Origin of the sequence: Gluconacetobacter brunescens (genome assembly GCF_048695475.1) — a bacterium.
Taxonomy (GTDB): Bacteria; Pseudomonadota; Alphaproteobacteria; order Acetobacterales; family Acetobacteraceae; genus Gluconacetobacter.
The window spans coordinates 914393-1029735 of record NZ_JBLHEN010000002.1 but is presented as its reverse complement, the minus strand read 5'-3'; the positions used below and the strand labels follow the sequence as shown (position 1 = coordinate 1029735).

The 115343-nt window shown below is 66.6% G+C and carries 93 protein-coding genes, 1 tRNA gene, 1 other RNA gene and 1 pseudogene (2 of these 96 running past the window's edge); 66 read left to right on the top strand and 30 right to left on the bottom strand.

The features are described 5' to 3' along the window. On the top strand, positions 1-11574 hold the 3' portion of the coding sequence (locus tag ACMAUO_RS16925) for a DUF4347 domain-containing protein (protein ID WP_420358091.1). 4179 nt of this gene lie to the left of the window's left edge; the window shows 11574 of its 15753 coding nt (coding positions 4180-15753); its start codon lies beyond the left edge, outside the window; it ends in the stop codon at positions 11572-11574. 69 nt (positions 11575-11643) lie between these two features. After that, positions 11644-11815: pseudogene (locus tag ACMAUO_RS16920) on the top strand (IS3 family transposase); the annotation flags it as partial. A gap of 333 nt (positions 11816-12148) precedes the next feature. Here ACMAUO_RS16920 and ACMAUO_RS16915 read toward each other — a convergent pair. Further along, a complete protein-coding gene (locus tag ACMAUO_RS16915; RefSeq protein WP_420358090.1) occupies positions 12149-12928 on the bottom strand; it encodes a DUF72 domain-containing protein in 780 nt (259 codons plus the stop codon). A gap of 237 nt (positions 12929-13165) precedes the next feature. On the opposite strand from ACMAUO_RS16915, the gene ACMAUO_RS16910 reads away from it, so the two are divergent. The 9 genes from ACMAUO_RS16910 to ACMAUO_RS16870 are packed head-to-tail and all read left to right on the top strand — an operon-like array spanning position 13166 to position 24507. Next, on the top strand, positions 13166-14782 hold the full coding sequence (locus ACMAUO_RS16910; protein WP_420358089.1) for an electron transfer flavoprotein-ubiquinone oxidoreductase: 1617 nt from the start codon (positions 13166-13168) through the stop codon (positions 14780-14782). 30 nt (positions 14783-14812) lie between these two features. Continuing rightward, positions 14813-17059, top strand: coding sequence for a 3-hydroxyacyl-CoA dehydrogenase/enoyl-CoA hydratase family protein (locus ACMAUO_RS16905; protein ID WP_420358088.1), 2247 nt, complete (start codon positions 14813-14815; stop codon positions 17057-17059). 48 nt (positions 17060-17107) lie between these two features. Then, positions 17108-18877 (top strand): acyl-CoA dehydrogenase C-terminal domain-containing protein, encoded by a 1770-nt coding sequence (locus tag ACMAUO_RS16900; RefSeq protein ID WP_420358087.1) that lies wholly within the window; start codon positions 17108-17110, stop codon positions 18875-18877. Positions 18878-18916: 39 nt separating this feature from the next. Beyond that, the gene (locus ACMAUO_RS16895) at positions 18917-19666 is read left to right on the top strand and encodes an electron transfer flavoprotein subunit beta/FixA family protein (protein WP_420358086.1); all 750 of its coding nucleotides are present in this window, start codon (positions 18917-18919) and stop codon (positions 19664-19666) included. A 38-nt stretch (positions 19667-19704) separates the two neighbouring features. Then, a complete protein-coding gene (locus tag ACMAUO_RS16890; RefSeq protein WP_420358085.1) occupies positions 19705-20640 on the top strand; it encodes an electron transfer flavoprotein subunit alpha/FixB family protein in 936 nt (311 codons plus the stop codon). 33 nt (positions 20641-20673) lie between these two features. Next, positions 20674-21864, top strand: a complete 1191-nt coding sequence (locus tag ACMAUO_RS16885; protein ID WP_420358084.1) for a thiolase family protein — start codon at positions 20674-20676, stop codon at positions 21862-21864. A gap of 47 nt (positions 21865-21911) precedes the next feature. Next, the gene (gene scpC, locus ACMAUO_RS16880; protein WP_420358307.1) at positions 21912-23426 is read left to right on the top strand and encodes a succinyl-CoA:acetate CoA-transferase ScpC; all 1515 of its coding nucleotides are present in this window, start codon (positions 21912-21914) and stop codon (positions 23424-23426) included. Between the two features lie 59 nt (positions 23427-23485). Then, entirely contained in the window at positions 23486-23869 is a 384-nt protein-coding gene (locus ACMAUO_RS16875; RefSeq protein ID WP_420358083.1) for an acyl-CoA thioesterase, read from the top strand. 59 nt (positions 23870-23928) lie between these two features. Beyond that, positions 23929-24507: a DNA-3-methyladenine glycosylase I gene (locus ACMAUO_RS16870; protein WP_420358082.1), complete on the top strand. Its 579-nt coding sequence runs from the start codon at positions 23929-23931 to the stop codon at positions 24505-24507. Positions 24508-24550: 43 nt separating this feature from the next. On the opposite strand, the gene ACMAUO_RS16865 is transcribed toward ACMAUO_RS16870, so the two are convergent. Together ACMAUO_RS16865 and ACMAUO_RS16860 are read right to left on the bottom strand one after the other, a co-directional pair. After that, entirely contained in the window at positions 24551-25429 is an 879-nt protein-coding gene (locus ACMAUO_RS16865; protein WP_420358081.1) for a LysR family transcriptional regulator, read from the bottom strand. Between the two features lie 84 nt (positions 25430-25513). Next, a complete protein-coding gene (locus tag ACMAUO_RS16860; RefSeq protein WP_420358080.1) occupies positions 25514-26629 on the bottom strand; it encodes a THUMP domain-containing class I SAM-dependent RNA methyltransferase in 1116 nt (371 codons plus the stop codon). Positions 26630-26835: 206 nt separating this feature from the next. Here ACMAUO_RS16860 and ACMAUO_RS16855 point away from each other — a divergent pair, with 206 nt between their 5' ends. The 4 genes from ACMAUO_RS16855 to ACMAUO_RS16840 all read left to right on the top strand — a co-directional run bounded on the left by ACMAUO_RS16855 (position 26836) and on the right by ACMAUO_RS16840 (position 30380). Continuing rightward, a complete protein-coding gene (locus ACMAUO_RS16855; RefSeq protein WP_420358079.1) occupies positions 26836-28239 on the top strand; it encodes a sensor histidine kinase in 1404 nt (467 codons plus the stop codon). A 105-nt stretch (positions 28240-28344) separates the two neighbouring features. Next, positions 28345-28836 (top strand): manganese-binding transcriptional regulator MntR, encoded by a 492-nt coding sequence (gene mntR, locus ACMAUO_RS16850; protein ID WP_420358078.1) that lies wholly within the window; start codon positions 28345-28347, stop codon positions 28834-28836. A gap of 1 nt (position 28837) precedes the next feature. Beyond that, positions 28838-29587 (top strand): YoaK family protein, encoded by a 750-nt coding sequence (locus ACMAUO_RS16845; RefSeq protein WP_420358077.1) that lies wholly within the window; start codon positions 28838-28840, stop codon positions 29585-29587. A 1-nt stretch (position 29588) separates the two neighbouring features. Next, positions 29589-30380: a spermidine synthase gene (locus ACMAUO_RS16840; RefSeq protein WP_420358076.1), complete on the top strand. Its 792-nt coding sequence runs from the start codon at positions 29589-29591 to the stop codon at positions 30378-30380. 218 nt (positions 30381-30598) lie between these two features. Here the strand turns inward: ACMAUO_RS16840 and ACMAUO_RS16835 are convergent, their stop codons facing one another. Both ACMAUO_RS16835 and ACMAUO_RS16830 read right to left on the bottom strand, forming a co-directional pair. Further along, complete coding sequence (locus ACMAUO_RS16835; RefSeq protein WP_420358075.1) at positions 30599-31495, bottom strand: fructose bisphosphate aldolase; 897 nt, start codon at positions 31493-31495, stop codon at positions 30599-30601. A 144-nt stretch (positions 31496-31639) separates the two neighbouring features. Then, positions 31640-32620, bottom strand: a complete 981-nt coding sequence (locus ACMAUO_RS16830; protein WP_420358074.1) for a glycosyltransferase — start codon at positions 32618-32620, stop codon at positions 31640-31642. A gap of 130 nt (positions 32621-32750) precedes the next feature. Here ACMAUO_RS16830 and ACMAUO_RS16825 point away from each other — a divergent pair, with 130 nt between their 5' ends. Together ACMAUO_RS16825 and ACMAUO_RS16820 are read left to right on the top strand one after the other, a co-directional pair. Next, positions 32751-33938 carry a glycosyltransferase gene (locus ACMAUO_RS16825; protein ID WP_420358073.1) on the top strand — a complete coding sequence of 396 codons (1188 nt, stop codon included), beginning with the start codon at positions 32751-32753 and terminating at the stop codon, positions 33936-33938. Positions 33939-33986: 48 nt separating this feature from the next. Further along, positions 33987-34985: a radical SAM protein gene (locus ACMAUO_RS16820; RefSeq protein ID WP_420358072.1), complete on the top strand. Its 999-nt coding sequence runs from the start codon at positions 33987-33989 to the stop codon at positions 34983-34985. Between the two features lie 210 nt (positions 34986-35195). On the opposite strand, the gene ACMAUO_RS16815 is transcribed toward ACMAUO_RS16820, so the two are convergent. From ACMAUO_RS16815 to ACMAUO_RS16785, 7 genes are all read right to left on the bottom strand, one after another. Beyond that, positions 35196-36491, bottom strand: coding sequence for a lipopolysaccharide biosynthesis protein (locus ACMAUO_RS16815; RefSeq protein ID WP_420358071.1), 1296 nt, complete (start codon positions 36489-36491; stop codon positions 35196-35198). Continuing rightward, complete coding sequence (locus tag ACMAUO_RS16810; protein WP_420358070.1) at positions 36491-37462, bottom strand: peptidoglycan -binding protein; 972 nt, start codon at positions 37460-37462, stop codon at positions 36491-36493. The genes ACMAUO_RS16815 and ACMAUO_RS16810 overlap by 1 nt, the downstream gene beginning before the upstream one ends. Positions 37463-37489: 27 nt before the next feature. Continuing rightward, positions 37490-38575, bottom strand: a complete 1086-nt coding sequence (locus ACMAUO_RS16805) for a flagellar motor protein MotA (RefSeq protein ID WP_420358069.1) — start codon at positions 38573-38575, stop codon at positions 37490-37492. Further along, positions 38572-39387: an OmpA family protein gene (locus ACMAUO_RS16800; protein WP_420358068.1), complete on the bottom strand. Its 816-nt coding sequence runs from the start codon at positions 39385-39387 to the stop codon at positions 38572-38574. Before ACMAUO_RS16800 ends, ACMAUO_RS16805 begins: the two co-directional genes overlap by 4 nt. A 150-nt stretch (positions 39388-39537) precedes the next feature. Beyond that, the gene (locus ACMAUO_RS16795; protein ID WP_182974945.1) at positions 39538-40368 is read right to left on the bottom strand and encodes an inositol monophosphatase family protein; all 831 of its coding nucleotides are present in this window, start codon (positions 40366-40368) and stop codon (positions 39538-39540) included. Between the two features lie 131 nt (positions 40369-40499). Further along, entirely contained in the window at positions 40500-41066 is a 567-nt protein-coding gene (gene efp / locus ACMAUO_RS16790; protein WP_114726285.1) for an elongation factor P, read from the bottom strand. Positions 41067-41105: 39 nt separating this feature from the next. Then, on the bottom strand, positions 41106-42215 hold the full coding sequence (locus ACMAUO_RS16785; protein WP_420358067.1) for a lysine-2,3-aminomutase-like protein: 1110 nt from the start codon (positions 42213-42215) through the stop codon (positions 41106-41108). 47 nt (positions 42216-42262) lie between these two features. Here ACMAUO_RS16785 and epmA point away from each other — a divergent pair, with 47 nt between their 5' ends. The 3 genes from epmA (at position 42263) to ACMAUO_RS16770 (ending at position 44590) form a co-directional block, all read left to right on the top strand. After that, positions 42263-43309, top strand: a complete 1047-nt coding sequence (gene epmA / locus ACMAUO_RS16780) for an EF-P lysine aminoacylase EpmA (RefSeq protein WP_420358066.1) — start codon at positions 42263-42265, stop codon at positions 43307-43309. A gap of 111 nt (positions 43310-43420) precedes the next feature. Further along, positions 43421-43861 carry a hypothetical protein gene (locus tag ACMAUO_RS16775; RefSeq protein WP_114726288.1) on the top strand — a complete coding sequence of 147 codons (441 nt, stop codon included), beginning with the start codon at positions 43421-43423 and terminating at the stop codon, positions 43859-43861. A 63-nt stretch (positions 43862-43924) separates the two neighbouring features. After that, the gene (locus ACMAUO_RS16770) at positions 43925-44590 is read left to right on the top strand and encodes a fasciclin domain-containing protein (RefSeq protein WP_420358065.1); all 666 of its coding nucleotides are present in this window, start codon (positions 43925-43927) and stop codon (positions 44588-44590) included. A 19-nt stretch (positions 44591-44609) separates the two neighbouring features. On the opposite strand, the gene thiE is transcribed toward ACMAUO_RS16770, so the two are convergent. Then, positions 44610-45236, bottom strand: a complete 627-nt coding sequence (gene thiE, locus ACMAUO_RS16765) for a thiamine phosphate synthase (RefSeq protein WP_420358064.1) — start codon at positions 45234-45236, stop codon at positions 44610-44612. Positions 45237-45288: 52 nt separating this feature from the next. Then, a complete protein-coding gene (locus tag ACMAUO_RS16760; RefSeq protein WP_420358063.1) occupies positions 45289-45717 on the bottom strand; it encodes a hypothetical protein in 429 nt (142 codons plus the stop codon). A 150-nt stretch (positions 45718-45867) separates the two neighbouring features. On the opposite strand from ACMAUO_RS16760, the gene ACMAUO_RS16755 reads away from it, so the two are divergent. The 6 genes from ACMAUO_RS16755 to ACMAUO_RS16730 all read left to right on the top strand — a co-directional run bounded on the left by ACMAUO_RS16755 (position 45868) and on the right by ACMAUO_RS16730 (position 50317). Beyond that, a complete protein-coding gene (locus ACMAUO_RS16755; protein ID WP_420358306.1) occupies positions 45868-46107 on the top strand; it encodes a hypothetical protein in 240 nt (79 codons plus the stop codon). A 3-nt stretch (positions 46108-46110) separates the two neighbouring features. Continuing rightward, entirely contained in the window at positions 46111-46452 is a 342-nt protein-coding gene (locus ACMAUO_RS16750; protein ID WP_420358062.1) for a cell division protein ZapA, read from the top strand. A gap of 9 nt (positions 46453-46461) precedes the next feature. Next, a non-coding RNA gene (gene ssrS / locus ACMAUO_RS16745) (6S RNA) lies at positions 46462-46618 on the top strand. After that, a complete protein-coding gene (locus tag ACMAUO_RS16740; RefSeq protein ID WP_420358061.1) occupies positions 46605-47204 on the top strand; it encodes a 5-formyltetrahydrofolate cyclo-ligase in 600 nt (199 codons plus the stop codon). Before ssrS ends, ACMAUO_RS16740 begins: the two co-directional genes overlap by 14 nt. Positions 47205-47369: 165 nt before the next feature. Next, the gene (locus ACMAUO_RS16735; RefSeq protein ID WP_420358060.1) at positions 47370-48185 is read left to right on the top strand and encodes a TIGR00282 family metallophosphoesterase; all 816 of its coding nucleotides are present in this window, start codon (positions 47370-47372) and stop codon (positions 48183-48185) included. A gap of 527 nt (positions 48186-48712) precedes the next feature. After that, positions 48713-50317, top strand: coding sequence for a B12-binding domain-containing radical SAM protein (locus tag ACMAUO_RS16730; RefSeq protein WP_420358059.1), 1605 nt, complete (start codon positions 48713-48715; stop codon positions 50315-50317). A 169-nt stretch (positions 50318-50486) separates the two neighbouring features. Here ACMAUO_RS16730 and ACMAUO_RS16725 read toward each other — a convergent pair whose 3' ends face one another. The 3 genes from ACMAUO_RS16725 to ACMAUO_RS16715 all read right to left on the bottom strand — a co-directional run bounded on the left by ACMAUO_RS16725 (position 50487) and on the right by ACMAUO_RS16715 (position 54682). Next, on the bottom strand, positions 50487-51761 hold the full coding sequence (locus ACMAUO_RS16725; RefSeq protein WP_420358058.1) for an MFS transporter: 1275 nt from the start codon (positions 51759-51761) through the stop codon (positions 50487-50489). A gap of 146 nt (positions 51762-51907) precedes the next feature. Beyond that, positions 51908-53344: a carbohydrate porin gene (locus ACMAUO_RS16720; protein WP_420358305.1), complete on the bottom strand. Its 1437-nt coding sequence runs from the start codon at positions 53342-53344 to the stop codon at positions 51908-51910. A 390-nt stretch (positions 53345-53734) separates the two neighbouring features. Then, positions 53735-54682, bottom strand: coding sequence for a LysR family transcriptional regulator (locus ACMAUO_RS16715; protein ID WP_420358057.1), 948 nt, complete (start codon positions 54680-54682; stop codon positions 53735-53737). A gap of 108 nt (positions 54683-54790) precedes the next feature. On the opposite strand from ACMAUO_RS16715, the gene ACMAUO_RS16710 reads away from it, so the two are divergent. From ACMAUO_RS16710 to ACMAUO_RS16690, 5 genes are all read left to right on the top strand, one after another. Then, positions 54791-55843, top strand: coding sequence for a Rieske 2Fe-2S domain-containing protein (locus ACMAUO_RS16710; protein ID WP_420358056.1), 1053 nt, complete (start codon positions 54791-54793; stop codon positions 55841-55843). Between the two features lie 76 nt (positions 55844-55919). Then, on the top strand, positions 55920-56822 hold the full coding sequence (locus tag ACMAUO_RS16705; RefSeq protein WP_420358055.1) for a LysR family transcriptional regulator: 903 nt from the start codon (positions 55920-55922) through the stop codon (positions 56820-56822). Positions 56823-57046: 224 nt separating this feature from the next. Next, the gene (locus tag ACMAUO_RS16700; RefSeq protein WP_420358054.1) at positions 57047-58837 is read left to right on the top strand and encodes an FUSC family protein; all 1791 of its coding nucleotides are present in this window, start codon (positions 57047-57049) and stop codon (positions 58835-58837) included. 154 nt (positions 58838-58991) lie between these two features. Beyond that, the gene (locus ACMAUO_RS16695) at positions 58992-61079 is read left to right on the top strand and encodes a putative bifunctional diguanylate cyclase/phosphodiesterase (RefSeq protein WP_420358053.1); all 2088 of its coding nucleotides are present in this window, start codon (positions 58992-58994) and stop codon (positions 61077-61079) included. Then, positions 61076-63379, top strand: a complete 2304-nt coding sequence (locus ACMAUO_RS16690; protein ID WP_420358052.1) for a putative bifunctional diguanylate cyclase/phosphodiesterase — start codon at positions 61076-61078, stop codon at positions 63377-63379. The genes ACMAUO_RS16695 and ACMAUO_RS16690 overlap by 4 nt, the downstream gene beginning before the upstream one ends. Before the next feature lie 12 nt (positions 63380-63391). Here the strand turns inward: ACMAUO_RS16690 and ACMAUO_RS16685 are convergent, their stop codons facing one another. Next, positions 63392-64321 carry a LysR family transcriptional regulator gene (locus ACMAUO_RS16685; protein ID WP_420358051.1) on the bottom strand — a complete coding sequence of 310 codons (930 nt, stop codon included), beginning with the start codon at positions 64319-64321 and terminating at the stop codon, positions 63392-63394. Positions 64322-64518: 197 nt separating this feature from the next. Between ACMAUO_RS16685 and ACMAUO_RS16680 the strand changes: the two genes are divergently transcribed. Then, complete coding sequence (locus ACMAUO_RS16680; protein ID WP_420358050.1) at positions 64519-65226, top strand: pirin family protein; 708 nt, start codon at positions 64519-64521, stop codon at positions 65224-65226. 80 nt (positions 65227-65306) lie between these two features. Beyond that, a complete protein-coding gene (ung, locus tag ACMAUO_RS16675) occupies positions 65307-66002 on the top strand; it encodes a uracil-DNA glycosylase (RefSeq protein WP_420358049.1) in 696 nt (231 codons plus the stop codon). 134 nt (positions 66003-66136) lie between these two features. Here the strand turns inward: ung and preA are convergent, their stop codons facing one another. From preA to ACMAUO_RS16645, 6 genes are all read right to left on the bottom strand, one after another. Then, positions 66137-67405 carry an NAD-dependent dihydropyrimidine dehydrogenase subunit PreA gene (gene preA / locus ACMAUO_RS16670; RefSeq protein ID WP_420358048.1) on the bottom strand — a complete coding sequence of 423 codons (1269 nt, stop codon included), beginning with the start codon at positions 67403-67405 and terminating at the stop codon, positions 66137-66139. Between the two features lie 3 nt (positions 67406-67408). Then, the gene (locus tag ACMAUO_RS16665; RefSeq protein ID WP_420358047.1) at positions 67409-68755 is read right to left on the bottom strand and encodes an NAD(P)-dependent oxidoreductase; all 1347 of its coding nucleotides are present in this window, start codon (positions 68753-68755) and stop codon (positions 67409-67411) included. A gap of 88 nt (positions 68756-68843) precedes the next feature. Continuing rightward, positions 68844-70115 (bottom strand): histidine-type phosphatase, encoded by a 1272-nt coding sequence (locus tag ACMAUO_RS16660; protein WP_420358046.1) that lies wholly within the window; start codon positions 70113-70115, stop codon positions 68844-68846. Continuing rightward, on the bottom strand, positions 70112-72631 hold the full coding sequence (locus tag ACMAUO_RS16655) for a TonB-dependent receptor (RefSeq protein WP_420358045.1): 2520 nt from the start codon (positions 72629-72631) through the stop codon (positions 70112-70114). The genes ACMAUO_RS16660 and ACMAUO_RS16655 overlap by 4 nt, the downstream gene beginning before the upstream one ends. Before the next feature lie 91 nt (positions 72632-72722). Further along, a complete protein-coding gene (locus ACMAUO_RS16650; RefSeq protein WP_420358044.1) occupies positions 72723-73619 on the bottom strand; it encodes a FecR family protein in 897 nt (298 codons plus the stop codon). Continuing rightward, on the bottom strand, positions 73616-74110 hold the full coding sequence (locus tag ACMAUO_RS16645) for an RNA polymerase sigma factor (RefSeq protein WP_420358043.1): 495 nt from the start codon (positions 74108-74110) through the stop codon (positions 73616-73618). Before ACMAUO_RS16645 ends, ACMAUO_RS16650 begins: the two co-directional genes overlap by 4 nt. Before the next feature lie 221 nt (positions 74111-74331). On the opposite strand from ACMAUO_RS16645, the gene ACMAUO_RS16640 reads away from it, so the two are divergent. From ACMAUO_RS16640 to ACMAUO_RS16630, 3 genes are all read left to right on the top strand, one after another. Then, on the top strand, positions 74332-75066 hold the full coding sequence (locus ACMAUO_RS16640; RefSeq protein ID WP_420358042.1) for a YfdX family protein: 735 nt from the start codon (positions 74332-74334) through the stop codon (positions 75064-75066). Between the two features lie 137 nt (positions 75067-75203). Further along, positions 75204-75653 carry a hypothetical protein gene (locus ACMAUO_RS16635; RefSeq protein WP_420358041.1) on the top strand — a complete coding sequence of 150 codons (450 nt, stop codon included), beginning with the start codon at positions 75204-75206 and terminating at the stop codon, positions 75651-75653. A 301-nt stretch (positions 75654-75954) separates the two neighbouring features. After that, positions 75955-78096 (top strand): TonB-dependent receptor, encoded by a 2142-nt coding sequence (locus ACMAUO_RS16630; RefSeq protein ID WP_420358040.1) that lies wholly within the window; start codon positions 75955-75957, stop codon positions 78094-78096. Here the strand turns inward: ACMAUO_RS16630 and ACMAUO_RS16625 are convergent. Beyond that, positions 78093-78929, bottom strand: a complete 837-nt coding sequence (locus ACMAUO_RS16625) for a DODA-type extradiol aromatic ring-opening family dioxygenase (protein ID WP_420358039.1) — start codon at positions 78927-78929, stop codon at positions 78093-78095. The genes ACMAUO_RS16630 and ACMAUO_RS16625 overlap by 4 nt on opposite strands. 101 nt (positions 78930-79030) lie before the next feature. Beyond that, positions 79031-79930, bottom strand: coding sequence for a LysR family transcriptional regulator (locus ACMAUO_RS16620; RefSeq protein WP_420358038.1), 900 nt, complete (start codon positions 79928-79930; stop codon positions 79031-79033). 350 nt (positions 79931-80280) lie between these two features. Between ACMAUO_RS16620 and ACMAUO_RS16615 the strand changes: the two genes are divergently transcribed. The 10 genes from ACMAUO_RS16615 (at position 80281) to ACMAUO_RS16570 (ending at position 94056) form a co-directional block, all read left to right on the top strand. Further along, positions 80281-81438 carry an iron-containing alcohol dehydrogenase gene (locus ACMAUO_RS16615; RefSeq protein ID WP_420358037.1) on the top strand — a complete coding sequence of 386 codons (1158 nt, stop codon included), beginning with the start codon at positions 80281-80283 and terminating at the stop codon, positions 81436-81438. Between the two features lie 27 nt (positions 81439-81465). Next, a complete protein-coding gene (locus tag ACMAUO_RS16610) occupies positions 81466-82836 on the top strand; it encodes an MFS transporter (RefSeq protein ID WP_420358036.1) in 1371 nt (456 codons plus the stop codon). A gap of 30 nt (positions 82837-82866) precedes the next feature. Then, complete coding sequence (locus ACMAUO_RS16605; protein WP_420358035.1) at positions 82867-84360, top strand: CoA-acylating methylmalonate-semialdehyde dehydrogenase; 1494 nt, start codon at positions 82867-82869, stop codon at positions 84358-84360. Positions 84361-84557: 197 nt separating this feature from the next. Then, positions 84558-86153: an isocitrate lyase gene (locus ACMAUO_RS16600; protein ID WP_420358034.1), complete on the top strand. Its 1596-nt coding sequence runs from the start codon at positions 84558-84560 to the stop codon at positions 86151-86153. A gap of 458 nt (positions 86154-86611) precedes the next feature. Continuing rightward, positions 86612-88138, top strand: coding sequence for an OprO/OprP family phosphate-selective porin (locus tag ACMAUO_RS16595; protein WP_420358033.1), 1527 nt, complete (start codon positions 86612-86614; stop codon positions 88136-88138). Between the two features lie 519 nt (positions 88139-88657). Continuing rightward, positions 88658-90205, top strand: coding sequence for an OprO/OprP family phosphate-selective porin (locus tag ACMAUO_RS16590; protein ID WP_420358304.1), 1548 nt, complete (start codon positions 88658-88660; stop codon positions 90203-90205). 47 nt (positions 90206-90252) lie between these two features. Next, positions 90253-91287, top strand: a complete 1035-nt coding sequence (locus tag ACMAUO_RS16585) for a sulfate ABC transporter substrate-binding protein (RefSeq protein WP_420358032.1) — start codon at positions 90253-90255, stop codon at positions 91285-91287. A gap of 11 nt (positions 91288-91298) precedes the next feature. Further along, positions 91299-92144, top strand: coding sequence for a sulfate ABC transporter permease subunit CysT (cysT, locus tag ACMAUO_RS16580; RefSeq protein WP_420358031.1), 846 nt, complete (start codon positions 91299-91301; stop codon positions 92142-92144). Further along, entirely contained in the window at positions 92144-92959 is an 816-nt protein-coding gene (cysW, locus tag ACMAUO_RS16575) for a sulfate ABC transporter permease subunit CysW (protein ID WP_420358030.1), read from the top strand. The genes cysT and cysW overlap by 1 nt, the downstream gene beginning before the upstream one ends. Beyond that, positions 92956-94056 carry a sulfate/molybdate ABC transporter ATP-binding protein gene (locus ACMAUO_RS16570; RefSeq protein WP_420358029.1) on the top strand — a complete coding sequence of 367 codons (1101 nt, stop codon included), beginning with the start codon at positions 92956-92958 and terminating at the stop codon, positions 94054-94056. Before cysW ends, ACMAUO_RS16570 begins: the two co-directional genes overlap by 4 nt. A gap of 12 nt (positions 94057-94068) precedes the next feature. Here the strand turns inward: ACMAUO_RS16570 and ACMAUO_RS16565 are convergent, their stop codons facing one another. Beyond that, positions 94069-94833 (bottom strand): VOC family protein, encoded by a 765-nt coding sequence (locus ACMAUO_RS16565; protein ID WP_420358028.1) that lies wholly within the window; start codon positions 94831-94833, stop codon positions 94069-94071. 193 nt (positions 94834-95026) lie between these two features. Here ACMAUO_RS16565 and ACMAUO_RS16560 point away from each other — a divergent pair, with 193 nt between their 5' ends. From ACMAUO_RS16560 to ACMAUO_RS16535, 6 genes are all read left to right on the top strand, one after another. Continuing rightward, complete coding sequence (locus ACMAUO_RS16560; protein WP_420358027.1) at positions 95027-95914, top strand: NUDIX hydrolase; 888 nt, start codon at positions 95027-95029, stop codon at positions 95912-95914. A 186-nt stretch (positions 95915-96100) separates the two neighbouring features. Next, positions 96101-97084, top strand: a complete 984-nt coding sequence (gene nadA / locus ACMAUO_RS16555; RefSeq protein WP_420358026.1) for a quinolinate synthase NadA — start codon at positions 96101-96103, stop codon at positions 97082-97084. After that, on the top strand, positions 97081-98622 hold the full coding sequence (locus ACMAUO_RS16550; protein WP_420358025.1) for an L-aspartate oxidase: 1542 nt from the start codon (positions 97081-97083) through the stop codon (positions 98620-98622). The genes nadA and ACMAUO_RS16550 overlap by 4 nt, the downstream gene beginning before the upstream one ends. Continuing rightward, positions 98619-99476 carry a carboxylating nicotinate-nucleotide diphosphorylase gene (gene nadC / locus ACMAUO_RS16545; RefSeq protein WP_420358024.1) on the top strand — a complete coding sequence of 286 codons (858 nt, stop codon included), beginning with the start codon at positions 98619-98621 and terminating at the stop codon, positions 99474-99476. Before ACMAUO_RS16550 ends, nadC begins: the two co-directional genes overlap by 4 nt. Before the next feature lie 93 nt (positions 99477-99569). Beyond that, a complete protein-coding gene (locus ACMAUO_RS16540) occupies positions 99570-100049 on the top strand; it encodes a low molecular weight protein-tyrosine-phosphatase (protein ID WP_420358023.1) in 480 nt (159 codons plus the stop codon). A 19-nt stretch (positions 100050-100068) separates the two neighbouring features. Then, positions 100069-101178, top strand: coding sequence for a PQQ-dependent sugar dehydrogenase (locus ACMAUO_RS16535; protein WP_420358022.1), 1110 nt, complete (start codon positions 100069-100071; stop codon positions 101176-101178). 70 nt (positions 101179-101248) lie between these two features. Here the strand turns inward: ACMAUO_RS16535 and ACMAUO_RS16530 are convergent. The 3 genes from ACMAUO_RS16530 to ACMAUO_RS16520 all read right to left on the bottom strand — a co-directional run bounded on the left by ACMAUO_RS16530 (position 101249) and on the right by ACMAUO_RS16520 (position 102782). After that, positions 101249-101325, bottom strand: a tRNA-Asp gene (locus ACMAUO_RS16530). Between the two features lie 142 nt (positions 101326-101467). Continuing rightward, complete coding sequence (ahpD, locus tag ACMAUO_RS16525) at positions 101468-102010, bottom strand: alkylhydroperoxidase, AhpD family (RefSeq protein WP_420358021.1); 543 nt, start codon at positions 102008-102010, stop codon at positions 101468-101470. 229 nt (positions 102011-102239) lie between these two features. Next, the gene (locus tag ACMAUO_RS16520) at positions 102240-102782 is read right to left on the bottom strand and encodes a peroxiredoxin (protein ID WP_420358020.1); all 543 of its coding nucleotides are present in this window, start codon (positions 102780-102782) and stop codon (positions 102240-102242) included. Positions 102783-102914: 132 nt separating this feature from the next. On the opposite strand from ACMAUO_RS16520, the gene ACMAUO_RS16515 reads away from it, so the two are divergent. From ACMAUO_RS16515 to mutL, 14 genes are all read left to right on the top strand, one after another. Then, positions 102915-103847 (top strand): hydrogen peroxide-inducible genes activator, encoded by a 933-nt coding sequence (locus ACMAUO_RS16515; RefSeq protein ID WP_420358019.1) that lies wholly within the window; start codon positions 102915-102917, stop codon positions 103845-103847. A gap of 106 nt (positions 103848-103953) precedes the next feature. After that, positions 103954-104079, top strand: coding sequence for a type B 50S ribosomal protein L36 (gene ykgO, locus ACMAUO_RS16510; protein ID WP_012223099.1), 126 nt, complete (start codon positions 103954-103956; stop codon positions 104077-104079). Between the two features lie 33 nt (positions 104080-104112). Beyond that, positions 104113-104793, top strand: a complete 681-nt coding sequence (locus tag ACMAUO_RS16505) for a tetratricopeptide repeat protein (protein WP_420358018.1) — start codon at positions 104113-104115, stop codon at positions 104791-104793. Between the two features lie 109 nt (positions 104794-104902). Then, positions 104903-105574: a regulatory protein RecX gene (locus tag ACMAUO_RS16500; protein WP_420358017.1), complete on the top strand. Its 672-nt coding sequence runs from the start codon at positions 104903-104905 to the stop codon at positions 105572-105574. Then, positions 105571-106062, top strand: a complete 492-nt coding sequence (locus tag ACMAUO_RS16495; protein WP_420358016.1) for a CHAP domain-containing protein — start codon at positions 105571-105573, stop codon at positions 106060-106062. Before ACMAUO_RS16500 ends, ACMAUO_RS16495 begins: the two co-directional genes overlap by 4 nt. 143 nt (positions 106063-106205) lie before the next feature. Continuing rightward, complete coding sequence (locus ACMAUO_RS16490; protein WP_420358015.1) at positions 106206-106472, top strand: twin-arginine translocase TatA/TatE family subunit; 267 nt, start codon at positions 106206-106208, stop codon at positions 106470-106472. Positions 106473-106511: 39 nt separating this feature from the next. Beyond that, positions 106512-107138 (top strand): methylthioribulose 1-phosphate dehydratase, encoded by a 627-nt coding sequence (locus ACMAUO_RS16485; protein ID WP_420358014.1) that lies wholly within the window; start codon positions 106512-106514, stop codon positions 107136-107138. Next, complete coding sequence (locus ACMAUO_RS16480) at positions 107135-107674, top strand: 1,2-dihydroxy-3-keto-5-methylthiopentene dioxygenase (protein ID WP_420358013.1); 540 nt, start codon at positions 107135-107137, stop codon at positions 107672-107674. Before ACMAUO_RS16485 ends, ACMAUO_RS16480 begins: the two co-directional genes overlap by 4 nt. Before the next feature lie 7 nt (positions 107675-107681). Further along, positions 107682-108407, top strand: coding sequence for an acireductone synthase (mtnC, locus tag ACMAUO_RS16475; RefSeq protein ID WP_420358012.1), 726 nt, complete (start codon positions 107682-107684; stop codon positions 108405-108407). After that, positions 108404-109351, top strand: coding sequence for a bifunctional riboflavin kinase/FAD synthetase (locus ACMAUO_RS16470; RefSeq protein ID WP_420358011.1), 948 nt, complete (start codon positions 108404-108406; stop codon positions 109349-109351). The genes mtnC and ACMAUO_RS16470 overlap by 4 nt, the downstream gene beginning before the upstream one ends. A 165-nt stretch (positions 109352-109516) precedes the next feature. Next, positions 109517-112414 (top strand): isoleucine--tRNA ligase, encoded by a 2898-nt coding sequence (ileS, locus tag ACMAUO_RS16465; RefSeq protein WP_420358010.1) that lies wholly within the window; start codon positions 109517-109519, stop codon positions 112412-112414. Beyond that, entirely contained in the window at positions 112411-112947 is a 537-nt protein-coding gene (gene lspA / locus ACMAUO_RS16460) for a signal peptidase II (protein ID WP_420358009.1), read from the top strand. The genes ileS and lspA overlap by 4 nt, the downstream gene beginning before the upstream one ends. A gap of 10 nt (positions 112948-112957) precedes the next feature. Beyond that, complete coding sequence (locus ACMAUO_RS16455; RefSeq protein ID WP_420358008.1) at positions 112958-113485, top strand: DUF3035 domain-containing protein; 528 nt, start codon at positions 112958-112960, stop codon at positions 113483-113485. Between the two features lie 140 nt (positions 113486-113625). Continuing rightward, positions 113626-115343 carry the 5' portion of a DNA mismatch repair endonuclease MutL gene (mutL, locus tag ACMAUO_RS16450; RefSeq protein WP_420358007.1) on the top strand. 169 nt of this gene lie beyond the right edge of the window, so the window shows 1718 of its 1887 coding nt (coding positions 1-1718); the start codon lies at positions 113626-113628; the stop codon falls past the right edge of the window.

The window sequence follows — 115343 nt, the reverse complement described above, 5'->3', positions numbered from 1 at the left end:
AGCCTGACCTACACGGCCAATTACACGAACGCCATGGCCAGCAATGGCCAGGACCTCACGCCACTGACGGCCACGCTGAACTACGCCCCCGGCGGCGGCAGCTCGACCCCGCTCGCCGCGAACGATCTGGTCGTCAAGGAGCAAGAGCCCAAACTGACCGAATCGTTCACGTCGGCTCCGACCTCCGCCTACAGTAATGAAGCGGTGAGTTATACGGCCACGATTAAAAACACTGGCCCGGTCACGGCCTATGACGTGACCGTCAACCCGGTTGTGCCTGCAAGTCTGACCGGTGTGACCTATAGTTTCGCACAGGGATCGTTCTCTTACAGCGGTTCGTCAATCACGAATCTCAACAGCACGATCAACACCTACCTGACCAATCTGGCCGCGAAAGGGCTGGCCGCCGACCAGACCCTGACCTACACGATCAACGGCACGGTCGCGCAGAACCTTACGGTGGGAACGCAGGTAAAGGTCACGGATAACGTCACAGCCAATTCCGTCCCGGCCGACACGACGACAACGCCCCTGACACCTCCCGATGTCGTCACGACCGGGACGCAGTCCACCACCTCCACGGTAGGATCGGTGAGCGCGGTCCTGTCGATCGTGGGGGAGGCCAACGGCACGGCAATTAACGGCCCGGGCGCGAATTCGCCGCAGAGTAATGTCCGTGTCGTTCCGGGCGATGTTATCACCCTGCGCGGCACAGCGACCCTGCCGCAAGGATCGAACGACATCGTGCTGAACTTCGCCTTGCCGCCGGCGAACCTGACGTTGGACACCAGTTCGGTCAAGATCGAGCTGATCAGCCCCGATGGGCAGATGCGTTCCACGACCCTGGATGCCCTGCTGGCGGCCGCCGACAAATCCTCGACTTCTTCGGGCGTTCAGACATCGGGCACGACCGCCGCGGGAGCCATCGCCACGCAGGCCCTTACGGTGGCAGACGGGACCGACGTTACCTATGCGGACGGGGTTCTGAGCATAAATCTCGGCACGGTAACGGAGAATAATTCCAGCGGCAGCGGCGGGTCGTCCTATGTTGTCGTCGATATGAAGGCGACGGTGAACAACGACACCAGCAACATTTCCGGTACCACCATTGGTGCCGGAAATACCGAGAAGCTGACCCTGACCGCCAACGGCACCGCCACAACCCCCAGCGCGGTGACCGAAGACGTCAGGGAACCGAACGTCACCCTGACCAAGACGGTCAGCAACATCACCGGTAACTCCGTCACCTATGTGGACACCCTGAAGAACACCGGAAGCAATACAGCTACAGCCTACGGTGTGAATTTGTACGACCCGCTGGATGCCAGCAACGAAACCTACGTGGCGGGTTCGTTGAGCCTCTCGGGCCTCGCGTCGACAACCGGGACGACCGACGGGGCGCTGCCCGCGATCAACGGCGCCGGCAATGCGATCACGGGGAACTTCACCCTCGGGGGCGGCGAGACGGAGACGATTACCTACACGGTGAATCTCACCGTTCCGACCGAGGGCGCGGCCGAAACCAAGGCGACCGTCAACTGGCTGTCTCTGAAAAACGCCATAGTTGGCGCTACCGGCGGCGTGACCGAAAGCCGGGACGGCTCCGCGACGGTGAGCTCGGACGGGAATGGGAACACCACGCGGAACAACTACAGCGCCAGCGTCACCACCGGCCTCGCCGCCATCTCGGGCCAGGTCTGGCAGGCGCTGGGCAACGACCCGACGGCGTACGATTCAGCAACGGATACCCCGCTCGGCAATGTCACGGTCACGGTCACCAGCGCGGGGGCGGATGGAGACTACACTACGACAGGGGACAATTTCAGCCAGACCGTGAAGACGACCCCGTCCAATAGCACTTTCCCCGGCACATACTCCGTCCTGGCCCCGATCTATGGAACCACGACCCAGTTGGGGGCGGTCACCGCGACAGGTGCGGCCTCTCTCGCACAGGTCAGCCTGCCCGATGCGAACGCGGACGGCCTGCCGGCGAACGAAACGCTGATCTATAATGCCGATAATCCCGACGCCACGACCGCCAACGACACGGCGACCGTCTCACCCGACGGTGGTGGAACAGGCGTGGTTGCCACCGGCGTCAACATGGCCTTCGCGCTGGCCGACAAGGCCCCCGTCCTGTCCGTCACCGGCGCCGCCACCGGGTGGGGCGGCACGCCGGTTACCGGCTACGCCGACGGAACAACGGCCGTGGCGCTGGGCAGCGGCACGGTCACGGTCACCGATGCCGAGATCGACAATTTGCTTGGCAAAGCCACGACCGACCCGACGGGTGCTGCCGGCAAGTCCGGCGATTCCTATGCTGGCACGGTCCTAACGGTCCAGCGCTATGTTAGCGGCACGGCACAGCCGTCGGGCGCGGACAGTTTCGGTTTCGGCACCAGTGGCACCGTGGCTTTCGGTGCCGACAGTACGGTTACGGTCAACCACACGGAAGTGGGCACCTACACCCAGTCGGGCGGCAAGCTGGTGGTGACGTTCGACACGCCAGCCACCGCGTCGTCCATTGCCGACGTGATCCAGAACCTGACCTACACCTACACCCCCGGCAGCGACACGTCCGGCATGACCGGCGTTACCATCGGCGCAACCCTGTCGGACGGGAATACAGGCATGTCCGGCCTCTCCGGCACTTACGGGCCGCAGGGCACCGGGGGCGTGCAGACCAGCACACCTCTGCTCGCGACCGTCGATATTCCCCCGCCCTCCGGTTTCACCGCTACCTACACCGAACCGAACGATCCCGGCGTGGGCAGCAATCCGGCGGTCCCGGCCAGCGCCGTGCAACTCGAACCCGCGCTCAGCCTGACCGATGCGTCGGGCGGCAGCGCGAACTCGATCCAGAAGGCGACCATCCAGATCACCAATGTCCAGGCCGCCGAAGACGTGCTGCAAGCCACCGCCGCGGCTGCGAACGGCCTGAGCGCGACATATGATTCCAACACCGGCATCCTGACCCTGACACCCGCCAGCGGCACCGCGACCCTGGCGCAGTGGCAGGCGGCGCTGCAATCGGTCGCCTATTACGATACCTCCGCCACGCCCACGGATACAACGCGGGACGTGACGATCTCGCTCTACGAAAACGGTGCCACCACGCCGGTGGTGACGACGGGAAGCATCACGGTCGTCCCGTCCGACGATTCGCCGGTCCTGGATACGACCGTTCCCGTCTCCCTGACGGCGGCGGGGGAGGTTGGAAACAGCACCGGGACGCCCACTGGCCCCGTCGGTACGGCGATCAACACCCTGATCAACAGCGCCAACGTGACGGATAGCGATGGCGCGAACCTGTTCAACGGCCAAAGCACGGCCGGTTCGACCCCCGGCATCGCCATTACCGCCGCCACCACGACGGCGGGGCAGCCGGACGGCAGCACAGGCCCTGTCGGTACCTGGTATTATACCACCGATGGCGGCACGAAGTGGGCGGCACTGACCCTGGCGCCGGGTCAGGCGCTGAATCTGGTGGCGGACAGCGCGGGTCAGGACCGCGTCTATTTCCAGCCGACCGACCCGAACTGGAACGGCACGATCCCGAATGCCCTGACCTTCCGCGCATGGGATCAGGCCGATGGTGTCCATAATGGTACCGTCACCACCCTGCCGACGAACCCCGCCCTGGGCACCGGCACCGACGGCACCACCACGCCGGCTGCGGATTATACCGCGGCCTATTCCTCTGCGTCCGAATCCGTCCCGCTGGTGGTGACTGCCGTCAACAACGCACCGCTCGCCAGCGGCGGCGCGACCTTGGCCACGGGCACGGAAGACGTCACCACCGGCCCGGCGCGGACGGTGAGCAGCCTGTTCAGCGGCAATTTCTCCGACAGTGCGGACCAGCAGAACTCCACCAGCAACACCACAGGCTCGAACGCCAACACGCTGGCCGGCGTGGCCATCACCGGCAACACCGCCAACCCGGCGACGCAGGGCGTATGGCAATATTCGACCGACGGCACGAACTGGAACACGATCTCCACCGACGTGTCGGCCAACAACGCGCTGGTGCTGTCGCAGGGCGCGCAACTGCGGTTCGATCCGGCCGCCAATTTCAATGGCCAGCCTCCGGGCCTGACCGCCACCCTCATCGACAGCAGCGATAACCAGACCGGCGCGGCCGCGCTGTCGGGCAGCGGTGCCGACGCCGTCTATGGCGCCACCCTGGCCAACGCCACGACCGCGATGGCGCTGACCGGCATCGACGTCACCACGACGGGCGCCGCCACGTCCCTCAGCGCCACCTCCGTCGCGCTCGACACGTCTGTCGCCCCCGTCAACGATGCCCCGACCATGACCGGCGCGCCGCAGGCATTGACCACGCCGGAAGATTCGGCAGGCGGGCCCTCGACGGCCGCCCAGGTTGGAACCCTGTTCAATCCGGTATTCTCCGACAGTACCGACCAGCAGAAAGCGGCGGGCGGTATCACTGCCTCGGCCGCCAACACGCTGGCCGGCATCGCCATCACCGGCGACGCCGCCGATCCGGCAACCCAGGGAACGTGGCAATATTCCACCGATGGCGGATCAAGCTGGACGGCTCTGCCCTCCGGCCTCTCCACCAGCAACGCCCTGGTCCTCTCCAAGGGCGCGGAACTGCAATTCGTGCCGGTGGCAAATTATAACGGCCAGCCCGGCGGCCTCACCACCCAGGTCATCGACAACAGCGGCGCGGCAGATGGCGCGGCGGCCCTCTATACGGATGGTAGCGGCAAGCAGGTCTATGGCGTCGACCTTGCCAACGCCACCAATCCGATCGCGCAGAGCGGCGTCGATGTCAGCACTGCCGGGGGCACTTCCTCGATCAGCGCCACCACCGAACCCCTGACCGTCCAGGTTGCCTCGGTCAACGACGCGCCGACCGTGGTTGCGGGCAAGGAGACCGAAACCCTGGCTGCTGGCACCGAGGACGCGACCACGCCCCCCTCCGCCAGTGTCAACGACCTGTTCAATCCCAGCTTCAACGACGCGACGGACCAGCAGAACGCCACCAGCAACACCACAGGCTCGAACGCCAACACGCTGGCCGGTGTGGCCATCACCGGCAACACCGCCAACCCGGCGACGCAGGGCGTATGGCAATATTCGACCGACGGCACGCACTGGAACACGATCTCCACCGACGTGTCGGCCGGCAGCGCGCTGGTGCTGTCGAAGGGCGCGCAACTGCGGTTCGATCCGGCCGCCAATTTCAATGGCCAGCCTCCGGGCCTGACCGCCACCCTCATCGACAGCAGCGATAACCAGACCGGCGCGGCCGCGCTGTCGGGCAGCGGTGCCGACGCCGTCTATGGCGCCACCCTGGCCAACGCCACGGCCCCGATGGCGCTGACCGGCATCGACGTCACCACGACGGGCGGCACCACATCCCTCAGCGCCACATCGGTCGCGCTCGACACGTCTGTCGCCCAGGTCAACGACGCGCCGACCGTGGTCGCGGGCAAGGAGACCGAGACCCTGGCGGCAGGGACCGAGGACGAAACCACGCCCCCCGCCGCCAGCGTCCACGACCTGTTCAATCCCAGCTTCAACGACACGACGGATGACCAGCAGGCCGCGGGCGGCCCCACCGCCTCCACCGCCAACACCCTGGCCGGCGTGGCCATCACCGGCAACACCGCCAACCCGGCGACGCAGGGCGTATGGCAATATTCGACCGACGGCACGAACTGGAACACGATCTCCACCGACGTGTCGGCCAACAACGCGCTGGTGCTGTCGCAGGGCGCCCAACTGCGGTTCGATCCGGCCGCCAATTTCAACGGCCAGCCTCCGGGCCTGACCGCCACCCTCATCGACAGCAGCGATAACCAGACCGGCGCGGCCGCGCTGTCGGGCAGCGGTGCCGGTGCCGTCTATGGCGCCACCCTGGCCAACGCCACGACCGCGATGGCACTGACCGGCATCGACGTCACCACGACGGGCGCCGCCACGTCCCTCAGCGCCACCTCCGTCGCGCTCGACACGTCTGTCGCCCCCCTCAACGATGCCCCGACCATGACCGGCGCGCCGCAGGCATTGACCACGCCGGAAGATTCGGCAGGCGGGCCCTCGACGGCCGCCCAGGTCGCAACCCTGTTCAATCCGGTATTCTCCGACAGCACCGACCAGCAGAAAGCGGCGGGCGGTATCACTGCCTCGGCCGCCAACACGCTGGCCGGCATCGCCATCACCGGCGACGCCGCCGATCCGGTAACCCAGGGAACGTGGCAATATTCCACCGATGGCGGATCAAGCTGGACGGCTCTGCCCTCCGGCCTCTCCACCAGCAACGCCCTGGTCCTCTCCAAGGGCGCGGAACTGCAATTCGTGCCGGTGGCAAATTATAACGGCCAGCCCGGCGGCCTCACCACCCAGGTCATCGACAACAGCGGCGCGGCAGATGGCGCGGCGGCCCTCTATACGGATGGCGGCAAGTCGGTCTATGGCGTCGACCTTGCCAACGCCACCAATCCGATCGCGCAGAGCGGCGTCGATGTCAGCACTGCCGGGGGCACTTCCTCGATCAGCGCCACCACCGAACCCCTGACCGTCCAGGTCACCTCGGTCAACGACGCGCCGACCGTGGTCGCGGGCAAGGAGACCGAAACCCTGGCTGCTGGCACCGAGGACGCGACCACGCCCCCCTCCGCCAGTGTCAACGACCTGTTCAATCCCAGCTTCAACGACGCGACGGACCAGCAGAACGCCACCAGCAACACCACAGGCTCGAACGCCAACACGCTGGCCGGTGTGGCCATCACCGGCAACACCGCCAACCCGGCGACGCAGGGCGTATGGCAATATTCGACCGACGGCACGCACTGGAACACGATCTCCACCGACGTGTCGGCCGGCAGCGCGCTGGTGCTGTCGAAGGGCGCGCAACTGCGGTTCGATCCGGCCGCCAATTTCAATGGCCAGCCTCCGGGCCTGACCGCCACCCTCATCGACAGCAGCGATAACCAGACCGGCGCGGCCGCGCTGTCGGGCAGCGGTGCCGACGCCGTCTATGGCGCCACCCTGGCCAACGCCACGGCCCCGATGGCGCTGACCGGCATCGACGTCACCACGACGGGCGGCACCACATCCCTCAGCGCCACATCGGTCGCGCTCGACACGTCTGTCGCCCAGGTCAACGACGCGCCGACCGTGGTCGCGGGCAAGGAGACCGAGACCCTGGCGGCAGGGACCGAGGACGAAACCACGCCCCCCGCCGCCAGCGTCCACGACCTGTTCAATCCCAGCTTCAACGACACGACGGATGACCAGCAGGCCGCGGGCGGCCCCACCGCCTCCACCGCCAACACCCTGGCCGGCGTGGCCATCACCGGCAACACCGCCAACCCGGCGACGCAGGGCGTATGGCAATATTCGACCGACGGCACGAACTGGAACACGATCTCCACCGACGTGTCGGCCAACAACGCGCTGGTGCTGTCGCAGGGCGCCCAACTGCGGTTCGATCCGGCCGCCAATTTCAACGGCCAGCCTCCGGGCCTGACCGCCACCCTCATCGACAGCAGCGATAACCAGACCGGCGCGGCCGCGCTGTCGGGCAGCGGTGCCGGTGCCGTCTATGGCGCCACCCTGGCCAACGCCACGACCGCGATGGCACTGACCGGCATCGACGTCACCACGACGGGCGCCGCCACGTCCCTCAGCGCCACCTCCGTCGCGCTCGACACGTCTGTCGCCCCCCTCAACGATGCCCCGACCATGACCGGCGCGCCGCAGGCATTGACCACGCCGGAAGATTCGGCAGGCGGGCCCTCGACGGCCGCCCAGGTCGCAACCCTGTTCAATCCGGTATTCTCCGACAGCACCGACCAGCAGAAAGCGGCGGGCGGTATCACTGCCTCGGCCGCCAACACGCTGGCCGGCATCGCCATCACCGGCGACGCCGCCGATCCGGTAACCCAGGGAACGTGGCAATATTCCACCGATGGCGGATCAAGCTGGACGGCTCTGCCCTCCGGCCTCTCCACCAGCAACGCCCTGGTCCTCTCCAAGGGCGCGGAACTGCAATTCGTGCCGGTGGCAAATTATAACGGCCAGCCCGGCGGCCTCACCACCCAGGTCATCGACAACAGCGGCGCGGCAGATGGCGCGGCGGCCCTCTATACGGATGGCGGCAAGTCGGTCTATGGCGTCGACCTTGCCAACGCCACCAATCCGATCGCGCAGAGCGGCGTCGATGTCAGCACTGCCGGGGGCACTTCCTCGATCAGCGCCACCACCGAACCCCTGACCGTCCAGGTCACCCCGGTCAACGACGCGCCGATCGCCACCGGCTCGGCCACACTGATATCCGGCACCGAGGACGCCACCGGCCCGGCGCAGAATGTCAGCACCCTGTTCGGCGGCAATTTCTCCGACACGGTTGACCAGCAGCCCGGCTCCAGCGCCAACAGCCTGGCCGGTGTGGCCATCACCGGCGACGCCGCCACCCCCGACCAGGGCACCTGGAAATACTCCACCGACAACGGCCAGACCTGGACCGCCCTGCCGGCCGACCTTTCCCCCACCAACGCCCTGGTCCTCTCTGGCTCGGCCCAGCTCCAGTTCGACCCGGCGCCCAACTATAACGGCCAGCCCGGCAGCCTGACGGCCACCCTGATCGACAGTTCCACCGACGTCCCGGTCTATACCGACGCCAGCGGCAACCCTGTCACCGGCGCCCAGATCGCCACCGGCAGCACCGCCCAGACCGGCGTCGACGTCTCCCAGACGGGCGGCAAGACCGCCCTCAGCGTCAATTCCGTGCCGCTCGACACCACTGTCACGGCCGTCAACGACGCCCCGGCGCTGACCGGCGCGCCGACCATGCCGGCCGTGCCGGAAGACACGGCCACCTCGAACGCCCCGGGCAGCACGGTGGCATCGCTGCTCACCCCCGTCTTTACGGACCAGACGGACCAGCAGCACTCCGCCTCCAACAGCACGGGCTCGACGGCGAACACCATCGCCGGCATGGCCATCACCGCCGATGCCGCCGACCCGGCGACCCAGGGCGTGTGGCGCTATTCGACCGATGGCGGCCAGAGCTGGACGGCCCTGCCGTCCGACCTGTCTCCCACCAACGCGCTGGTCCTCTCCAGCAACGCGCAGCTCGACTTCGTGCCGGTGGCCAATTTCAACGGCCAGCCCGGCGGCCTGACGGTCCAGGCGATCGACAGCAGCGACAGCACCAGCGGCGCGGCGCCCCTCTATACGGACGGCAGCGGCAACCCGGTCTATGGCTCCAGCCTGGCCGGCGCCACCAGCCCGATCGCGCAGAGCGGCGTCGATGTCAGCACTGCCGGGGGCACCTCCTCGATCAGCGCCACCACCGAACCCCTGACCGTCCAGGTCACCCCGGTCAACGACGCGCCGATCGCCACCGGCAGCACCACGTTGCCCGCCGGCACCGAGGACGCCACTGGCCCGGCGCAGAATGTCAGCACCCTGTTCGGCGGCAATTTCTCCGACACGGTTGACCAACAGCCCGGCTCCAGCGCCAACAGCCTGGCCGGTGTGGCCATCACCGGCGATGCCGCCACCCCCGACCAGGGCACCTGGAAATACTCCACCGACAACGGCCAGACCTGGACCGCCCTGCCGGCCGACCTTTCCCCCACCAACGCCCTGGTCCTCTCCGGCTCGGCCCAGCTCCAGTTCGACCCGGCGCCCAACTATAACGGCCAGCCCGGCGGCCTGACGGCCACCCTGATCGACAGCTCCACCGACGTCCCGGTCTATACCGACGCCAGCGGCAACCCTGTCACCGGCGCCCAGATCGCCACCGGCACCACCGCCCAGACCGGCGTCGACGTCTCCCTGACGGGCGGCAAGACCGCCCTCAGCGTCAATTCCGTGGACCTCGACACCAGCGTCGCCCCGGTCAACGACGCGCCGATCGCCAGCGGCAGCACCACGTTGCCCGCCGGCACCGAGGACGCCACCGGCCCGGCGCAGAGTGTCAGCACCCTGTTCGGCGGCAATTTCTCGGACACGGTTGACCAGCAGCCCGGCTCCAGCGCCAACAGCCTGGCCGGCGTGGCCATCACCGGCGACGCCGCCACCCCCGACCAGGGCACCTGGAAATACTCCACCGACAACGGCCAGACCTGGACCGCCCTGCCGGCGGATCTCTCCCCCACCAACGCCCTGGTCCTCTCCGGCTCGGCCCAGCTCCAGTTCGACCCGGCGCCCAACTATAACGGCCAGCCCGGCGGCCTGACGGCCACCCTGATCGACAGCTCCACCGACGTCGCGGTCTATACCGACGCCAGCGGCAACCCTGTCACCGGCGCCCAGATCGCCACCGGCACCACCGCCCAGACCGGCGTCGACGTCTCCCAGACGGGCGGCAAGACCGCCCTCAGCGTCAATTCCGTGGACCTCGACACCAGTGTCGCCCCGGTCAACGACGCACCGATCGCCACCGGCTCGGCCACGCTGATATCCGGAACCACGGATACGCCCAGCCCCGCGCAGACGGTCGGCACCCTGTTCGGCGGCAATTTCTCCGACACGGCCGACCAACAGAAATCGGCCGGCAACCCGGATGGCTCGACGGCGAACAGCCTGGCTGGCATCGCGATCACGGGCGATGCGGCAACGGCGAGCCAGGGAACATGGCGCTATTCCACCGATGGCGGAAAAAGCTGGCAGTCCATCGATCCAGCCACTCTTTCCCCGTCCGCAGCCATCATATTGCCCGCCACCGCCCAGTTGAGCTTCCAGCCGGCGTCCAATTTCAGCGGCAGCCCCGGACAACTGACGGTCGCATTGATCGAAACCGGTTCGACGCTGATCAATGGAACGGACGCATCCCGGGCAGATGTCAGCGGCCTGATGACCGATCCCACCAGCGCGGTTTCCAACACGACCGTCGATCTGTCCACGACGGTGGCCAACACCCGACCGCAAGGCATCCCGATCCTGCCGGGCGCGATCGGCAGCAACGGAGAGAGTCCCGCAGCGACTTTGACATCGTCGGTGGACAGTGCGTTCGACACCATCTTCCAGCGTGGCGTCGCGGCCGCGCACCAGACCTGGATATTCGGCACGCCGATCAATCACTTCATCGTGGTCGATCAGCCAGACAGCTTGAGCATACCAATGGGCGCGTTCCTGACCGACGACGGGACCGAAAGCCAACTCGAGCTCTCCGCCTCGCTGGCAGATGGCAGTTCGCTGCCTGACTGGCTCTCGTTCGATACGCGCAGCCGGGTCTTCACCGGGACCGCTCCGGAAAGCGCGTTCGGCTCGCTCGACATCAAGGTTCGCGGCCGCGATGTGTACGGGCACGAGGCCGAAGTCGACGTGCATATCGTCATCGGTCACCAGCATCAGCTGACTGACATGATCGATCTACAAGCGGTGCCGCGAGCCATCCATCAGACGCTCGACAGCATGCAGACGACCGTCAACAGGCTGCTGCTCGACCCGCATCTTGCCTCGATCAACGACCACCCGTCCGCGCATTCGAAGGGAAAACCCTCTCTACGCACCCAGTTGCGGCATCTGGGCGCCAAGGCGCATCAGCGCGATGCCCGTGCGCTGCTCGATACGCAGGCATTTCATGCATAGGAATGATCCGGACCTGCTGTGGAGAATTTCCTTCGATTTGAAGTAAGGTCTGTCCACTGGGGACAGACGATGAAGAAAGCACGTTTCACGCAGGACCAGATCATCCGGATCCTGAAGGAGCATCAGGCGGGTGCGAAGAAGAGAACGCGAAGCTGAAGCGGCTCCTGGCGGAGAGCGTGATGGACGTCTCGACGCTGAAGGAGCTGCGGGCAAAAAACTCTTGACGCCCGGTTTGCGGCGGCGGGAAGCCATGATCTAGTGCCCTGATCGAGAAGTTTGCATGATTATCCTGATGGCAGGGGTAATCGAATGGGATGCACGGCGGTTGCGATCGAACTGACGGCATTGGAGCGTCAGGAACTGGAATCTCTGGCAAGGGCGCGCAAGACGGGGCAGGCGCTTGCGCGGCGAGCCCGTCTTGTCCTTGCCGCAGCCGATGGGCATGAGAACAAAGCGATCCGCGACCCTAACTCACAATTGAGGGCACGTTCGGGGCAGGGTCAGCCGTATGCCGCCCGACAGGGGGGAGCCGCTTGCCACCTGATGTCGGGAGGAGTGAGAAGCGCAGCCGACTTCAGCCCTGTGCATGTCCTGCTGCGGTGACGATCTTTGCTTGTGCCTCATGGGGAAAAGCATTGAGAGCTTCGAGAAGCTGCAAGGCATTTTGCGGGGCGGCGCCGAACATGGTGTTGTCGTAGATCGTCCAGACATCGGTGCCGTGGGCGGTCAGCGACGCAACGATTCTTGCCTGTGCTGCAATGGCTTCTTTTTCATATGTCGATTCGTAGATGCGGGGGGAGCCGTGCAGCCGGAAATAGGCGAGGCCGCTCCAGCCGCCGGGCTGTGCCGCAAGCAACGGTCTGGCCGGGTCCGCCGCGACCCGTGAGACCTTCTGCCTGGCCAGCATGTGGTCGATTTCCGGCTGGAACCAGCTGGCATGTCTTGGCTCCAGCACGACAGGCCCGGTGAGGATGGTCTTCAGTTCGTTGATGAAGCGTTCGGCGATGTCGCCGGGATAGGCGAAACTGGGGGGAAGCTGGACCAGGACGGGGCCGCGCTTTTCGCCCAGGCCGCCGGTTTCCTCGGCGAAGCGCTCGATAAGCTCGCGACAGTCGATCATGCGGCGCTCGTGCGTGATCGCCCTGGGCAGCTTGACGGAAAAGCGGAATGTGGGCGGCACGCTGGCTGCCCAGCGCGCGTAGGTCGTGCGTCGGTGCGGCCGATAGAAGCTGCTGGTGATTTCGACGGCCGGGAAACGGGCGCCGTAGCGTTCGAGATGCGTGCCGGCCGGGGGAAACCGATCGGCTAGCGCGGAGGGGATCGACCAGCCGGCGACGCCGACGCGGATGGACATGGGCGGTTCCTCCTGTGACCTGCATCTCCGCGCCGGATGGAGTCGGGGGCGGGTGTCGTAGCGTGCCGGACGTTCCGTGGTTCGTTGCCGGCAGACATCATACATCTGTGATCGTTCGCGCCGATTTTGGACCTCGACAAGGCGTCGGGCCGGTCCCTAGATGTCACCCAACAAGTGTTTGGTAGGTTTTGGCGCGAGGGGGTGCAGGTGCTGGGGCATCGTGAGGATCGAGAGGCAATGACGTGTGACGTCGTGATCGTCGGGGCGGGCCCCGCGGGTCTGGCGGCGGCGATCCGGCTCAAGCAGCGCTCACCCGACCTTCAGGTCATCGTGGTCGAGAAGGGGGCGGAAACCGGTGCCCATATCCTCTCCGGGGTGGTCATGGATCCGGTGGGGCTGGACGCGCTGCTGCCGGGGTGGCGGGAGGAGGAGGATCGCCCGCTTCGCCAGGAGGTGGTGGAGGATCGGTTTGCCTTCCTGACGCAGGGCCGGGCTTTTTCCGTGCCGGAAATCCTGTTTCCGGCGCGTCTGAGCAACAAGGGGTGTTTCGTCGGGTCGCTGGGCGAGGTGACGCGCTATCTGGCGGGCCGGGCGGAAGGGCTTGGGGTCGAGATCTATACCGGGTTTCCGGCGACCGAGATCCTCTATGACGAGACCGGCCGGGTCGAAGGGATCGCGACCGGTGACATGGGGATCGGCAAGGATGGCCAGCCGACTGCATCTTTCACGCCGGGCATGGAACTTCGCGCGCGGTACACCCTGTTTGCGGAAGGAGCGCGTGGCTCGCTGAGCAAGCAGGTCATTGCCCGCCATGGGCTGGACCGTGAGTCTGGCGTCCAGAAATATGGACTTGGGATCAAGGAAGTGTGGGAGGTCGCGCCGGGAAAGTGCCATCCCGGCCTGATCCGGCATACTGTGGGCTGGCCGCTGGACCGGCATACGGGTGGCGGGTCCTTCGTCTATCATGGTGCGGGTCATCTGGTGACGGTGGGGCTCGTCGTTCATCTGGACTATGCCAACCCGACCCTGTCGCCGTTCGACGAGTTCCAGCGTTTCAAGACGCATCCGTCCATGCGCGATCTGCTGGCCGGCGGGCGCCGGGTTGCCTATGGCGCACGGGCCCTGACCGAGGGTGGGTGGCAGGCGGTGCCGCGTGTGGCCTTTCCGGGCGGGGCGCTGATCGGCTGTGCTGCGGGCTTCATGAATGTCGCGCGGATCAAGGGATCGCATAATGCCATCCTCTCCGGCATTCAGGCGGCCGACGCGATCGTCGGGGAGCCGGATCGGGTCGAGCCGCGATCTTACGAGAACGGATGGCGCATGTCGGCGATCGGCCGGGATCTTTATCCCGTCCGCAACGTCAAGCCGCTCTGGTCGCGCTTCGGGCTGGCGGGGCTGGCCCTCGGCGGGCTGGATATGTGGGCGCATGCGCTTGGCGGAGGCTCGGTGCTGGGGACGCTGCGCCATCGCAAGGCCGATTATGCCAGCCTGCGACCGCGCGCCGAGGTGACGCCGATTGCCTATCCGAATCCGGACGGGGTGCTGACCTTCGACCGGTTATCCTCGGTGTATCTGTCGGGTGTGAATCACGAGGAAAATCAACCCTGCCATTTGCGGCTGGCCGATCCGCTGCTGCCGATCCGCGAGAACCTGCCCCGGTTTGGCGAGCCTGCGCGGCTTTATTGTCCGGCCGGGGTCTATGAGGTCGCGGTTGCGGCGGATGGAACCTCTTCCTTCGTGATCAACGCGCAGAACTGCGTGCATTGCAAGACCTGCGACATCAAGGACCCGGCCCAGAACATCACCTGGACCCCGCCCGAGGGCGGCGGTGGCCCCAATTACGCGAATATGTGAGGCCGAGATATGAAAGATTTCGAAACAGACATGGTATTCCGTAAATGCGCGGTGATCGGCGCCGGGACCATGGGGGCCGGGATTGCGGCGCATATGGCCAATGCGGGTGCGGATGTCGTGCTGCTGGACCTGGATGCCGAGGTCGCCGCCCGTGCGGTGGAGCGGCAGGTCAAGCTCGGGGGCTTCATGCTGCCGGACTTCGCCGAACGGGTGCGGACCGGCAGCACGCGCACCGACATGGCGTTGCTGGCCGATGCGGACTGGATCGTGGAGGCGGTGGCCGAGCGGCTGGAGATCAAGCGCGGCCTGTTCGCGGAGATCGCGCAGGTCAGGAAGCCGGGTTGCGTGCTGTCGTCCAATACGTCGACGATCCCGCTGCGCGAACTGGTGGAGGGCATGGATCCGGTGCTGGCCCGTGATGTGCTGATTGCGCATTTCTTCAATCCGCCGCGCCAGATGCGGCTGCTGGAACTGGTGACCGGGCCGCATACCGATCCGGGCACGGCGGCACGGTTGAGCCGCTTTATTGATGTGGGTCTCGGCAAGAGCATCGTGGCCTGCAACGACACGCCGGGTTTCATTGCCAACCGTATCGGCTGTTTCTGGTTGGCGGCGGGGCTGGGCGAGGCCCTGCGGCTGGGTATCGACGTGGAGACCGCCGATGCGGTGATGGGCAAGCCGTTTGGCCTGCCGCGCACGGGCGTGTTCGGGCTGTACGACCTGATCGGCATTGACCTGATGCCGGGGCTGATCCGCTCGCTCCAGGCCAATCTGCCGGCCGGGGACGCCATTCAGGCCTATGACGCGGAACCCGCGCGCGTCACTGCGATGCTGGAGCGGGGGCTGACGGGGCGCAAGGGTGGCGGCGGCTTCTACCGGATGGCTGCCGGACGCGGGGCGCGGGAGGTGTTGGACCTCGCCGGTGGAGCGTATCGCGATGCGCGCCCGGCGCCGGTGCTGGAGGGGGAGCCGCGCCGGCTGATGGCGGGAAGCGATCTCGCGGGGCGCTATGCCTGGGCGGTGATGTCACGGACCCTGGCCTATGCGGCGTCTCTGGTGCCGGAAATCGCGGATCGGCCCGATCAGGTGGATGAGGCCATGCGCCTTGGCTATGGCTGGACCCATGGGCCGTTCGAACTGATCGACCGGATCGGCGCGGAATGGCTGGCCGGCCGGCTGGCCGAGGACGGGCAGCCGGTGCCTGCCCTTTTGCAGGCGGCCTCCGCCGGCGGGTTCTATCGTGTTGCGGACGGGGCGCGCGAGGTTCTTGTGCCGCGGGCGGAGGGGACGGCTCATGCCCGCCTGGAGCCGGTCGAGGGCGTTATCGCGCTGCCGGCGCTGCGTCTGGCCCGGCAGCCGGTCTGGTCGAGCGAGGCGGCGTCGCTGTGGGATCTGGATGATGGCGTGGGGCTGTTTGCTTTCCACACCAAGCTGAACGTCTTTACCGCGCCGCTGATCGAGGCCGTGCAGCGGATCGCGGCCGTCGTGCCGCGTTATTTCGATGCGCTGGTCGCGGGGAATGACGGGCCGGTCTTCAGTGCCGGTGCGGATCTGAAAGCCATGCTGGCCCTGTCGGAAGGCAATGACCGGGCGGGGCTGGAGGCTTTCCTGCATGCCGGGCAGCGGGCGTTCGATGCTCTGGCCGGTGCGCCGTTCCCTGTCGTCGGGGCGGTTGGTGCGCTGGCTGTCGGCGGTGGATGTGAGTTTCTGCTGCATGCCCATCGGGTGGTTGCCCATGCCGAGGCGCGGATCGGGCTGGTCGAGGCGCAGGTCGGTCTGGTGCCGGGCTGGGGCGGGGTGACGGCGTGGCTGGCGCGTCATCAGGCCGCCGGGCTGGATGCGGGCGAGGCGGCGTCGGCGACGCTGCGGGGCGTGGTGCAGGGGGTGACGTGGCCGGGCGCCTTCCGCGCGCGGGAGGCCCGGCTGCTGCGGCCGGACGATCGCATCGTGATGAATGCCGACCGGCTGATTGCCGATGCCCGCGCCGTCGCGCAGGCGTTGCGGCCCGGTTTCCGGCCGCCTGTGGCCCCGGACCTGCATCTGCCGCCTCGTGCCGTGCTGGAGGGGGTGGTTGAGGATCTGGCGCCTTCTCTCGCGCCGCATGACCGCGTGATCGCGGATGCGCTGGTCGGGGTTCTGTCCGGCGACGGGCGGCCTGTCAGCGCCTCGGACCTGACCGCGCGTGTGACGGAATGCTTTCTCGATCTCGCCCTTGCCGAACCGACCCGCGCGCGCATGCGCCAGATGATCGCCACCGGCAAACCCCTGCGGAACTGACGCGCGGCACACCGCGCACGCACATCGCACAAGAAGGAAGAACAGGACATGCCATCCTACAAGGCTCCGGTCGAGGATATGATGTTCGTGCTGAAGGATGTCCTCGGCGCTGGACAGGTCTTTGCCGAAATCCCCGCCTATGCGGAGATCGATACCGATGTGGTCGAGAACGTGCTGGAGGAGGCCGGACGTTTCTGCACCGAGATTCTCCAGCCGCTGAACATGAGCGGCGATGCCGAGGGCTGCCGTCTGGAAGACGGCGTGGTGCGGACCCCGAAGGGCTTCGCGGAGGCCTATGCGGCGTTTTCCGATGCCGGGTGGGGCGGGCTGTCGGCTTCGCCCGACCATGGCGGGCAGGGGCTGCCGCGCACGGTGCAGATCCTGGTGGACGAGATGCTGTCGGCCGCCAACCTGTCGTTCGGACTGTTTCCCGGCCTGACGCGCGGTGCGTATGAGGCGATCGAGGCCCATGGCGACGAGACCCTGAAGGCGCTTTACCTGCCGAAGATGATTGCCGGCACCTGGACCGGCGCGATGGCGCTGACCGAAGGCGGCGCCGGGTCCGATCTGGGCCTGCTGAAGGCGACGGCGGTGCCGCGTGGCGATGGCTCATATACCGTGACCGGATCGAAGATCTTTATTTCCTCCGGCGATCACGACATGGCGGAGAACGTCATTCATCTCGTGCTGGCGCGGCTGCCCGGTGCGCCGGCGGGCACGAAGGGCATCAGCCTGTTCCTGTGCCCGAAATTTCTGGTCGATCGGGACGGGGCGCCGGGTGCGCGCAATGCCATCTCGGTCGGCGCGCTGGAACACAAGATGGGCATTCATGCCCAGCCCACCTGCGTCATGAATTATGACGGCTGCCAGGGCTGGCTGGTGGGAGAGGAACATCGCGGCCTGGCGGCGATGTTCACCATGATGAATGCCGAGCGGCTGTTTGTCGGCGTGCAGGGGCTGGGGGTGGCGGACGCCTCCTACCAGACTGCCGCGACCTATGCGCGCGAGCGGTTGCAGGGGCGGGCGACGGATGTGGCCGGCACCGCGCCGATCATCGCCCATCCGGACGTGCGGCGGATGCTGCTGTCGATGCTGTCCTTCATCGAGGCCGGGCGGGCTTTGAGCCTGTTTACGGCGCTGGAGATGGACAAGGAAAAGTTTCATCCCGATCCGGACGTTCGGCGCGTGTCCGGTGGGCTGGTGGCGCTGCTGACGCCGGTGATCAAGGCGGCCCTGACCGATTTCGGGTTCGAGGCCGCCGTGCTGGGCCAGCAGGTGCTGGGCGGCCATGGCTATATCCGTGAATGGGGGCAGGAGCAGTTTGTCCGCGATGCCCGGATCGCGATGATCTACGAAGGGACGAACGGCATCCAGGCACAGGATCTGGTGTTGCGGAAACTGCCGCTCGACGGCGGCCGTCCTGTCCGGATGTTCCTTGGTCTGATCAGGGAGACATTGGAACAGGCGGAGGGAGTTGCCGAAGCCGCCGCGCAGTACGCGGCCGTGGGCGAGGCGCTGGCGCATCTGGAGCAGGTGACGGCGCGGCTGATCGACGGTGACCTTGCCGGACCGGACGAGCGGAACGCGGCGGCGACCGATTACCTGCGCCTGTTCGCGCTGGTGACCTTCGGCTGGCTGTGGCTGCGCATGACCCTGACCGTGGCGAAGATGGGGGAGAACGCGGACGCGCATGCGCGGCGCAAGGTCGCGGTCGGGCGGTTCTTTGCCGGCCGCATCCTGCCGCAGGCGGGGGCGCTGGCGCGGCAGATCGGCGCGGGAAGCGCGCCCGTCATGGCGCTGGCCGCCGGGGATTTCTGACGCGCGGCCCCGGATATAATCCTCGGAGGAAAAGAATCCATGAAGAAGATCCTTGTTCCGGTAAAGATGGTTCTCGATTCCAATGCCCGGCCGCGTGTGCGGACGGACGAGAGCGGCATTGACCTGTCCGGCATGCGGATGTCGATCAATCCGTTCTGCGAGATCGCGGTGGAGGAGGCGCTGCGCCTGAAGGAGGCGGGGCTGGCCGAGGAGGTCGTGGTGGTCTCCATCGGGCCGGCCAAGGCGCAGGATACGCTGCGCCAGGCTCTGGCGATGGGGGCCGACCGGGCCACGCTGATCCAGACCGACGAGACGGTCGAACCGCTGGCGGTGGCCAAGCTGCTGCGTGCGGTCGTGGGGGAGGAACAGCCGGACCTCGTCATCCTGGGCAAGCAGGCGATCGACGATGATTGCAACCAGACCGGCCAGATGCTGGCGGCGCTGCTGGGCTGGCCCCAGGCGACGTTCGCCTCCGCCGTGCGGTTCGCGGACGGGCGGCTGCTGGTGACGCGTGAAATCGATGCCGGATTGCAGACGCTGTCGCTGCCGCTGCCGGCGGTGGTGACCACGGATCTGCGCCTGAACGAGCCCCGGCATTGCGCGCTGCCCAACATCATGAAGGCCCGCAAGAAGCCGCTGAAGACAAGCACGCCTGCCGATTATGGCGTCGATATCGGCCGGCGGCTGAAGATTCTGGCGGTGCGCCCGCCCTCGGGGCGCAAGCCGGGCATCAGGGTGGCCACCGCGTCCGAACTGGTCGGAGACCTGCGCGCGGCGGGGCTTGTCTGACACGTTTCTTTTGCAACCACGAGATTGCGGAGATCAGCATGACGACACTTCTTATCGCGGATCATGATAACCGCGTGCTATCCGATGCCACCGCCCGTGCCCTGACCGCGCTGGGCGCGATCGACGATGCGGTGCATGTTCTGGTGGCGGGACATCAGGCCGGGCCGGTCGCTGAACAGGCTGCGAAACTTCGGGGCGTGGAGCGGGTTCTTCTGGCGGACGATGGGGCGTTTGCGCATGGGCTCGCCGAGCCGCTGGCCGCGCTGGTTCATTCGTTGGCCGGGGCGTATCGGGTGGTGGCCGCGCCGGCGACGTCCGGCGGCAAGGATGTGCTGCCGCGCGTGGCGGCGTTGCTCGACGTCATGCAGGTCTCCGACGTGGTGCGGGTGGTTTCGCCGGATACGTTCGAGCGGCCGATCTATGCCGGCAATGCGGTCGCCGTGGTGCAGAGCACGGATGAAAAGAAACTTCTGACGATCCGGACGTCCGCTTTTTCCGCTGCTGGGGTGGGCGAAGCGGCCGTGCCGATCGAGGAGGTGAAGGCGCCTGAGGGTGTCTGGCAGGCCCGTTTCGAGGGCGAGACGCTGAGCAGCAGCGACCGGCCGGATCTGGCGTCGGCCCGGATTGTCGTCTCCGGTGGGCGGGCGCTGGGGTCGGCCGAGAAATTCCAGGAAATTCTCGGCCCGCTTGCTGAACGACTGCATGCCGCCATCGGCGCGTCGCGCGCGGCGGTCGATGCGGGATATGCCCCGAACGATTTGCAGGTGGGCCAGACCGGCAAGGTCGTGGCGCCCGACCTTTATATCGCGCTCGGCATTTCCGGGGCCATCCAGCATCTGGCCGGCATGAAGGATTCGAAAGTGATCGTTGCGATCAACAAGGATGAGGATGCACCGATCTTCCAGGTGGCCGATTACGGCATCGTCGGCGATCTGTTCGAGATCGTTCCCGAACTGGAAAAGGCGCTTGGCTGACCGGTCGTGGCAGCCCGACAAGGAAAAGACATCATGATACATGAAGATCCGGCCGTGATCGTTGCGGCCGCGCGGACGCCGCTGGGGCGGTTTCTGGGCGATCTGTCCGCCGCCACGGCGCCGATGCTGGGGGCGACCGCCATTCGCGGTGCGCTGGGCCGTGCCGGCCTGGCGCCCGACAGGGTCGATATGGTGACGATGGGCTGCGTGCTGGGGGCGGGGATCGGGCAGAATCCGGCCCGGCAGGCGGCATTGGGTGCCGGCCTGCCGCAGGGAACGGCGGCGGCGACGGTCAACAAGGTCTGCGGCTCGGGCATGATGTCGGTGTTCATGGCGCGCGATGCACTGCTGGCGGGATCGACGACGATTGCCGTGGCGGGCGGGATGGAATCCATGTCGAACGCGCCCTATCTGCTGCCGCGGGCGCGCACGGGATACCGCATGGGGCACGAGACGGTTGTGGACCATATGCTGCGGGACGGCCTGGAAGATGCCTATGAAGGTGGCCGGTCGATGGGTGATTTCGGCGAGGCCACGGCGGAGGCGTACGGGTTCAGTCGTGCGGACCAGGACCTCTATGCCGGGCAGACGCTGGCGCGCGCGCAGGCGGCCATCGCGGATGGTGCGTTCACGCAGGAGATTGAGCCCGTGACGCTGGCGACCCGCAAGGGCGAGGTGCGCGTTGCGGCTGACGAGAACCCGGCGAAAATCTCGGCGGAGAAGATTCCGTCCCTCAAGGCCGCCTTTCGCCGGGATGGCACGATTACGGCGGCGAGTTCGTCGGCGATCGCCGATGGGGCGGCGGCGATGGTGCTGGCGCGCCGGTCGTACGCCCTGGGGGCGGGGTTGCCGGTTCTGGCGGAAATCCGCGCCTGCGCGACCCATTCGCAGGAGCCGGCCTGGTTCACCACCGCGCCCATTCCGGCCATCCGCAAGGTCCTGGATCGGGCCGGGTGGTCGGTTGGGGATGTCGATCTGTTCGAGATCAACGAGGCGTTTGCCGTGGTGGCCATGTCGGCGCAGCGGGATCTGGCCATTCCGGCGGATCGGTTGAACGTGCATGGCGGGGCCTGTGCGCTGGGGCATCCGATCGGTGCGACGGGCGCGCGCATTATCGTCACCCTGCTGCATGCCCTGCGCGCGCGTGGGGCGCGGCGCGGGGTTGCGGCGTTGTGCATCGGGGGAGGGGAAGCCACCGCGATCGCCATCGAGATCGCCGCCTGATCCGCCACCCGGAAAAAGAAACAAGAAAAACGGAAAGAATGACCGATATGGGCGAGGATCGTGTTCGACATGCCGGCATGCGGCGCAGGATTTGCAGCGCCGAGGATGCCGCCGGCCATATCCAGCATGGCATGACGCTGGCCACGGGCGGCTTTACGCCGTCCGGCACGCCAAAGGCCGTACCCAGGGCCCTGGCCCGGCGGATGGAAGAGGCGCGGCAGGCCGGGATGCCCTTTGCCGTGCGCCTGTTTACCGGGGCCTCGACCAGCCCGGAACTCGATGGCGGGCTGGCGCGGGCGCACGGTGTGAGTTTCCGCATTCCCTATAATGGCGACCCCGACATGCGGGGGCGGATCAATGCCGGGGAAACCGCTTACGTCGATACTCATCTGAGCCGCCTGGCGCCATGGGTACGGGCGGGTTTCTTCGGCGGGATCGACGTGGCGGTGGTGGAGGCGGCGGCGATCCGCGAGGATGGCGGGATCGTGCCGACCCTCTCGATCGGCAATAACAAGACGTGGCTCGACATGGCCGACAAGGTCATCATCGAGGTCAATGAATGGCATAATCCGGCCATCGAGGGACTGCACGACATATGGGCGGGCGATACCCTGCCGGCCGATCGCCGCGAACTGCCGCTGCGCCGTCCCGAGGACCGGATCGGCGAGACCGTGCTGCGTGTCGATCCGGACAAGGTGGCGGCGGTCGTCCTGACGAACGAGCCTGATCTGAACGCTTCCTTTCGGGAGGCGGACGGCGCGGCGCGGGCGATTTCGGGCCATCTGATGGAATTCTTCCGTCATGAGGTTTCGCGCGGGCGCCTGCCGCCTTCGCTGCCGCCGATCCAGTCCGGGGTCGGGAATGTCGCCAATGCGGTGATGGCGGGATTGGCCGATGGGCCGTTTGACGATCTTGTGGCTTTTACCGAAGTGATTCAGGACGGCATGCTGGCCATGCTCCATTCGGGCAAGATGCGGGCGGCTTCGGGGGCGGCGTTTTCGGTCAGCGCGGAGGCATCCGCCCTGCTGAACCGTGAGATGGCGGCATTTCGGAAAAAGATCGTGCTGCGGCAACAGGAGGTCAGCAACAATCCGGAGATCGTCCGGCGGCTGGGCTGCATTGCCATGAATACGATGATCGAGGCCGATATCTACGGCAATGTGAATTCCACGCGCGTCATGGGCTCGCGCGTGCAGAATGGAATCGGCGGATCGGGGGATTTTGCGCGCAGTGCCCATCTCTCGATCTTCATGGCACCGTCGACGGCGAAGGGCGGCAGCATTTCGGCCATCGTGCCGATGATGGCGCATGTCGATCATGTCAATCAGGACGTGCAGGTGCTGGTGACCGAGCAGGGCCTGGCCGACCTGCGGGGATTGTCGGCGCGCGAGCGGGCGCGGCTGATTATCGACCGGTGCGCCCATCCCGAATACCGGCCGATGCTGAAGGACTATCTGGACCGTGCCGAGAGCGGCGTCTTCGGGGGCGAGACGCCGCATCTGTTGCGGGAATCCCTGGCCTGGCACCAGCGCTTTATCGAGACCGGGTCGATGCGGGCCTGATGGTTCGCGGTCCGGCCCGCGCAGTGATGGTCAGGCTCCAAGAGAGGTGGATATGAATCATGAGTAGTGAAACGGCCGATGGCGGGAACCTGACGATCCGGGTTGTGGCGATGCCCAGCGATACCAATCCCGCGGGCGATATTTTCGGTGGCTGGCTGATGTCGCAGATGGATCTGGCCGCCAGTACCACCGCCGCGCTGACGGCGCGGGGGCGGTGTGCCACAGTGGCGATTGATGGCGTGGTGTTTCACCATCCGGTCGCCGTGGGTGACGAGGTGAGCATTTATACCCGCCTGCTGAAGGTGGGGCGGACCTCGATGACGATCGATGTTCAGGCCTGGCGGCGGGTTCGGCATACGACGGAAATCCAGAAGGTGACACAGGGCTGTTTCGTTTTCGTCGCGTTGGATGCGGAGGGACGGCCGCGTCAGGTGGCCGTGTAGCCGAGTCCTGGGCGCGGGGGCTTTGTCGTCGGGCGCGGGTTCCGTGCTATAGGACCGGGATGGATGATGCATCTGTTGCCGGAACGAGTGCCGTGACACGCTGCCGCTGGGCGCGGACGGACCCGTTGCTGCGGGCCTATCACGACGAGGAATGGGGCGTGCCGGTACATGACAGCCGGATGCTGTGGGAAATGCTGTGTCTTGAGGGGTTCCAGGCCGGGTTGTCCTGGCTGATCGTGCTGCGGCGGCGCGAGGGGTTTCGGCGTGCGTTCGCGGGGTTCGATCCCGAACAGGTCGCGCGTTTCGGGGTGGCGGATGTGGAGCGCCTGATGGCGGACCCCGGGATTATCCGGGCGCGCGCCAAGATCGAGGCGACGATCGGCAATGCGCGGGCCTATCTGGCCATGATGGAACGCGGGGAGGATTTCGCCGAATTTGCCTGGGGCATGGTGCCGGATGCGCCGGTGCGGAACATGACGGGGGCGGTATTGGCGCAGTCGCCGCTGTCGCAGGCGATGGCGAAAGCGCTCAAGGCGCGGGGATTCCGGTTTGTCGGGCCGGTAATCGTCTATGCCTGGATGCAGGCTGTCGGCATGATCGACGATCATGATCCCGCGTGCTTTCGCCATGTTCGATAGGGCGCGCGGTGAGGAAAGGGGGGCGGCGGTATTTTTGAATGTTCTATGATGTGCGTTCGCATTCCTCGAGGAACGGCTTGAGCGCGGGATTCAGGTTTCCGGGCCGCCATGCCACGACGTGATTGACGATCGGCGCATTGTCGAGATCGCAAAAAACGACGCCGCCGCTGCTTGCTTTGCGGATTCCGTAGGGAACCAGGGCGACGCCAAGCCCTTCGGCGACGAGATTGACGATCGTATGCTGATATTGTGTTTCCAGCCGGATGATCGGCTCGAATCCGCCTGATCGGCAATAGCGGACGATGGCCTCCCGCAGCATCGCGGAGACCTCGACCGGGGCCGCGAGCAGGGGTTCGTCTTCCAGGTCCCTGGCTTCGATCAACGGACGGAGGGCGAGCGGATGGTCGGCCGGCACGGCCAGGCAGAGCGGCTCGCTCAGGATCGCGCTCGTCTGCAGGCCGCGAATGAAGCCCGGATCGAACATGATCCCCGCATCGAAGCGGCCTGCCTGGATGTCGGCGGCGAGCGAGCCGGGGATGACCTCGCGCAGCCTGGTATGGACCATGGGATAATGCGCCACATAGCGGCGCACGAGGCTGGGGATCACCGTGTAGGTGGCATACATCATGAAGCCGATGGACAGCTCGCCGAGCTGGCCGCGTTCCGCGAGCTGGGCATTGGCGCAGGCCTGGTCGAAGGCGGCCAGGACCGCCTTGGAATCATCCAGGAAGCGTTGGCCGGCACGGGTGAGTGTCGCGTGGCGCGAGTGACGTTCGAGCAGGCGGACGCCCAGTTCCTTTTCCAGGGCGGCGATCTGGCGGCTGAGGGGCGGCTGGCTGAGATGCAGGCGCTCGGCCGCGCGCCCGAAATGCAGCGTTTCGGCCAGCACGACGAAATAGCGCATCTGTCGAATGTCGATCATGGCAGGGAATCCGCACGCGAAAGGCTGGGAGGCTGCGTCGGAAGCCTCGCTGGTCGGGCCGGATGGCCGGTTCCCGCCAGGGTATCAGGCGAGGGGAGCGGTCTGGAACAGCGTTACGCGCAGGCCGCCATGCGGTATGGGCGCGGTGTTGGGCAGGAAGGGCAGGCCGGTGGCGTGGGCTAGGCCGGATTCGGTGGTGACGAGGCCGACGCGCCAGCCGGTGAAATGGGTTGCCAGCGTGCGGCCGAACGCGCGGTAGAGGGGGAGCAGGGCCTTCCTGTCGCCGATGCGGGTGCCGTAGGGGGGATTGACGATGACCAGGCCCGGCGTTTCGCAGGGGGGGCGGATGTCGCTGATCGGAGTCTGCTGGAATACCGTCCAGGGGGTGACGCCCGCGCGTTCGGCATTCGCGCGGCTCATGGTGATGGCCCCGGCGTCGCGGTCGCTGCCGTAGTAGCAGGATGTCGGCACGCGCATGCTTTTGACGTCGCGCATCTTCTGCCAGGCGGCTTCGTCGAAATTGGCCAGGAGTTCGAACGCGAAATGGCGCGAGCGGCCGGGATTGAGCCGGGCCGCGATCTCGGCCGCTTCGATGACGAAGGTGCCCGAGCCGCACATCGGGTCGAATACCGGCTCGGTGCCGTCATAGCCGCATTGCAGGAGGAAGAGCGAGGCCATGGTCTCGCGCATGGGGGCGCGGTTGACGGCCTGCTTGTGGCCGCGCCGGTGCAGCAATTCTCCGGAACTGTCGATGCTGATCGTGCAGAGATCGTGGTCGATCCGCACCCGGATCGTAAGAGCGGCATCGGGCGCGCAGGGGGCGCCGATGGTCCTGCGGATCGCATTCTCGATCCGTTCGGCGGCGGCGCCGGCATGGTAGATGCGCGACCCGGTGCAGGAGGCTTCGACCCGGAAGGGGATATCGGGGCGCAGGAGGCCGGCCCACGGCACCAGCCGCGCGCGGTGGTCGAGCTGGGCGAGGTGGACGACCTTGAAGGCGTCGATCCGCGCCAGGATGCGGTTAGCCCCCCGGACCCAGAGATTGGCGCGCCAGACTTCCGGCCAGCCGCCCTTGATGACGACGCCGCCGGGAACGGCATGGGGCTGCCTGAAGCCCTTCAGGCGTATTTCGCCACACAGCGCGTCTTCCTGGCCTGGTGCGGTGGCGAGGAAGATCTCGAAATCCCGGTCTTGCGTCATGCGGCCTGCATGGCAGGAAGCCGGCGCCGCAGCAACCGGCATGCCCCGGCATGGGGGGATGATGTGGCGTTGCGAAGAGGAAATCTCTTAAATAATTCAAAGTGATGGATGAATTTTCTCTCGCAGGGAGTGGGTTGCCATAATTTGTTATATTTCTTGGGGTAATATCGGTTGTGCCGAACACGGGTCAAACAGTCAGAAGTCGCATGCCGCAAGAGAAAAACGCCCTTTCTGAAAACCGATATAGCTCTCTCGACCTTGTTCCGGACATGATCTGCGTCTGCGGAAGCGACGGTCGGCATGAATATTTCAACAGGGCCTGGCGGGAATACGGGACGGCGGACTTTGCTTCGTCCCGATGGATGGAACGGGTTCTTCCCGCCGATCAGCGCCAGCTCGACCCGGCGATGCGGGAGGCCATGCTGGCCGGTGGGGTGTTCGAGGCCGATCTTCGCATTGTGCATCCGGTCGATGGGGCGCGCTGGTTTCTGCTGCGGATGCGGCCGCTGCCCGATGGACCGGACGGGGCGCCCCGCTGGCTGTGCAGCCTGACGGATATCCATGCCCGAAAGCGGCGTGAACTGGCGCTTCTGCGCGACAGCCGGATGCAGCAGGAAATGCTCGATGTCAGCGTCGACTGCATCAAGCTCGTCCGGCCGGATGGGACGCTGGCGCGGATGAACCGGGCCGGCTGCGTGGCGCTGAATGTGGGCGAGGAGTCCGGCTTCGGCATGGACTGGTTGCATCTGCTGCCCCGGGAATCGCATCCGGCCGGGCGTCAGGCGCTGCTGAAGGCGAAGCAGGGGGAGAATGCGCGCTTCCTCGGGGTGAGCCAGTTGCCGGGCCAGGACCCGCGCTATTGGGACAATATGCTGACGCCGCTGAAAAACGCGGAGGAGAATGTCGAGGCCGTTCTGTGCGTCTCGCGGGACGTGACCGCGCAGCGCGCCAGCGAGCGCCGGATCGCGCTGCTGCTGCATGAACTGGCGCATCGGTCGAAGAACATGCTCGCCGTGATCCAGGCCCTGATCCGGCGCACCGTGCCGGACCCGCAGGCGCCGTTCGTGTCGGTTCTCGGCCAGCGTATCGCCGCGATCGCGCGGAACCAGGACCTGCTGATCAACGGGCAGTGGTCGGGCATCACGATCGAAAAGCTGCTGGCTTCGCAGACGGCGGTGATTGGCGATGTGAACCAGAATCGCCTGCTGCTGCATGGCGTGGGTGGACTGCGCCTTCTGCCCGAGACGGCGGAACGGCTCGGGCTGGCGATCTTCGAACTGACGACCAACGCCATCAAATACGGCGCGCTGTCCAACGACACGGGCACGGTGGCGATCGACTGGGTGGTGCTGGAGCGAAGCGACGGCGATTATTTTCGGCTGGTCTGGCAGGAAATCGGCGGACCCAGGGTACAGGCGCCTGCCGGCCAGGGGTTCGGTACGGCGGTGATCGAGCGGAATCCGCGGGCCGTCATCGGGGCGGCCGTGACGTATCGCTATGAGCCGGATGGCGTGACATGGGCGTTCGAGGCTCCGATATCCCGCGTGCTGGACGAGAAGGCACCGGCCCCGCCGACATCGGCGGAAGCCGATGCGGCCCCCCTGGTGTAGGCGTATCCTGGCGGGTCGGTTGTGGCCGCGCATGCCGCCCGGATGGACTGAAGGGGGGGGAATGTTTTATGCTTCGGGGAATATTGTCTGGCCGCGAGGGTTCCATTGAAAAGACAGGCGGGGGCCGCCAAGGCGCCGCGTATCGTGGACGCGAAGGCGCAATCCGAGGGGTTTCGGGCCAATCGCGCGGCCCGGCGCAATGTTCTGGTCGAGGATTATGTCGAACTGATCGCCGATCTGCTCGCCGAGGGCATGGAGGCGCGGCAGGTCGATATCGCCGCGCGGCTGGGCGTTTCCCAGCCCACGGTGGCGAAGATGCTGGCCCGGCTGGCCAATGAGGGCCTGGTGACGCAGAAGCCCTATCGCGGCGTGTTCCTGACCGAGGCCGGGGCATTGCTGGCGACGGATGTGCGCCGGCGGCACCGGATCGTCGAGTCCTTTCTGGCCGCGTTGGGGATCAGCACCGAGAATGTGCGTATCGACGCCGAGGGGATCGAGCATTATGCCAGCGAGGAGACGCTGGCCGCCTTCGAGCGCGCGCTGAATGCCGGGCTGCAGTCCTTCATGGCGGCGGATGGGGTGAAACGGGGCGGGTAGGATGCTGCTGCGCGAGGGAGAAGCCAGAACGCTCGTCATGGACCGCCGGCTGGGCTGTTCGCTGGCGGCTGTCGCCGGCGCGGTCAACGCGGCGGGCTTTCTCGCGGTCGGGTATTATTCGGCCAACATGACGGGCAACCTCTCCAGCCTGTCCATGGACCTGCGCGCGGTCGACCTGTCCTCGGCATTGGCTTGCCTGGGGCTGATTGCCGCCTTCGTGGCGGGGGCGGTTCTGTCGGCCTTTCTGGTCAATGCCGGTCGGCACCATCATCGCCCGGCCATCTATGCCTACAGCATCCTGCTGGAAGCGGTGCTGCTGGCGCTGCTGGGGGCGCTGGACATTGTGCTGCGGGTCGGGCCGCGCGAGCCGGTTCTGGCTTATGGGCTCAGTTTCCTGATGGGATTGCAGAATGCGACGGTCACGCGCATTTCCGGCGCCCGGGTGCGCACGACGCATATGACCGGCATGCTGACCGATTTCGGGATCGAACTCGCGGACTGGCTGGATGCGGTGCGCCGGCCGGGCGATCCGGGCCGCATGGTGCAGGTCCGCCAGCGGCTGGCGCTTCATGGCGGGATCGTCCTGTCTTTCGCCTGTGGTGGCGTAGGTGGGGCGCTGGCCTATGGCTGGTGGCGGGCGGGGGCGCTGCTCGGGCTGGCGCCGATCCTGGTCTGGCTCGCGCTGCCGGGGGCGATGGCCGATCTGCGGGACCGGCTTTCGGAGCCGACGCCGCCGGGTCCCGTTCCCTGAGATGACCGCGCCCTTCATTCCCCCCGACCACGAGGTGCTGGCCCATTACAGCAGCGACCAGGGCGATATCTGGATCAGCGAGGATGTGCGGACCGAAAGCCGTATCTACTGGCAGGAGGGCTGGTGCCAGAGCGAAAGCGATGCCGATGGCATCAGCTACGCGCCGTATATCCATGCGCTGTTCGGCTTCCTGATGCAGACCCCGGCGGGCAGCCGGTCGGACGAGCCGGTGCTGGTGATCGGCTGTGGCGGGGGGTCGCTGGCCACGATGCTGGACAGGGCGGAGCGGGCGGTCGAGCTGGTCGATGTGAATCCGCTGGCCTTTGCCATCGCCCGGCAGCATTTCGGCCTGCCGTCGTGGATTCCGTGCCATCTGACGGATGGGGCGGCCTATCTGCGTGGCCTGCCCGTGACCCGGCGTTTCGGCGCGATCGTCGTCGATGCCTTCCAGGGGGATGTTGTGCCCGGCCATCTGGTGGGTACGGGGTTTCTGTCCGATGCGGTCTATCGTCTGGCGGAGGACGGGTTTCTGGCGATGAACCTGTTCGAGGGGCCCGGCCGGCCGGATCTGGTCGGCCGGGCCGCCGTCACGGCCGGGCGGGCGGTGTCGCCGTGGGGTGATGTGCGCCTGTTCGAGGAGGCCGAGGGGCGGGAGGGGAATGTCCTGCTGCTGGCGGGCGCGGTGGCCGGCCTGAGCGACCCCGGCCTGCTGCTGCCGCCGCGCACGATGATTGCCGAGACGCGCGGATCGCTGGAGCGGATGCGCTTCCGGCCGGTCGACGTGACGGTGTGAGTGGGTTTCGTCCGGTTACGCCAAAAACGCGCTGGATAGTACCCGGTCAGGTCGGAAAACCTGCCTGGAAATGTGGGCTGGTGAGCGAGAGCGGCCCTATGGGCAGCGCCCGGCGTGTATTTTCGAGCATCGCAGCGGAGCGGCCTTACGGGCCGCCCGCCGCGAAGCGCAGAAAATGCGCGCCGGATCGCCACCAGCGCGCATTTCCAGGCAGGTTTTCAGGATTTGATGGTGGAGGCGCGGTAGATCTTGTCGATCGCCTTTGCCAGGGTGGCGTCGAATTCGGTGTCGGTCATGGACACTTTCAGGTCGCCGACCAGCGCGCGGGAGAAGCTGGCGATCATGCCGTGATTGGCCGCCAGGCGGGTGCAGGCATCGTCCAGCGTGTAGCCGCCGGACAGCGCCACCACGCGCTGCACGCGGGGATGGCGGACCAGATCGAGATACAGGTCCGGGGTCTCGGGGATCGTCAGCTTCAGCATCACCTGGTAGTCGCCGGGCAGCGCGTCGAGGCCGCGTGCCAGCTCGTCGCGCAGGATCGCCTCGGCGGCGGCCTTCTGCGGGCTCTTGATCAGGACTTCCGGCTCCAGGATCGGCACCAGGCCGTGGGCGGCGATCTGGCGGGCCAGGTCGAACTGCTGCGTCACGATGGCGGCGATGCCCTCCGGGTTCGCCAGGTTGATGACCGAGCGCTCCTTGGTGCCGTAGATGCCCAGCTTCACGGCACGGGCCAGCAGCGGGTCCAGGCCCGGGATCGGCTTCATCAGCCGGACGCCGTCCACTTCCTCTTCCAGCCCCTTGTCGACCTTCAGGAACGGGACGACGCCGCGATCTTCCCACAGATAGGCGGGAACGCGCTTGTCGCCGACCAGCCCGTCCATCGTGCGTTCGAACAGGATGGCGGCGATGACCTTGTCGCCGGTGAAGGAGGGCGCCGTGATGATGCGCACGCGCATCTCGTGCATCAGGCGGAACATCTCGTCGTCGCCGTTATAGGCGCTTTCGGGAATGCCGTAATGGCCCAGGGCGCCGGGCGTGGAGCCCCCGCTCTGGTCAAGGGCGGCGATGAAACCAGGCTTGGCAGAGAGTTGTGACTTCATGCTCTCGAACGACATGATTATGTTTCCCCCGCTTGGTGCAGATGCATATCTGGGCCTCGCCCCGGGACCGGCGGTTGCGAAACCGTCCTCCCAGGCGATTGCCCGTTTCTGGAGACTGCCGGGTTTGCCGTCAATGGTGAAGAGGCTGTCCGGCGACGGTCAGTCCGGATCGCCGTCGGCGGGCAGGTCGGGGACCGTGGCGCAGACCAGGGCACTGTAATATTCGCTGTCGCGATGGGCCCTGACATAGGCCGGCGTGATCCGGCCCACCCGCGAGCGCGTGCGGACCGATGCATACCAGTGCACCACGCGCGTGCGCGGGAGCAGGATATCCTCCGCCCGTGCCTGCCGGGTGACCCGGAAGAGATGTTCGGAGATCTCGGGCGGTACCGGGTAGAACACGGACGGCTCGTGGATGGTCAGGTCGTCCGCGCCCCGTTGCTCCACGACTCCCTGGAGCAGGTGGGGGCCGAGCGCGTAGGGCCGCAGCCGTGCCTCGGGCGACAGGGCCAGCATGGCGCGGAGACAGGCGCGCAGCCAGGGTGTGCCGGGAGGCGAGCCCAGTATCGCGTTGTTCAGCCCCAGCGGATAGAGATGTTCGACCCGGCGGAACCCTTTCCAGCCGCCGGGCAGCGCGCGGAACGCCCGGCGCATCAGCGACAGCCCGGTATGTCTTGCCCTCAGCAGGGGCGAACGCGACCGTCGGACATGCGGCGGCCAGACGATGCGCTCGGCCCCGATGAACGGACCGGATTCCAGCAGCGGGCGCAGCGAGGCCGTGGTGAGGGTATCCATGTCCAGATAGATTCCGCCGTCGCGGTAGAGGATCGCGGTGCGCAGGATATCCGCGCGCTGGACCGGCGTGCGGACGCCTTCATACAGCGTGACGAGGCTGCCCGACGGCAGGTCGGCGGCCCGTTCCACCGCCGCCAGGTCGCGCCGTGGGTCGACGCGGGACAGGATGACGCCGGGGGTGTTCTCCAGCGCGCGCTTCTGCGGGCCGTCCTCGAGCGCATCGGTGTGATGCAGGATGACCGTGTCCATGTCGCCCGTCGCGGCGGCCGAGAGGATGGCGAAGACATAGGCCCAGGGCAGGCGGGGGCCGACCCAGCAGAAATGGACGCGGGCGGGAATGGTCATGGCAGCCGGCTTTCCGCCGTGCGGTTTCGAACGTTCGGCCTCATCGTGAAATGCGCGCTCTTTTGCTTTGTCGGTGTTCGACTGTAGAGTCCGCCAGTCCTGGAAGACCATCGGCGAGAGAAAACCCTAATTGCGTGAAATCGTCATCTTTCGCCAGAACCAGTTCCGGGTTTCCGAGATTTTCATCGCCCAGCAGGCGCAGGCCCTGCGTCGCCATGCGCCGCTCTATCTGGGGCGCATGCGCTTTGGGCCCGGCCCGGACGGGGGGCGTGCGCTGTTGCTGCGCGACCTCTGGCGGCACGGCGCGTGGCCGCGCATGCTGGCGCAGATGCTGACGCGCGACCCCGCGCCGTATCTGCGCCTGCTGGCGGGGCGGCATCCGGCCCTGGTCCATGCCCATTTCGGGGTCGATGGGGTGTATGCCCTGCCACTGGCGCGGCGGCTGGATGTGCCGCTGGTCACGACGTTCCATGGTTTCGACGTGACCCTGTCCGACCGGCGTTTCCTGTGCTCGCCGGCGTGGGCGAACTATCCGCTGCATCGGCGCGCGCTGGCACGGCAGGGGCAGTTGTTCCTGTGCAATTCCGGCTTTCTGCGCGACCAGGCGCTGGCGCGCGGCTTTCCGGCGGAGCGGACGCATGTGCATTATATCGGCGTGGATTGTGCGGCCTACCAGCCGCGCGAGCCGGCGGAAGAGACGCCGGTGATCCTGCATGTCGCGCGGCTGGTCGAGATGAAAGGCACCGAATATCTGCTGCGGGCCTTTGCCCGCCTCGCGGCGGAGCATCGGGACCTGCGCCTGGCCATTATCGGGGATGGGCCGTTGCGCGGGCGGCTGGAGGCGCTGGCCGGTGCGCTGGGCGTGGGCGCGCGGGTGCTGTTTCTGGGGGCGCGGCCGCATGCGGTGGTCATGGACTGGATGCGGCGGGCGATGATGCTGGTGCTGCCCAGCGTGCTGACGGCCAGCGGGCGCGTGGAGGGGCTGGGGATGGTGATGCTGGAGGCGGCGGCCTGCGGCGTGCCGGTCGTCGCCTCGCGGGTAGGTGGTATTCCCGAGGGGGTGGCCGAGGGGCGCAGCGGCTTGATCGTGCCGCCCCGCGATGTCGAGGCGCTGGCTGCCGCCATGGGCGCGCTGGTGGCCGATCCGGCGATGCGCGCGGCGATGGGGCGGGCCGGACGGGCCTTCGTCGCCGGGCGATTCGACCTGCGGCGGCAGACGGAAACCCTGGAATGCTGGTATGACGATCTGATCCGGGCCCATGGCGGCGCGGATTCTTCTTCGGCCCGGACTATCGCGCGGGCCGAGCCGTTCCTATGATGCGGCCGCTTTCCGGCTTGCGCCGGTTTCCTGGACGATAGGGCAACGATGAACCATATTCCCCTGGCCCGCCGCCTCAGCAACCTGGGTGCGGGAGTGCGGTTCGCGGCCAAGGCCATCGCCACGCGCTACACGCCGCTGCTGGCGCAGGTGGTGGTGACGCGCCGTTGCAACCTGGTCTGCGGCTATTGCAACGAGTACGACGATTTCTCGGCCCCGGTGCCGTTCGCGGACCTGAAGGCGCGAGTCGATCATCTGGCGAAGCTGGGAACCGCCTCGATCACCTTTACCGGCGGCGAGCCGCTGCTGCATCCCGACCTGGACCGGATCGTGCGCGTGGCCCGCGATCATGGCATGATCGTGACCACCATCACCAACGGCTTCCGCCTGTCGCGCGCCTGGATCGACCGGCTGAATGCGGCGGGCCTCCAGGGGATGCAGGTCAGTATCGACAATATCACCCCCGATGACATTTCGATGAAGAGCCTGTCTTCGGTCGAAGGCCGGCTGGCGCTGCTGTCGAAGCATGCGCAGTTCAAGGTCAATGTGAATTCGGTGCTCGGCGTGACCGGCGAACGGACGCAGGATGTGGTGACGATCGCCGAGACGGCGGCGCGCTACGGATTGCAGCACTCGGTGGGGGTGCTGCATGACCATCAGGGTGGGCTGAAGGCGTTGAGCGATGCGCAGATGCAGGCCTATCGCCGGGTGACCGAGATTTCGCCCTCGCTGGTCCATACGCTGAACTACCGGCTATTCCAGAAGAACCTGATGCACGGCCAGCCGAACGACTGGAAATGCCGCGCCGGCGCCCGGTACCTCTACGTGACCGAGGATGGGCGGGTGCATTGGTGTTCGCAGCAGCGCGGCTATCCGGGCATTCCGTTGCTGGAATATGGCCCCGCGGACCTGAAGCGCGAATATCATACCGAGAAATCGTGCAGCCCGACCTGCACCCTGAGCTGCGTGCATCAGATGAGCATGTTCGACCGTTATCGCGGTGCCCAGCATCCGACCGACCCGATACCCCTCCCAGCGGAAGCCTGAGAGGCTGTTTCAAAAGCCCCGATGGCGGCGGCCTGACGGCGGTTTTCTGCGCGTCGGTGCTCACGGCCATCAAGGCCGCTCCGCTCCGATGCTCAAAAACCACCGCCAGACGCATGGCTGACGCCACGCTTCCACTCACCATCGGGGCTTTTGAAACAGCCTCTGAAAGCCTGACCTGCTCCGTTGACTGCGGTTTCTCCTATTCGGGTGCTATGGGTGGCGCAGGCGGAGGAACGGGATGACGCGCGTGGACAGGATCAGGGCTTCGGCCAGCAGGGTTGCGATGCCCGCCCCGTTCACGCCCCACAGGCGCGCCAGGCCATAGAGCACCGGCAGGCATAGCGTGGTCGCGGCGATGCGGCCGGTGAACAGGCGGTGGGCATAGCCCAGCGAGACCAGGAACGGCTCCAGCGGCACATCCCACAGATCGAGGATCGCGGCCGTGGTCAGCACCATCAGCAGCGCCAGATCGTTCGTCCGCACCGCCAGCAGGGTGTGGAATATCCACGGGCCAACCGTGGCCGCCACGATCAGCGCCAGGGCGGAAAACAGGCCCAGCGCCTGGAAGATGCGGAGCATGACGCGGCGCATGCCCGCGCGGTCGCCCTGGTCGCGCAGGCGGATCAGTTCGGGATAGAGGGCGGGGGTAAGCAATTGCGCCGGCTGGGCCAGGGCATCGCAGACATGCCAGGTGACGCTGTAGATGGCGGCGGCGGCGGGATTGGTTGCCGCGCCCACGATCAGCACGGTGACGCGGGAGGTCAGGGCCGAGAGGGCCTGGTTGCCGCTGGTGGATAATGTGAGGCGCCAGATGCCGTAGAAATCCGTCCGCCAGGCCGTGCCGAACAGCCGGAAGCCGCGCAGGCTGGGTGCATGCCGGATGGCCGCCCAGGCGGTGCTGCAATTGGCCGTAAACGACATGACGACGCCCAGGTACCAGACGATCATGAAGCCACCCAGGTGCCAGTGCAGGCCCAGGCCCAGCAGGGTGCCCACCAGGCGGGTCGTGTTGAGCGCAAGGTCGGCCAGGGCGGATTGCCGGAAGCGGTTGGTCAGGCGCAGCACGCCCAGCGCCCAGCAGGTGTTCATGAACAGGACCGCGGTCATGTAGAGGAGCGCCGGCCCCTGGGTGGCGGCCGACCAGCCGAAGACACGGCCGAAGGTCGCGACCCCGATCAGGGCCAGGATGGTGCCGGTGGCGGCGCCGAGGGCGTCCAGCATGATGCAGTGGCGCAGCAGGACCTGGAAGCGCGTCTGCTCGCCACGGGCGAACAGCGCATTGCCGAAATGCAGCAGCGGCTGCCAGGACTGGAAGCGCGTGGCGACCGAGAAGGACGAGGCGCAGGAATGGATCAGCAGCAGCGCGCCATATTGCTCCAGCCCCAGCGCGCGCACGACCAGCGCGGTGGTGAGGAAGCCGAGCACGCCGGCCATCCCCTTGCCGCCCAGCAGGTAACCGGTATTGCGGAAGATCCGGGCGACCTGCCCGGGTGCGGCGCTGGACACTAGCGGTCGGTCAGGCGGAACTCGATGCGCCGGTTGCGGGCATAGGCTGCCTGGGTATCGTGATTGTCCAGCGGCTGGAAATCGGCGAAGCCGGTCGCGGCCAGGTGCTGGGGACTGATGCCTTCCGCGATCAGCAGCTTGACCACGGTGATCGCGCGCGCCGTCGACAGTTCCCAGTTGCTGGCGAAGGCGCTGTGGATCGGCTGGCGGTCGGCATGGCCGTCCACCCGCATGATCCAGGGGATCGCGGTGGGGATCTGGCTGGAGACCTGGCGGAAGGTGCGGGCGAGGGTGCGGATCTCGGCCACGCCCTTGGGCGAGAGCTCGGCGCCGCCGGGGGGGAAGAGGACCTCGCTCTGGAAGACGAAGCGGTCGCCCACGATCTGCACGCCGTCCTGGTCCTTCAGGATGTCGCGCAGGCGACCGAAGAATTCCGACCGGTAGCGCTGCAACTGCTCGACCTTGTCGGCCATGGCCACGTTCAGCTTCTGCCCCAGATCGTCGATCTTGTGGTCGCGGTCGTGGACCTGCTGCTCGGACATGTCCAGCATCATCATCGCCGCGCCGAGCTGCCGGCGGAGTTCGTCGAGCTGCGTGCTCAGGGCCGCGACCTGCTGCTGGCTGGCCTGGGACAGATTGTCGCGCTCGGCGGTCAACTGCGACACCTGGGCGGTGAGCGACGAGGCCATCGCCACGTCCTTGTCGTGCGCGGAGCGCAGCGAGGCGACCGAGAGCTGGAGCGTGTGGCTGCGGCCCTGTTCCAGCGCCAGCATGTCGTTCAGCTTGCTGACCTGCTGCGTCAACTGCTCCATTGCCTGCTGGCGCTTGGCCAGCACTACGGACAGGAATGCCTGCCCCAGCACGAAGACCAGCAGGACGAAGATGACGACCATCAGCAGGGTGGACAGGGCGTCCACATATCCCGGCCAGGCGTCCAGGCCGGAATGGGTCTGGCGGCGGCGGCGTGCCATGCTGTTACCTCGCGATGCCGGGGGCGATCAGGGCGCGCGCGCGCCGGCGGGAGCGGATGCCGCGATGGTGCGCGTGAGCAGGCGCAGATCGCCGCGAATGTCGGTGGCGATCTGGGTGCGGCCCTGTTCCATGTCCGACAGGATGCGGGTCAACTGGGCTTCGATGCCGCGCAGTTGCTGCTGGCTGGACTCCTCGGCCATGCGCTGCATCAGGACGTGGCTGGCGCGCATCGTCTCGGTCATCACGCCGATCCGGTCGTTCAGGCTGACCAGCAGCGCCTGCTGCTGGTGCCGGCCTTCCTCGCCGCGTGCGATCAGGGCCTGCAGCTTTTCCAGGTTCTCGGCCGTCTGTTCCAGCAGCGCCTGGACGTAGACGGGGATGCCGGCATCGGTGCCGTCGCCGGTGCCGATGGTGGAGCCGATGCGGGTCAGGCCGGCCAGCCATTCCTCCAGCTCGTTGAAGAAGCGGTTCTGCGCCTGTCCCGCCGTCAGGTCGAGGAAGCCCAGCACCAGGGCGCTGGCCAGGCCGAACATCGAGCCCGAGAAGGCGGTGCCCATGCCGTGCAGCGGCTTGGCCAGGCCGGTCTTCAGCTGGTCGAACATCGCGTTCAGGTCGCCCGAGCCGACCGACAGGCTGGTGATGACGTCGGCGATCGACCAGATCGTCAGCAGCAGGCCGTAGAACGTGCCCAGCAGGCCGAGGAAGATCAGCAGGTTGGTCATGTAGCGCGACAGTTCCCGGCCCTCGTCGAGGCGCGAGGAGAGGCTGTCGAGCATCGACTGCATCGCGGGGGTGGACAGGACCAGCCGGTCGGAGCGGTTGCGCGTGGCCAGCATCGACGCCATCGGCGCCAGCAGGGTCGGCGGGGTGGGCTGGGCCAGGCCGTCACGCGGCTGGCGCAGCGTTTCCACCCAGCGGACCTCGGGGATCAGCCGCAGCACCATGCGGATGTTCCAGACGATGCCCAGGGCGAGGATGCCCAGGATCAGCCCGTCCAGGATCGGGTTGTTGAAGAAGGCGGTGTACAGCATGCGCCCGAGGGCGCTGGCTGCCAGCACGACGACCGTGAGGAACAGGACGATACGCAGGAGATAGGTTGTCGGCTGGGTCACGGTGCGGAACGCTGCTCCGAAGGGGCGGGGGAAGGCGACGGCGCAGAGGCGACCATATCCGACCGGGTCACGTCAACATGATCCGGAGGCGTTTCGTTGGGGCTGTCGGATCTTTTTGCCGCGCCGGGCGCGGGCACCCCGATCGCGCGGACATAGATCCGCGTCGTGGCGACCCCGGCATGGATCAGGATCGAGCGGATCGCGAGGCCGCGCGCCAGCGACAGGCGCCGGGGCGTGGAGACGTCGTCGGCGGCGCCGGAGGCCGTGGCGTCGATCTCGGCCCGGGCGTAGGGCGCCTGCAACAGGGTGGCGGCGAAGCGCTTCACCCCGTCGATCATCGCCGCGTTCATGTCCGTACTGCCGGCCGCGAAGGTGAGGCGCAGGCCGCCGGGGCGGTCGGTGATGCTGCCCTGGGCGTCGGCCTTTGCCGGGACTTCCGGCGGGAGCGCGGGCGGATGGAGCGGGACATCGACCACGGGCGGACGGATGACCGGCGGCGGAGGCGGCGCGGCGGGAATGGCCGGGAGCGGACCGGCATGGGCCGGCGCGGGTTGCGTCGGCGTGGGCGCGGCGGCCGATGGGGCAGAGGGTTGGGTCGCTGGCGCGCGCGGGGTGGCGGTGCGGTTCGGGGCCGGCTTCGGTGCCCTCGCTGCCGGCAGGGCGGAGAGCGCGCTGTCGTCGGTCGTGACCTGCGCGTGCGCCGGGGTGAGGGCCAGTCCGCCAAGCGCTGCGAGCGTCGCGAGCATGGCGCGGGATGCGGCCCGGCGATGCGGGCCGGAGCGCGAGGGGAGTGCGAGGCGGATATCAGGCATGATCGGGGCAGCCTAGAACAGATCGCACGCGGGCCGAAGAGGCAGAGTGCGAGGAGGCTTTTGAAAGCCGCCTCGTCGTGAGCCCTGAAGCGCAGGAAACCGCCGTCAGGCCGGTGCCAGCGGGGCTTTCGCAACAGCCTCCGGGGTGGCTCAGGGGCGTGCGGTCAGGCTTTCGGCCACCAGTTCGCGCAGTTTGCCGTGGAGCTGGGCGTTGCCGGCCACGACATTGACCGAATCGCCCATGTCGTTGAGGTCGGCACCGTCGGGGTCGGTAGCGTAGCCGCCGGCCTCGCGCACCAGCAGCAGGCCGGCCGCGCAGTCCCATGGCTTCAGGCCCAGTTCCCAGAAGCCCTCGTAGCGGCCGGCGGCCACCCAGGCGAGGTCGAGCGCCGCCGCGCCGAAGCGGCGGATGCCCGCCACCTGCGGCATCAGCGCGCCCAGCGTGCGGGCGAAGGGCAAGCGGCGCTGGGCCGGGACCTTGGCGAAGGGAATACCGGTGGCGAACAGGGCCTCGTGCATGTCGCGGCGGGCCGAGACGCGGATGCGGCGCTCGTTGAGGAACGCGCCCACGCCTTTTTCGGCCCAGAAGGTCTCGTTGGCGGCCGGGTTGTAGACCAGCGCCGCCGCCAGTTCGATCGTGCCGTCGGGCAGGCGGCGTTGCAGGGCGATCGAGATCGCCCAGTGCGGGATGCCGTGCAGGAAGTTGGTGGTGCCGTCCAGCGGATCGACGATCCAGCGCCAGGTCCAGTTGTCGCTGCCCGAGGCGCCGCTTTCCTCCATCAGGAAGGCGTAGCCGGGGCGGGCGCGCTCCAGTTCCTCGCGGATCGCGGCTTCGGCGCGCAGATCGGCCTGCGAGACGAAATCGCCGGGGCCCTTGATGCTGACCTGAAGCTGCTCGACTTCGTTGAAGTCACGCAGCAGACGCCGCGCGGCCTTCTGGGCCGCGTTCTGCATCACCGTCATATGGGGAGAGAGTCGCATGGCCACGGCGATCGGTCCTGTCTGGCTGGAGCGGGTCGGGATGACGTGGACGCCACCTCATCACGCAAAGATGTTCTGTGTAACGAAAAAAACGCGGCCCCATGGGCGTGCCATGGGGCCGTGCGGGGGCTTCAGCCCTTCGCGCGTTCCACGTAGCTGGCGTCTTCGGTGCGGACGACGATGCGCTCGCCGGCTTCGATAAACGGCGGCACCATGGTCTTGACGCCGTTGGACAGCTTGGCCGGCTTGTAGGACGAGCTGGCGGTTTGGCCCTTCACGACCGGATCGGCCTCGACGATTTCCAGCGTGACCTGGGCGGGAAGCTGCACGCCCACCGGGTCGCCTTCGACCAGGTTGATCACCAGCGTCATGTTGTCCTGCAGGAACGGGGCCTGGTCGCCCAGCAGGTCCAGCGGGATCAGCGTCTGCTCGAACGTCTCCGGGTCCATCAGCACGACGTTGTCGCCGTCCATGTAGGAATAGGTATATTCCTTTTCCTCGGTCATCAGACGTTCGACGGTGTCGGCGGTGCGCCAGCGCTCGTTGGTCTTGTTGCCGGTCTTGAGGTCGCGCATCTCCACCTGGATGAAGGCGCCGCCCTTGCCGGGGGTGATGATCTGCTGCTTCAGGACGGTCCAGCGACGGCCTTCGTGCTCGATGACCTGTCCGGCACGGATCAGGTTCGCCTGCTGTTTCATGGTGGGCCCTGTCTGACTATGGGTATGGAAGGCGGGCTTCTAACGCTCTCGGGCGCCGAGGGCAAGGTTGGGCGCGGATTCCGAGGCGAGTTTGTGGCGCTCGCCCGCCGGATCGCGGACCATGAGGCCCTCTTCCCCGGTTTCGAGATAGTCCGGCCCCAGCGGCACCTTGCCGTGGCCGCCCGGAATGTCGAGCGTGTAGGTGGGCCAGGCGAGGCCCGTCACCCGGCCGCGCAGGCCCGCCAGCAGGCGCCGGCCTTCGGCGATCGGCACATGGAAGCGCGTGGTGCCGGGGGCGGGGTCGAGCTGGTGCAGGTAGTAGGGCTTCACCCTGGCCTCGACCATCGCGCGGAACAGGCCTTCCAGCGCCGCGACGCTGTTATTGACGCCGCGCAGCAGCACCGACTGGCCCAGCACCGGGATGGCCCGCGCCTGGATGCGGCGCAGGGCAGCGCGGGCGGCGGGGGTGAATTCGCTGGCATGGTTGGCGTGCATGACCACCCACATGGCGCGGTCGGTCTGCATCGCATCGGCCAGTTCGTCGGTGATGCGGGCGGGGTCGGCGACGGGCACGCGGCTGTGGATGCGGATGGTCGTGACGTGGGGCATGGCGTCGAGCGCCTGGACGATCTGGCGCAGGCGGCGGGGGGAGAGCATCAGCGGGTCGCCGCCGGTCAGGATCACCTCGCGGATGGCGGGGTGGTCGCGCAGCCAGTCCAGCGCGCGGGCCAGGGCGGCGTCGTCCAGCACGCCGCCATCGGGGCCGACATGCTCGCGCCGGAAGCAGAAGCGGCAATAGAGCGGGCAGACCAGCAGGGGCTTGAGCAGCGCGCGGTCGGCATAGCGGTGGACGATGCCGGGCACCGGTGACAGCGCGTCGTCGCCGATCGGGTCGGCGCGTTCATGGGCCGCGACCGCCAGTTCGGCTGCATCGGGAATGACCTGCAGGCCGATCGGGTCGTCCGGCCGTTCGATCAGCGCGGCGAAGGCGGGGGGGATGGCGGTGGCGTATTGCCGGGCCACCTGCTCCAGCGCCGGGGCGGCGTCCGGAGGCACCAGCCCGGCGGCGACCAGGGCGGGGATGTCGCGCAGCGTCCGGCCCGTCGGCGGGGCGGAATCGTCCTGGGGATGGTTGACCGATCGTGCCATCGGCTGGCTCTACTCGACCGGTCTTCGTCCCGCAACAGGAGTCCTCCATGACCGACGGTGGCGGTTCTGCCTCCCTTTCCGCGCCGGATCGCGATCCCGATCGCATTGCCGAGCGGTTGCCGCTGCTGCTGCGGCGGGCGCTGGTGGCGCGGGGGGTTCGGGCCTTCTTCGATGCACGGGGCTATCTGGAGGTCGACACGCCTTATGCGGTGCCGACGCCGGGCGAGGAGGTGCATCTGAAGGTGTTCCGCACCGAACGGCGGCATCATGACGGAACCGGCGAGGCGCTGTTCCTGCACACCAGCCCCGAATTTGCCATGAAGCGGATCGTCGCGGCGACCGGCCTGCCGGTTTTTCAGTTGGCGCGGGTCTGGCGCAATGAGGAGGGCAGCCATCTTCATGCGTCGGAGTTCACCATGCTGGAATGGTATCGGCCCGGTGCGTCGCTCTCGGCGCTGATGGACGAGACCGAGGCGCTGATGCGGGCCGTGCTGCCGCCGGTTCTTACGCCGTCCGGCGGGCTGGCGGACTCCGTGCCGCTGCGGGTCGATGGGCCGTTCGAGCGCCTGACGATGCAGGAGGCCTTTGCCCGGCATGCGGGGGTGGACCTGCTGCCCACCGAAGGGGATGCCGGTGCGCTGGCCATGGCGGCGGGGTGCGCGCTGCGGGACGGCGAGACGTGGGAGGATCTGTTCTTTCGCCTGCTGATGGAGCGGGTGGAGCCGGCGATCGGCCGGGAGCGGCCGACCTTCCTGACGCACTGGCCGGCCAGCCAGGCGGCGCTGGCGCGCCGCGATCCGGCCGATCCGCGCACGGCGCTGCGTTTCGAGCTTTATGCGGCCGGCGTGGAGCTGGCGAATGCGTTCGAGGAACTGACCGACCCGGTGGAGCAGCGCCGGCGCTTTATGGACGACCGGGCCCGGCGGGCGGCGCTGTATGGCACCGTGCCCGGGCTGGACTGGCCGATGGACGAGGCCCTGCTGGCGGCGCTGGCGCATCTGCCGCCCTGCGCGGGCATTGCACTGGGATTTGATCGGCTCGTCATGTTGGCGGCGGCGACGGGCCGCATAAATGACATTTTATGGCTGGGCTGACGCCGGGACGGGTTGAAATATTTGTAATTTCGTCCCCAATTCGTACGTCATGGCCATGATGCTACGTTAACGCCATGATAAATTCTGTCCTGTAGATCGGTAACCCGGATCATGAAATACCTCTCGCTCCTACCGCTGGCTGCCCTGCTCGCCCTGACGGCGTGCGAGGTTCCCTCTCCCGAGCAGCGGAAGCTGCTCAATTCGATGGTCGGCCGGGGCGAGGTGGACGTGATCCGCACCTTCGGCGTGCCCACACGCTCGTATGAGGCCCAGGGCCATAATTTCCTGGCCTATATCGACAGCGAGACCAACTACTCGCCCGGTGCCGGCGGCTGGGGCTGGGGTTGGGGCGGTGGCCCCGGCTGGGGCGGCGGCTGGGGTGGTTGGGGCGGCGGCTGGGGAGGCGGCTGGGGTGGTGGCTGGGGCGGCCCCGGTTGGGGCGGCGGCTGGGGTGGCATGGGCGGCACCGTCTATACCAGCACCTGCCAGACGACGTTCGAGATCATCGCCGGCCGGGTATCGGGCTGGACGATGCGCGGGGATGGATGCTGATCGCCGCCTGCTGAGGCGGGCATGACGACGGGGCGGCGACGGTCTGCCCCGCAAGGGGGTGGAATGCGTGCGCCGCTCGGTGTGATGGCCTGCCTGATGGCATGCTCGGTCGTGGCGTGCGCGCCTGCCGCGCGGCAGGACGCATTTCTGGTGCGCGGCGACAGTCGGGCGGCGGCCATTCCCACGGTTTCGGTCGAACATAGCTACACACCGGCGCTGGATCACGGGCGGCCGGACAGCCAGGTGGCCTATGGCGCGCCCGACACGCCGATCTATCGCGACCGGCCGCTGAACGAGAGCCTGCGCGGCAGTATCGAACTGGCCGATTACACGCGGGCGCTGGACCTCACCGGGATGATGGCGCCGTTGCGCGAGGCGGGGCCGTTTACCGTTTTTGCCGTGTCCAACCTGTCGATGGAGCAGTTCGCGCGGGCATCCGACCCTTCGGGCGGGATACCGGCCCCGGCGGCCCTGCGTCAGGCGCTGGCCTACAGTATCGTGCGTGGCGCTTATCCGGCGGCGCGTCTGCGCCAGTTGATTGCCGTGGCGCCCGGCAACCGGATCAGCCTGCCGACGGTTGCCGGTGGAACGGTGCTGGTGGGGCGCGATCCGGCGGGGCGGCTGGTATTGTCGGACGGGGCCGGGCGGGCGGCGCCGATCTGGATTGACGGGATGCCGCAATCCAATGGCGTGCTGTATCTGACCAGTTCGCTGCTGGCGCCCGTCTGAGCGCCAACAGGACCTGTTTTCAGGCGGCGTCTATCGCGGCGTTCATGGCACGCACGCCGGCTGCGGGACCATCGGGATGCGACCAGACGGCGCTGATCACCGCCAGGAAATCGGCGCCGGCCCGCACCAGCGGGGCGCAGTTTTCGGCCGTGATGCCGCCGATGGCAACGACCGGCAGTTCCATCATCGCACTCCACCATGTCAGCAGTTCCACGGGGGCGCGGATGTCGGTTTCCTTGGAGATCGAGGGGAAGAACGCGCCGAACGCCACGTAATCGGCCCCGGCCTCGCCCGCGCGCATCGCCAGGTCGCGGCTGTCGTAGCAGGACACGCCCAGTTGCAGTTGGTCGCCCAGCAGGGCGCGGGCGGCGGCGGCGTCCATGTCTTCGCCGCCGACATGCGCGCCGTCGCAGCCGCTGCGACGGGCCAGGTCGGGCCGGTCGTTCAGGATAAAGGCGACGTCGCGTTCCTGCGCCACCGGGCGCAGGATGTCGATCGCGCGCAGGATCGTATCGTCGGGTACGTCCTTCAGGCGCAACTGCACGGCGGCGACGGGGCCGGCATCGAGGGCGCGCGCCAGATCCGGCGCGAACGCGACCGGGTCGAGGGCCGGGGGAGTGACGAGATAAAGCTGGCAATCATACATCGTCCGCCGATCATACGGCGCCGCGCGGTGCGAGGACAGGGGGATCAGGGGCCTATCGCGGGTGATCGGTGCCGGAGAGACTGGCCCGCAGCCGTTCGGGTGACGGGGCGGGCCCGACCACGTGGTGGGGCGGACGGTGGGGCAGGCAGGTCGCGCCCAGCGATTGGGCCAGCAGGTGGATCGTTTCCGCCTGGCGCCCGGTGCCGTGCAGCACGATGTGGCGCAGGCCCAGCCCCAGTGCCTCCGCCGCGCGGCCGGCTGCCGTGCCGCAATCGAGGAAGGCGGGAATAGCGGCCCCGGTTTCGGCGAGCAGCGCGCGCCACCAAGCGGGGCCCATGAAGCAGCCCGCATCGGCTGGCGAGAGCAGGGCATAGCCTGCTGTGTCGGGTAGTTCGGGTGCGGGCAGCACGGCCAGCACGGCGCGGATCTCCACCGCCGAGGCGACGACGAAGACGCGCGGCGGGGGCGGGGGATGGATCATTGCTTGACGTTGAACCCCGTGCGGGCGATCAGTTCAAGAGTGAGTGTCTGTCCGGAAATGTGGATTGGCGGGCGCGCCATGCGGGTTATGCATGGCGAAATGCTGCCGATATGCAGGGCTGGGTGAAGATTGAGACGTCGAGTGACGGGAATGACGACTGTGGGGCATGTTGAAGGACCGAACAGCCCGGTTGCCTGGGAGACGAGCGATCCCGCAGACCGGCTGGAGCAGGCATTGAACCGTATCGCCTTTGCCCTGGATCGTCGGCACGAGGCGGTGGCCCCGGCGCCCGATCTCCAGACGCTGGCGGCCAATATCGATGCGTTGATCGCGCGGGTTCGCGATGTGCTGGGCCCGGACGAAGATATCGACGTGACGGGGGAGGGCTGAGCCATGGCGCAGGTCACGGTCCGCATCAATGGCTATGCCTATGTCGTCGGCTGCAAGGACGGCCAGGAACGCCATCTCCAGGCCATGGCGCTGGAGGTCGAGCGCCGGATCGAGCATATCCGCGCCATCGGCGGCCAGAGCGGCGAGGCCCGGATCCTGGCGCTGGCGGCTTTGCTGATGGCCGACGAGATTCATGATCTGTCGGTCGAGAAGATGCCGGCGGATACCGCGCGCCAGCTTGCCGAGGGCCGGCAGGCGCGGGTGGAGAACGAGCGCCGGCGCGAACAGCTCGCCCTGCTGGTCGAGCGTGCCGAGAGCATTGCGGCGACGCTCGAACATCCCTAAGTATGGAGGGCGGGGCTGCCGGGTTCGTCAGGCAACTCAACCCCTGGGCCGATAAGCACTTCCTTAGGGAGCTGGCTCTGGCGTGATCCTGGTCATGTTATCTGGCGCCCACCTGCGTGAGCAGGTCCGGGAGGGCTGAAAGACCAACGGCCATGGTGGCTCCGCACATTCCCATTCATTCCGATCTCCCCCTGTCCGACCCGCCTGCGCTGGTGGAGGCGAAGGCCGAATTGCGCCGGCATTTGCGTGGCCTGCGTGCGGCAGCGCCGGATGCCGCCGCGGCGCTGTGCCGTCGGATGGGGGACCATGTCCGCGCCGTGCTGCCTCCGGGGGCTTGTGTGGCGGCCGTGTGGCCGCTGCCCGGCGAGGTGGATCTGCGTAGCCTGTGCGCCGACCTGCATGAGGATGGCTACGGCGTGCTGTTGCCCCAGACGCCGCCGCGTGGGCGACCCTTGAGCTTCCATCGCTGGTGCCCCGAGGCGACGATGTGCCCCGGGCGTTTTGGCACGCTGCATCCGGATGGTGAGGCCGCGCGGCCGGATCTGGTGTTCGTTCCGCTGCTGGGTTTTGACAGGCGGGGGTTTCGGCTGGGATACGGGGGCGGTTATTACGACCGCACGCTGGCGGGGCTGCCCGGGGTGCCGGCGGTGGGCTTCGGCCTGTCGGCGCAGGAGGTGCCGGTGGTGCCGGTGGGACCGTATGACGTTCCGTTGCCGGTGATCATGACGGAGCGGGAAGTGATTCGGGTGTGAGGGGTTTCTGTTCTTTTTTTGGAAAAAGGAACCAAAAAACTTTTGATCTGTTCGGGAGCCTTTCGCGTGCGGCTTGCGAGGATCCTGAACGGACAAAAGTCTTTTTGCTTCTTTTTCTTCAGAAAAAGAAGGAGAGACGGCACAAAGTGGAAGAAGGAAAGACGGGTGCGGATCTTGTTTCTGGGCGACATTGTCGGCCGCACGGGGCGCGAAGCGGTAACAGAAGTGGTGCCCAATCTGCGGCGGGATCTGCGCCTGGACCTGGTGGTGGTGAATGGCGAGAATGCCAGCCATGGGTTCGGCCTCTCGCTGGCCATTGCCCGTGATCTGTTCGCGGCCGGGGTCGATGTCGTGACGCTGGGCAACCATGCGTGGGATCGCAAGGACCTCGTTGGCCAGATCGATGCGGAACCGCGCATCATTCGCCCGGCCAATTATCCGCCCGGTACGCCGGGGCAAGGTAGCGTGGTGGTGGAACTAGTGGATGGGCGCAAGGCGCTGGTGATCAACGTCATGGGGCGCCAGTTCATGGAGGCGCTGGACGATCCGTTCCGCGCTGTGACCGACATCATGGCACGGCACCGGCTGGGTGTGACGGTGCATGCGGTGGTGGTGGATATCCACGCCGAGGCGTCGAGCGAGAAATGGGCGATGGGGCATGTGCTGGATGGCCGGGCCTCGCTGGTGGTGGGCACCCATACCCATACGCCCACGGCCGACCATCGCATCCTGCCCGGTGGTACGGCCTACCAGACCGATGCGGGCATGTGCGGCGACTATGACAGCGTGATCGGCATGGGCAAGGATGCCGCGATTGCACGCTTCCTGCGGCGGATGCCCGGCGAGCGGTTGCAGCCGGCCGAGGGGGTGGCGACTGTGGCAGGCATGATGGTGGAGACCGACGATGCCACCGGGCTGGCGCGTCGGATGGCGCCGCTGCGCATGGGTGGGCTTCTGGCACCGACGATGCCGGATTTCTGACTGCCGGGGATGGAAAGGGCGACGGGATGATCTGTGCCCACAGCCCGGATTTCTGATACCGGAAAACGAGCGGGTTGTCTCGTCAGCAGGACGTTTATCGGGTGATTGCATCCTTTTTGAAAAGGACTGCAGGGACGGGAGATATGTCTGGCCGCTTTTTTGTGGCGACCGGCAGCGAGCTCGTTGCGGAGCTTCCGCGATGCAGGCATCGCGGTCGTTTCGACCGCCTGTAATCGCTTATGGAAAAGAAACAGATTTTTCAGTTTTGTAGGCGAAAGATCCGGTTCTATCGCTATTGCGGATCATTGGGCGTATAAGCATTCCTTCACCCGGACGAAGGGATCTGTGACGGCCTTTCGCCGGAATGTTACCGTTTGAAACTTCCGCGCCCGACATCGGCATGACAGATGTCGCACATATTACCTCCCATGGACCCACGGCCACCACGGCCGGATGCGCAGTCGAAGAGAACGAGAGATCGTCCGCTTTGATCGTGATCAGCTGTTCAATCAAAGGATCACTCCGTGATGACCGACAGCTGCAAGATCCTGATGATCTTTCCGCTTTTCAACGCAGGTTCGTTCTGGAATTACAAGGAGACCTGCGATCTGGCCGGGGCACGCTACCCGGCGGCACCGCTTGGCCTGATTACCGTTGCCGCGCTGCTCCCGAAAAAATGGGAAATCAGGCTGGTCAATCGTAACACTGAGTTACTGAGTGACAAAGATCTACAGTGGGCCGATCTGGTGATGACCGGCGGGATGCTTCCGCAGCGGAACGATGCCCTGCATATTATTGAAATGTGCCGTGCCTGCGACAAGCCGGTGGTGGTTGGCGGCCCCGATGTCACATCCAGTCCACCGGTCTATGGCGCCGCGAATTTTCAGGTCCTCGGGGAAGCCGAGGAAATTATGGAGCATTTTATCACTGCATGGCGCAGGGGAGACAGGCAGGGCGTGTTCGAAGCCCCGATGGGAAAGACCGACGTTACCAAAAGCCCGGTGCCTCGTTTCGATCTTCTGAAACTGGATCAGTACCTGCATGTCGGGGTCCAGTTTTCGCGCGGGTGTCCGTTCAGTTGCGAGTTCTGTGACATTATCGAATTGTACGGTCGGGTACCGCGTACCAAGACGAATGAACAGGTCATGGCTGAACTCGATGCCCTGTATGCGCTTGGTTATCGGGGGCATGTGGATTTTGTCGATGACAACCTGATTGGGAACAAGAAGGCGCTGAAGAAATTCCTGCCCGGTTTGAAGCATTGGCAGGAAGAAAAGAAATTCCCGTTCGAATTTTCGACCGAGGCATCCATCAACCTCGCCGACGATGCCGACCTGCTGCGTAGTCTGGCGGAGACGAATTTCTTTGCGGTGTTCGTCGGGATCGAGAGCCCCGATACGGACACTCTGGTCATGGCGCAGAAGAAGCAGAATACCCGGCGGAGCCTGCAACAGAGCATCGAGAGGATCCATGAGGCCGGAATTTTCGTGAATGCCGGTTTCATCGTCGGGTTCGACAGCGAGAAAGGCAGTGTTGCCCCTGGCATGATCGCGTGTATCGAGGATACGGCGATTCCGGTCTGCATGGTCGGCCTGCTCTATGCCCTGCCCACGACACAGCTTACGCGGCGTCTGCTGGCGGAGGGGCGTCTGTTCTCCGATGATGATCAGCCGCAATCGGGGGATCAATGCACCGGTGGGCTGAACTTCGAGACGAAGCGACCACGTCGTGACGTGCTGCACGACTACAGGACAGTACTCGCTGCGATCTATGACCCGGTCGCTTATTTTGGCCGTGTGCGCCGGCTTGGCCGGATGCTCGGGCGCCAGCGAACACATCGGATGATACGGGGTGACCTTCGCAGCTTCGTTCGGCTGATCCTGCGCATCTATCGTGCGGGACCGGGAACGACGCGGCAATTCTGGCGCATGTTGGTGGATTGCGCGCTGCATAACCCGAAGGCGTTGCCCTATGTGGTGATGACCAGCGCGCTTTATCTGCATCTCGGCCCATTTTCGCGACAGGTTATCGGCGAGATCGATCGGGAAATCGAGGATGTCGACCAGGGGCGCTGGCAGGCTCCGGCGCTTGTGCCGCACTCCATTGAGGAAGCGGCGCTTCTGCCGGCCTGATCGGCGCCAAGGGCGCATGACGCCAAAGCGTATCCGGCACGGCCGGTTTCGGTGAGGCCTGCTCCTTATCGATGTGTCTGCGAGGGCGGCTATCGGGATGTGATGTGTTCGGTTCCGCGCCCGGCAGATGGGCGAAGGCAGGCAGGTTGCCAGACGATATGGCCGTCGCTCATTGAATGGGGCGATAGCGGCCGTACAGGCGGGCGTTGAGCAGGATCAGGGTCAGGACCACCAGGGAGGCGGCGCCGACTGTCAGCATCATGGCGGGGGCGAGGCCAGTGCCGAACCATGAGGCGAGGCCGGTCTGGAGCAGGGCGTTGCTGGCGGCGATCAGGTTGCCGCACTGGTAGGCGAGGCCGGGGAAGGTGGCGCGGACCGAGGCGGGGGAGAGTTCGCTGAGATAGGCGGGGACGACGCCCCAGGCGCCCTGGATGCAGAACTGGACGCAGACAGCCCCGAAGGCGAGCCAGAAGGGCGAGTGGGACAGGGCCCACAGGGGCAGGCAGGGCAGGGTGAGGAGGGCGGCCAGGGCGATGCTGTACTGGCGGCTGATCTTCTGCGACAGCACCCCGAAGAACAGGCCGCCGACGATGGCGGCGATGTTGTAGAGCACCACGATCAGCGTGATGGAAGGATGGGACAGGTTGCGCTCCAGGCCGAGGAAGACCTTGGGGTAGAGATCCTGCGAGCCGTGACTCATGAAATTGAAGGCGGCCATCAGGGTGATTGCGAAGACGCACAAAGCTGCATTGTTGCGGACGATGAACCACAGGCTGGGGGCCTTGTTGGTGCCGGTGCCGGTGCCGGTGTTCTGGTCGTGCTGGCGGCGTAGCCATTCGGGGCTTTCAGGGACGCGCAGCCAGATATAGATGGCCGCCAGCAGCGCGCTGCCGCCGAGGATGAACAGGCCGCGCCAGCCGACGAAGGGCAGCAGCAGGAAGACCAGCGAGGCCAGCAGGTAGCCGCCGGGATAGCCGGCCTGGAGAAGGCCCGAGGCGGTGCCGCGCCATGAGGGGGGAATGCTCTCCATGATCAGCGACGTGCCCACGCCCCATTCGCCGCCCAGCGCGATGCCGAACAGGGTGCGCAGCAGCAGGAAGACGGCGAGGTTCGGGGCGAAGGCGGACAGGATCTCGATCGCGGAATAGACGACGATGGTGGTGATCATGACCGGCTTGCGCCCATACCGGTCCGCCGCGTGGCCGCACAGGAAGGCGCCGATCGGGCGGGTGAGCAGCGTGAGCGTGGGCGCCAGCAGAAGGCTTTGCAGCGAGACGTGGAAACTGCGGGCGACATCGTCGAGCGTGAACAGCACGATGAAGAAATCGCAGGCATCCAGAAGCCAGGCCAGCAGCGAGGCCAGGACGACATGCCGGGCCGTCGCCACGTCGTAGGTCTGGGACTGTTCCGTTATCGTCGCTGGTGCGGCGGCCATGTCATTCATGCCTGTTTCCATCCCTTGCACGCGCTTTTCTGTTCCGGATCGTGCTGTCCGCACGATCCGTAGTGAGCACCGGTTGGTCGAAGATGCGCCTAATTTTAATTTTACCGCGATTGGTGATCATATTTTGGCGATTGCCACCGGTGGGGTTAGAGATTGGCGATCATTTTGATGCCCACCAGTGTTGCGTTTGGAATGACCGAGGTCTCGCCGGGACGCATCATGTATTCGAATTCGGGATAGAGGATCAGGCCCGGCAGCACGGGCATGCTGTAATAGGCCTCCAGCACCGCTGTATGGGTCTGCGGGCCCGTGATGTACGGGCCCAGCGGCAGGCCCGCATCCTGCCGTAGCCGCTGGCCGTAGGCCAGGCGGGGGCTCATCTGGTAATAGGAATACATCAGGCCCAGCCGGTCGAAGGGGCGGCCGGGTATGAGCCCGAGCAGCGAGGTGCCGAAATAGAATTCGTCGGCGAAGGTGGAGATGCTCGGCGTGTTGTGGATGTAGCCGGCCATGAGATAGCCGCCGGACATCTGGCTCGTGCCGTGCGTGCGGTAGATCATCTGGTCGGCTTCGATGTAGAACGTGTCGCGCGGTTTCTCGGCATGCGGGTGGATCGTGCCCTGATAGGCGGCCGGTACGGTGCCGATCATGTCCGCGTAGGGCGAGGTATCGTGCCCGTAGCCGAATTTGTAGTGCCCGACGAGCTTGTGCGGGCCGAAGAACGGCTCCCAGGTCAGTTCCACCGGTGTCTGGATGCCGGTCGTGGTCTCGCTGGCCCAGGCCCAGCCGGTATTGTCCTCGGGCTTTGGCGCGATCTTGTAGATGCCGGTGCGCAGGGTCAGGTCGCGCAGCGGGCGGAAGCGCAGCGTGCCGCCCCAGGATGTCTTGGGATAGACGCTCCAGCCCGGCGGCTCGCGGATCGCCATCGGGGCGGAACATTGCATCATGAACGTGCACAGCAGCGCCGAGGTGCCGTAGGTGTGGGTCAGCGCGATACGGCCGATATTGATGTTGAGCCGGTCGCCAAGAAACGATTTCTCGGCGTATAAATCGGCCAGTCGGGCGGCGGCCGGGCCGTGGATGCTCCAGAGTTCGGTGAGCAGCACGTTGCGCTCGCCGACATGGTCCCAGCCGACCTGGCGGCCTTCGCGGTTCATGACCAGGCCGTGGACATACCATCCGTCCAGCCCCAGCAGCTTGCCCAGGTCGAACAGCATCGTCACGCGCAGGTCATGGACGTAATCCATGCCCCGGGACAGGCCGCCGTCGATATTGGCCATGCCCTCGGCCTTGTAGATCATGTCGAAGGTGAAGCCGCGCTGGCTCAGCCATTGGCGCCAAGGGCGGGCCTGTGGAATCAGATTGCCCGATGACCGATCGATTGCGAAATAATCGGCGCTGGGATCGCCGGTGCGCAGGGCGTCGTCACGCGGTGACAGGAGGCCGGAGAGACTTTCCCCGTCGAAGAGCGGATTCAGCTTGTCCTCGGCGAGCGGACGCTTCTGCTTCACGGTGGCGGCTGCCACCGCTGGCTTGCCGGTGGCCGCGAGGCAGGCGCGCGCGGTCAGGCAGACCATAGCCATGAACAGCGCCAGGGCGAAAACTGTCCAGTCATCGATCATGATCCGTGTGTCACACGGTCTGTTCCGGAAGGTGCGGGAAACCGGATTTTCCACGCGGCGTTTTTCTTCCGGACAAGGGGGCATGTGACACGAGAAAGCCACCGCGAGAAGCATGGTATCGTTAGCCGATTCTTTGTTATTATTTCAGGGATGCATGGAAGCATCGTCTATGGTGTCATTCTCAGCATTCTCGTGCGGGAAGGACAATATATTCCGTTATGAATATATATTATGTTTTATTTGGATGAATTTCGGGAAATTCAGGAAATATTTTATGAACCATTGGCTTAGGAAACCTGGCCCGGCATGTTTGACCCGGTCGTGACACGGGGTCTTCACCAAGAGGTGACTTCAGACTCTGGTGTTATAACGAAAATCGTCGGGATTTTCTGGGATGTTCGCCAGATCGGTCAGTGCGTGATCGAGAATGTCGGCGACCAGGCGGGCGGCTGCCGAAAGATGCCGGCCGCGATCATGGACCAGTGACAGGGCCAGGGGATGGACCGATGCGTGGGCCAGCGGTGTGAAGCACAGCAGGCCCTGCGTGACCTCCTCCATCACGTCCAGGGAACTCAGCAGGCTGATGCCGGTGTCGGCGGCGACCAGCGATTTGATCAGTTGGACATTGTTGCTTGTCGTCGCCATGCGCGCGGTGACCGCGCAATCGGCTTCGAGGCGGGCGAAGATTGCGGCGACGGCGAGGGGGGCGGCCGGTACGATCGTTGGTTCGTCGGCGCAGACGGAGAAGCGCGCGGAGGCCAGTCGGGCCAGTGCGTGTCCGGGCGGGGAGACGAAGCCCAGCGGAAACCGCGCCGTGTTCCTGACATGCAGGCTGCGGATGCCCTCGGGATCGAGCATCAGGGCCAGGTCGGCGCTGCCGTCATCCAGCAGGCCCGCGATCTCGGCATTGTCGTGGACGCGGAGATTCAGGACGATACCGGGATGGGTCTGCCGCAGGCGGGCAATGATGCCGGTCAGGAAGGAGCGCGTCAGCGCCTCCGGCGCCACCAGGGTGACCTGGCCGCGCCGCAATCCTTTCAGATCGTCGATCTGCCGGGCCACATCCTCGAAATCGCGGTGCCAGCGGCGGGCATGGGCATGCAGGATCTCGCCGGCGGCCGTCAGGCGCATGCCGGTGGGCAGCCGTTCGAACAGCGGCGCGCCCAGCGCTTTTTCGCCTTGCAGGAGTTGCCGGTCGATCGCCGAGGCGGCGATGCGCAATTCCTCGGACGCGCGGCGGATCGAGCCGTGCCGGGCGACGGCCAGGAAATAGAGCAGAAACCGCGAGAAAGCCGGCATGGCAAGGGTGCTCTGATTCTGCGAACGGGAAAGATGAAATTCTGATATATACGCGAATGCACCGGGCATGAAACCATGGTGGCCGACCCGCATTGCAGGAGGCCCCCCATGTCTGCCGTTTCCCAGAGTTCGGCCCCGGCCGAGAGAGCGTTGCCGCGTGACTGCACCTTCCTGCCCGAGGATTGGCGGCTGCTGGCACGCAGTTGGTATCCGGTGGCGCTGGCGCGGGAATTGGGACGCGCGCCGCTGGGTGTGACGCTGCTGGATGCGCCGCTGGTTCTTTATCGGACGGGCGACGCCATCGTGGTGGCGGATAATCTGTGCCCGCATCGCGGGGTGCCGCTGAGCATGGGCAAGGGCGACGGCCAGACCATCGCCTGCGCCTATCATGGGTTCGTTTTCGGTGCCGAGGGACGGTGCCGGCATGTTCCGGCCAATCCGGACAATAATATCCCGCCCCGGCTGCATCTGCGGACCTATCCGGCGGTCGAGCGTTATGGCCTGATCTGGACCTGTCTGGACCCCGAGGGCGAGCCCGCCCTTCCGCCGATGCCGCATTGGGATGACCCGGCCTTCCAGCAGATTACCTGTCCGTGGATCGATATCGCGGGGTTTGCCGGGCGGCAGGTGGAAGGGTTCATCGACGTGGCGCATTTCGCGTTCGTCCACACCGAGACCTTCGCCGATCCGAATAATGCGGTGGTGCCGCCTTATATGCCGACCCCGACGCCGACCGGTTTCGAGGCCGAGTATCGCAGTTCTGTCGGCAATTATCCGATCGGGCTGTCGGATCGGGGGCGGCCGGGGTTTGAGTGGCTGCGCCATTTCCGGGTGCATGTGCCCTTTACCGCCACGCTGGAGATTCATTTTCCCGATGAGGGGCGGCTGGTGATCATGAACGCGGCCTCGCCGGTTTCGGCGCGGAAGACCCGGATGTTCGCGCCGATCTGCCGCAATTTCGATCGGGATCTGCCGGTCGAGGATGTCTATGAATTCAATCGCCGGGTCTTCGAGGAGGATCGCGCCATCGTCGAGGCCCAGAAGCCGGAGAACCTGCCGCTGGACCCCACGCTGGAGGCGCATGTGATGGCCGATCGCAGTTCCATCGCCTATCGGCGAGCGTTGCGGGCGAAGGGGTTCAGCAGTTTCTTCACCGCGTGAGCGGGGCCGGGGCTTGTCGGCACCTGCGTATTCGGCAAGGAGAACGGGACGTTCCGTAATGTGAAGGAAGGGCGTCTTGTTCCTCCGGCAGTTGACCTATCTCGTGGCGCTCGATCGGTTTCGGCATTTCTCGCGCGCGGCGGAACATTGCGGTGTGTCGCAGCCCGCGCTTTCGGCGGCGATCCGGCAGTTGGAGCATGAACTGGGCGTGACCATCGTCCGCCGCCGGCAGCGGGTGCTGGGCCTGACGCCGGAGGGCGAGCGGGTGCTGGCCTGGGCGCGGCAGAGCCTCGCCGCGCTGGACGGGTTGCGGCAGGAGGCCGGATTTGCCCATGAGGTCGCGGGCGGCAGCCTGGCCATCGGTATCATGCCGCCGGCCCAGCAACTGGCGCCGCTGCTGATGGAAAGCCTGCGGGCCGCGATTCCGGCGCTGCATCTGGAACTGACCGTCGCGGCGCATGGCGACATCCTGCGCGGGTTGTCCGAGCAGCGGTTTGGCCTGGGGATCGTCTATCTCGACCAGTTGCCGGCCGGGGTGCCGTTCGAGGCCCACGAGCTTTATGTGGAACAGCATGTGCTGGTGGGCGCGCCGGGGATCGTGCTGCCGGGGCGTGTGCGCTGCGCGTGGGAGGATGCGGCCGGGTTGCCGCTGTGTTTGCTGGATCGCTCGATGCGCAGCCGGCAGATCGTCGATCGCTGCTTTGCGGAGGCGGGGGCGACCCCCGATGTGCGCTTCGAGACGAATGCGCTGGAGCTTCTGCATGCGGAACTGCGGGCCGGGCGTCTGGCGGCGATCCTGCCGGTGGCGGCCTTGCCGCCGCGCACGGGTGGCGTGCCGTTTCAGATCCGGCGGCTCGATCCGTCGCCGACGCCTTCGGTGGGGCTGGTGCGGGTGCGGCAGCCGATGACCAGCGCGCTGATGGCGCGGTGCTGGCATGTGGCGTCCAGCCTGGTGCTGACGGATGTGCTGACGATGTAGGAAGGCGTTCTTTTTTGAAAAAAAGAACCAAAAAACTTTGATTCGTTCAGGGGTTTTTTGCCGGGGCATGCGACGGCCCCGAATAGATTAAAAGTCTTTTTGCTTCTTTTTCTTCAGAAAAAGAAGGGAGCCCTGGCTTCATAAGCGCGCCTTATGACCTGATTACGAGAATCACTTGGACGCCGCCTGCGCCCACGCTCACTGTCCGCCGCCGAAAGCGGGGAGTGGAGACGGTTGTGATCGCGGGGCGGTGGAGCTGGCTGTTCGCGCCTGCGCGGGCGGATCTGGGGTTCGCGGTCCGGACCGCGTGCGCGGCCATCCTGTCGCTGCTGATCGCGATGTGGATGGAACTGGGCAGCCCGCAATGGGCGCCGCTGACCGTCTGGACCGTGGCGACGGCCTCGCGCGGGGAGTCGTTTTCCAAGGCGCGGTGGCGTCTGGTGGGGACGGTCGTGGGATGCGGCATGGGGGTGGCGCTGATTGCCGCCTTTCCGCAGGAGGCGGGGCTGTTCTTTCTCTGCCTCGCCTTGTGGACCGGGTTGTGCTGCGGGCTGGCGACGGCTTTCGATGGGTACCGGAGCTACGGCTTTCTGGTCGCCAGCTTTACGGCCGCCATCGTCGCCACGGATGGCATTGCCTCGCCCGATGATGCGTTCTTCATCGCGATGGCGCGGGGGACGTATATCGCGCTCGGTATTCTCTGCGAGGCCGTGCTGGCCATGCTGTTTTCGCCCGGCCTGCGCGAGCGGGCGCGGGGGGCGCTGCTGGCGCGGCTGCGCGGTGTATCAGCCACGGCGCGGCGGAGGCTGGAGAACTGGCATGAGGCCGTGCCCGGCCCGGCGACCGAAAGCGCCCTGCTGTCGGACATCATGGCGGCGTCGGCGCGGATCGAATTCGATGTGCTGGAGATGGGGCCCGCTGGCGGGCGGGTGGCCGACCATGCCCGCGCGGCCGTGGCCGACGTGCTGGCGGCCATGGCGCGGATCCGGGCGGGGGCGCCCTGGGCTTCCGTGCTGCGGATGCTGGATAGCGGGGAGCGGCATATCGAGGCCATTGCGGCGCCGCGCGGCGGGGACCGCTTTCGGTTTCGCAGCCGTTCGGTGCGGCAGGCGACGCAGGGGCTGCGGAATGGCGCGCGGGTGGCGGCGGGCGTGCTGGCGGCGTCGGTGATCTGGTACGTGACGGCCTGGCCGTCGGGGATCGGGTTCATTGCGTATGTCGTGCTGGTCTATGGGCTGCTGGCGACGCGCGAGGTGCCGGTGCTGGCTTCGGCCGGCTTTGCCCGGGGCGCGGTGTGGTGTGCGATCGTTGCTGCCGTCTATGTGCTGCTGGTCGTGCCGATGGTGACCGCGCCGGAAATGCTGGCCTTCTGCCTGCTGGTGCCGATGGTGATCGGCGGCCTGGCCGCGCGGACGCCGCGGCTGGTGAACCACGCCTTTTCCTTCAACATGTTTCTGCCGGTCCTGATCGGGCCGTCCAATGCCGGCCGGTATGACGAAGGCGCCTTCCTGAACGGGACGATGGCTTTTCTGGCAGCAGTGTTCCTTGCCGGGGCGATGTTCCGGCTCGTGCTGCCCTTCCGGCCCGACGAGCATCTGCGGCGCACCATCGCCTGGGCGGAAGGGCGGTTACCCGGCCTGGCGACGGGGCAGAGGATGCCTTCGGCGCGCGCCTGGCTGATGACGAACGCGGACAGCATGGTCCGGGCCGTGCGCACCGGGCGCGGTGTGCCCCAAGAGCGGCTTTTCGCCTATTTCGCCGCGCACATGGCCGTCATGGTGCAGGGCCTGTGCGTGATCGAGATTCGCGAGGCCATGGCGGGGGGCACGCTTCCGGTGCCTGTTGCCCGGCGGCTGGCGGCGTTCCTGCGCGTATGGACGCGCGATCCGGCGCGGGCGGCAGCCCTTGTGCCCGCGCTGCTGCGCCGGGCCGAAATGCAGGCCCCGGCCGGGGAGGACCTGGCGATTGCGCTGAGGGCCATCATGCTGCATGACCGGCGCGGGCCCGCGCACTGAGCAGGCCCCTTGAGGGCGGCCTGCGTGACCGGCGGCGCCGGAATATGCCCGAACTCAGTATCACTGGTGCCGGATAAGACCTTGAAGAATATTCCTTCAGTGATATTAGACGGTGGAAGGGCGCTTTTTTTCATTTGAAGAAAGACATGTTTCGGTGAGTTCTTTATTCGCCTGCATCCTTCGCGAGCATGATCTTTGGATCGTGCTGGTCGCCGCGTTTCTCTGCGGTGTGGGGTCATGGGTGACGGCGCGCCTGTTCCGCCGGGCCATGCAGACGAATGGATCGCAGCGGGTCGGGTGGTATGTGCTGACCGCCCTGGCGACCGGTGTGGCCATCTGGTGTACGCATTTCATTGCGATGATGGGCTTCCGGGCGGGAACGTCCGTTACGTTCGATCCGTTCCTGACCCTGCTCTCGCTGTTCATCTGCATCGTCGGGAGCGTTCTGGGGTTTGTCGCCGCCGGCAGCAAGGTCATCAGATGGCCTTCCGTGGTGGGTGGTGGGCTGCTCGGATCCTCGATTGCGGCCATGCATTATGTCGGCATGATGGCCTTCCATGTCCATGGGCAGGTCCATTGGGATCTGCCCTATGTGGTCGGGTCGGGCATCCTTGGCCCCATTCTGGCCATGGCGGCGCTGCATATGGCGCTGAAGAGGACGGCGAAGGGCGCCAATGCCATGGCGGCCCTGTTCGCCGCCGCCATCCTGTCGGTGCATTTTCTGGGCATGACGGCCTTTCATGTCGTTCCGGATGGCGAGGGCATGGCGCCTTCCCATTCCGAAGCCATGGGCATCATGACCATGGCGGTGATCGGCATGAGCCTGATCATCCTGGTGATGGGGATGGTCAGCTACCTGATCGACGACAGCACGCGGGCCGAGAGCATCGAACGATTGCGGCGCATGGCGTTGAACGACGCGCTGACCGGCCTGCCGAATCGGGCGAATTTCAACGACCGGCTGGATTTCGAAATCGCGCTGGCGGCCCAGCGCGGGAGCCGGCTGGCCCTGATCGGCATCGATTTGGATCGTTTCAAGGATATCAACGATCTGCGGGGGCATTCGGCTGGCGATGAAGTGCTGCGCGTGCTTGGCCGGCGCATGAAGGCCATGCTGAACGAGGAGTCGGGCAGGTTCATCGCCCGTACCGGTGGCGACGAATTCACGGCGCTTTATCGCATCGGCGCTTCCGGTGATGTCTCCGGGTTTGTCAGCCGGATCGAACAGGCCCTCTCGGAGCCGATCGCGGTCGAGAACCTTGAAATTTCGTCAGGGGGCAGCCTGGGGGTCGCGATCTTTCCCGATGATGCCGTCGACAGGGAAAATCTGGTCAATTGCGCCGACCTGGCGATGTATCGCGCCAAATCGAACCCGCTGCAGCGGGTCTGTTTCTATGAACCCACCATGGACGAACGGATTCGCGAGCGCCGTGCGCTGGCCGCGGATCTGCGCGATGCGATCAGCCATGACCAGCTTGCGCTGCATTATCAGGTCCAGACCATCGTATCGACCGGCAACATTCGCGGCTACGAGGCCCTGCTGCGCTGGCAGCATCCGAAATTGGGGCAGATCCCGCCCAGCGAGTTCATTCCGCTGGCCGAGGAGAACGGATTGATCCTGTCGATCGGGGAATGGGTGCTGCGCACGGCGTGCCGCGAAGCCGCGACGTGGGAGCCGCCTTATACGATTGCCGTCAATCTCTCCGCCGTGCAGTTTATCAATGCCGACCTGCCGGCGGTGGTGCGGAAAGTTCTGGCCGAGACCGGACTGGCCCCGGAACGGCTGGAACTGGAACTGACGGAATCGACCATTTTCGCCGATCGCGCGCGGTCGCTGGACATGCTGCGTCAGATCCGGGCGCTGGGAGTGAGCATTGCCCTGGACGATTTCGGTACCGGCTATTCGTCGCTGGATACCCTGCGGTCGTTCACCTTCGACCGGATCAAGATCGACCGCTCCTTCTTCAGTTCCTCGGCGGCGACGGCCCAGACGACAGCCATTATCCGGGCCGTCCTGGCGCTGGGGAAGAGCTTCGGTATTCCGGTGATGGCGGAGGGGATCGAAACCTATGACCAGTTGTCGATGCTGAATGCCGAAGGCTGCGAGGAAGCGCAGGGATTCCTGCTCGGACATCCCGTCACGGTGGATGACATCATCAGCAAAGGTCAGGTCGCACGGCTGAAGGGCGGCCCGGATGGACCGGGCGCGGTGGACGGGACGCGGGCTGAGAGCGGGGCATGAAGACTCTCAACTGGCCCTTCGGCCGTGGAGGCTGGCTTGCCGGCATCGAGGCCGAAACGTCGGAGCTGGCCGTGGCGCGCTATCGCCGCTGCGCCCAGACCCTGCCGACGATGTATGTGGTTCTGATGGTCGATATATGGCTGCTGGCCGCAGTTTTTGCCGGACAGGTGCCCGGCTGGCTCGCGATCGTCTGCCCTGCCGTGGGGAGCGTGCTGTGTCTCTTCAGGATGCGATACTGGCTCAGGGCACGCAGGGCCGAGCCGACGCACGGTCATGCCAAGATGGCATTGGCCAATACCAGCCGGCTGTCTGTTGGGCTGGCCATCGCCCAGGCCGCATGGGCGATGGCCCTTTATGCCTATGGTGACGAGGCGACGCGCGGCTTTGTCTTTTTCTTCGTCGCCACGACCACGCTGGCGGTCATTTACTGCCTTGCGCATCTGCGGGTGGCGGCGATCCGGCTGGCGATCATTGCCAATGTGACGCTGTTCGTGCTGTGCGCGGCCAGCGGGACGTTGGTCCATCTGGCGGCCACCATGAGCCTGGTTGTCGATTCGATCGGCGGGCTCGTCGTTCTGACCAGTACTTATCGCGATTTTTCGAAAACCGTGAACGCGCGGGCGGAGGAGCTGCGGCGGGCGAAGGAGCAGGAGCTGCTGCTGCGGATGATCGACAACATGCCCGTGGCGGTGATGACGGTGGAGCCGCAGACCTATATCATCAACTACGCGAACCAGATGTCCAACGCGCTGATCCGCAGCATCGAACATCTGCTGCCGATCCGTGCCGATGACCTGATCGGTACCTCCATCGACGTCTTCCACCGCTCGCCGGCCCATCAGCGCGGCATCCTCGCCGACCCGAACAACCTGCCGCACAATGCGCGCATCCGCCTGGGCGACGAAGTCCTGGACCTGAAGATTTCCGCCATCACCGCCACGGATGGCCATTATATGGCGCCCATGCTGACCTGGGCGCTGGTGACCAAGGAAGTGGAGGCGGAAAATCGCATCCGGCATCTGGCGCATTACGACGTATTGACCGATCTGCCCAACCGGATCACGTTCCGCAGGGAACTCGAGGGCCGTCTGGCCACGCCCGGCAATCGCGTCGGGCTGCTGTATGTCGATCTGGATGGTTTCAAGCTGGTCAACGACACGCGCGGGCACCAGTTCGGCGATGCCCTGCTCCAGCAGGCGGCGGCAAGGCTGAAAATGGTCTGCAACGGCCCTGCCGTCACGCTCACCCGCCTGGGCGGAGACGAGTTTGCCGTGCTGCTGCCCCATGATTCCCGCCAGCAGGCGCTGTTGCTGGCCGACCTGATCGTTACCGCACTCGGCGCACCCTTCGAGCTGGACTACGATCGGACGATCCGGATCGGGGCCTCGGTCGGCATTGCGCTGGCGCCGGAGCATGGCGGGGAGCCCGATATCCTGCTGTCGCGCGCCGACATGGCGCTTTATGCCGCCAAGGAAGCCGGCAGGGGAACCGCCAGACTGTTCTCGCCGGAACTCGAGAAGCAGGTGCAGGAGCGCGTGCGCCTGGAAGACGAACTGCGATCGGCCTTGGCGAGCCGGAACGGATTGTTCGTCTTCTACCAGCCGATCGTCGATATCCTGTCCGGGCGCGTGACGTCGCGTGAGGCCCTGGCGCGTTGGCATCATCCCGGGCAGGGCTGGATTTCTCCCGGCCGATTCGTGCCGGTGGCCGAGCAATGCGGCCTGATCGACCAATTGGGCGCATTCGTCCTGGACCAGGCCTGCCGGAGTGCCGCCCAATGGGCCGACGACGCGCATGTGGCCGTCAACGTGTCGGCCATGCAGTTGGGCAAGGGAACGCTGGTCGATCTCGTTTCGGCGGCGCTTTCCGCCTCGGGGTTGCCGGCGGAGCGGCTGGAGATCGAGGTGACCGAGACGGCGCTGCTGAGCGACGAGCATCGCGGCATCCAGGAGTTGCTGTCGCTTCGCGAGATGGGGGTGCGGATTTCGCTGGATGATTTCGGGACCGGCTATTCGTCGCTGGCCCATCTGCGGACATTCGCGTTCGACAAGATCAAGATCGACGGCTCTTTCGTGAGGGATGCGCTGGAACGCCCGGAATGCGCTGCCGTGGTGCGGGCCATTGCCGATCTGGGCCAGCGCCTGGGGGTGCGGATCGTCGCCGAAGGGGTCGAGACCGAGGACCAGCTTGCGCTGGTGCGCGCGGAAGGATGCCGGGAAGTGCAGGGCTATCTGTACGGACGGCCGGCGCCGGAAGAGGCGGATGCGTTGTTGATCGCCGGGCTCGACAGCCGGCGGTGAAGGGGGGCGGGGTTATTCCCGCGAGCCGTCGTGGCGGCCCCAGGGCGGCAGCGCGAAGGCATCGACCAGGTAATCCAGCAGGGCGTTGACGCGCGCCGGGCGCAGCGGGCTGGGGGGCGTGACCAGATAGAGCGCGATCGCGGGCGCCTGCCAGTCCGGCAGGATGATTTCCAGGCGTCCGGCCTGGAGGCTGTCCCAGATCATGAATTCGGGAAACAGGCCGAATCCCAGCCCGGCCTCGAGCGCCGGCAGGAATCCTTCCGCATTGTTCGCGCGCAGGCGTGAGGCCTGGGACAGCACGTAATCCTTGCCGGAAGGCGCATGGTGCAGCCGGATCGTTCCCGGTGCCGAGGTGTTGGTGTAGACGAAGCTCTTGTGTGCCTCCAGATCGCGTGGATGGGTGGGGCGCCCGATCGCGTCCAGCCAGGCGGGGGTGGCGACCAGCAGCAGCCTGACCGCGCACAGCCGGCGGGCCCGTAGCGATGAATCGGCCAGCGAGGAGATCCGCAGCGCGATGTCGTAGCCCTCGGCCACCAGATCGACGATCGAATCGCTGAAATCGAGCGTGAGGTCGATATCCGGATAGCGTTGCAGGAAGGCGGGCAGGATCGGCGAGATATGCTTGACGCCGAACGTCATGGGGGCCGCGATGCGGATCAGGCCCGAGGGTTTCAGCGTGCCGTCCCTGGCTTCCGCCTCGGCGGCCTCGGCTTCGGCGATGATCCGGCTGGCATGGCCCAGGGCGTGGCGCCCCATCTCGGTGAGGGATAATTGCCGCGAATTGCGGTTGAACAGGCTGGCGCCCAGTGCCTGTTCCAGCCGGGAGACGGCCTTCGAGACGGTTGGCTTGGAGAGCTGGATATCCTCGGCCGCCCGCGCGAACGAGCCCCATTCGGCCACTTTCGCGAAAATCGCCCAGGCTTCGAAATCGGGCAATCGCATGAAGAGCAGCCTCTTTGGAAACGGTCGGATGGATCTCTTTCCATATATTTTCTGAGAGGGACCGTCCAGACGCGGGTGCTGGTGGGTCTGGGGCGTGGAAATTCCGGAAACGAAGGGTTTCGCTCCCTGCCGTATCGCCGGGTATCGGCCGAGGCGTAGGGTCCGCCCAGACATTCAACATATTGGAGGCGATCACGATGATCGAAGTTCGGCCGTTCGCGGAACTGGGCCACGCCGACCATGGCTGGCTCGATGCGAAACATCATTTTTCCTTCGCGGATTATTACGATCCGCGCCGGATGGGGTGGGGTGCGCTGCGCGTGTGGAACGACGATGCCATCGCATCGGGGACCGGGTTCGGCACCCATCCGCATCGCGACATGGAAATCATCACCTATGTGCGTGAGGGGGCCATTACGCATCGGGATAATCTGGGCAATTCGGGGCGTACCGAGGCGGGCGATGTGCAGGTGATGTCGGCCGGGACCGGCATCATGCACAGCGAATATAACCGCGAGCCCGGCACGACGCGCATCTTCCAGATCTGGATCATGCCCGATCGTGCGGGGCATGCGCCATCGTGGGGCACGCGGACCTTTCCCCGGGGCGAGCGCGGCGGGCGGTTCGTGGCGCTGGCCTCGGGCTACGATGCCGACGCGGGAGGCGATGCGCTGCCGATCCATGCCGACGCGCGGGTTCTGGGTGCGACCCTGAAGAAGGGGGAACGCGCGGAATACCGGCTGGGCGTGGAACGGATGGGTTATCTGGTCCCGGCCAAGGGCAGCGTGGAGATCGAGGGACAGACCGTGGGCACACGGGACGGCGCGGCGATTTCGGAGACCGACACGCTGGTTGTGCGCGCGCTCGATGATGCCGAGATCGTGCTGGTGGACGTTGCCGCCTGAGCCTGTTCCGCCCCCGCCGTTCAAGGCGAGGGCGGGCGGTACGGCTTGATTTTTGCGGCGCGGCGTCGCTTGATGCCGGGATGACGATCAGACTGGACGATAGCTGGAAGACGGCTCTGGCCCCCGAATTCGACGCGCCCTACATGCAGGCGCTGAAGGATTTCCTGCTGGCGGAGAAGGCGCGGGGCAAGGTGATCTTCCCCAAGGGCGCGGAATATTTCCGGGCGCTGGACCTGACGCCGCTGAACGACGTGAAGGTCGTGATCCTGGGCCAGGACCCCTATCATGGCGACGGGCAGGCCCATGGGCTGTGCTTCAGCGTGCGGCCCGGTGTGCGCATTCCGCCGTCGCTGGTCAATATCTACAAGGAACTCCAGAGCGATCTGGGCATTCCGCCTGCCCATCACGGTTATCTGGAATCGTGGGCGAAGCAGGGCGTGCTGCTGCTGAACAGTGTGCTGACGGTGGAGCGCGGCAACGCGGCCTCGCACCAGAAGCGGGGGTGGGAGCAGTTTACCGACGCCGTGATCGCCCGGGTCAATGAACAGCGCACGCCTGCGGTCTTCATGCTGTGGGGGGCGTATGCCCAGCGCAAGGCGGCTTTTGTCGACCAGTCGCGGCATCTGGTGCTGAAGGCGGCGCATCCGTCACCGCTCTCGGCGCATAATGGCTTTTTCGGCTGCCGTCATTTTTCCAAGGCCAATGAATTCCTGGTCAGCCATGGGATGACGCCGATTGATTGGCGGTTGCCGGTGGAGCCGCCGAAGGATGTTTGAAGGGATTGTTCTTTTTTGAAAAAAAGAACCAAAAAACTGTGATTCGTTCAGGAGTTTTGTGCTGGGGACATGCGAGGCTCCTGAACGGATGAAAGTCTTTTTGCTTCTTTTTCTTCAGAAAAAGAAGAGCCTTTTCACTCGGCCACCCGTGCGGGATTGTTCGGGTGATGAGGCCATGTCAGCACCCCGTCCACCGGCTGCGGCACCATGGTGATGCAGTCATCGACCGGGCAGACATGGGCGCAGAGATTGCAGCCGACGCATTCCTCGTCGATCACCTCGTAGCGGCGTGTGCCGTCGACGCGCAGTTTGGCGATGGCCTGGTGCGATGTGTCCTCGCAGGCGATGTGGCACAGGCCGCATTTGATGCAGGCATCCTGGTCGATTTTCGCGAGGGTCTTGAATTTCAGGTTGAGCTGGTTCCAGTTGACGAAATTCGGAATCGCGCGGCCGGTGACGTCGTCGATGGTGGCGAAGCCTTTCTGGTCCATCCAGTTGGACAGGCCGGTGATCATGTCCTCGACGATGCGGAAGCCGTAATGCATCGCCGCCGTGCAGACTTGCAGCGTGCCGGCGCCCATGACGAGGAATTCGGCGGCGTCGCGCCAGGTCGAAATGCCGCCGATGCCGGAAATCGGCAGGCCGCGTGTGGCGGGGTTGCGGGCGATCTCGCCCACCATGCGCAGGGCGATCGGCTTGACCGCCGGGCCGCAATAGCCGCCATGGGTGCCCAGGCCGCCGACCACCGGCATCGGCGCCATGGCGTCGAGATCAACCGCGACGACGGACTGGATGGTGTTGATCAGCGAGACCGCGTCGGCACCGCCGCGCAGGGCGGCGCCGGCCGGCTGCATGATGTCGGTGATGTTCGGCGTCAGTTTCACGATGGTCGGCATGCGGGTGTTCTGTTTGACCCAGCGCGTGACCATCTCGACATATTCGGGCACCTGGCCGACGGCCGAGCCCATGTTGCGTTCTGACATGCCGTGCGGGCAGCCGAAATTGAGTTCGACGCCGTCGGCCCCGGTTTCTTCCACCAGCGGCAGGATGCGTTTCCAGCTTTCCTCGACGCAGGGCACCATCAGGCTGACCACGATGGCGCGGTCGGGGTGGTCGCGTTTGACCGACTTGATTTCGGCCAGGTTGACGGCCAGCGGGCGGTCGGTGATCAGCTCGATATTATTGAGCCCGACCAGCCGGTCGCCATTGTAATTGAAGGCGCCGTAGCGGCTGCTGACATTGACCACCGGCGGGTCTTCGCCCAGCGTTTTCCACACCACGCCGCCCCATCCGGCCTCCAGCGCGCGGCGGACGTTGTATTCCTTGTCGGTCGGCGGGGCGGAGGCCAGCCAGAAGGGGTTGGGCGAGCGGATGCCGGCGAAGAGGCTGCGCAGATCGGCCATGGCTCAGGCTCCCGTTGCGGCTGTCAGGTCGGCGTGGATGGCCTCGGCGGCGTTGCGGCCGTCGCGTACCGCCACCACCGTCAGGTCCTCGCCGGGCGTGCAGTCGCCGCCGGCATAGACGAGGCGGCGCGTGGTCCGGCCCTGGGCATCGACCGTGATGCGGCCGTTTTCGATGGTGAGCGCGCCGCGATCCAGCGGGTCGGGCAGGAAAAGCTGGCCCACCGCCTTCAGCACCATGTCGGCCTCCAGCGTGAACGTGCCCTGGTCGTGGACCGGTTTGCCGTCCAGCAGCCGGCCGCGCGTGAAGGTGATCGAGCGGACCGCGCCGTCGTGGCCGTCGATGCGCAGGGGGGCTGCCCAGTGGCGGATGGTGACGCCGTTGGCCTGCGCCCAGGCCTGCTCGACCCCGGTGGCCGACATGGTTTCGGCTCCGCGCCGGTAGACCAGCGTGACGTCCTCGGCGCCGAGGCGGCGGGCCTGCACGGCGGCGTCGATGGCGGTGTTGCCGCCGCCGATGACCACCACGCGCCGCCCGACCGGGACATCGGCCCCGGTGGCGGAGGCGCGGAGGCCGGCGATGAAATCCACGGCGTTCAGGACGCCGGCCAGATCCTCGCCCGCGATGCCCAGGGCGCGCACCCCGGCCTGGCCGATGGCGAGGAAGACGGCATCATACGTTGCTTCCAGATCGGCCAATGTGACGTCGCGGCCCAGCATCCGGTCGGTCTCGATGGTGATGCCGCCGATGGCGGTGATGAAGTCGATTTCGTGCTGGGTGAAATCGTCCGGCAGCTTGTAGGCGGCGATGCCGTATTCGTTCAGGCCGCCGGCCCTGGGCCGGGCATCGAGGATGGTGACCGTATGGCCATGCATGGCGAGGCGATGCGCGCAGGCCAGGCCGGCCGGGCCTGCGCCGACGATGGCGATGCGTCGGCCGGTCTCTGCAGCGCGGGGGAAGGGCTGGGTGCCTGCATCCATCTGCCAGTCGGTGGCATGGCGCTGCAATGCGCCGATGACGACCGGCTTTTCCTCCTGCGCGGTGCGCACGCACGCGCCCTCGCACAGGATCTCGGTCGGGCAGACGCGGGCGCAGGAGCCGCCGAGGATGTTGGATTCCAGGATGGTGCGCGCCGCGCCGGCCAGGTTGCCGGTGGCGATGCCCCGGATGAAGCCGGGGATGTCGATGCCGGTGGGGCAGGCTTCCACGCACGGCGCGTCGTAGCAGAAATAGCAGCGATCAGCCTCGATCGATGCCTGTCCGCCGGTCAGCGGCGGATGGGCGTCGGCGAAATTGATGGCCAGGCATTCGGGGGACAGGCGGTTGGCAGCAATGTCCGGGCGCGGATCCACGATAGACGATCTCCGTCATGAAGCATGACCTCGAGATATCTATCGCAGAGTTTGTATTTATCGCGCAATGAAAAATTTGACCGTTTGGTCAGAAAACGCTGACGGGGCGCAGTTCCCTGGCCGGGCAGAGTGTCGCGCCCGCGCAGGTGCCGATGGGCAGGATCGTTGCGCCGTTGCTCGCGAGATCCGGTCGCCGGGCCGTGCGAAGCTGTTCGAGAGTCTGATGCAGGATCACCGCGCGCACGACGCGGCTGCCATCCTTCAGGCGCCAGCGCTCGAAGGCCAGGGTGGTATCCGGTGCCGTCGCGTCCGGCTGGTCGGTGAAGGCCCAGTTTAGACCGAAGATCGCCGCCAGCGTGTCCAGCGTCGTGTCATGGCCGGCGAACAGGACCAGCCGTGTGTCCGACCCGATTTCGCTGTGATCGGGCAGGGTGACCGGGAGGTCGGTCATCAGGTCGATGATGGCGCGGGACAGCACCGCTCCGCGTGGGACGGCGAAGGCGGGCTGGCGACGGGTCAGCGTCGCCGCATAGCCGTGCGCGGGCAGGATCGTGGCCAGCAGGGTAGCGGCGTCCGGCGTGCCCCAGGCCACCTGCTCCGGCGCCATGCCCTCGGCATAGGCCAGCATCATGTTCTCGGCGATGGTGGAGGCCAGGAGCGGGCCGCCTTTGAGGTGCGGTGTGCCGTGGGAAATGGACAGGGTCAGCCCCCCGGTGAGGCATGGGCCGGCTGGCCTTGCGCAGCCATCTGGGGCGACGAGTGCCTGGAGGCGTGCCAGCGCGGCCTGGACCGGCTGCGGCCGGTGGTCGCGGTCTTGGGTGATTGCCTGCTCCAGAGCCGCCGTCATGCGCGTTTCGTCCTGTTTCGCGGCGCCGGTGCCGGCGGCGTTGAAGAACGGGTCGGTATGGCCTGCCGGCAGCGCGCGGGACTGGAGGCCGCAACGGAGGGCGAGATGGTCGGCCATGATCGCGCCGCTCTGGCGCGTGCGGTCGTCGGCGGCATCCGCCCAGATCGCGACCGTGCCGGGGGCGGGGCAGCCGGTGGCGGAGAGGAGGCCGAACTGGCGGTACCGCTGGGCCAGCGCATCCGTCATGGCGGCCAGGGCCGCGCGGCCATGCTCGGTCAGTTGCCCCGGCGGGACCGGCCAGGCCGACCAGTCGCGGCCGGTCTGGGCTTTCAGTTCCTCCGGTGCCCTGGTGGGGCTGCGGACGCCGTGGCGGGCGACCAGCACGATTTTCTCCAGCGTCGCACCGGTCAGGGTCGGGGCGGCGGGCGCTTCGGCCGCCCGGGCGTTGCAGCCCAGGGTTGCGGTCAGGAGCAGGGTGGCGCCGAAGGCGCGGGCCAGGGAGAGGGTCTTCATGGGAGGGTCGCGGACAGGTTGAAGAAGATGCTGCGGCCCGACAGGCGCCAGTAGAGCGGGGCGCCGTCCGGGTAGCCGGCGCTGGCGGCCGACTGGTTGCCGGCGAAATCGCTGATGGCGTGGCTGTCGAACAGGTTGGCTATCTTGAGGCTGGGGGTCAGGTCGCTCATGAAACCGGCCAGATGGTGGAAATGCCAGCCCAGGGCGAGGTCGGCGGTGGTGGTGCTGCCGACGCGATACTGGTTGGCGAACACGGTGTGGCCGTCGCTGTCGGTGGTGCTGTCGAGCCCCCAGTGATTGCCGACGAACTTGCCGATCAGCGAGAAATACGGGCCCTTGCCGTTGTCATACAGCAGGCCGAACGAGGCCAGGACGTTCGGGGTGGCGGCCACGCGCACCTGCGTGTGTTTGTACTGGGCGTCGTTCACGCTGTAATTGCCGTAGAGCGAGAAGCCGGCGCCGATGGCGTACTGGCCCTCGATCTCCAGACCCTTGTAGACTGCGCCGCCGCTGTTGACCGACGTGCTCTGGGTGCCGATGCCCGGGACCTTGATCTGGGCCGAGGCGATGTAGTTGGAGAAATCGATGTAATAGGCGTCGGCCGAGAGGGTCCAGCGCTTCTTCTGGAACACGGTGCCGACCTGGTAGTTCAGCGTCGTTTCCGGGCTGACGCTGCCGACATTCTGGGTCTGGAATACGCTCATCGGCGGGGCGAGGAAGCCGCGCGCGATCTGGCCGTAGGCGCTCCAGCCCGGCAGGATGATCTGGTTGATCGCGATCGAGGGTTGCCAGGAGGTGAAGGTCTGCTGGTCGTTCAGCGGCACCTTGGTCGATTTGTTGATCGCCGCGTCATAATCGCGGTGGAAATAGGAATATTTGATGCCGGGCTTGACCGTCATGCCCTTCATGGGGTGCCAGTCGAATTCGAGATAGGGCTGGACCGTCGTGTTCAGGTCGGAAATATCGTAGCTGTACGCGGAACCGTTCTTGCCTGGCACGGGAATGGCGCCCTGGCTGAGATCGACGGCGTAGGTGTAGCGCCGGTCGTCCTGCACGTCGGCCCAGACGCCGAACAGCACGTCGCCCACCGGGGTTTTCGCGCGGAACTTCATCGTGTCGCCGTAATCGCGGAAGGAGGCGCGGGCATATTTGCCGGGGATGTCGGTGCTGTAAGTGCCGATTTTCTTGCCGGCGGTCGAATAGAAGGTCACGCCGTTGGCGGATGGGTCATTCTGGCTGGCGTCAGTCGATTCGGTGTAATCATGCACGAAGCCGTTGGTATAGAGCTTGTTTTCGAATGTCAGCCACGGCGTGAAGCGGGTCTTGAGATTCACGTAGCTGAAATCGGACTGGTAGGTGCTGGGGTTGTAGCCGTAATAGCATTGCAGCGCACGGTTGAAGCACAGGCCGTAATTGTCACCATATTTCGCATATTCGGCCAGCGTCGCGCCCTGGGTGGTGTATTGCCATTCCTTGTCGTAGGTCGTCAGCAGGGTCAGGGTCGTGTGTTCGCCCAGTGCGATCACGTCCTTGAACAGCAGGTTGCTGCGCCGTTCGGCCGAGCCGGTGAGGTAGCCGTCGGTTTCTTCATGCTGCATGTCCAGCACCATGGAACCGAAGCGGGTCTTGCCGCTGTCCAGTTCGATGCCGCCGGCGCGGGTGTTGAAACTGCCGTAGGTGCCGTAAGGCGTGACGCCGAAATGCTTTGCCGGCTCACGGGAGTCGAAGCCGATCGTGCCGCCGAATGTTGCGTTGCCGAGGGTGGCTGCCGTGCCGGGGCCGCGATCGACCTGAACCTGATCGAGAAAATGCGAGATGAAGAGGGAAGATGTCGTATGGTGCAGGTCTGACGCATCGCCGAACGGAATGCCGTCGAACGTCATGTTGTACTGGCCGTCCTGGAAGCCGCGCAGGCTGATCGTCTCGGCCTTGCCTATGCCCGGGCCGTTGGGGTTCTGCGACCAGATGCTGGGCTGGAACTTGATGATGTCGTCCACGCTGGCCAGCGGAATGATGTTGTTGGTGATGAAACGCTTCTGGATCACCGAAGTGGGCTCGGTGATCGTCAGCGGCACGGTCGACGGAGCCAGGCGTTCGGCGCGGCGGATGACGGTGACTTCTTCCGCGTCCTTCTTGCCGGCATGGGTGGACTGGTCGGGGTGGGACGCGATGCCTGACGGGCCCTCGATCAGCAGGCCGCCGTCATGCTGCGGCACGGCGTGCAGGCCGCTGCCGCGCAGCAGGCGGGAGGCCGCGTCTTCCACGCTGAGGGTGCCGTCCACGGCCGGAGCCGTGCGGTTGCCGATGTCGCCGCTGGCAAAAAGGATGTCCCGCCCGCTGATGCGCGCCAGTTCTTCCAGCGATTCCGCCAGGGGCTGGGCGCGCAGGTGCACGGTGACGGGAGCGGGTGCGGCGGTGCCGGCCCATGCCGGCTGGAGGCCGACGATGGCGGTGGACATGATCAGGAAGACGGCCAGGGTTTGCGGCGAAGGGTGAGGAGACGGCGAGCGTGACATCGGGGGAATCCTGTCTGTGGCGCCGGTTGCTCCGGCTTACAGGCGTGACGAACTCCCGCGACGAGTCCTCAATGTGTCTGCGCGCGTTTCATCAAAGCTTCACAATGCGCAGGGTGGTGGTGCCTTCGATCCGCACGGGAAGAAGATGCGTCAGGGCGCGCGCGAAGCCCGCCATATTGCCGGTATGGTAGAGCCCGCTGATGCGCAGCGCGGCGATGTCCGGTGATGCGATTTCTATTTTTTTGTCGCTGTATCGGTTCATTTCGATGATCGCTTCGGACAGTCTGGTATCGCGGAAGACGATGCGCCCCGTGCGCCAAGCGACCAGGTCGTCCAGTCTGGGGTGGTCGATGCAGGGGGGGTGGCCCGAACGTAGGGTGAGGCGTGTGCCGCTGCCGATCGTGATCGGGGCCGAGCCGGAAGCCGGGAAGGCCGTCAGCGAGCCGGCCAGGACCGTGGCGGCCAGCCCGTCATGGAATACGCCGATATCGAACTGGCCGGCGGGTGACGTAAGCAGGCCGGTGGCCGTGGCCAGGCGCAGGGGGGCTGCGCCGTTGGCGAGCGACAGGGCGATCCGCCCGCTAGGCAGCCACGCCTGACCGTGCGCGCCCGCGGGGGGAAGGATGAGCATGCTCTGGGTATCGAGCAGCAGGTCGGCACCGCCCTGCAGGGTGCAGCGGCGCCGTTCGCCCGTTGCGGTGCGCAGGACCATGGCTTCGGCCGGTGCACTGGGGAGGCCGAACAGGCTGGCCGCCAGCCCTATCCCGACAGTCAGGACGGCGCGGCGCGAGGATGGGGCCGGCCGCAGTCGGCTGTGCGCCAGCGTGGCCGAGGAGGCCCAGACGCCGGACATCAGCGAGAACACCTCGCGGTGGCGGGGGTGTTCGTCCAGCCATGCGGTGAAACGGCGCTGGTCGTCTTCGGTGCAGTCTTCGGCCCGCAGGCGGGCGGACCAGCGGGCGGCGGTCTGGATGGTGCTGTCGCTCATGGCGCGTCGCCGTCCAGCAGGGCGGTCGTCAGGACGCATAGCGCCTTGCTGATCTGTTTTTCGACCGTGCTGACGCTGACGCCGAGCTGGGCGGCGATGGTACGGTAGGGCAGGTGGTCCAGTCGGTGCATCAGGAAGATGCGGGCTGTACGGGCGTCGAGCGCCGTGAAGGCGGCCGAGAGCCGGGCCAGTTGCTGCCGGCCCAGCACCACCGCGTCGGGCAGGGGCATCGGGCAGGCGATGGCCTCCGTCTGGTCGGGCGGGAGGCTGACCAGGCTGTCGCGCTGTTCGCGCCGATATTCGTCGATGGCGAGGTTGCGCGCCGTGCGCAGTACGTAGGCCTCGGTGTTGGCGATGCCCGTCTGGCCGCGTTCCAGGATGTGGAGCAGGGCCGTCTGCAACAGGTCTTCGGAATCGTGCCGCCCGGTCAGGCGGCGAATGCGGGCATGCAGCGACGCCCACCCGGTCTGCCGGATCGCCCAATCCGTCATGTCCCTCGTGTCCTCGCCTCATTCTGCCGGTTGGCGGCCTGTCCGGTATCGGGGCGGACCCTAGAGGGGTGGTCTGGCGCTGTCATCGGCAGCGGACGGGTAACGGATCGGTCTTCTTAAAAACTTCATGATCGCGGAGCGCATTCCTGCCCTGACTTGTTCTCCGGGCCGCAGCAACATTATGTTAAAAATACGAATTCATGACGAAAAGGATGTCTGACATGCGGATTATGGCCTCGTTGGCGGTTGTTGCAGCCCTTGGTGCCGTGCCCTCGCTGTCGCATGCCGCGCCGATGCATGCGGCGTGGGAAAAGTTCAAGGCCGGTCGTGCGCTGCGCCATCTTTCCGACGATGGAGAGCGTGCGCTGGCCGATATCCTGACCGCCCAGCAGTTTGTGGCGCAGGGCAAGGTGGATCAGGCGGTGCCGCCGCTTTATGACGCGCAGAAGCGGCTGGAGGCGGCCCGCAAGGCCGAAAAGCGCTTCAACGCGGCCGAGAGTGCGTTGCAGCCCGCGCCGCAGCATCCGGCGTCCGCGACGCATCAGCCGGTGACGGCGCCGACCGACTGGGTGCCGGTGGGTGGCGAATTCGTGGCCAGCGACATCCTGGCGCCCGAGAAGAAGGCGGCGGTCGCCACGGCCAATGCCCAGCTCAAGGCTGGCAACAGCCAGGCGGCGGCCCAGACGATGCAGGTTGTCGGCGAGGATGTGGATTTCATCATCGCGCTGGCGCCGCTGGACCAGATGGAGGGCGCGGTGAACCGGGCGACCGTGTTCGTCGAGGGGCACCAGCCCACGCAGGCGGCCGATGCGCTGAACCAGGCGCTGGACGGGATTGTCTTCGTCTCGCAGGATTTCGTTGAAACGCTGCCGTCGGCTTCGGGCACGGCCTCCGCGCCGGCTGCGACGGCCGCCCCGGCAGCGGCTCCGGCTCCGGCGCCCACGTCCACGAAATAACGGGGGCGACGGGGCGGGAACGGACGGTGTTCGTTCCCGCCCTTTCCTTGTGAACGCCCTTGCTGCTGCTTGCCTCGCCCCTCTCTGCGGGTCTAGGGGATAGGTGGTGGGTTTGTAGCGAACGAGGTGGCCGGGCCGTGCAGGGGCAGGACGCGATCAGGATGGAGCGGTCGGGGCTTGGCCGCTGGATGGTCGCCCTGTTCGTGCTGTGCGGCTATCTCGGCCTGCTTGGCATTCAGGCGCGTGCGCTGCCCGGCGAAATGCCCCGTGCCACGCTGGAACGTCTGGCAGGCATCCATCTGGCCGCGCCGTCCCTGTCCGCCGTCTGCGATGACATGCCTGGAATGGCGATGGCCGGCATGCCGTGTCCGAGCGATCGGTCGCATGACCATGGGCCTGATCATGATGCCTGCCCGCTCTGCCCGCTGCTGCATCTGTCGCTGGTCGTGCTGCCGGTTGTGCTGGCGGCGATCTTTGTGCTGCACCGGTTGGCGCGGGTGCGCTACAGCCCGGCCCGGCCCCGGGCGCCGCCGATGCGCCGGGCCCTGCTGCGGCCGCCGGCAATCGGACCTCCACGGACAATCTGAGATCCTGACTGGACATGCGCGCCGGCGGCGATCCGACGCGCGGTTTCCGGGCCTGGTGGTGACCGGTTCGTAGCGCCGGCTCGCTTTCTATGCTCGAAAGCACGTGCCGGATGCGGCTCTTGTGGGCCCGTCTCGTGCGTCAGTGTGCATTCCGTCAGGCATGGGGAGATGTTTCGGGGCTCGTGCCGTGGCACGCCTGTGCCTGAAGCCTCTTCCCGACAGACGCGCCCGCGGGCATGCGATCGGGAAGCGATGCGCGTGTCCTGCCGGCTGTTGCCTTCTCTCAGACCAGGTTTCTGTCATGACAGATCATGTCCGGTCCTTGTGGATCGGCGCCGTGGCGTGCGGCTGGGCCGCCGCCTGCGGGCTGGCCGGTACTCCGGCCCGGGCGGATGGGGCTATGTCCATGCCGCTTTCTCAATCCGAATCCCGATCGTCTTCGACGGCGGGGGAGTTCATCACCGTCAATGGCGTGCGCCGGCCGACGGGGCATAGTGCGGATACGGCTGCCCTGCTCTCGCATGCCCTGGGGTTCAGCAGTTATGCGGCCGGTGGGGTTTCGGCGCTTCCGGTGCTGAACGGCATGGCCGACGACCGGGTAGCGACCTTCGTGGACGGCATGCGCATCGCCTCGGCCTGCCCCAACCACATGAATCCGGCGATGTCCTATATCGACCCGGACAGTGTGGAATCGGCGGTGGCGACGGCGGGGATCACCTCCGTCAGTGAAGGGGGGGACAGTACCGGGGGTACCGTCTCGGTCGAGCGGCGGGACCCGCAATTTGCCAGGGCGGGGAAGATTCTCGTGACCGGGCGCATGCGGGGGGATTATCGCAGCAATGGCGGCGGGTCCGGCGCCTCCGGGTCGGTCACGGTGGCGAACGATCTGCTGAGCCTGCGCTATACCGGCTCCTACAGCCATGCCAGCGACTATCATGCCGGTGGCGACGGGCCGCGCGTGCGCTCGACCAGCTATCTCAGCTTCAACCATGCCGTCACGTTGGGTGTGCATAAGGACAACCATCTGCTGGCCCTGACGGTGGGGCAGCAGGACATTCCTTATGAGGGGTTCCCCAATCAGTACATGGATATGACCAATAATCGGTCGACTTTCGTGAATGGCAAATACAAGGGCGATTTCGACTGGGGTACGCTGGAGGCGCGCGGCTTCTGGCAGCGGGTCGATCATGTGATGGACATGATGTCGGACAAGGGGGGGCATACGGCCTCGACCGGCATGCCGATGAATACCGATGCGCGGACCGCGGGCTATGCGATCAAGGCGACGATTCCGCTCGGCCTGAATCATGAACTCGGTGTTGGGAGTTCGTTCGATCATAACGGGCTGAACGATTGGTGGCCGCCGCTTGTCGGCAGCATGATGATGGGGCCGAACACCTATCACAACGTCAATGACGGCCATCGCGACCGGCTGGGCCATTATATCGAGTGGAAGGCGCAATGGCTGCCGCGCCTTTCCACCGAACTGGGGATGCGCAGCGACCTGGTGATGATGAATACCGGGCCGGTTTCGCCTTATTCCTGGACCGGGATGATGGGCATGGCCGATGCCATGGCGGCGCAGCGGTTCAATGCTGCCTCACGCGGGCGTACCGATAGCAATTTCGATGTCACGGCGCTGGTGCGGTGGCATCCGCTCGACAGCCTGATGATCGAAGAGGGTTATGCGCGCAAGACGCGCTCGCCCAATCTGTACGAGCGTTATGCCTGGGGCACGGGGGCGATGGCGAGCAGCATGATCGGCTGGTTCGGCGACGGCAACGGCTATGTCGGCAACCTGAACCTGACGCCGGAAATCGCCAATACCGCCAGCATGACGATCACGTGGCATGATCCGCGCGACGGGGCATGGCTGGTGAAAATCCAGCCGTACTACACATATACTCACAATTATATCAATGTGATGCGGATCGGTGCATTGTCGAACGGCCTGTCGCAACTGCAGTTCGTCAACCACAATGCGCAGAGCTACGGTATCAATGGTTCGGCCTTTGCGCGCCTGTGGCGGAGCGACGCCTTCGGCAAGGGCGAGGTGCGTGCCAACCTCAACTGGGTGCGGGGTGAGGATCTGGTGACGCATTCCGGCCTTTATCACCAGATGCCGACCAATGGCACGATCGCGCTGCACGAGACGTACGGGAACTGGACCGGGCGGGTCGAGGTCACGCTGGTCAAGGCCAAGGATACGGTCGACTGGCTGCGGCATGAGCCGCGCACGCCGGGTTATGCGCTGTTGGGATTGGGGGGCAGCTATCGCTGGCGAAACCTGACGCTGGATGCCAGCATCGATAACGTGCTGGATCAGAAATACTATCTTCCGCTCGGGGGGCTTTCGCTGGGCGATTACAAGGCGACGGGGGTGCGGGGGCCGCTGCCGGGGTTGGGGCGGTCCTATAATCTCAGCCTGACGGCGACATTCTAGCCGAAGCGGAAGCCGGACAGGGCCTTGCCCATGATGGTGTCGGTGTAGTCGCGGTGGCCGGGGTCCTGGCCCGCCGCGCCGGCTGCGACCATCAGGGGGAGCAGATGTTCGGGGCGAGGGTGGCATTGCAAGGCACCGGGGGCGCGGTTCCAGTGCAGCAGGGCCTCGTCCCGTTGCGCGGGAGGGGCCTCCATTGTTTGCGTCAGCCAGGTGTCGAAGGCGCGGGCGGCGGCGTCGGATGCCGGGTCGGGCGTCATGAAATGTGCGAGATTGTGGTAGGTCATGCCGGTGGTGGCGATCAGCACGTTCTCGTCGCGCAGGGGGCGCAGCGCGGCGCCGACCTGCATTTCGTATTCGGCATTCATGTCGCGGCGCAGGGACAGTTCCACGATCGGGATATCGGCGTGCGCGAAGGCGAGCATGAAGGGGATGAAGACGCCGTGATCGAAACCGCGTGTCGGGTCTTCCTCATTCTCGATTCCCGCCGCGCTCAGGAGCGTTCGGACCCGGGCGGCCAGTTCCGGCGATCCGGGCGCGGGATAGCGCAGCCGGTAGGTATGGGCCGGGAAGCCGTAATAATCGTAGATCAACGGAGGATGTGTTGCGGAGGTGACCGTGGGCACGGCGGTTTCCCAGTGGCCCGAGACGGCGAGAATGGCATTGGGACGCTGTGGGAGGGTTGCGGCGATTCCACGCAGATAGGCGGCCATGTGGTCCCAGGTGTCGGGCCAGTCCATGAAGAAGCATGGGCCGCCACCGTGCGGCATGAACAGGACCGGCTGGCGCGCGGATGCGGTGCCGGACTGCGGGGCGGCGGTTGTTGGCGATGTCATGACTGCGCTCCTGTGGCTGAGGGGCGGACGTATTTTGTCATGATCGCGGTGGGGCGATAACCGGGTGCGGCAGGTTTTTTGCCCATGCCGGGATGAATTTTTTACGTCTCGCCCAGAAACAGGGCTTTTTCCTTTTCCACTTCGCGGCGGAGCAGGGCGCAGAGGTGGTGGATGCGCCTTGTGCCGCGTTCGTCGGCGCGGGTGACCAGCCAGTAGAGGCGGCGCAGGGTCATTGTCTCGGGCAGGACGCGCACGAGCTGGGGGCGGGTGGCGGCGACGAAGGCGGGGAGGACGGCGAGGCACAGGCCGGAACAGGCGGCCTCCATCTGGGCGTGGATGCTGGAATTCTGGACGCGCACCGCCCGGGCGGGGATGCCCATGGCGCCCTGGTAGTCGAGTTCGCGCGTGAACAGGAGTTCGTCGACATAGCCGGCGAACATATGTTCGGCCAGGTCCTCGCGCGTGTGGATGGGGGCATGGCGGGCCAGATAGGCGGGACTGGCGTAGACGAACAGGCTGTATTCGCCCAGTTCCTCGCCGACGAAGCGGGTGCTGTTGGGTGGCGTCAGCGTGATGGCGATGTCGGCGTGGCGGCGCGCGAGGGAGACGATCTGCTGGATCGTCTCCATCTCCACCGTCAGGCCGGGATTGTTGGCCAGCAGCAGGCCGATGCGCGGTGCGAGGAAGAAATTGGCGAATCCCTCCAGTGCGCTGATGCGGATGGTGCCGGAGAGGCCGCCTTCGCTGGTCTCGGTAATGCGGCCGGCTTCCTTGTCCATGCCCTCGACCGCCGCCAGCAGCCGTTCACCTTGTCGTGTCATCGCGTAGCCGCGCAGGTGCCTCTCGAACAGCGAAGCGTCCATCGCCTGCTCCAGCGACTGGATGTGACGGCCCACCGTGGCATGGTCCACGCCGAGCTGCCGACCCGCCACGGACAGCGATCCGCCGCGGGCGACCGCCAGAAAATATTGCAGGTCCCGCCAGTCCAGCCCGCGCTTCATTCGCCTCGTTCCCCATGATCCCGCACATCGGGCCGCCTGTTGCCGTGCAGATTTGCACAGGCCATGGGCGAAAACGCCTAATTTTCGCGCGAGCGTCTCCGCGTTAGCCCAGAGGCAACATCAACAAGAAGAGGTGCCGCCGACAGGGCGGACAAAGAGGCAGGTTGAAAAGACGGCCTGCCGAGCGAGAGTGCCGCATAGCGGCACGGCCGGCGTGTATTTTCGAGCATCGGAGCGGAGCGGCCTTGAGGGCCGTGAGCACCGAAGCGCAGAAAAGGCGCGCCGGATCGCCGGCAGGGTGACTTTGCAAACGGCCTCGAAGCCTCTCCGGCCGGTCAGGAGTCCTGCCCATGACAGCCTTATCCCTGCCTCCCTTCGTCCGCCTTGGTGGCGGGGCGCTCGATGAATTGCCGGCCGCGTTGCGCCAGGCCGGGCTCGGCGCGCCGTTCATCATCACCGACCGTTTCATGGCCGCTTCCGGCGTGCTGGAACGGGTCCATGCGCTGTTGAGCAGGGACGGCATCGAATTGCGGGCCTTTACCGATACGGTGCCGGACCCGACGGTGGCCTGTGTGGGGGCCGCGCTGGCGATGCTGCGCGAGGGCGCGCATGACTGCGTGATCGGGCTCGGCGGTGGCAGCCCCATTGATACGGCGAAAATGGTGGCCGTGCTGGCGGTGCATGACACCACGCCGGCGCGGCTGAAGGCGCCGTTCGTGCAGGATGCGCCGGGGCTGCCGATCATCGCGATTCCGACCACCGCCGGCACCGGGTCCGAGGCGACGCGCGTGACCGTGATTACCGACGAGGCCACGGACGAGAAGATGCTGTGCATGGGGGCGGCCTATCAGCCCCGGATCGCCATCGTCGATTACGAACTGACCCTTTCGATGCCGGCCCGCCTGACGGCGGATACCGGGATCGACGCGCTGACCCATGCGCTGGAAGCCTATGTCTCGCGCAAGGCCAGCCCGTTTACCGACGCGCTGGCACTGACGGCGATGAAGCGCATCTGGACCCATCTGCCCACCTGCTGCGTCGAGCCCGGGAATCGCGAGGCCCGCGCCGCGGTGATGGAGGGGGCGTTCGAGGCCGGGATGGCGTTCTCCAACGCCTCGGTGGCGCTGGTGCATGGCATGAGCCGGCCGATCGGGGCGCATTTCCATGTCGCGCATGGTCTGTCCAACGCGATGCTGCTGCCGGAGATCACGGCGTGGTCGCTCTCCGGCGCGCCGGGGCGCTATGCCGAATGTGCGCGGGCCATGGGTGTCGCGGGCGCGGACGTGTCCGATGCGGCGGCCGGGGAGGCGCTGGTGGCGGCGTTGCGGGCGCGCAATGGGGAACTGGGGGTGCCGTCGCCGCAATCCTTCGGGCTGGAGGCGGCGCGCTGGGACAATCTGCTGCCGCTGATGGCCGATCAGGCGCTGGCCTCGGGCTCGCCCGCGAATAATCCGCGCGTGCCGACCGCAAGCGAGATCATGGACCTTTATCGTCGCGTCTGGGCCTGAACCGATCAGCACACGGGATTGACCGTCATGCAGAATAAAGATGCTGCCGCCCGTCCGATGTATGGGCTGGTCTTTGCCTCCAGTGTCGGCACCATTATCGAATGGTACGATTTCTTCCTTTATGGAAGCCTGGCCATCTTCTTTGCGAAATTGTTCTATCCGCCGCAGGACGGGGTGGCGGGGACGCTGATCAGTGTCGCGACCTTCGCTACCGGCTTTGCCGTACGGCCGCTCGGCAGTCTGGTCTTCGGCCATATGGGGGACCGGTTCGGGCGCAAGGTCACGTTTCTGGCCACGCTGCTGATCATGGGCTGTTCCACCGCCGCCATCGGGTTTCTGCCCACCTATGCCACGGCGGGCTATCTGGCGCCCGTGCTGCTGATCTCGCTGCGGATCATCCAGGGGCTGGCGCTGGGTGGGGAATATGGGGGTGCCGCCACCTATGTCGCGGAACATGCGCCGCCGCATGAGCGTGGCAAATGGGCCAGCTATATCCAGGCCATGGCCTCGGGCGGGTTCGTGCTGTCGCTGGCCATGGTGCTGGGCCTGCGGCTGGGGCTGGGAGAGGAGAGTTTCGGTGCCTGGGGGTGGCGCCTGCCGTTCCTGGTCTCAATCGTGCTGGTCGGCGTGTCGTTTCGGATTCGCATGCGGCTGCATGAGTCGCCGGTCTTTCTGGACATGCAGAAGAACAAGCAGCTTTCGGCGTCGCCGATCCGCGATGCCTTCACCATTCCGGGCAATGCGCGGCGGATCGTGACCTTTCTGTTCGGCGTGGCCTGCGCGCAGGCCATCACGTTCTATACCGCGCAGTTCTACGCGCTCTATTTCCTGCAAAGCGTCATGCACGTGGACTTCCTCTCTGCCACGCTGGCGGTGGCGCTGGGGGCGGTGTGCGGGTTGCCGTTCTTCATCGTCTTCGGTGCGCTTTCGGACCGGGTCGGGCGCAAGCGGCTGTCGCTGTGCGGGATGGCGGCGGCGGTTGTTCTCTACCTGCCGATGTTCATGCTGCTGCGTTCCGCCGTGCATGGCACGACGATCGACTTCCTGCCTGTTGCGGGCACGGTGTTTCTGCTGGTGGTGATTGCCGCCATGATCTACGGACCGTATGGCGCCTTTATCGTCGAGAGTTTTCCGCCGGCGGTCCGCTATACGTCGATTTCCATTCCCTACCATATCGGTAACGGAATTTTCGGCGGCTTCCTGCCGCTGATCGGCCTGAGCCTGGTCAATCTCACCGGGAATGTCTTCGCGGGGCTGCTTTATCCGATCGCGGTCTGCATCGTCGGCTTTCTCGTCACCCTTTTCTTCGTGCCTGAAACGCTGCCTGTCGGTGGCGACCGGAGACGCCAGGCGGCCTCGCTGTCGGCGCTGATTCCGGAATCCGGGCAGGAAATCTGACTCTCAACACATATTCGAAGGACCAGAACCATGAAGATCATTCCTCACGTTATCGACGGGCGGCATAGCGAGGGCGACGGGACGGCGCGCGCCGATGTGTTCAACCCGGCGACCGGCTCGGTGGCGGCGCAGGTCGTGCTGGGTGTGCAGAGCGACCTGGAGACCGCGATTGCAGCCGCGCGCCGCGCCTTTCCCGCCTGGGCCGAGACGCCGCCGCTGACCCGTGCGCGCATCCTGTTCCGGGCGCGGGACCTGATCGAGGCCCGGATGGGGGAACTGGCGGCCGTCATTACCGCCGAGCATGGCAAGATTCTCTCCGACGCCCAGGGCGAGGTGACGCGCGGGCTGGAGGTGGTGGAATATGCCACCGCCGCGCCGGAACTGCTGAAGGGCGAGTTTACCGAGCAGGTCAGTCGCGGGATCGATGCCCATACCATGCGCCAGCCGCTGGGCGTGGTGGCGGGTATTACGCCGTTCAACTTCCCGGTGATGGTGCCGCTGTGGATGGCGCCGATGGCGCTGGCGACCGGCAACTGCTTCATTCTCAAGCCGTCCGAGCGTGATCCCTCCGCCGCCGTGCTGCTGGCCGATATCTTCAAGGAAGCCGGGTTGCCGGATGGCGTGTTCCAGGTGGTGCAGGGCGACAAGGACATGGTCAACGCTATCCTGGCGCACCCAGGCATCGAGGCCGTCAGCTTTGTCGGTTCCACGCCGATCGCGAAGCATGTCTATGCCACCGGGACGGCGGCCGGAAAGCGTGTGCAGGCGCTGGGTGGTGCGAAAAACCATGCTGTGATCATGCCGGATTGCGATCTGGACAAGGCCGTGGATGCGCTGGTGGGGGCGGCCTATGGTTCGGCCGGCGAACGCTGCATGGCGATTTCGGTCGCCGTGGCCGTGGGGCCCGTCGCCGATGCGCTGGTAAGCAAGCTGGCGGAGCGTGCGCGTTCGCTGAAGATCGGCCACGGCATCGACAACAGCAACGAGATGGGGCCGCTGATTACCGGCCAGCATTTGGCGCGTGTGCGGGCGCTGGTCGATGCCGGGGTTGAGCAGGGCGCGACATTGGTGGTCGACGGGCGCGACCATGTGGTGGCCGGGCATGAGAAGGGCTTCTTTATCGGCGGGTCGCTGTTCGATCATGTGACGACGGATATGACGATCTATCGGGAGGAAATCTTCGGCCCCGTGCTGTGCGTGGTGCGCGTGCCGGATTTCGACAGTGCGCTGACGCTGATCAATGAAAGCCCCTATGGCAACGGCACCGCGATCTTTACCCGTGACGGCGATGCGGCCCGCGCGTTCACCCATGGGGTGCAGGTGGGCATGATCGGCGTGAACGTGCCGATTCCGGTGCCGATGGCCTTCCATTCCTTCGGCGGCTGGAAGGATTCGCTGTTCGGCGATCACCATATGCATGGGCCGGAGGGTGTGCGCTTCTTTACACGCATGAAGGCCGTGACCACCCGCTGGCCGACGGGGATCCGCTCGGGCGCGGAGTTCGCGATGCCGACGCACGGCTGATCGGGCGTGCGGGCCGGGTTGCGCGGAGGCGCGCCCGGCCTGGTATCGCGACGTAAAAAGACTTTTCAATTGGAAATTACTGTCTGTAAATTTTTTACAGAAATACAGCGTGATTATTGGTTTCCACCTTCCGGCAGGGGGGTGATGGCGTTAAGCCTTGTGACGCCACGCCTTCCAAGAATAATGGAAACCGTCACATGTCATATCAGGAATCGGCAACCGCCAAGCTCAACCAGATCATCCAGGCCAAGCAGGGCACCTGGGGCGGGATCAACCCCGACTATGTCGTGCGCATGCGCCTGCAGAACCGGTTTCAGACCGGGCTGGACATTGCGCGCTACACGGCCGCCATCATGCGCCAGGACATGGCCGCCTATGATGCCGATCCGGCGCAGTACACCCAGTCGCTGGGGGCCTGGCACGGTTTCATCGCGCAGCAGCAGATGATCTCGGTGAAGAAGCATTTCGGGTCGCTCAAGGGCCGTTACCTGTATCTGTCGGGCTGGATGGTCGCGGCGATGCGGTCGGAATTCGGCCCGCTGCCCGACCAGTCGATGCATGAGAAGACGGCGGTGCCGGCGCTGATCGAGGAGATCTACACCTTCCTGCGCCAGGCCGATGCCCGCGAACTGGGCATGCTGTTCCGTGACCTCGACGCCGCGCGTGAGGCGGGCGATGCGGCGCGGCAGGCCGAGATCCAGGAGAAGATCGACAACCACCAGACCCATATCGTGCCGATCATCGCCGATATCGACGCGGGTTTCGGCAATGCCGAGGCGACCTACCTGCTGTCGAAGAAGATGATCGAGGCGGGCGCCTGCGCCATCCAGATCGAAAACCAGGTGTCGGACGAAAAGCAGTGCGGTCACCAGGACGGCAAGGTGACGGTGCCGCATGAGGACTTTCTGGCGAAGGTGCGCGCCGTGCGCTACGCTTTCCTGGAACTGGGGGTGGAAGACGGCGTGATCGTCTGCCGTACCGACAGCCTGGGCGCGGGCCTGACCAAGCAGATTGCCTACAGCAGCCAGACGGGCGATCTGGGCGACCAGTACAATGCCTATCTGGATTGCGACGAGGTGACCGACGGCACCGTGCGCGACGGCGATGTGATCATCGCGCGGGAGGGCAAGCTGCTGCGCCCGAAGCGCCTGCCCAGCAACCTGTACCAGTTCCGTCCCGGCACCGGTGCGGATCGCTGCGTGCTGGACTGCATCACCGCGCTGGAGAATGGCGCCGACCTGCTGTGGATCGAGACCGAGAAGCCGCATATCGAGCAGATCGCCGGCATGATGGACCGGATCCGCGACGCCGTGCCGAATGCCAAGCTGGTCTACAACAACTCGCCGTCCTTCAACTGGACGCTCAATTTCCGCCAGCAGGTCTATGATGCCTGGAAGGAAGAAGGGCGCGACGTTTCGGCCTATGACCGTGCCAAGCTGATGGCGCAGAGCTACGACAAGAGCGACCTGGCGACGGAGGCCGACCTGCGCATCCGCTCGTTCCAGCGGGACGCATCGAAGCGGGCGGGCATCTTCCATCACCTGATCACGCTGCCGACCTATCACACGGCGGCGTTGTCGACCGACAATCTCTCCAAGAGATATTTCGGCGAGGAGGGGATGCTGGGCTATGTGCAGAACGTCCAGCGCGAGGAAATCCGCCAGGGGATCGCGTGCGTCAAGCACCAGAACATGGCCGGGTCGGATATCGGCGACGACCATAAGGAGTATTTCGCCGGCGAAGCGGCCCTGAAGGCCGGCGGCGCGCATAACACCATGGGGCAGTTCGGCTGAAGCCGACGCCTTCTGGCGTGCAGGAATAACAAGAAGAAAGAACGTCTCTCTCCCCCCACACTGCCTGGCCCGGTCTTCCTGGTGAAGACCGGGCTTTTTTGTGGTCGGGCGGCGGGTTGGGCATGAGAATGGAAATCCGGATTCCTACAGAATATAAAATGATAGATGGGTATTTATGCAATTGATTGTGCCGTACCGACCCGGCAACATTGACCGGTTCATGACTGGCCCTTAGCATTCCAGTGGTTGATTGCGGGAAACCTGCGCGATCCGATACGTTCTTGCAGGGGGTGGCGCGGGGTGTTCGGGCGGTAGTGTCTATTTTATTGAAAACACGGCGTTTATTTCTTGTGGCGACGGTGGTGCCGGTTGTCGGGCTGCCGAGTCTTGCCCAGGCGACACCCCGAGACGATGAAATTGCGGCGTTGCGGCGCGAAATGCGGGACATGCAGCGTGAGATGCGGGAAGAAATTCGCGTGCTTCAGGCCCGGATTGCCCGTGACGAAGGCCACGCACCGCAGGCGCATGGCGCGCATCTGCCGGGCGCGCCCCCTCGTGTCGCCCATGTCGCGCCGCGGAGCTGGAGCGGGCCGTTGCCCACGATCGGCGCGCCCTATGGGCCGGGCCCGGTGCGGCCCCGGTCGGAGTCCGAGAGCCGGATGGTCATGGTGGAAGGGCCGATCCCGTCCTGGGCTGAGGTGAAGGAAGCGACGGCGAAGGACGAGAGCGTGCATGTCGGCGGCATGCGGATCGGCTTTCCGGCAGGGCGGCCCACGATATCGTCGGATGACGGGGCCTATAGTTTTTCGGTCGGCGGGCTGTTGCAGGAGGATATCGGCGGCTTTCTGGGCACCGGCGCCAGGGCGGGCGAGGCGAAGGGGAATTTCAACAGCTTTACCCAGAACGGGCGCCGCCTGCGCATGTATTTCTCCTGGCGCTACAAGGATTGGGTGGCGAACGTGACCCCCGATTTCGGCTCGCTGAGTGCTGACGGGTCGGTTGGTCTGTTCGAGGCGAACCTGAATTATACCGGGTTGCGCCATACGACGCTGACGGTCGGCTATTTCCAGCCGCGCATGGACGAGGAAAGCGCCGAACGGCCGGTGGCGTTCGAATTCCTCGAACGTCCCACCATTGTCGATCTGGCGCGCAATATCGCGGCGGGCGTTGCGCGATTCAGCGTCGGCGGCGAGCATTACGAGGATCGGTGGCTGGCGGCGCTCTATTTCACCGGGCAGAAATTCGGCGACCGCAACAAGGATTCCACGATCACCGACAGCCAGACCGGTGGTGTCGCGCGCATCGCCGGGCGGCCCTATGTGAGCAGGGATGTCGATGTCCATGTGGGGGCCGGTGCGATCAGCGCCTTCAAGGTCAATCAGGGGGCGAAGGGCCGGGCCTATACGTTCAGCGACAATGTCGAGGTGCCGCTGGGCGAGACGGCGCTGCTGACGTCTGGGGCGTTGTCCAACGTGGCGCAGATCTGGGCGGCCGGGCCGCAGGTGGGCGTGCGCTGGCGGCGGTTCCTGCTGAAGGGGGAATATTACCATATCGGCGTGGAACGCAGCCGCGAGGCCGGTGCCTCCCCGTTGCCGTCGCTGAATTTCGACGGGTGGTATGTCGCGGCCAACTATACGCTGTTCGGGCGGCCGCGATCCTATAACCCCAAGATCGCCGCGTTCATCACGCCGGGGGTCGAACATGATTTCGATCCGCTGCATGGCGATTGGGGGGCGATGGAACTCAGTGGCCGCTGGAGCGTCACGGATCTGTCGGATGTTGCCGACCAGGGTGGCACGGGTGTGAACGGCAACCAGCAGACCGTGTGGCAGGGGGGCGTGAACTGGTACCCCAACCGGCATGTCAAGTTCATGCTGGATTTCGACCATTTCATCGTCAGCCGTTCGAAGGGCGTGGCCGGTGGGGTCAATCTGCTCGGCCGGACCGGGAATCTCGTTGTGGGGCGGGTCCAGGCCAGCTTCTGAAGGCCTGACCGGGACAGGTGCGCGGGCGGTGTGCCCTCCGCGCGTTTCCCGCACTGGGTGCTTGTGGCCATGGAAGCCGCGCCGTCTCGCGGCATTTTTGCGCGTCAGCCCTGGATTCCTGACAGGTTCCGAGACGGTTCTTTCCCGAGGTGGCTGCCTGATGCGTCTTTCTGACGGGCAGGGGCGCCTTCGGGAGGGATAAATAACAAATAAAAATAGTGAAAATATCTCGTCCAGGCTTGAGGCTTGTGCCAATTAAACGAATTGAATCAGGTAATCTATCTTGCACGCTATTGACCGTTAAATTGCAACGTGACATCAATCATTGCGGTTCGCGTTAAGTGCGAAAAATATCGTGAAATATGTCCGTGTGCCGGGTCGAGGTCTCGTAAGAATATGAAAGAAGGTTTGAAAGTCCGGCGCCTGCTTGCCGTGGCGACGGCCCTGTCTCCCAGTTTTCTGCCGGCTCTGGCGCAGGCGGCTTCGCGCGATGACGAAGTTACGGCGTTGCGGCGTGAAATGCGGGAGATGCAGCGGCAGATGCGCGACGAGATTCGGGTGCTCCAGGCCCGAATTGCCCGCGACGAGGGAAAGGCGATGCCCGTTACGGCCGGCCATGCGGCCGTGGGGGCGCCGCGCGTGGTGCATGCGCATCGCTGGGCCGGAGGACCGTTGCCCGCGATCGGCGAGCCGCAGGGACCGGCGGCCACGCGGCGGCCCCGCACCGATGCCGAGACGCGCCTGATCACCCCGGAAGGGCCGATTCCGTCCTGGGCGGAGATCCGGGCCGCCAGCGCGCGGGACGAGACCGTGCATGTGGGCGGTATGCAGATCGGCTTTCCGGCGGGGCGGCCCACGATCTCGTCGGAGGATGGTGCATACAGCTTTTCGATCGGCCTGACGGCGCAGGAGGATCTGGGGGGCTTTCTCGGTGCCGGGCCCAAGCGGGGCGAGGGAGCCGGCAATTTCAATAAATTCACCCAGAATGCGCGGCGTCTGCGCATCTATTTCTCGTGGCGGTACAAGGATTGGGTGGCGAACGTCACGCCGGAATTCGGCTCCAGTTCGGTGGATGGGTCGGTCAGCCTGTTCGAGGCCAACATGAATTATACCGGCCTGCATCATACGACGCTGACCGTCGGCTATTTCCAGCCGCGCATGGAAGAGGAGAGCGCGGAGCGGGCATCGTCGTTCGAATTCCTCGAACGGCCGACGATCGTCGACCTGGTGCGCAACCTGGCGGGTGGTGTGGCGCGCTTCAGCGTCGGCGGCGAGCATTATGAAAATCGCTGGCAGGCGGCGGCTTATTTCACTGGCCAGAAATTCGGCGACCGGAACAAGGATACGACGATTACCGACAGCCAGACAGGTGCTGTGGCCCGTATCGTCGGCCGGCCTTATGTGAGCAAGGATATCGACGTCCATGTCGGTGCCGGTGCGACCAGCGCCTTCAAGGTCAACCAGAATTCCAGCGGCCGCAATTATACCTTCAGCGACAATATGGAGGTGCCGCTGGGCGAGACCTCGTTGCTGACATCGGGGGCGTTGACCAACGTGTCGCAGATCTGGGCGGCCGGGCCGCAGGTGGCCTTCCGCTGGCGGAATTTCCTGCTGAAGGGCGAGTATTACCATGTCGGCGTGGAGCGCGGGCACAATGCCGGCGCGACGCCGCTGCCGTCGCTGAATTTCGACGGGTGGTATGTCGCCGCCAACTATACGCTGCTGGGACGGGGCCGGGGATACAACATCAAGAGCGGTGCGTTTACCACGCCCGGCGTCGAGCATGATTTCGACCCGGCACGGGGAGAGTGGGGCGCGCTGGAACTCAGCGGCCGCTGGAGCGTGACGGATCTGTCCGATGTGGCCAACCAGGGCGGCACGGGGGTCAATGGCGACCAGCAGACGGTGTGGGCGGGCGGCCTGAACTGGTACCCGAACCAGCATTTCAAGTTCATGCTGGATTTCGACCATTTCATCGTGACCCGCTCGAAGGGTGTCTCGGGCGGCGTGGATCTGCTGGGGCGGACGGGGAATGCCGTCGCCGGGCGCGTGCAGGCCACGTTCTGATCTGGCTTTCCCTCTCATCGGCAACTGTCATCAGGACGAGAAACGATATGAAGAACGGTTTCATGGTGCCGTCGCGGCGTGGTTTTCTGGCTGGAACGGCTGCCGCCGCCACGGCGTTCGCCATCGGGGCGCGGCCGCGTCCGGCGGCGGCGGCGGCCCGGCTGCTGAATGTGTCGTATGATCCGACGCGCGAGCTTTATGCCGATGCCGGGAGGGCTTTCGCCACCTTCTGGGCGAAGGCGCATGGGGGCGAGCAGGTGGTCGTGACGTCCTCGCACGGTGGATCGGGCGCGCAGGCGCGCTCGGTGCTGGAGGGGGCGCCGGCCGATGTGGTGACGCTGGGGCTGGCTTACGACATCGACATTCTGGCCCAGCATGGCCTGCTGGCGGCGGACTGGCAGACGCGGCTGCCGCATAATTCCACGCCGTACACCAGCACGATCGTGTTCCTGGTGCGCAAGGGCAACCCCAAGGGCATCCACGACTGGCCCGACCTGCTGCGGGACGGCGTGCAGGTGATCACCCCCAACCCCAAGACCTCGGGTGGGGCGCGCTGGAACTATCTGGCGGCCTGGGGGTGGGCGCTGCGCCAGCCCGGCGGGTCCGAGGCCACGGCGACCGCGTATCTGAAATCGCTGTTCGCGCATGTGCCGGTGCTGGATACCGGGGCGCGCGGTGCCACCAACAGTTTCGTGCAGCGCGGGCTGGGCGACGTGCTGATCGCCTGGGAGGACGAGGCGCTGCTGGCGTCGCGCGATCTGGGGCCGGACAAGTTCGATATCGTGGTGCCGCCGTTGACGATCCTGGCCGAGCCGCCGGTGGCGGTGGTGGACAGGAACGTGCAGGCGCATGGCACGGCGGAGGTTGCGAAGGGCTTCCTTGACTTCCTGTTCACACCCGAGGGGCAGCGGATCGGGGCGAAGCATTATTTCCGGCCGGTCGATCCGGCGATCGTGGCCGAAACGGCGTCGGTCTTTCCGAAGACGACAACATTCGATGTCGCGAGTCTGGGGGGATGGACTAAGGTCCAGAAGGCGCATTTCGCCGATGGCGGTGTGTTCGACCAGATCTATAGCCGATAACGGACTCTTTCATGGTGTTTTGCCTGCGGCGGCGCGATGGGCTGCCGGGCCTTTCCATATCCATCGCCTTTACGCTGGTGTGGGTCGGCCTGATTGTCGTGCTGCCGCTGACGGCGCTGGTCTTGCGCCCCTGGCAGGATGGCGGTGCCGTGATGCTGCGGGTGCTCCATGACGGGCGCATGTATGCGGCGTTGCGCGTCAGCTTTGGCTGTGCCGCGCTGGCGGCGCTGATCGATGTGCCGCTGGGCCTGCTGCTGGCCTGGGCGCTGGTGCGGGCGCGCCTGCCGGGGCGGCGGGCGGTCGATGCGCTGATCGACCTGCCCTTTGCCCTGCCGACCGCCGTGACGGGGATTACGCTGGCGACGCTCTATGGTCCCACGGGGTGGATCGGGGCGCTGCTGGCCCGTGCCGGCATCCGCGTGGCCTATACGCCCGCCGGGATCGTGGTGGCGCTGATGTTCGTCGGCCTGCCCTTTATCGTGCGCGCGGTGGAGCCGGTACTGCGGGGGTTGCCGCCGGAACTGGAGGAAGCAGGGCTGCTGCTGGGGGCGAGCCCGCTGCAGAATTTCCGCCGGGTGATTTTGCCGCCCTTGCTGCCGCCGCTGGTGGCGGGGTTCAGCCTGGCGTTCGCGCGCTGTATCGGCGAGTACGGATCGGTGATCTTCATTGCCGGCAACCAGCCGTTCCATAGCGAGATCGCGCCGCTGCTGATCGTGGTGCGGTTGCAGGAATATGATTACGAGGGCGCCACTGCCATCGCGCTGATCCTGCTGCTGAGTGCGCTGGTGTGCATGACCGGCGTGGCCGCGCTGCGCCGCCGCGTGTCGCGCGGGCTGGTGGCGCGGGGGGCGGCGTGATGGGCGGGCCTTCGCGTCGCGGGAATATGGTGCTGGTTGCCGCTACCTATCTGACGGTGCTGGGCGTGCTGGTGCTGCCGGTGCTGCTGGTGATGGTCGAAGCCCTGCGCGCGGGGCTGGGGGCCGCGTGGCGCAGCCTGCTGGACCCGGATGCGCTCTCCGCGATCCGCCTGACGCTGGTGGTGACGCTGGTTGCCGTGGGCGTCAATACTGTCGGCGGGGTCATGGCGGCGTGGCTGGTGACCAAATATCGGTTTCGCGGGCGGGCGGCCCTGGTCGCGCTGATCGAACTGCCGATCAGTGTGTCGCCGGTGATCGCGGGCCTGGTCTGGCTGCTGCTGTTCGGGCGGCAGGGTTGGTGGGGCGACTGGCTGGACCGGCACCATATCCAGATCGCCTTTGCCACGCCGGGCATTCTGCTGGCCACGCTGTTTGTGACCTTTCCCTATGTCGCGCGGACGCTGATGCCGTTGATGGAACAGCAGGGACGCGAGGCGGAGGAGGCGGCGTTCCTGCTCGGGGCCGGGTTCTGGCGGACATTGTGGCGGGTGACGCTGCCGGATGCGCGGTGGGCGCTGCTGTCGGGCATTCTGCTGACGACGGCGCGGGCGATCGGGGAGTTCGGTGCGGTGTCGGTCGTCTCGGGCCATATTCCGGGGCTGACCGAAACCATGCCGCTGCATATCGAGACGCTCTATAATGGCTACCAGACGGTCGCCGCCTTCGCCATGGCGGCGCTGCTGGCGCTGATCGCCATGGCCACCGTTCTGCTGCGGTCGTTTCTCGAGCATGATTTCAGGAAGGCCTCGTCATGAGCGTCCAGATCCAGTCCCTGACGCGCCATGTGCCGAATGCGTCGCGCAAGATGCTCGACGATGTGTCGCTGACCATCGAGGACGGGGCGTTCGTCGCCCTGGTCGGGCCGTCCGGCGCCGGCAAGACCACGCTGCTGCGGACGATCGCGGGGCTGGACGGGCCTTATGAGGGAACGGTGCTGGTCGATGGGCAGGTGCTGGCGGGGCGGCCGATGCGGGAGCGGCGGATCGGCTTCGTGTTCCAGAACTACGCGCTGTTCCGCCATATGACGGTGGCGCGCAATATTGCCTTCGGGCTGGACGTGCTGCCGCGCAGGGAGCGGCCGGATCGGGGGACGATTGCCGCCCGGGTGGCCGAATTGCTGGAATTGATCCAGTTGCCGACGCTGGGGGGCGCCTACCCGGACCAGTTGTCCGGCGGCCAGCGGCAGCGGGTGGCGCTGGCGCGCGCGCTGGCGACGAAGCCGGGGCTGCTGCTGCTGGACGAGCCGTTCGGCGCGCTGGACCCGATCGTGCGGCGGCAGATCCGCCGCTGGCTGCGTGGATTGCACGACCAGCTTGGGCTGACGACGGTGCTGGTGACCCATGACCATGACGAGGCGCTGGAAGTGGCCGACCGGCTGGTGGTGATGCAGAACGGCCGCATTGTGCAGGATGCCGGGGCCGAGACGCTGGATGCCACACCTGCCACGCCGTTCGTGATGGAATTCCTGGGTGAGGCGCTGGAATTTGCCGGGCGGATTGCCCACGGGCGGTTCCAACCGGACGATCCGAATGTGCTCTCCTTTCCCGTTGGCGCGGATGATGGCCCGGCGACGGCGTTTCTGCGCCCGCACGAGGCCCGTCTGGTCGTGGCGGGGGGAAGTGCGCGGGCCACGCCGTTGGCGGGTGGGCAGGGTGGCCTGCGGCGGCTGGAGGTTGCATTGGGTACGCGGGAGGTCGAGATCCTTGTTCTGCCGGAGCGGCTCGGCGCGGCGGGAACCGAGGGGCTGGGGCTCGATATCGGGCGGGCGCGCCTGTTTCGCGATGGCGCGCCGCTGGTGGGGGCGTCGGTGCCGTCCGGGCACGGATTGCCGCTTGTAAGCGGGGTCGGTTGACGCGGCCGGGCTTCAGCGAACGGGGGCGACCAGGGCGAACAGCGTGCCTTGCGGGTCGTGGCAGTGGGCGACCCAGCGGCCACCGGGTACTTCCATGGGGCCCTGGATGCATTGGCCGCCTGCCTGGGTGACGCGCTCCAGCGCGGCGTCCAGGGTTTCGACGGCGATATAGAACAGCCAGAACGGGACGGCGGCATCGGGCGCGGTCATGATGCCGCCGGCCGGCGTGCCGCCGATGGCGAACATCTGGTAGATCCCGTCGGGGCCCAGATCCAGCGCGTCGGCGCGGGTCCAGCCGAACTGGCCGGCATAGAAGGCGAAGGCCGCTTCGCCGTCCCGCGCATAGAGTTCGTGCCAGGCGATATGGCCGGGCGTGCCTTCGGGCACCGGCGGCATCGGGTCTTCGCCATTGCCCTGGAACAGGGCGAAGGGCGCGCCCTGCGGGTCGGTGACGACCGCGAAACGGCCGACGCCGGGAATATCGTCCGGGGCATGCAGGATGGCGCCGGCGGCGGTCGTGATTCTTGCGGATGCGGCATCGACGCTTTCGACGCCGATATAGCCGATCCAGCCCGGCCGGGTGGTGGCGTCGAGACCTGGCTGGCCGAGGATGCCGGCGACGGAGCGCCCGGCGGCACTCAGGATTCTGTAGGCCATGCCCGGCACGCCCGCATCGCGGGCCTGCCAGCCGATGACGGCTTGATAGAAGGATTCGGCGGCTGGCGGGTCGCCGGCGACCAGTTCGTACCAGACGAACGTGCCCGAATGGATCGACATGGCGCATCCTCTCCGACCATCACGGCCCCGGCGGCCATCGCGGGGGTTCCGGCGGCCCTGATGACCGTGGGGAGGGGCCGGGATCATATCAAGCGGTGGCATTCGCGGTTTTTTTGCCGGCCGCGCGATGATATGGCCCGATGGCCGGGCCGCGCCGTCCGGCCCCTGTACCCTCCGCTGAAGGAAATGCCCGATGCCCCCGGAATTGATCGCGGTGCTGATCGCGGTCAGCGACGACCGGCCGATGGTGCTGACGCTGGATGGCGGCCGCCTGCTGCCCTCCGGGCCGCTGGAAGCCGGGCACCGGTCGCTTCAGACCGGCCTGCGCCTGTGGGTGGAGCATCAGACCGGCCATGCGCTGGGGCATGTGGAGCAGCTTTATACCTTTGCCGATGCGCCGGTCGATGGCGGGCCGGACGAGCGGCGGGTCCTGATCTCCTATCTCGCCCTGACCCGTATCCGCCGGGGTGAGCGCGGGTGGCGGGGCTGGTACGATTATTTTCCGTGGGAGGACCAGACCGCGCCCGAGGGCCGCGACCTGGTGCTGCGGATCACGCGGCTGCTTGACGGGTGGGCCGGGCGTGCCCCTTCCGCCGCCGAGCAGGAGGCCCGGCGTCAGCGGGTGGCCCTGACCTTCGGGCTGGAAGGGCTGGGCTGGGACGACGAACTGGTGCTGCAACGCTACGAATTGCTGTGGGAGGCCGCGCTGGTGCCGGAATCCGCCCCCCCGGGGGCGCCGGTGCTGCCCGGCCGGGGCATGGCGCGCGACGAGCGGCGCGTGCTGGCCACCGCGATGGCGCGCCTGCGGGCCAAGATCCGCTATCGGCCGGTGATCTACGAACTGATGCCCGACAGTTTCACGCTGCTGCATCTGCAACGCACGGTCGAGGCCGTGGCCGGCCAGCCGATGCACAAGCAGAATTTTCGTCGGCTGGTGGCCCAGCAGGGGCTGATCGAGGAAACGGGCGACGTGGCGCCGGACACGCGGGGCCGGCCGGCGCGGCTGTTCCGTTTCCGACGCGAGGTGATCGGCGCGCGGCGGATCGCGGGGTCCAAGCTGCCTCTGGCGCGCGCTATCTGAGCGCGATGTTCACGGATATGTTTTCATAAGCCAATAAACTGGAACTGTGCCGTTTTTTTCGTGATGCGGGGCAGGCTGCGTGCCGGCGTGGCTTGACGTGGCCTACGGGCGGGTTGAACAGCACGAGTGCGACGCTATGTAGCACTATTATGCTCAACATGAGTATAAAGGTCGGAGGAGACCGTGATGTCCGAAACCCTTATCGCTCCGTCTGGGCTCGACGCGCTCTATGATCGTGTCGCCCGTGTCGTCCCGCGCCTCGAATGGGATCTGTTCGCTGACGACATCGCGGCCATCCTGGAGCTGAAGCGTCGGCGCAATGCGGTGATCCTGGCCCATAATTACCAGACGCCCGAGATCTTCCACTGCATTGCCGACATCCGGGGCGACAGTCTGGCCCTGGCCCGCGATGCGCAGGGGCTGGATGCCGAGGTGATCGTGATGGCCGGCGTGCATTTCATGGCCGAGACCGCCAAGCTGATGAACCCCGACCGCACGGTGCTGATGCCGTCGCTGGAGGCCGGGTGCTCGCTGGCCGATTCGATCACCGCCGAGGACGTGCGCGCCCTGCGCCGCGCCCATCCCGGCGTGCCGGTCGTGACCTATGTAAACAGCACGGCGGAGGTGAAGGCGGAGAGCGATATCTGCTGCACCTCGGCCAACGCGCGGCGGATCGTGGAAAGCCTGGGCGTGCCGCGTGTGATCATGATCCCGGACGAGTTCCTGGCCCAGAACGTGCAGCGCGAGACCGGCGTGGAGATCATCACCTGGCGCGGCCATTGCGAGGTGCATGAGCGTTTCACGCCGCAGGAAATCCGCGAATGGCGTGCCGACAATCCCGACGTGGCGGTGCTGGCGCATCCGGAATGCCCGCCCGCCGTGGTGGCTGAGGCCGATTTTTCCGGCTCGACGGCGGCGATGTCGGATTTCGTCTCCAGCGGTGCGCATCGCAAGGTGCTGCTGGTGACGGAATGTTCCATGAGCGACAATCTGGCCGCGACGCACCCCGAGGTGGAATTCGTCCGGCCGTGCAATCTCTGCCCGCACATGAAGCGCATTACGTTGCGGTCCATCCGCCATGCGCTGGAGACCATGAGCCACGAGGTGACGATTCCTGAGCATCTGGTGGCGGGCGGGCGTCGCGCGGTTGAACGGATGCTGGCGGCGTGACCGGTTTCGCCGCCCTGGCCGGGCAGCCGGTCATTGCCGGGGGCGGGCTGGCCGGTCTGGCGACCGCGCTGCTGATGGACCGGCCCTGCGTGCTGCTGTCGCCGGCGCCGCTGGGGCGGGATGCCGCCAGTGCGCTGGCGCAGGGCGGGATCGCGGCGGCGATCGGGGCGGATGATTCGGCGGCACTGCATGTGGCCGATACGCTGGCGGCTGGAGCCGGGTTGTGCGTGCCGGAGGCGGTCACGGCCATTGTTGGGGCCGGCCCGGATGCCTTGGCGGGGCTGCGGTCGCTGGGCGTGGTGTTCGATCTGGGGGCCGACGGGAAACCCGACCTGCATCTGGAAGCCGCGCATTCCCGTGCCCGCATTGCCCATGCCCTTGGCGATGGGACGGGGGCCGAGATCATGCGGGCGCTGGTGGCGCGGGTGCGGGCTACGCCGCGTATCACGGTGATGGAGGGCGCGCGCCTGCGGCGGCTGATCCTGCGTGACGGGCGGGTGGCCGGTGCGGAGATCGTGCGGGGTGGGGTGACCCTGGCCCTGCCGACCGGTGCCTGTGTCATTGCCACTGGCGGAGTGGGGACGCTGTTTCCCGCGACGACCAGTCCGGTGGGCGGGCAGGGGCTGGGACTGGCCTGCGCCGCGCGGGCCGGCGCGGTGCTGCGGGATATGGAATTCGTCCAGTTTCATCCGACCGCGCTGGCCGATGGGCCGGCGGGGGCACCGCGGGCGCTGGTCAGCGAGGCGGTGCGGGGGGCCGGGGCGGTCCTGGTGGACGAGACCGGCGCGCGTTTTACCGACGAGCTTGCGCCGCGCGATGTGGTGGCGCGGGCGATTCAGGCCCATCTGACGGCCGGGCATCAGGTGCTGCTGGATGCGCGGGCGGCAACGCATGGGGCGTTCGCGCGGCATTTTCCGGGTATTGCGCGAGCCTGCGCGGCGCGGGGGCTGGACCCTGACCGCCAGCCTCTGCCGGTGCGGCCGGCGGTGCATTATCATATGGGCGGGATCGAGACCGACCTGAACGGGCGCAGCACGGTGCCCGGGCTATGGGCGTGCGGCGAGGCGGCGTCGACCGGGCTGCATGGCGCCAACCGGCTGGCCAGCAATTCGCTGCTGGAAGCCTTTGTCTGCGCGGGGTTCGTGGCGCGGGATCTCGATGCCTCGTCCTTGCCCGCGCCAGGGCAGGTCGGTGAACCGGTGCCGGATGAAGGGGACGGGGTGAGGCTGGCGGATATGCATGCCTGCCTTGGCCGTGCCGCCGGCATTCTGCGCGATGGCGCCGGGTTGACGCGGGCCGCGCGGGCGCTGACGCCGCATGTGGCCACCGATGATCGTGCGCTGGTCGGTGCGATGCTGTGTCTGGCGGCACTGGAGCGGCGGGAGAGCCGGGGCGGCCATTATCGCACCGATTATCCGCGTACCGCCGCCACCGCCGTGCATTCGCGCCTGACGCTGGCGCGGGCCCTGACCATGCTGGCCGACCTGTCGTCCGGCGAGCTTGTTTCCACTCCTGCCGATGGATTGACCGTGCCATGACCCCTTTGCCCGACCTGATGCTGGAACCGCTGGTGCGTGCGGGATTGCTGGAGGATCTCGGCTGCGGCGGTGACCTGACCACCGATGCGCTGGCGCTGCCCGGCCAGATGCTGCGCACTTCCCTGGTGGCGCGCCAGCCGGGCGTGGTGGCGGGGCTGGCGATGGCGCGGCTGGCCTTTACGCTGATGGACCCTTCGGTGCGCTTCGAGATCGAGCGGCCGGATGGCGGCGCGGTTGCGCCGGGCGACCGGATCGCGCGTGTGACCGGGCCGGCGCCGGCCATTCTGGGTGGCGAGCGGGTGGCGCTGAATTTTCTGTCGCATCTGTGCGGGATTGCGACGGCGACCGCCGGGATCGTCCGGGCCGTTGCGGGGACGAAGGCGCGCGTGTGCTGCACGCGCAAGACGCTGCCGGGGATGCGGGCGATCCAGAAATATGCCGTGCGGGCCGGTGGGGGGGCGAATCATCGCTTCCGCCTGGATGATGCGATCCTGATCAAGGACAATCACATTGCCCTGGCCGGCGGGGATGTGGCGCATGCGCTGGCGGCGGCGCGGGCGCGGGCGGGGCATCTGGTCAGTATCGAGCTGGAAGTGGACACGCTCGACCAGTTGGCCCAGGCGTTGCGCGCGGGTGGGGCGGATGCGTTCCTGCTGGACAACATGACGCCGGACCAGTTGCGCGAGGCGGTGGCGATGGTGAACGGGCGCGCCGTGACCGAGGCCTCGGGCGGGATCACGCCCGATAGCGCGCCGGATATTGCGGCGACGGGGGTGGATATCCTCTCGGTCGGGTGGCTGACCCATACCGTGCGGGCGCTGGATATCGGCCTGGATTATGAGGCGGCTGCCTGAAAATCGGGCTGGCGGCTCGACAGGCCGGTGTATCCCTGTTCATCATGACGGGCAGGGCGCTCCGGTGCGTCCGCCGATGATGGAAGCCGCGCGATGTCCCTGCGTCCCGCCGTTCTGTTTGTCTGCACGGGCAATATCTGCCGTTCGCCGCTGGCCGAGGCCGCGTTTCGGGTCGCGGCCGAACGCCATGGGCTGGAGGGCCTGGTCGATTCGGCCGGGACCGGCGACTGGCATCGGGGCGAGGCGCCCGATCGCCGGGCGCAGGCGGTGGCGCGTCGGCATGGTCTCGATATTGGCGACTATCGCGCGCGGATGGTCAGCGCGGAGGATTTCCGGACCTTTACCCATATCGTGGCCCTCGATCCGGGCCATCTGAAGATCTTGCGCAGTCGCAGGCCTGTTGATTCGACGACGGAGCTTTCGCTGCTGCTGGATCATGTGGTGGGGCGTGAGGGGCAGGGCGTGGCCGACCCGTATTATGGGGAGGCGCGGGCGTTCGACGTGACGTGGGACGATGTGCGGCAGGGGGCCGAGGCCCTGGCGCTGAAACTGGCCCGCGCGACCAGAATCTGACCGGCGAAGGAGAAGCGTGATGACGCGATACGGACTGATCGCCTGCCTGGGGGCCGTGCTGGCGCTGGTGGCGCCAGCCGTCGGGCATGCCGCGCCGCCGGTCGAGCGGCTGCGCCTGCCGGCGGGGTTTCATGTCTCGGTCTATACCGACCAGGTTCCTTCGGCGCGGGAAATGGCGGTGGGGGCGCGGGGCACGCTGTTTGTCGGCTCGATGACCGGGGGCGTGGTCTATGCGGTGACGGGCGGGCCTGAACGGGCGGCGCGGGTTCGGATCGTGGCGCGCGGGCTGACCATGCCGGTGGGCGTCGCGTTCCGGAGTGGTGACCTGTATATTTCCGACGTGCGCGACATCGTGGTGCTGCGTGGGATCGAGGACCATCTGGACGACCCGCCGAAGCCCGAGGTCGCGGTGACGGACCTGCCGTGGCGGATGGGCGACCATGGCTGGAAGTTCATCGCCTTCGGGCCGGACGGCAAGCTGTATGTGCCGGTGGGCGCACCGTGCAATATCTGCGATGTGGGCCATCATTTCGGCAAGATGATGCGGATGAACCCGGATGGGTCCGGCCGCGAGGATATTGCCTGGGGCCTGCGCAACAGCGTGGGGTTCGACTGGCAGCCGGGCACGGGGGCGCTATGGTTTACCGATAACGGGCGCGATCTGCTGGGGGACGATATTCCCAGCGACGAGCTGAACCGGCTGGACCGTCCCGGCCAGTCCTTTGGTTATCCCGTGTGCCATCAGGGCGATATTCTGGACCCGGTTTTCGGGCGCGGGCAGAATTGCCGTGACTTCACCCCGCCGGTGCTGAAGCTGGGGGCGCATGTCGCGGCGCTGGGGATGCGATTCTACAATGGCGGCATGTTTCCCGAATCCTATCGGGGGGCGGCGCTGATCGCGGAACATGGGTCGTGGAACCGCAGCCGGCTGGCGGGCTATCGGGTCATGGCGGTGCGTTTTGGCCCCAGTGGCGGGGTGGCGTCCTATACGCCGCTGCTGGACGGGTTCCAGGCCGATGAGACGCCCTGGGGGCGCCCGGCGGACGTGCAGCCCCTGGCGGACGGCAGCGTGCTGGTGAGCGATGATCTGGCCGGGGCGATCTATCGCGTGACCTACAGCGCCCCGTAGGGCGCGGCTTGCCTGCCGGCGTCGGGAGACCGGCACCGAAGGGCAGGCTGATGATGATTTTGGGAAAGGGTGGCGCGAGTGACGGGGCTCGAACCCGCGACCTCCGGCGTGACAGGCCGGCGCTCTAACCAACTGAGCTACACCCGCATCGGCTTGGGGTTTGCGCCCCACGTCCGTGTGTGGAGGGCGAATTAACAAAGCCCGGCGATTCTGGCAACAGGCCACACGGAAAAAAATGACGGTCGGCGAAAAACCGGCCCGGCGCGGTGGGGCGCCGGGCCGGGAAAAGTCAGTTCGCGCCGGGTTCGCCCAGGGCCTTGGTGCCATCGAGCGTGACGGCGACTCCGTGGACCGTGGCGGCGATGCGGACGGCCGTCTGGACCTGTTCGGCGGACAGGCCGCCCTCGCGCACCACCCGCTCGTGGCTTTCGACGCACATGCCGCAGCCATTGATGGCCGAGACGGCGAGCGACCAGAGTTCGAAATCCAGCTTCTCGACGCCGGGGCGGCCGATGACGTTCATCCGCAGCCGTGCGGGCATCTTGGCGTAGTCGCCTTCGACCATATGCACGAAGCGGTAATAGATGTTGTTCATGCCCATGATCGCGGCGGCGGCCTTGGCGGCTTCCAGGGCTTCGGGCGAGAGGACCGATTTGTATTCGGCCACGATGGCGCGCGTGACATCCTCGTTGCGCGCGGCGAGGGCGGAGGCCACGAAGGTTCCGGCCAGCTGCTGCGGCGTCAGGGTGATGTCGTTGGCCAGGGAGCCGAGATTGAGCTTCAGATCCTTCGCGTAATCGGGAAGGCGGTCCTTGAGCGATTCGATCGACATGGCGGCGTGACCTGCTGGGCGGAGGCATGCGGCCGGCCGGGCGGACGGTCGCGGGAGGGCTCCGGCGGATGGAAAGACATGGGGGACGGGCGGTTCCCGTCATCGTCATCGGGGCGTCGCCGGGTAGCGACCGGGCCCCGTCGCGGGCCGGGCCCGCGCGCCGCCCGTCCGGGACCCGGACGGGCGGCGTGGTTCGGCCTGGTGGCCGGACCGTCCTGACCGGGAGGGATCAGGGCTTCAGGAAGGCTTCGCCCTGCTTCCAGTTGCACGGGCACAGCTCGTCGCTCTGCAGCGCGTCCAGGATACGCAGGATTTCCTGCGGGTTGCGGCCGACCGACAGGTCGTTGACGCTGACGTGGCGGATGACGCCTTCCGGGTCGACCAGGAAGGTCGCGCGGTAGGCGACGCCGGCCGTCGGCGACAGGACACCCAGGGCGGACGACAGCTCGCGCTTGATGTCGGCCAGCATCGGGATCTGAAGGCCCTTGAGGTCTTCGTGATGCAGGCGCCAGTTCAGGTGCACGAACTCGCTGTCGATCGAGACGCCGTAGACCACGGTGTCACGGTCCTTGAACTCGCCGGCCAGCTTGCCGAAGGCGACGATTTCGGTCGGGCAGACGAAGGTGAAGTCCTTCGGCCAGAAGAAGACCAGCTTCCACTTGCCTGCATCGGTCTTGTCCGAAATCTGCACGAAGTCGCCCTTCAGGCCTTCCGGGCCGCCGGGGACGGACGTGAGATCGAATTCCGGAAATTTATCGCCGACTGTCAGCATCGGTTTTGCTCCCTTGCATTAGGTGGTCGTGACCGTGGCCGCAGCAGGCGGTCACGGCATGGGTTGTATCTATGGCTCCGAAGGCGATATCATGCCAATGAATAATTTATATCGGGATGATCGAACCAGTCGATGACGCCGCTGCCTTCCGCCCAGCAACTGCGCTACCTGATCACGCTGGCGGAGATGCGGCATTTCGGCCGTGCCGCCCAGGCCTGCGCGGTGACGCAATCGACGCTCTCGGCCGGCATCCTGGCGCTGGAACGGCAGTTGGACATTCAACTTCTGGACCGCAATGTGGGCAAGCGCGTGGTCTTTACCCCCATCGGCGACGAAGTGGCGGCGCGGGCGCGATTCGCGCTGGAGGCGTTGCAGGCTGTGCAGGACGTGGCCGATGCCTCGCGCGCGCCGATGACGGGGCTGCTGCGGCTGGGAGTGATTCCGACCATCGGGCCCTTCGTGCTGCCGGGGCTGGTGGCGCGGCTGCGCCGGCATTTTCCGCAGATCCGCCTGTCGGTGAACGAGGACCTGACCGGCAATGTGCTGGACAAGCTGGCCCTGGGCCGGCTGGACCTGGTGCTGCTGGCCATGCCTTGCCCATGCGAGGGGGCGGAGATGCTGCCCTTGTGGCGGGATGAATTCATGCTGGTGCTGCCGGCCAATCATCCGCTGACGGCACTGGAGTCGATTCCGGTGGAGCGCATTGCCGGCGAGCGGATGGTGCTGCTGGAAGACGGCCATTGCCTGCGCGACCAGACCCTGGCGCTATGCCGGCAGGACCGGGGATGGACCAGCACCGAGGGCGAGGAGGAATTCGTCGTGACCTCGCTCTATACGCTGGTCGAGATGGTGGCGGATGGGCTGGGGATCGCGCTGCTGCCGCAACTGGCGGTGGAGTCGGGCATCCTGCGCGACCATCCGGTGGCGGTGCGGCCGGTGACGGGGTGCCAGGCGTGGCGGACCATCGGGCTGGGCTGGCGTGCGCGCTCGCCGCGCGCGGGGGATTTCCGCCTGCTGGCCCCGCATGTTCGCCCGCCGGTGCTCGATGCCTCGGTCGGGGGCTGAAAATGCCGCCCGGAGGCCGAAAACGGGGGTGGATGGTTGACTCGGGGGCGCTCGACCGGTATTCGGCCCGTCTTCGCGGTTTACCGCCGCCAGTGAGGGTCGGGTCATGAAGATCAGAAACAGCCTGAAGTCGGCCAAGGTTCGTGACAAGGACTGCCGTGTGGTCCGTCGTCATGGCAAGGTCTATGTCATCAACAAGAAGAACCCCCGCATGAAGGCCCGTCAGGGCTGAATGTTGCGGGCGGCCTTGGCCGTTCCGTTCTTTTTGGGTGACGCGAAAACCCGCGCCCGCTCCCGGATTTCGGGTGGCTGGCGCGGGTTTTCGCGCGTACGTGCGCTGACGGCGGCATGGCTGTGGCTGGGCTGCGCCGTGCCCGCGTGGGCCGATGCGCCTGCCGGGCGTGCCGTCCCGGTGCCCGCCCCTTCCGCCGGGGCGGGGCAGGCGACCCATCCCGACCCGGCTGCGACTCCGGACCTGTCTGTTCTGACGGCCCAACTGGCGCGTGCGTCTTCGCGGGCGGCGGCGGCGGATCTGGAAGCGCGGCTGGAACAGGCGCGGCGGCATGCGCTCTCTCCCACCACGCGCCTGCTGCAACGCGGTGCCATGGCCCATCTGGCTGAAGACAAGGCGCTGAGCGCGGTCGAGGATCTGGACGATGCGCTGGTGCTGCAACCGGATGTTCCGATCCTGTGGCGCGACCGGGCGCAGGCGCGGCTGGCGGCGCGTGACCTGACCGGGGCGATTGCCGACCTGGGCGTGGCGCTCCAGCGCGATGGGCAGGATGCGGTGGCGTGGCGGCTGCTGTCGGCGATCGAGGAGCAGCGCGGTGACTGGCAGGCGGCCGAGCGGGCCTGGCAGCGGGTGATGGCGCTGGACCCGATGGTGGAAGGCGGCCGCGCCAGGGGCGAGCAGTTGCACCTGAAGGCATTCGGCCGTCCGACCTGAGGCTCTGGCGGGTTGTGTCGCCGATCCATGTTGGCCGCGTGGGTGTGGGATGCCCCATTGTGCGACGTAACTGTCGTGATTCCCGACATTTTATGGCATGCTGGCGTGCATGAGTGATCAGGCCGCACGTGGAACGACAACGGGCGGGCGCCGGGCGGCCGGGCCGGTGCCGGACCGCGCATTGCTGCGTGCGACCGCGCTGGCGCATCTGGCCCGTTTCGGTACCACCCGTGCCGGCTTGACGCAGGTGCTGGAGCGCCGCGTGCAGCGCTGGGCCCGGCGGGCCGTCGAGGGCGGCGAACTGTCGGAAGACGTGGAAACCCGGACCGCACCGCTGGGTGCGGTGATCGAACAGGTGGTGGCCGATATGGTCGCGCTGGGCGCGGTGGATGACGCGGCCTTTGCCGGGTCGCGCGCCCGCTCGCTGACGCGCTCCGGCCGGTCGCGCCGGGCGGTGCAGGCGCATCTGGCCGCGCGGGGGGTCGAGGCGGAAACGGTTGGTGCCGTGCTGGATGAAACGCTGGGCGAGTGCGGGCAGGATGGGCAGAACGTGGAACTGGCGGCAGCCCTGATCTTTGCGCGTCGGCGTCGTGCCGGGCCATTTGCTCCCATTCAGGAGGGGGGCGAGGACGATCGTCCGGGTGAGGAAGGGGCGGTGCGCCGCCGGAAGGTGCTGGATGCCATGGCACGGGCCGGTTTCGGCCGCGCGACGGCCGAGGCGGCGCTGGATATGGACCCCGAGGAAGCCGAGGACCGGATCATCCGGATGAAATCGGCGTGACGGTCGGGAGGAAGATCGTGCGCGGGCTGGTGCTGTGCGGCCTGTTGCCGCTGGCGGCGTGCGGCGGTGGAAGCGGCCATGGCTGGAACGGGCCCGTGCAGTGCGCGCCTTATGCCCGTTCGGTGACCGGGCTGCGGTTGAGCGGTGCCGCCGCCGGCTGGTGGCGGCAGTCGGAAGGGGCGTATGCGCACACGCGGGTGCCCGCGCCGGGCGAGGTGCTGGTGTTCCGCTCCACCCACCGGCTGCCGGACGGGCATGTGTCGGTCGTGCGGCAGGTGCGCGGGTCGCGCGCGATCCTGGTCGATCAGGCGAACTGGGTGCCGGGGCGCATCGATCATGGCATTCCGGTGGTCGATGTCTCGCGGGCCAATGACTGGTCTGCGGTGCGGGTGTGGTGGCAGCCGGTTCACAGCCTGGGTAAAAGCGTCTATCCCACATATGGGTTCATCTCGCGCGACCTGCCGGATCGTCCGTCGCCGGACGCTTGACCGGGTGCGGGACCGGGCGCTTGCATGGCGGGCTTCCCGGTTCCATGTCATATCGAGATTCATGTGATGTCGGGATTGTCCGGGCGGATCGGTGTCGGTCCGGAAGCCGACGGCGCCACGGCGCGGAAACGAGGGTGTGTGTTATGGGTAGCTTGAGCATCTGGCACTGGCTGATCGTTCTGGCCGTCGTGCTGGTTCTGTTTGGCGGCGGCGGCAAGATCAGCACGCTGATGGGCGATGTCGCGCGCGGCGTGAAATCGTTCAAGAAGAACATGGCCGACGACGAGAGCATGGAAAACAGCAATACGGGGCCGGGGGGCCACATTGCGCCGCCGGGGCCGGCGGCTGGTGGGCAGCGCGATGCCAGCTTCTCGGCATCCGGCCGTCCGTCCGGTTCCTCGACCCCCTGAGCCTGCGGCCGGGCGAACGATTCAGGATCATTTTCCGATATGGACCAGATGACGACGACCGATCTGTGGGCGGGCGCGGTGCAGGATGTCATCGCCGCCGGCCGGCGGATGGACCGGTTCGGCTGGGTGCCGGCCACGGCCGGCAATATCAGCCGCCGCCTGCCGGACGGGCGGATCGCGATCACGCGGTCGGGCGGGCACAAGGGCTGCCTGACGCAGGATGGCGTGATCGAGGTCGGGATGGATGGCAGGGCCGTGCATCCGGGCGACCGGCCCAGCGCCGAGACCCTGCTGCATTGCCAGCTTTACGCGCATGACCCGGCCATCGGGGCGGTGCTGCATGGCCATTCCGTCGCCTCGACCGTGCTGTCGATGGCGACGACCGATGGCGCCCTGACCCTGGCGGACTACGAGGTCCAGAAGGTGTTCGAGGGGCAGACCACCCACGACGCCAGCGTGCGCGTGCCGGTGTTCGACAATGACCAGGACATTGCCCGGCTGTGCACCGTCGTGGCGCCCGACCTGGGGCGGATGAAGGCGGGCTACATCATTCGCGGCCATGGCGTTTATGTGTGGGGCACCACCATGGACGTGGCGCTGGCGCGGCTGGAGGGGCTGGAATTCCTGCTGGCCTGCGAGTTGGAAAAGAGGAAGCTCCGCCGATGAGTCGCCTCACCGTCTATCGCGATGACGAGCCGGGCCGCATCGTGCTGCGCACCGAGAGCGCGCCGGAAATTGCCGAGACCCTGCGGGGGATTGGCGTGCGGTTCGAACGCTGGGACAGCCCGGTGGTGCCGCCGGCCGATGCGTCGCCTGACGCCGTGCTGGACGCCTATCGTCCCTATCTGGACGAACTGATGGGCGAGACCGGGGCGGGATCGGCCGATGTGGTGCGGATTACGACCCAGACGCCGAACCTGGCCGAACTGCGCGCGAAATTCCTTTCGGAACATATCCATAGCGAGGATGAAGTCCGGTTCTTCGTCCATGGCTGGGGCAATTTCGTGCTGCATGTCGGTGGCAGCGTCTATGACGTGCATTGCGTCGCGGGCGACCTGATCTCGGTACCCGCGGGCATTCCGCACTGGTTCGATGCCGGGATGGAGCCCGATGTGGTGGCGTTGCGGGTCTTTACCGACAAGACCGGCTGGATCGCCCAATATACGGGTGACGATATCGCCCTGCGCTTTCCAGCAGCCTGAGGAGCGGATGACGGTGGCCGAAGCGGCGACGCACGCGGACGGGGGACTCGACTCCGTTCTGCTGGATATCGAAGGCACGACGATTCCGGTCGCCTTCGTGCATCAGGTTCTCTTTCCCTATGCCCGCAAGGCGCTGCCTGATCTGCTGGCGACGCGCGGTGACGAGCCGGCCGTGCGGGATGCCGTGGCCGACATCGCCCGGCTGGCGCCCGGTGTGGCGCCGCTGGTGCAGTTGAATGCCTGGATGGACCGGGACGAGAAGATCGGGCCGCTGAAGGCGTTGCAGGGACTGGCATGGGCGGAAGGCTACCGCACCGGCGCCTTGCAGGCGGCGCTGTATCCCGACGTGCTGCCGGCTTTGCGGCGCTGGCATGAAGGCGGGCTGCGGCTGGCGGTCTATTCCTCGGGCTCCGAGGCGGCGCAGCGGCTGATCTATGGCCATACGACCGAGGGCGACGTGCGCGGCCTCTTCGACGGATTTTACGATCTGCGGATCGGCGGCAAGCGCGAGGCGGACAGTTATCGCGCCATTCTCGCCGAGGCCGGCTGGGTGGCGGGGCGCACGCTGTTTCTCTCCGATATCGTGGCCGAACTGGATGCGGCGGCGGCGGCAGGGCTGCGGACCTGCCAGCTTGCCCGGCCGGAGGACGGCACCCGCCCCGGCGAGGGGCATCCGGTGGCCGCCACGCTGGACGAGGTGGCGCGGCTGTTCGCCCTGCCTGGCGCGCCATGAGGGCGCATCTGCATACCGGCTGGCGGCATATCCCCGACGAGGCGCGGGGCATGGCGGCGGCGCTGGGCAATTTCGACGGCGTGCATCTGGGCCATGCTCATCTGCTGCATACGCTGCATACCGCGCGGCCCGATCTGGGGTCGGCGGTGGTGACGTTCGAACCCCACCCGAGGGAAGTGTTCCGCCCGCAGGACCCGCCCTTTCGCCTGACCCTGGCCGAGGAGCGGCTGGCTGCCCTCTCGGCGCTGGGTGTTCGGCATGTCTTTCAGATTCCTTTCGATGCCGCCTTTAGTGCCATGACCGCCGAGCGGTTCGTGACCGATGTGCTGCATGAGGGGTTCGGTCTGCGTCACCTGGCCTGCGGCACCGATTTCGCCTTCGGCCATCGCCGGGGCGGCAATGCCGCGTTCCTGGCCGAGCGGGCCGAGGAACTGGGGATCGGGATGACCACGGTGCCGGCATTGGCCGATGCGGGGGGGCCCTATTCCTCGACGCGCATTCGCCGGCTGTTGCAGGATGGCTATCCCGAGCGCGCGGCCGAGGAACTGGGGCGGCCCTGGGCGATCCGGGGTGTGGTGCAGCATGGCGACAAGCGCGGCCGCCTGCTGGGCTTTCCCACGGCCAACGTGCCGCTGGGCCGGCATCTGGAGCCGGCGCGCGGCGTCTATGCCGTGACGGTACGGCTGCCGAATGGGCAGGCCTGGCCGGGGGTGGCCAATATCGGCCGTCGCCCGACCATCAATGACGGGCAGGAAAGCCGGCTAGAAGTCCACCTGCTGGATTTCGAGGGGGATCTGTACGGCCAGACGCTCTCGGTCGCGCTGCATACGCTGCTGCGTGACGAGCGGCGCTTCGACGGGCTTGAGGCGCTGAAGGCGCAGATCGCCGAGGATGCGGCGACGGCACGGGCCTATCTGGACCGGCTGGCGCGGACGGGCGCCTGAGTGGAAATGCGCGCTGGCGGCGATCCGGCGCGCGTTTCCCGTGCTTCCTCTCATGCTTGACCATCAGGGGCGTGGCTCCGCATAAGGTTGGGTCCGCGTGGGGAGGGGAATAATTCTCCCGTCACATCGTTGTTCATTGTCGCCAGCAGCCAGAAATTCAGGGTCATGACCGAGTCGAAGTCACAGGATCTCTATCGGGATACGGTATTCCTGCCGAAAACCAGCTTCCCCATGCGGGGCAGCCTGCCGAAGCGGGAGCCGGAGATTCTGGCGCACTGGGCGGCGAGCGGCCTGGATGGGCAGTTGCGCGCGCAGGCCGAAGGGCGGCCGTCCTTCATGCTGCATGACGGCCCGCCTTACGCGAACGGCAACCTGCATATCGGCCACGCGCTGAACAAGATCCTGAAGGATGTGGTCAACCGCGCCCATCGGATGGCCGGTTTCGCGGTGCATTACCGCCCGGGCTGGGACTGTCATGGCCTGCCGATCGAATGGAAGATCGAAGAGGAATACCGCAAGTCCGGGCGCGACAAGGATTCGGTGCCGGTTCTGCAGTTCCGCGCCGAATGCCGGGCCTATGCCGCGAAATGGGTCGGGATCCAGGCCGACGAGTTCCGCCGCCTGGGTGTGCAGGCCGAGTGGGACGAGCGCTATGCCACGATGGATTTTTCCTCGGAGGCCACGATCGCCGAGGAGATCGGCCGCTTCCTGCTGAACGGGCTGCTCTATCGTGGCCTGCGGCCGGTGATGTGGAGCCCGGTGGAGAAGACGGCGCTCGCCGAGGCCGAAATCGAATATCGCGACCATGAATCGACCACGATCCATGTCGCATTCCCGTTCATCCATGACCCCACGCCGACCGGGGCGCTCCAGGATGTCTCGGCCGTGATCTGGACGACCACGCCCTGGACCATCCCCGGCAACCGCGCCATCGCCTTCGGGCCCGAGATCACCTACGCCGTGCTGCGTGTCGATGGGGTGACCGACAATGCGCTGCTGGAGCCGGGCGCCCGCCTGCTGGTGGCCGAGGCGCTGATCGCGCCGTTCTGCGCCGCCGCCGGGATCACCGAGCATTACGTGCTCTACACCATGCCGGGCGAGGCGCTGACGGGGGCGATCTGCGCCCATCCGCTGCGCGGACAGGGCTATGATTTCGACGTGCCGCTGCTGGGCGGCGATTTCGTGACCACCGAGGCGGGCACCGGCCTGGTCCATATGGCGCCGGCCCATGGCGAGGACGATTTCGCGCTGTCGGTGGCGAACGGGATCGAGGTGCCGGAACTGGTGCTGGATGACGGGCGCTATGCCGACTGGGTACCGCTGTTCGCCGGCGGGCATGTCTTCAAGGCGGCGGACCCGGTCTGCGCGGCCCTGACCCAGGCGATGGAGCGGGCCAATGATGCCGGCGAGGCGCCGGCCGGGCTGGTTGCGCGGTCGACGCTGGTGCATTCCTATCCGCATTCCTGGCGGTCGCGCGCGCCGGTGATCTATCGCGCCACGCCGCAATGGTTCATCCGCATGGATGGCGAGGGCCAGTTGCGCGCCCGCGCCCTGCGCGCGCTGGAAGACGTGACGTTCGTGCCCGCCCAGGCGCGCAACCGCCTGACCTCGATGGTTGCCGGGCGCCCGGACTGGTGTATCAGCCGCCAGCGGGCGTGGGGTGTGCCGATCGCGGTGTTTGTCGAGAAGCGGAGCGGCGAGGTGCTGCGCGATCCGGCGGTGATGCAGCGTATCGTGGAGGCGTTCCGCGCCGAGGGCGCGGATGTGTGGTACAGCGCGCCGGCCAGCCGGTTCCTGGGCAACGAACGCAATCCCGACGATTACGAGCAGGTGTTCGACATCGTCGATGTATGGTTCGAGAGCGGATCGACCCATGCCTTCGTGCTGGGGCGTGACGGCATGCCGTTCCCGGCCGACCTGTATCTGGAAGGCTCGGACCAGCATCGGGGCTGGTTCCAGTCCTCGCTGCTGGAAAGCGTGGGTACGCGCGGGATCGCGCCCTATCGGGCGCTGGTGACCAACGGCTTCGTGCTGGACGAGCAGGGCCGCAAGATGTCGAAGTCGCTGGGCAATGTCGTGGCGCCGCAGGACGTGAACGACTCGCTGGGCGCGGACATTCTGCGCCTGTGGGTGATGAACTCCGACACCAACGAAGACCTGCGGATCGGCAACGAGATCCTGAAGCAGCAGGGCGAACTCTATCGCCGGCTGCGCAACACGCTGCGCTGGCTGCTGGGTGCGCTCGATGGCTTCACCGATGCCGAGCGCGTGCCCTACGAGCAGATGCCCGAACTGGAACAGTGGGTGCTGCACCGGCTGACCGAACTGGGCGCGCAGATCGACCGGGCGGTCAAGACGCATGAATGGGTCGGCGTCTATGCCGCCGTGCACGGGTTCTGCGCCACCGACCTGTCGGCCTTCTATTTCGACGTGCGCAAGGATGCGATCTATTGCGACGGTGCGGACAATCCGCGTCGCCGGGCCGCCCGCACGGTGCTGGACCATCTGCATCGCTGCCTGTGCGCGTGGCTGGCGCCGGTGCTGGTCTTTACCGCCGAGGAAGCGTGGACGGCGCGTTTCGGCGAGGCCGAGAGCGTGCATCTGCAATCCTTCCCCGCGCTGCCCGAGGAATGGATCCGTCCGGACCTGGCCGATCGCTGGGCGACGCTGCGCGGCGTGCGTCGGGTGGTGACGACCGAGATCGAGGCGGCCCGGCGCGGCGGCATCGTGGGATCGTCGCTTCAGGCGGCGCTGGAGCTGAAACTCTCGGAGGAAGAGGCCGGACGCTTCGCCGATGTCGATTGGTGCGAACTGGCGATCGTGTCGCAGGCGTCGATCACGGTGGAGCCGGGGGCGGCGTCGATCTTCCTGGCTGGCGGAGCCGAGGGCGAGGAGCGCGACGGTGGGGCCGTGGGGGCCCATGGCGCGCCGGTCATCTCGGCGGCGTCGGGGCATAAATGTGCCCGCTGCTGGAAGGTGCTGGACGAGGTGGGGAGCCAGGCCGCCCATCCTGAATTGTGCCTGCGTTGCGTCGCGGTCGTCGATGCGCGGGCCGGCGCATGAGTGAGGCCGTGCTGGGCACCGGGGTTTCCCGGCCGGCCTTGCGCTGCCGCGCCATCGGTGCCGCGCTGTTCCTGCTGGTGCTGCTGCTGGATCAGGGCAGCAAATACTGGATTCTGTATGGGCTGGACCTGCCAAACCGGGTTTCGGTTCCCGTGCTGCCGTTTTTCAGCCTGACCATGGTGTGGAACCACGCCATCACGTTCGGCATGCTGGGCGGCATGGCCGGAATGGGGCGGATCGTCTTCACCGTCGTGGCGCTGGCGGTGGTGCTGGTGCTGACGATCTGGCTGGCGCGGACCACCCGCCCGTGGGTGGCCGCGGGGCTCGGCGCGGTCATGGGCGGTGCGATCGGCAACGTGATCGACCGCCTGCATTACGGCGCGGTGGTCGATTTCGTGCATCTGCATGCCTATGGGCACAGTTTCTACGTGTTCAACCTGGCGGACGCCGCGATTGATTGCGGCGTTGCCATTTTACTGTTCGACAGCCTGACCGAGCGGCGTGGCCTTGCCGGAACCGGGCAGGAGCGGTAGAAAGCGAAGCATGGCGCCCCTATTCCCTCGTCTGGTTCCGTTCGCACTTCTGCTGTCGGGCGGAGTCCTTCTTGCCGGTTGCTCCGGCTCGGACCTCAATCGGGCCTTCGGCCTGGAACGCGATTCGCCGGATGAATATACGGTGACGACGCGCGCCCCGCTGTCGATGCCGCCGACCCAGGAACTGGCGGTGCCGCACAGCGATTCGTCGCGGCCGCAGGACGAGAGCCCGAGATTGCAGGCGCTGGAGACCCTGTCGCCCAACGTCGCGCTCCAGGGCGCCGATGGCACGCCGAGCGCCGGCCAGGCGGCGCTGGTGAACGAGGCCGACGCGGCCTCGGACAGTTCGGACAAGGGCGAGCTTGGTCCGGCGGGGCAGGGCTTCATCAACCAGTTGATGTTCTGGAACGGCGGGGGAGCCGGCGGCGAGGTGGACGGCGAGGCCGAGAACCGCCGTCTGCGCCAGAATTCGGCGCTGGGCAACAGCCCGACCCAGGGCGCCACGCCGACCGTCAAGAGCAAGGCCCCCAGCAAGTAGAACCAGGGATGGCCTGGCCGGGTTTCCGGCCGGCATGGAGAGGGGACCGGCCTTGGCTGGTCCTTTTTCATTTGGCCCACGCGTTTCCTTCCACCGAAAAGGATTTCGCCCCCTCGGGGCGGATGGTCTAGCCTGCGCCCATGAGTGATTCGTCCAGCCTGCCCGCCCGACCGGTGATCCGGCGTTTGTCGGAACAGGTGGTCAACCGCATTGCGGCGGGCGAAGTCATCGAACGCCCCGCCGCCGCATTGAAGGAACTGGTCGAGAACGCAATCGATTCCGGGGCTCGGCGGATCGCGATCGTGCTGGAGCAGGGCGGGATCAACCGGATTGAAGTGGTCGATGACGGGTGCGGCATGACGCCCGACGACCTGATGCTGGCGGTCGAGCGGCATTGTACCTCGAAACTGCGCGACGAGACGCTGGTGCGGATCGAGACACTGGGGTTCCGGGGCGAGGCGCTGCCGTCGATCGGGGCGGCGGCGCGGCTTTCGGTGACCTCGCGCCCGCATGGGGCCGACAGCGCGTGGCGGGTGACGGTGGAAGGCGGGCTGGTGGGCACGCCCGCGCCCTGCGCCGGCACGGCCGGGACCCGCGTGGTGGTGGAGGACATGTTCTTCGCCACGCCCGCCCGGCGCAAGTTCCTCAAGAGCCCCCGGGTTGAGGCCGGGCATGCCGACATTACGGTGCGCCGGCTGGCGCTGTCGGTGCCGCATGTCGCCTTTCGCCTGCAACTGGACGACCGGGTGGTGTTCGACCTGCCGTGCCAGGACATGGCGGACCGGGTTGCTGCCATTCTGGAGACCGAAGGCGCGGACGGCATGCTGCCGGTCGAGGGTGTGAAGGGCGATCTGGTGCTGAGCGGATTTGCCTGCGGCCCGTCGGTGCATCGGGCGACGGCGGCGGGGCAGATCCTGCTGGTCAATGGCCGGCCGGTGGTCGATCCGGTGCTGCGTACGGCCGTGCGCGTGGGCTACCGGCATGTGATCGAGCACGGGCGGCATGCGGTGGTGGCGCTGTCGCTGACCATTCCGCCGGACATGGTCGATGTGAATGTCCACCCGGCCAAGACCGAGCTGCGCTTTGCCGATCCGGCGGCGGTGCGCGGGCTGGTGATCGGCGCGCTGGGCCGGGCGCTGGGCGGCGGGGCCGGCGTGGCCGGGGTGCGGCCGGGGCTGTTGCAGTCGCGCACGACGGCGCCGGCGCGGATCTGGTATCCGCCCTCCGATCCCGCGCCCGCGCGCCCGGCGGCATCGGTTTTCGCGGCGCCGGGTCCGGCGGCGTTTTCCGGCGGGCGACTCGATCTGGGCGACCGGCCGGCCGCGCGCGTTCTGGACCCCGTGTTGCCGGTTGCGCCGCCGGAAGCGGGAGAAGGTGCCGGTTCGGGGGCGCTGGCAGAGGATCGTGCGGTTCTGGCCGATCCGGCGGATTATCCGCTGGGGGCCGCGGTGGCGCAGGTGATGGGCACCTACGTGATTGCGGTGTCGGGCGACGGGGCGCTGGTGCTGGTGGACCAGCATGCCGCGCATGAGCGCCTGACGCATGAGCGGCTGCGGGCCCAGTACCTGGATGGCACGCTGCGCGCCCAGCGCCTGCTGCTGCCCGAAGTGGTGACGCTGCCGCGCGGCGGGGCGGAGGCGGTGCTGGCCCGTGCCGGAACGCTGTCGGCCCTGGGAGTGGAGATCGAACCGTTCGGGGGTGATGCGGTGCTGGTGCGGGCGTTGCCGGCGCTGCTGGGGACCGACGATCCGGCCGGGCTGCTGCGCGACATGGCCGAGGAAATGGCCGAGGACGATCTGGCCGACGCGGACGAGGTGCAGGCGCTGGATGGACGGCTGGATGCCATCCTGGCCCGCAT

Excerpts from the sequence above, each read along its gene's own strand:
- ACMAUO_RS16915 (WP_420358090.1), bottom strand. The coding sequence starts at position 12,928 with ATGTCCATCCGCGTCGGCGTCGCCGGCTGGTCGATCCCCTCCGCGCTA.
- ACMAUO_RS16910 (WP_420358089.1), top strand. The coding sequence starts at position 13,166 with ATGACGTGTGACGTCGTGATCGTCGGGGCGGGCCCCGCGGGTCTGGCG.
- ACMAUO_RS16905 (WP_420358088.1), top strand. The coding sequence starts at position 14,813 with ATGGTATTCCGTAAATGCGCGGTGATCGGCGCCGGGACCATGGGGGCC.
- ACMAUO_RS16900 (WP_420358087.1), top strand. The coding sequence starts at position 17,108 with ATGCCATCCTACAAGGCTCCGGTCGAGGATATGATGTTCGTGCTGAAG.
- ACMAUO_RS16895 (WP_420358086.1), top strand. The coding sequence starts at position 18,917 with ATGAAGAAGATCCTTGTTCCGGTAAAGATGGTTCTCGATTCCAATGCC.
- ACMAUO_RS16890 (WP_420358085.1), top strand. The coding sequence starts at position 19,705 with ATGACGACACTTCTTATCGCGGATCATGATAACCGCGTGCTATCCGAT.
- ACMAUO_RS16885 (WP_420358084.1), top strand. The coding sequence starts at position 20,674 with ATGATACATGAAGATCCGGCCGTGATCGTTGCGGCCGCGCGGACGCCG.
- scpC (WP_420358307.1), top strand. The coding sequence starts at position 21,912 with ATGGGCGAGGATCGTGTTCGACATGCCGGCATGCGGCGCAGGATTTGC.
- ACMAUO_RS16875 (WP_420358083.1), top strand. The coding sequence starts at position 23,486 with ATGAGTAGTGAAACGGCCGATGGCGGGAACCTGACGATCCGGGTTGTG.
- ACMAUO_RS16870 (WP_420358082.1), top strand. The coding sequence starts at position 23,929 with ATGGATGATGCATCTGTTGCCGGAACGAGTGCCGTGACACGCTGCCGC.
- ACMAUO_RS16865 (WP_420358081.1), bottom strand. The coding sequence starts at position 25,429 with ATGATCGACATTCGACAGATGCGCTATTTCGTCGTGCTGGCCGAAACG.
- ACMAUO_RS16860 (WP_420358080.1), bottom strand. The coding sequence starts at position 26,629 with ATGACGCAAGACCGGGATTTCGAGATCTTCCTCGCCACCGCACCAGGC.
- ACMAUO_RS16855 (WP_420358079.1), top strand. The coding sequence starts at position 26,836 with ATGCCGCAAGAGAAAAACGCCCTTTCTGAAAACCGATATAGCTCTCTC.
- ACMAUO_RS16845 (WP_420358077.1), top strand. The coding sequence starts at position 28,838 with ATGCTGCTGCGCGAGGGAGAAGCCAGAACGCTCGTCATGGACCGCCGG.
- ACMAUO_RS16840 (WP_420358076.1), top strand. The coding sequence starts at position 29,589 with ATGACCGCGCCCTTCATTCCCCCCGACCACGAGGTGCTGGCCCATTAC.
- ACMAUO_RS16835 (WP_420358075.1), bottom strand. The coding sequence starts at position 31,495 with ATGTCGTTCGAGAGCATGAAGTCACAACTCTCTGCCAAGCCTGGTTTC.
- ACMAUO_RS16830 (WP_420358074.1), bottom strand. The coding sequence starts at position 32,620 with ATGACCATTCCCGCCCGCGTCCATTTCTGCTGGGTCGGCCCCCGCCTG.
- ACMAUO_RS16820 (WP_420358072.1), top strand. The coding sequence starts at position 33,987 with ATGAACCATATTCCCCTGGCCCGCCGCCTCAGCAACCTGGGTGCGGGA.
- ACMAUO_RS16810 (WP_420358070.1), bottom strand. The coding sequence starts at position 37,462 with ATGGCACGCCGCCGCCGCCAGACCCATTCCGGCCTGGACGCCTGGCCG.
- ACMAUO_RS16800 (WP_420358068.1), bottom strand. The coding sequence starts at position 39,387 with ATGCCTGATATCCGCCTCGCACTCCCCTCGCGCTCCGGCCCGCATCGC.
- ACMAUO_RS16795 (WP_182974945.1), bottom strand. The coding sequence starts at position 40,368 with ATGCGACTCTCTCCCCATATGACGGTGATGCAGAACGCGGCCCAGAAG.
- efp (WP_114726285.1), bottom strand. The coding sequence starts at position 41,066 with ATGAAACAGCAGGCGAACCTGATCCGTGCCGGACAGGTCATCGAGCAC.
- ACMAUO_RS16785 (WP_420358067.1), bottom strand. The coding sequence starts at position 42,215 with ATGGCACGATCGGTCAACCATCCCCAGGACGATTCCGCCCCGCCGACG.
- epmA (WP_420358066.1), top strand. The coding sequence starts at position 42,263 with ATGACCGACGGTGGCGGTTCTGCCTCCCTTTCCGCGCCGGATCGCGAT.
- ACMAUO_RS16775 (WP_114726288.1), top strand. The coding sequence starts at position 43,421 with ATGAAATACCTCTCGCTCCTACCGCTGGCTGCCCTGCTCGCCCTGACG.
- ACMAUO_RS16770 (WP_420358065.1), top strand. The coding sequence starts at position 43,925 with ATGCGTGCGCCGCTCGGTGTGATGGCCTGCCTGATGGCATGCTCGGTC.
- thiE (WP_420358064.1), bottom strand. The coding sequence starts at position 45,236 with ATGTATGATTGCCAGCTTTATCTCGTCACTCCCCCGGCCCTCGACCCG.
- ACMAUO_RS16760 (WP_420358063.1), bottom strand. The coding sequence starts at position 45,717 with ATGATCCATCCCCCGCCCCCGCCGCGCGTCTTCGTCGTCGCCTCGGCG.
- ACMAUO_RS16755 (WP_420358306.1), top strand. The coding sequence starts at position 45,868 with ATGACGACTGTGGGGCATGTTGAAGGACCGAACAGCCCGGTTGCCTGG.
- ACMAUO_RS16750 (WP_420358062.1), top strand. The coding sequence starts at position 46,111 with ATGGCGCAGGTCACGGTCCGCATCAATGGCTATGCCTATGTCGTCGGC.
- ACMAUO_RS16740 (WP_420358061.1), top strand. The coding sequence starts at position 46,605 with ATGGTGGCTCCGCACATTCCCATTCATTCCGATCTCCCCCTGTCCGAC.
- ACMAUO_RS16730 (WP_420358059.1), top strand. The coding sequence starts at position 48,713 with ATGACCGACAGCTGCAAGATCCTGATGATCTTTCCGCTTTTCAACGCA.
- ACMAUO_RS16725 (WP_420358058.1), bottom strand. The coding sequence starts at position 51,761 with ATGAATGACATGGCCGCCGCACCAGCGACGATAACGGAACAGTCCCAG.
- ACMAUO_RS16720 (WP_420358305.1), bottom strand. The coding sequence starts at position 53,344 with ATGGCTATGGTCTGCCTGACCGCGCGCGCCTGCCTCGCGGCCACCGGC.
- ACMAUO_RS16715 (WP_420358057.1), bottom strand. The coding sequence starts at position 54,682 with ATGCCGGCTTTCTCGCGGTTTCTGCTCTATTTCCTGGCCGTCGCCCGG.
- ACMAUO_RS16710 (WP_420358056.1), top strand. The coding sequence starts at position 54,791 with ATGTCTGCCGTTTCCCAGAGTTCGGCCCCGGCCGAGAGAGCGTTGCCG.
- ACMAUO_RS16690 (WP_420358052.1), top strand. The coding sequence starts at position 61,076 with ATGAAGACTCTCAACTGGCCCTTCGGCCGTGGAGGCTGGCTTGCCGGC.
- ACMAUO_RS16685 (WP_420358051.1), bottom strand. The coding sequence starts at position 64,321 with ATGCGATTGCCCGATTTCGAAGCCTGGGCGATTTTCGCGAAAGTGGCC.
- ACMAUO_RS16680 (WP_420358050.1), top strand. The coding sequence starts at position 64,519 with ATGATCGAAGTTCGGCCGTTCGCGGAACTGGGCCACGCCGACCATGGC.
- ung (WP_420358049.1), top strand. The coding sequence starts at position 65,307 with ATGACGATCAGACTGGACGATAGCTGGAAGACGGCTCTGGCCCCCGAA.
- preA (WP_420358048.1), bottom strand. The coding sequence starts at position 67,405 with ATGGCCGATCTGCGCAGCCTCTTCGCCGGCATCCGCTCGCCCAACCCC.
- ACMAUO_RS16660 (WP_420358046.1), bottom strand. The coding sequence starts at position 70,115 with ATGAAGACCCTCTCCCTGGCCCGCGCCTTCGGCGCCACCCTGCTCCTG.
- ACMAUO_RS16655 (WP_420358045.1), bottom strand. The coding sequence starts at position 72,631 with ATGTCACGCTCGCCGTCTCCTCACCCTTCGCCGCAAACCCTGGCCGTC.
- ACMAUO_RS16650 (WP_420358044.1), bottom strand. The coding sequence starts at position 73,619 with ATGAGCGACAGCACCATCCAGACCGCCGCCCGCTGGTCCGCCCGCCTG.
- ACMAUO_RS16645 (WP_420358043.1), bottom strand. The coding sequence starts at position 74,110 with ATGACGGATTGGGCGATCCGGCAGACCGGGTGGGCGTCGCTGCATGCC.
- ACMAUO_RS16640 (WP_420358042.1), top strand. The coding sequence starts at position 74,332 with ATGCGGATTATGGCCTCGTTGGCGGTTGTTGCAGCCCTTGGTGCCGTG.
- ACMAUO_RS16630 (WP_420358040.1), top strand. The coding sequence starts at position 75,955 with ATGACAGATCATGTCCGGTCCTTGTGGATCGGCGCCGTGGCGTGCGGC.
- ACMAUO_RS16625 (WP_420358039.1), bottom strand. The coding sequence starts at position 78,929 with ATGACATCGCCAACAACCGCCGCCCCGCAGTCCGGCACCGCATCCGCG.
- ACMAUO_RS16620 (WP_420358038.1), bottom strand. The coding sequence starts at position 79,930 with ATGAAGCGCGGGCTGGACTGGCGGGACCTGCAATATTTTCTGGCGGTC.
- ACMAUO_RS16615 (WP_420358037.1), top strand. The coding sequence starts at position 80,281 with ATGACAGCCTTATCCCTGCCTCCCTTCGTCCGCCTTGGTGGCGGGGCG.
- ACMAUO_RS16610 (WP_420358036.1), top strand. The coding sequence starts at position 81,466 with ATGCAGAATAAAGATGCTGCCGCCCGTCCGATGTATGGGCTGGTCTTT.
- ACMAUO_RS16605 (WP_420358035.1), top strand. The coding sequence starts at position 82,867 with ATGAAGATCATTCCTCACGTTATCGACGGGCGGCATAGCGAGGGCGAC.
- ACMAUO_RS16600 (WP_420358034.1), top strand. The coding sequence starts at position 84,558 with ATGTCATATCAGGAATCGGCAACCGCCAAGCTCAACCAGATCATCCAG.
- ACMAUO_RS16595 (WP_420358033.1), top strand. The coding sequence starts at position 86,612 with ATGCGGGAAGAAATTCGCGTGCTTCAGGCCCGGATTGCCCGTGACGAA.
- ACMAUO_RS16590 (WP_420358304.1), top strand. The coding sequence starts at position 88,658 with ATGCGGGAGATGCAGCGGCAGATGCGCGACGAGATTCGGGTGCTCCAG.
- ACMAUO_RS16585 (WP_420358032.1), top strand. The coding sequence starts at position 90,253 with ATGAAGAACGGTTTCATGGTGCCGTCGCGGCGTGGTTTTCTGGCTGGA.
- cysT (WP_420358031.1), top strand. The coding sequence starts at position 91,299 with ATGGTGTTTTGCCTGCGGCGGCGCGATGGGCTGCCGGGCCTTTCCATA.
- cysW (WP_420358030.1), top strand. The coding sequence starts at position 92,144 with ATGGGCGGGCCTTCGCGTCGCGGGAATATGGTGCTGGTTGCCGCTACC.
- ACMAUO_RS16570 (WP_420358029.1), top strand. The coding sequence starts at position 92,956 with ATGAGCGTCCAGATCCAGTCCCTGACGCGCCATGTGCCGAATGCGTCG.
- ACMAUO_RS16565 (WP_420358028.1), bottom strand. The coding sequence starts at position 94,833 with ATGTCGATCCATTCGGGCACGTTCGTCTGGTACGAACTGGTCGCCGGC.
- ACMAUO_RS16560 (WP_420358027.1), top strand. The coding sequence starts at position 95,027 with ATGCCCCCGGAATTGATCGCGGTGCTGATCGCGGTCAGCGACGACCGG.
- nadA (WP_420358026.1), top strand. The coding sequence starts at position 96,101 with ATGTCCGAAACCCTTATCGCTCCGTCTGGGCTCGACGCGCTCTATGAT.
- nadC (WP_420358024.1), top strand. The coding sequence starts at position 98,619 with ATGACCCCTTTGCCCGACCTGATGCTGGAACCGCTGGTGCGTGCGGGA.
- ACMAUO_RS16540 (WP_420358023.1), top strand. The coding sequence starts at position 99,570 with ATGTCCCTGCGTCCCGCCGTTCTGTTTGTCTGCACGGGCAATATCTGC.
- ACMAUO_RS16535 (WP_420358022.1), top strand. The coding sequence starts at position 100,069 with ATGACGCGATACGGACTGATCGCCTGCCTGGGGGCCGTGCTGGCGCTG.
- ahpD (WP_420358021.1), bottom strand. The coding sequence starts at position 102,010 with ATGTCGATCGAATCGCTCAAGGACCGCCTTCCCGATTACGCGAAGGAT.
- ACMAUO_RS16520 (WP_420358020.1), bottom strand. The coding sequence starts at position 102,782 with ATGCTGACAGTCGGCGATAAATTTCCGGAATTCGATCTCACGTCCGTC.
- ACMAUO_RS16515 (WP_420358019.1), top strand. The coding sequence starts at position 102,915 with ATGACGCCGCTGCCTTCCGCCCAGCAACTGCGCTACCTGATCACGCTG.
- ykgO (WP_012223099.1), top strand. The coding sequence starts at position 103,954 with ATGAAGATCAGAAACAGCCTGAAGTCGGCCAAGGTTCGTGACAAGGAC.
- ACMAUO_RS16500 (WP_420358017.1), top strand. The coding sequence starts at position 104,903 with ATGAGTGATCAGGCCGCACGTGGAACGACAACGGGCGGGCGCCGGGCG.
- ACMAUO_RS16490 (WP_420358015.1), top strand. The coding sequence starts at position 106,206 with ATGGGTAGCTTGAGCATCTGGCACTGGCTGATCGTTCTGGCCGTCGTG.
- ACMAUO_RS16485 (WP_420358014.1), top strand. The coding sequence starts at position 106,512 with ATGGACCAGATGACGACGACCGATCTGTGGGCGGGCGCGGTGCAGGAT.
- ACMAUO_RS16480 (WP_420358013.1), top strand. The coding sequence starts at position 107,135 with ATGAGTCGCCTCACCGTCTATCGCGATGACGAGCCGGGCCGCATCGTG.
- mtnC (WP_420358012.1), top strand. The coding sequence starts at position 107,682 with ATGACGGTGGCCGAAGCGGCGACGCACGCGGACGGGGGACTCGACTCC.
- ACMAUO_RS16470 (WP_420358011.1), top strand. The coding sequence starts at position 108,404 with ATGAGGGCGCATCTGCATACCGGCTGGCGGCATATCCCCGACGAGGCG.
- ileS (WP_420358010.1), top strand. The coding sequence starts at position 109,517 with ATGACCGAGTCGAAGTCACAGGATCTCTATCGGGATACGGTATTCCTG.
- lspA (WP_420358009.1), top strand. The coding sequence starts at position 112,411 with ATGAGTGAGGCCGTGCTGGGCACCGGGGTTTCCCGGCCGGCCTTGCGC.
- ACMAUO_RS16455 (WP_420358008.1), top strand. The coding sequence starts at position 112,958 with ATGGCGCCCCTATTCCCTCGTCTGGTTCCGTTCGCACTTCTGCTGTCG.